Here is a 115,343-nt window from a genome sequence, read left to right as displayed (position 1 = left end):
AGTTACCATATTGGTCCTCCTGCGGCTCAATTCCATACTTTTTGCAGTAGTGCCGAAGGGTTTGCTTGTCCAGCTCGAACAGGCGACACACCTCCTCAATCGTGTAGAATTCTTTCATGTTGTTGTAGTCGATATACTTCATACTCAATCGCGTCCTTTCGCGTATTTTGGAAACATGCGCCGCAGGGGTATGTAGTCGGTTGCAGCGTATGCCACCTTATACTCATGTTACCTATCGTTCACTAAAAAACGCTCATTTCAAAGCAATTCCGTGCTTTTTTAGATGCAAAAAGGAACGAAAATTGAGATTATTTAAGAAATCCTGCCAGCACCGGAAGTTTTTCTTCGCTGTCCGCGTTGGTCAGCGTGATGGGGCTGATGCCCAATTTGTCAAACTTTTTCAGGACTCGGTTGATCTGCCCGGACTTCAGTCCGAATTCCACTTTCAGATCTTCAATGGCGGCAGAAAGGCTTTTCCGGTCACTTGCCTTGCGCAGCAGATACAGCATCCGTTCCCGTGTCTTTTTACTCCGAAGGCCATCGATCATCTCCTTCGCTTCCTTGTAGCGGACATGGCGCTGCCCCTTGAGCTGTAGCCGCTTGAGATACCAGCTGAAGATCTCTCCCGCCTTCTCATATAGCATCCTCAAAACCTTGCCGTTGTTGTCCATGTGATCTTTACTTACCCATTTCCGCATGCCTTTCCGGCGCAGCTGAACTTCCAGCCGCAGCACCCGTTTCCCCACCAGAGAGGCTGGTGAGGCGTCGATCATCTCCAACTGCGCCGTCTTATCGTAGGCAAAGAAGGACGCAGTCTTGCAGCCCTGCTTATAGGAATGCTTGTTGGCCTCCTTGTAGTCTTTGGCTTTATCCTCGCCTTTTCTGAAATATTCCACATAATACCTAGGCAGGATCAGGCTCTTTTTCAGGATACGCAGGTAGCTCTCCACCACAGCTGCTGTATCAAAAATCAGGTTGATTGTGATGTCCACCCGGTATAGTTTCATGTTTTTCAGTTTACAGGGACAGCAAATTTCCTTCAGAAAAAGGTCTGCCCCGCTCATCACTTCCTTGGTGTTCTCCTTGTCAGGGCGGAACAGTGCACTTCTGTCGGTGTCTCCCAGCAGGAGCGTCGGATGGACCGTGACGGTGAGTCTCCAGATGGAACCTCGGTACCGGGAGACCCGCAGTTTAATCCCCTGCCCGGCAAAGCAATCGCTGGCATAGTCATAAGTACAATCAAAATAATCGTTGCATCTGATCTGAAACCTTGGCCGTATCCTGAGCGCACCCAGAATGCTGTCCTTCTGCTTCGGAGTCAAACTATATGTACAGGAAAAGCTGTCGATCCCCATGTCAATCTTACACATCACTTATCTTCCTTTCTGGCAGTTGGTGCAGTAGCGGCAGGCATTCTCATGGGAGTCACCAAGGGCATTGAGCAACGTGATGACCATACACTGCTCCTCATCTTCACAAAACTCCTTCATCTCATCCAGCCGCCTCAGCGCACGGTTTCTTGCCCCTTTCTCTTCAATACACTTCAGCAGCCAGTGATTTTCTGTGTAATCATCGGGAGTATAAAGCAGAATGCTTCTGGCATGCTGTCCTTCCCGACCGGCTCGTCCCGCCATCTGGTAGTAGTCTGCCAGGGACATGGGCATATTGTAGTGGATGACCAGGTCCACGTTCCGGATATCCACCCCCATGCTCAACGCACTGGTGGCGGCAATGATGTGCTTTTTCCCGGACAGCATATCCTGTTCCTGCTTCTTGTTTCGGCTGTGATAGACCATCACCTCTCCGCGATAGAGTTTCTTGAGTTCTTTCTCAACATTCTCCGTGGCAGCGATGGTATTACAGAACACGATGGTCGTATGGCGGTGGTATGAGGTTATAATATGGTCTAAATGGTTAGGACACAACCCTTTCACGGTTGCAATGACCGGTTCGAGCCCGGCGCGGATCTCCACAATTTTGGGATATAGCCAAGCGGTTAAGGCTCTGGCCTTTGACGCCAGCAACGCTGGTTCGAATCCAGCTATCCCAGCCATACGATACGGTACTCAAGAGGTTTAAGAGGACAGCCTGCAAAGCTGTTATTCGCCGGTTCGAATCCGGCCCGTATCTCCAAACGGTGCCTTCGTCTAATTGGTTAGGACGCCAGCCTCTCAAGCTGGAAATTGCGGGTTCGAGCCCCGCAGGCATCACCACACGGGGGTATAGCTCAACTGGTAGAGCAACGGTCTCCAAAACCGTAGGTTAAGTGTTCGATTCGCTTTGCCCCTGCCAATATTGGGGTGTCGTCAAGTGGTAAGGCACCGGTCTCTGACACCGGCATTCGCTGGTTCGAATCCAGCCACCCCAGCCATTTTACGCAGAAAAACCGCCTGAAATGGCGGTTTTTCTGCGTTTTTTGTTCTATTTTTGTCTCTTGGACGATTGCGGTTCAGCGGCGATTTCAGGGACAGAAAAGCGGCGGGAGCATGAGCGAGGATAGCCGCTGAAACCGCCAAATCCCTAACCCATCCCTAACGACAAAATATCTCACTTTTTGGCGTATGTCAGTCGATTATCATGTTACCTTTCATAATAGTTACATGATAGCATAAAGACAAGGCTGTCGTATTATGCTGATAGGCCGACAGTCTATACAGAAGTGTTTTATAAGGAGTTTCACTATGGATGCACATAAAGCAATTATCACAAGTATATTTAATAACTCCACGCTTATAGAGGTACCCTTCTTCCAGCGATCCTATGTTTGGAAAGAAGATCTTTGGGCTCGGATGATTGAAGATATGGTCCTCCTCTCAGACAAATCGTGTCACTCGGGTGTGGAACCCTTTGGTTGAATCTATTTTACGGTATGGGGCATGGAGCGCTCATTTTCAATCTTCTCAATCCGCTCGGGAAACATGGTCACCAACAGCTCACTGGCGTCCTCCCGGGTCAGTTTCAGACTCTCCCGGGTCAGCTGGTAAATGGTCTTGTTTTCTTTGGTGGATACTCTGGCCATGATGCTTTCCTCACTCCATGCAAGAACCAAAACTTCTAGGCTCTGTTTTCTCCATTATACGGGATATGAGGGATAAAACAATTACTTTTCTTGCCCTTTTCTCCCGTACGCCCTATGGAAACAAAAAAGGCGTTTCCTTTCCCGCCGGAATGAATCGCCGGTAAAGGTCAGGGAGCGTCTTTTTCTGCATGATAAACATCTTGTCACAGGTTCTGTTCCATATTGGCGCTGATCACATTGAAGTGGTGGTTGATGGCCAGAATCAGCTGGGCCTTATCCCGGCGGGCCAGAGCGTCCACAATCTGTTCGTGGGCGTACTGCAGCTGGTTGCCGGTCTGGAAGTTGCGCAGGATATGCCGGCGCATATCGGCGATGAAGCGGTCGATAGTGGTGGAGAGGGCCCGGTGAATCTGGATAATCAGCTCGTTGCCTGAGATGGCGGCAATGGTATCATGGAGCTGCTTATCCAGTTGGGCGGCCCGCTTGGAGGAACAGGACGCCATCTCCTCCACCATTCCGGACAGCTCCCGGACCTGCTCGTCGGTGATGCGCCCCAGGGCCAACAGGGCGGCCTGCAGCTCCAGGCCCGCCCGCAGCTCCCCCAGCCTCCGGTAGTCGATCTGCTGCAGGAGCATCAGCAGGTCAAAGGAGTCCTGCAGATTGCGCTGGATGTTGCAGCAGATAAAATTGCCGGCCCCTTGGTTGCTGACGATAAATCCCATATGCTCCAGCAGCCGAACTGCCTCCCGCACCGAGTTGCGGCTGATGCCCAGCTGCTCGGCCAGCTCCCGCTCCGGAGGCAAGGGATCCCCCAGGGACAGCTGTCCGCTGCGCAAGGAATCCTCCAGATAGGTGAGCACTTTTTCATAGGATTTGGGCTGTTCCGCCATGGAAATCTTCCTCCTTGGCATGATGTACATGCAAATAGTATAGCACAGGGAGAAGGCCACTGTAAAGGTGCGACCAACTCATTCTAACTGGTAGGACCAACACGTTTTTAAAAAAGCCGATAATTGCAAACTTTTTCGTAATATTGTCCAATTATCGCCTTGACATCTAGAAGTATCAGGAATAATATATAAATGTTCTAAAAATTCCTTGTATTGTTGCGCGTTTTTTATTTTATATGGTAGAACCAATTTAAGAAATAGGTCAACCACTGAAACAGGAGGTTATCATCTATGCAGACGATTTCCCTTCCTTACGGACGGGACCGGGTTGAGGCTCAGATCCCGGACCAGCGCCTGGCGGCGGTCCTCCGCTCCGGCGCACAGAGCTATCGGCCTCAGGCCGACCAGGCTCAGCTGGTGAGGCAGGCTCTGGAGAACCCCATCGGCACGCCCCCGCTCCGGGAATTGGCCAAAGGCAAGCATCAGGTTGTCATTATCAGCAGCGATCACACCCGCCCGGTCCCCAGCAAGGTTATTTTGCCCCAGTTGGTAGATGAGATCCGGGCCGGTTCCCCTTCTGCAGAGATCACCGTGCTGGTGGCCACCGGCTTCCACCGCCCCACCACCCGGGAAGAGATGCTGGACAAATACGGCCAGGAGCTTTTCCTCCGGTCCGGCCTGCACTTTGCCGTCCATCTCAGCGGCAAGGATGAGGACATGGTATCTCTGGGCACCCTGCCCTCCGGAGGCAAGCTGCTCATCAACAAGCTGGCCGCCCAGGCGGACCTGCTGGTGGCTGAGGGCTTCATTGAGCCCCACTTCTTTGCCGGTTTCTCCGGCGGGCGCAAGAGTGTGCTCCCCGGAGTCGCCAGCCGGACCACCGTACTGGCCAATCACTGCTCCACTTTCATTGACAGCCCCTTTGCCCGCACCGGCATCCTGGACGGCAACCCCATTCACCGGGATATGATCTACGCCGCCCAGCAGGCCAAGCTGGCTTTCATCTGCAATGTAGTCATTGACGAGAAAAAAGAAGTGATTGCCGCTTTCGCCGGCCACTTCAATGAGGCCCACCGGGCTGGCTGCGCTTTTGTAGAGCAGCTCTCCGGTGTCTCAGCTGTCCCCGCCCCCATTGTCATCTCCACCAACGGCGGCTATCCCCTGGACCAGAACATCTACCAATCGGTGAAGGGAATGACCGCTGCCGAGGCCACCTGCGCCCCCGGGGGCGTGATCATTATGGTCTCCGCCTGCAGCGACGGACACGGCGGCCAGTCGTTCTACGACACCTTCGCTCAGGAACCCGACGAGGAAAAAATCATGGCCTCCTTCCTGGCCACCCCCAGCGACCGCACCATTCCCGACCAGTGGGAAGCTCAGATTCTCTGCCGTATTCTCTTAAAGCAACCGGTGATCATGGTCACCCAGGCCCCCCGGGAGATGGTGGAGGCCATGCACATGCACTGGGCCCCCGATCTTTCGGCGGCCATCGACCTGGCCGACCGGCTGCTGGGCCGGGCGGACAGCCCCATCACGGTAATCCCCGACGGCGTGTCGGTGATTGTAAAGAAATAAATTACTTAATGAGAAGGAAAGAAAAGAGGAATCCGCTATGAGTCAGTATGAAAAAGTGACCCCCGAACTGATCCAGGCGCTGCAGGCTGCGGTGCCCGGCCGGGTCAGCGTGGACGGGGACATCAACGACGACTTCTCCCACGACGAGATGCCCATCTACGGCAAGGCCATGCCCGAGGTGGTGGTGGAGGCTGTCTCCACCGAAGAGGTGGCCGCAGTGATGAAGCTGTGCAACGAGCATCACGTCCCCGTCACTCCCCGCGGCGCCGGCACCGGTCTGACCGGCGGCGCTGTCCCCGTCTGCGGCGGTGTGGTGCTGTCCATCACCAAGATGAACAAGATTCTCTCCTATGACACCGATAACATGGTGGTCCGGGTCCAGGCCGGCGTGCTCCTCAACGACCTGGCCGAGGACGCAGCCAAGAAGGGCTTCCTCTATCCCCCCGATCCCGGTGAGAAGTTCGCCACCCTGGGCGGCAACGTGTCCACCAACGCCGGCGGCATGCGGGCGGTCAAGTACGGCACCACCCGGGACTACGTGCGGGCCATGACCGTGGTACTGCCCACCGGCGAGATCGTAAACATGGGCGCCAGCGTGTCCAAGACCAGCTCCGGCTACTCCCTGCTCAACCTGATGATCGGCTCTGAGGGCACTCTGGGCATCATCACCGAGCTGACCCTGAAGCTGATCCCCGCCCCCAAGGCTGTCATCAGCCTGGTGGCCCTCTATGAGAACCTGGAGGACTGCATCGCCACCGTGCCCAAGATGATGAAGGCCAACCTCCACCCCCAGGCCCTGGAGTTCATGGAGCGGGAGATCGTCCGCCTCAGCGAGTCCTACCTGGGCAAGAGCACCTTCCCTCAGACCTTTGAGGGCAGCGACGTGAACGCCTACCTGCTCATCACCTTCGACGGGGACAGCGAGGAGCAGCTGGACGAGATGATCGAGCAGGCCTCCGAGGTCCTGCTGGAGGCCGGCGCTCTGGACATCCTGGTAGCCGACACTCCCCAGCTGAAGAAGGACGCCTGGGCCGCCCGTTCCACCTTCCTGGAGGCCATTGAGGCCAACACCAAGCTGCTGGACGAGAGCGACGTGGTGGTGCCCGTCAACGAGATCGCCCACTATGTGAACTTCATCAACGAGATCGCCAAAGACTACGACTTCGAGGTCAAGAGCTTCGGCCACGCCGGCGACGGCAACCTGCACATCTACAACTGCTCCAACGATATGGACCCGGAGGAGTTCAAGCGCCAGGTGGCCGCCTTCATGAAGCGGGCCTACGGCAAGGCCACTGAGCTGGGCGGTCTCATCTCCGGCGAGCACGGCATCGGCCGGGGCAAGATGGAGTATCTGGCCGAGATGGTGGGCCCGGTGAACATGCGCCTGATGGAGGGCATCAAGCACACCTTTGACCCCAACATGATCCTGAATCCCGGCAAGGTCTGCTACACCCTGTAAACATACTGGAAAAGACAGAAAATCGAGCGGAGGAAAAACTCATGTCCTATTTGATTTCAGAGGCTGCCCAGGATCTGCTGGGCGATGTGAAGGATTTTTGTGAAAACGAGGTCAAGGAGCCCTGCAAGGAGTTTGACCGCAGCGGCGAGTGGCCCAAGGAGATCTACGACCAGGCCATCGAGATGCAGCTGCAGACCCTGGAGGTCCCCGAGGAGTACGGCGGCCCCGGTCTGAGCCGGGTGGATGTGGCCGCCCTGTTTGAGGAGATGGCCAAGGCCGACGCCGGCTTTGCCACCACCATCTCCGCCAGCGGCCTGGGCATGAAGCCGGTGCTCATCGCCGGCAACGAGGCCCAGAAGAAGCGCGCCTGCCAGCTGATCATGGACGGCGGCTTCGGCGCCTTCTGCCTCACCGAGCCCGGGGCTGGCTCTGACGCCAGCGCCGGCAAGACCACCGCTGTGAAGGACGGGGACAGCTACATCCTCAACGGCCGCAAGTGCTTCATTACCAACGGCGGCGTGGCCTCCTTCTACTGCGTTACCGCCATGACCGACAAGTCCGCCGGCGTGAAGGGCATGTCCATGTTCTTCATCGAGGCCGGCACCCCCGGTCTCTCCACCGGCCACGAGGAGGACAAGATGGGTATCCGCACCTCCAACACCTGCGACGTGGTGCTGGACGACTGCCGTATTCCTGCCTCCAATCTGCTGGGCGCTGAGGGGCAGGGCTTCACCATCGCCATGAAGACTCTGGACCAGGCCCGTGCCTGGATGGGCTGCATCGCCACCGGCATCGCCCAGCGGGCCATGGAAGAGGCCATTGCCTACGGCAAGGAGCGTGTCCAGTTCGGCAAGCCCATTCTGAAGAACCAGGCCCTCCAGTTCAAGGTGGCCGACATGGCCATCAAGATTGAGACCGCCCGTCAGATGGTGGCCCACGTCCTGACTCTGATGGATCAGGGCCTGCCCTGCTCCAAGGAGTCCGCCATCGCTAAGTGCTATGCTTCCGATATCGCCATGGAGGTGGCCTCCGAGGCCATCCAGATGTTCGGCGGTTACGGTTACAGCCGGGAGTACCCGGTGGAAAAGCTGCTCCGCGACGCTAAGATCTTCCAGATCTTTGAGGGCACCAACGAGGTGCAGCGCATTGTGGTTGCCAACAACACCATTGGAAAATTCTAATTGAAGGAGCTCGAGTGATATGGAGATTCTGGTCTGCCTGAAGCAGGTGCCCGATGACTCGGTGGAAATCCACCTGAAGCCCGGCACCGAGGAAGTGAATCTGGACGGCGTCACCCCCGTGGTCAACGCCTTTGATACCTATGCGCTGGAGATGGCCACCCGCCTCAAAGAAGCCGTGGGTGGCAGCATCACCGCCATCACCGTGGGCCCGGAGAAAGCCCGGGACGCGGTGAAGACCTGCCTGGCCGTGGGCGCCAACCAGGGCTATGTCATCAGCGACCCCACTTTTGAGGACGCGGACACCCTGGGCCGCAGCAAGATCCTGGCCGCCGCCATCCGGAAGCTGGAGGCGGACGCCGGCAAGCCCTTTGACCTGATTTTCTGCGGCCGCGAGGCCACCGACCGGGCCAGCGGCCAGCTGGGGCCCCAGCTGGCTGAGGCCCTGGGCACCGGCGTGATCGTGGACCTGGTGGACATCGAGCAGACGGACGCCGGCATCTGCGCCAAGCAGGAGACTGAGGAGGGCTACCGCAAGGTAGAGTCCGCGCTCCCCTGCGTGGTCACGGTGAACAAGCCCGCCTATGACCCCCGTTACCCCACCATCAAGAGCAAGATGGCCGCCCGGAAGATGGCCATCCCCGTGCTCTCCGCCGCCGATCTGGACTCTGTGGAGCCCGGCAAGCCCACCGCCCACGTGGTCAAGGTCTTTGAGCCCGCCAAGCGCCAGGCCGGTGTGAAAATCAACGAGGAAACTGCTGCGGAATCCGCCATCAAGGCTGTTGACATGATGGCCGCCGCCAAGCTGCTGTAAAGGAGAGACAGACATGGATTGGGGCAATTGCAAAGATATTCTGGTCTTCCTGGAGCAAAAGGAAGGCAAAGTGGTAAATGTGAGCCTGGAGGCTCTGACTCCCGCCCGCACCCTGGCCGGTCTCACCGGCGGTAAGGTGCTGGCTTTGGCAGTGGGCACGGACAATGCCGCCGCCGCAGAAAAGGCTGCTCCGCTGTGTGACGGCGTACTCTCGGTAGAGGGTGCTGCCTTCATCGACGGCTGCAGCGACGCCATGGTCTGCGCGCTGGAGGCCATGGTCAACAAGTATGCGCCCGCCGCGGTGCTGGCCGGCAACACCCCCCTGGGCCGGGAGCTCACCGCCCGGCTGGACGCCCGGAAGGGCCTGGGCAGTGTGCAGGACGCCACCGCGCTGAAGATCGACAACGGCACCCCCGTATGGACCGTTCCCCTCTACGGTGGCACGGTGCTCAACGACGTGGTGTTGGACACCCTGCCTGTAGTGGCCACCGTCCGCTCCGGCGCCTTCTCCAAGCCTGAGGCCGGCGAAGCCGCCCCTGTCACCGCTGAGGCGGTGGAGGTGCCCGCCGACGCCATCAAGACCAAGGTAGTGGAAGCGGTGAAGGAGATCTCCGAGTCCGTGAACCTGGAGGAGGCCAAGGTCATCGTCACCGGCGGCCGTGGTATGGGCAGCCAGGAGAACTTCGCCCTGGTGGAGGAGCTGGCCCAGCTGCTGGGCGGCGTGGTGGGCGCCACCCGTCCTGCCATCGAGGAGGGCTGGGTGTCCCGTGCCCACCAGGTAGGCCAGTCCGGCAAGATTGTCTCCCCCGCCCTGTACATCGCCTGCGGCGTGTCCGGCGCCACCCAGCACGTGTCCGGCATGACCGGTTCCGGCTATGTGGTGGCCATCAACAAGGACGAGGACGCCCCCATCTTTGATGTGGCCGATGTGGGCATCGTAGGCGACGTGATGAAGGTTCTGCCTGCCATGATCGAAGAAATCCGCAAGCGCAAGGCGGAGTAACCCAGCGGGCAGCGCTTCGCTGCCCTTCCCCCGGCACTTTGCACGATGGCATGATTGGACAAAAACAACAACACACAACGGCACCCCGTTGGTCCAGCCTCACCGGTTGGTCCGACGGGGTGCCGTTTTTCTAAACCGGCCGCCCTCTGCCAGCAGCTAAGGTACAAATACAGAAACGGTGGGAGCCGGAGGTTCCCTCATCAGGACCTCCGGCTCCCGCCAGAAAGAAGGTCGGTATTTCCGAAACGCTTCCTGTCTCACCCCAGCAGTATCGTGATTGCATGGTCTAAAATATGGGGCGTTCTGTCATACAGGTCCTCCATCAGAACACGCTCGGTCAGCTTATGAAAATCTTTTGCAGCGGATAAGTAGTCGCGGATTTCATTGTCAGCTAGAATCGTAGCCTTTACTTGCTTTGGAGCCGAGCGACAGATTCCTTGTACTGGATTTCTTTCAATCAAGCCACGGTTTACTGCCTGGCTTAGCACCTTTGAGAGTAGATTTTGAATATGCCGCATAGTCTGCTGGGATAGTGGTTTCCCATTCCGTTTGTTTCCATGCAGTTGATGCTCTTCCAGAAACTCCTCTATCTTTTGCGTCGTCAGGGATTCCAGCGGACAATCCCCTATCCAAGGCAGAATATGATTTTTCAATACATAGCGATGCGCTTCGCAGGTCGTATGCCTCACACTCGGTGCGTCATAGTTTTTTGTCAGAAAGCGACCCATTCTTTTACTGTCATACGCAACTTATCTGGAGGAACATCTCAATGGCTTTCCTCACTATGATGACGAGGTCGTTCGCAAGATGATTGAACGGGTCACTGTAGTCGATGCGGAAACAATCCGGGTCAAGTTCCGATACAGCGATTTGGAGATTGAACAGTCCGTATGCTAAAATAGAGACAACCAGGTGATGTTATTGTGGTAGATGGAGCAAGCGGCTGCAACCGGTCGCTTGCTGGCGAGATTATGATGCGTTTTGCTTGCATGAAGGGCATAGCAGGAATTGTGGTGGACGGTTGCCTGCGCGACTTGGACGGCATTGAAACGCTGGATATGCCGGTCTATGCCAAGGGTATTACACCGCAAGGGCCATTCAAGTTTGGACCTGGCGAAGTGAACGTACCGATTGCCTGCGGCGGGCAGGTTGTTTTCCCCGGTGACATCTTGGTAGGTGATAAGGATGGTATTGTGGTCATTCGCCGCCAGGATGCTGAGGAGGTTGCCAAGGCAGCAATCGCGAAAAAGGAATCTGAGGACAAAACATTTGCTCTGATGGGTTCCGATCTGGAAGCCTATGCACAGAAGCACCTTAAGACAACAGAAAAACGCATGGATGGAAAGAATGTTTTAATTTGCGGCAGTTATTGCGAGAAATACCAGTATTAAGCATTAAGGAGAGCGCAGAACCGGGCTATATACCCAAACGGTACGGATCGACCTACCCAAATGCTTCGATATTCCGAACCGCGAAATTTATCTGAAAACAGTTACGGAGTACATGCCGCTGAACAATCGATTACATGGCTGATGCGTGTGGCTGGGAATCTCAGCAAAAACCGGATTGAATACAATGCAATTCGGAAAACGGACGAATTGAATTGTCGATTACACAGATTTTTCTGCGGTCTCTGCTGCCAAGAAATTGGTGCGGCTCATCTTTGCCTTAGAGAGGTCCGGTCAGCCATACCATCTGGCTGCGTAGTTTACTCCTCATAGCCAACCGGGGTCTTAATAGACCCCTGCTTTGCTATACTCTTTTTGAACCATCTGGGCCTAACCACCATCATTCATTTTGGGGGTTGACTTCTAATAGTTAATCTTATCCACTCCGGAGTTTTGCGAGTTGGAACAGGAAATAAAATTGCAGGCAACGGCAGACGGATAAACTGCTGTTGCCTGTTTTGTTGACCATGACCAGAGCAAAACTTTCACACTTCATTATGAATAAAGTGAATTTTCACTTCAAATAATTGAAAAACATGAAAATGAGTGTATAATAGGATCAAGCAATGATGGAGGTGCTCTATATGCAATTTGAAAGCGAGCGCATTGAGTATAAATCTCAGCTGATTGATGACATCTACAAGGAAGTCATCGCGTTTGCCAATACAGACGGTGGGATTATCTACCTCGGCATTGATGATAAGGGCAATTTGGTTGGCATTGAGAATGTGGATGAAACCTACACGCGCCTGACAAACGGCATCCGTGACGCCATCCATCCGGATGTAACCATGTTTGTTCGCTATGTTTTACAGGACAACAAAGTAATCCGCATCGAAGTCAACGAGGGCAGCAGCAAGCCGTACTATCTGAAATCGAAAGGGTTAAAGCCCACCTGCGTGTATGTCCGCCAGGGAACCTCCAGCGTTCCAGCATCGCCGGAGCAAATCCGGCAGATGATTAAGGAGTCGGATGGCGATAATTTTGAGGATGCCCGCTGCCTCGAACAGGATCTGACCTTTGATGCCGCAAGAATCGCGTTTCAGCGTTATGGTGTTGAGCTTTCTACCGAAAAGTATCGGGCCCTGGGCATCACACAAAATGATCTTTACACCAACCTCGCGCTGTTGCTTTCCGACCAGAGCCTTCACACAACTAAGATCGCCGTATTCAACGACGAATCCTGCACCGCGTTCCGGGACAGCAAGGAATTCGGCGGATCCGTTTTCAAGCAGTTCGAGGATTCCATCAATTACCTTGCTTTGTGCAACAAGACCGTTTCCACAATCAAGGGTATTGTTCGTACGGATAATCAGGACTACCCCGAGGAGGCCATTCGCGAGGCGCTTCTCAACGCTCTTGTTCATCGGGACTACAGCTTCAGCGGCAGTATTATCATCAATGTAAACGACAGCAAAATGGAGTTTATTTCCCTTGGCGGACTCCTGCCCGGCCTTTCTACCGAGGATATTCGCATCGGCGTTTCTCAGCCGAGGAACAAAAAGCTGGCAGAGGTATTCCATCGTCTGCGCCTGATCGAAAGCTACGGCACCGGCATCCGCCGGATTTTCAAGCTGTACGAAAATTGCTCCGTTCAGCCCAGTATCGAGGTGACTGCCAATGCGTTCAAAATCGTGCTGCCCAATATGAACGCCAGCGGTGCAATTGCCGAAGTAGTACCGGAGACCGCCGAAGAGAAGCCTGCAGTCATCACGCCGCAGATGAAAACGGTGATGGATTATCTGGCGGAGTACGGCGAAATGACAGATGAAGACCTACAGGAACTTCTGAATATTAAAAAGACGAGAGCCTATCTGCTTGCCCGCCAGATGAATGAAAATGGGTTGATTGACATCATCGGCAGAGGTGCGTCGAAGAAGTATAGATTGAAGTGAGGGATAATGCATGGCACGGTACAGCGTTAATAACTATACAGTCGAAACATTGCTTTCAAATATTAAATCCGGAAGTATTGCAATTCCGGAAATGCAGCGTCCTTTTGTTTGGGATAGTTCCAAAGTTAGAGACTTGGTTGACTCTTTGTATAAGGGATTTCCGGTAGGATATATCATCGTATGGCAAAACCCGGATGTTAAGCTGAAGGACGGAACAAAGTCCTCTGGTAAAAAGGTTCTTATTGACGGTCAGCAACGTATTACGGCAATGGCTGCCGCGATCGTTGGACAAGAGGTGTTGGACGATCACTACAAGTGGAAACGCATTGCTATTGCCTTTAATCCTCTCGAAGAAAAATTTGAAGTTGCCAACAATGCTATTTTGAAGAGCAGTAAATGGATTCCAGACATTGCTCCTGTTTTGGAACCGGCTTTTGATACATTCTCCTTCGTAATGGATTATTGCCAGAAGAATGAGATTGCGGATCAAATGTCGCAGGTAAACAATATCGTTAATCGTCTTCGTGGTATTCAAAATAACAGCCTTGGCGTTATTACCTTGGCGGAAGATTTGGATATCGATAGTGTTACGGAAATCTTCATTCGCATCAACTCAAAGGGTGTTGTGCTTTCGCAAGCAGATTTTGCCATGTCTAAGATTTCGTCCAACGATACTTATGGCGGTAACATCACCCGAAAGACAATTGACTATTTCTGCCACTTGATTGAATCTCCCGAAGATCTGAAAGATATCAAAAACAATGACACTACATTTGCGAACTTACCGGAGTTTGATGCGATCAAGTGGGCGGCTTCCAAGAGTAACCCCATATACAAAACTACTTATACCGACATTCTACGCGTAGCATTTACCTACAAGTTTAAGCGTGGCCGTTTGGCAGACCTTGTTAGCTTGCTGTCGGGTCGTGATTTCGAAACCAGGGAATTTAAGGTTGAAATCGAGGAAGATTCTTTCAAGCAGCTTCATGAGGCGGTACTTCAGGCCGTTAATCAAACCAATTATGAACGGTACTTGATGATTGTACGTTCTGCTGGTATTGTCCGCAAATCCTTAATTCGTTCCCAAAACGTACTGAACTTCGGGTATGCGCTCTATCTCGCATTGCGTGAAAGAAAAATTGACAGCAATGAGATTGAACAAATTGTACGTCGCTGGCTGGCATTGACGATTCTAACGGGACGTTATTCCGGATCTCCGGAATCCTCTTTCGACTATGACATTAAACGATTTTTCTCCTACGATGACCCCATTGAGTATCTCAAACTTACAGAATCGGGCGAATTGTCAGATGCATTTTGGAATGTAAACCTTGTGCAGCGCTTGAATACATCTGTTGCAAGCAGTCCGTATTTCAATATGTTTCTTGTGGCACAGGTAAAGAGTCATGACAGAGGATTTTTGTCTACGCAGGTTGATGTGGAATCTATGTTGGAAAACAGGGGCGATATTCACCATCTTTTTCCCAAGAATTATCTTACGAAAAACGGCGTTCCGCAGTCGATGTATAACCAGATTGCAAACTATGTGTTCCTTCAACAGGAAATTAATATTAAAATCAGCGATGATGCTCCCTGCAACTATATGAAAAAGGTTTTTGACCAGTGCCAGACCCAAAATCCTATCTATGGTGGTATTATTGATGAAGTTGAACTTCACAGAAATCTGGAACAAAACTGCATTCCCACTGGATTTGAAGAAATGGAAATTTCGGACTATAACAATTTCCTTGAAATGCGAAGAAAGCTGATGGCCGAAAAGATCCGCAATTATTATTTCTCTCTTTGAGCAACAAAAATGCCATTAGACAGGCGTACGGCCATGGAACAGATTTTTTGCGGCAAAATTCGTTTATTCTGCTGCCGCTGTAAAGTGCCTGTCAGGTATGGGGTAGCCCCTTTCCAGCGGCAGCGGTCGCAAAAGGTATAATATAGTAGACTTTGCAGCGCAAAATCGTGTGGGAACAATACTCTTTTTAACGCTGAAAAACTGACAATCCGAAATTGTATATGGGGCAATGCCCGATTATCAGCTCCTGCAGCGGCAGAGAAAACGAAAAGTCAACGAAAAAATCATTTGGAGGGAAAACCTATGATTGGTGCAATAGTTGGCGATATTGCCGGGTCTCGTTTTGAATGGGACAACATAAAGACAAAAGATTTTGAGCTGTTCGATGATAGAAGATGTGAACCCACTGATGATAGCGTGATGTCTCTTGCTATTGCAAAAGCACTGATGAATTGTGCCCCGGATTTCACAAGCCTAAAACAGGAAGTCGTTTCTTGTATGCAAGAGTTTGGAAAGAAATATCCCCATGCCGGTTATGGCGGGAGCTTCAAACAGTGGATTCACAGTCGTAGTCCTCAGCCTTATAACAGTTGGGGCAACGGTTCTGCCATGCGTGTTAGTGCTTGTGGGTATGCGGCGAATTCAATCGAGCAGGCAATTGCGCTCTCACGAACTGTTACCGAAGTGACACACAATCATCCGGAAGGAATGAAAGGTGCTGAATCAGTTGCTGTTGCCATTTTTATGGCTCTTCATGGAAGCAGTATGCTTGATATTCAGGATCACATTAACAAAGATTACTACGCGATTGATTTTAAACTTGATGATATCCGCGCAGCATATACTTTTGATGTTTCCTGTCAAGGCAGTGTACCTCAGGCTTTTGCAGCATTCTTTGAGTCAAAGAATTTTGAAGACGCTATTCGTAACGCCATCTCCATTGGCGGAGACAGTGACACAATTGCGGCTATTACCGGCAGCCTTGCAGAGGCATATTATGGAGTTCCGAGTGATATCCGTAAGCACGCGCTATGCGCTTCTGCAGAAAGGAGGATACATCGATGGCTGACAGAATTGAGCTTTCCGAACTGGAAACCTACCTGTATCACTCCGCAGATATTCTGCGCACGCATGTAGATGCCAGTGACTACAAAATGTATGTATTTCCTCTGCTGTTCTTCAAACGAATCTGTGATGTGTATGATGAAGAAACGGAAAAGAAAAAAGCAGAACTTGGTGACGCATTCTTTTTCTATCCTGAAAAGACCATTCACAGATTTTCCATTCCGGAAGGATGCCACTGGAGAGATGTACGAAACGCCACCGAGAATATTGGTGTAGCGATTGTGGATGCGTTTCGCGGAATTGAAGATGCCAACGGATCAGTCCTCCAGGGCGTGTTTGGTCATGCAGCATGGACCAACAAAAACCGTCTGCCCGATGAAACCCTAAAGAATCTGATCGAGCATTTCAGTTCGAAAACGCTGACATTGGATAACTGTCCGGAAGACGAGCTTGGCCAGGCCTATGAATACCTGATCAAGAAATTCGGTGACGACAGCGGGCATACTTCCCAGGAGTTTTATACCAACAGAACCGTTGTTCATCTGATGACGGAAATGCTGAAACCTCAGCCAGGCGAGACAATCTATGATCCGACTTGCGGAAGCGCAGGTATGTTGATTTCCTGTATTGCTTACCTGAAGGAAAAGGGACTTGAGTGGCGCAATGTCAAGTGCTACGGTCAGGAGATCAACGAGCTTTCTTCATCGATCGGCAAGATGAATCTCTTCCTCCATGGAGTGGAATATTTCGAAGTCGTGAATGATGATACGCTTAAGAGACCTGCTTTCGTTGACCATGGTGAGCTCCGGCAGTTTGACCTCTGCCTTGCCAATCCGCCATACTCGATCAGCACATGGAACAGAGATGCTTTTGAACATGACCCCTATGGCAGAAACTTTTTGGGTACGCCTCCGCAGGGACGCGCTGACTATGCATTCTTTCAGCACATTTTGAAAAGCTTGAATCCTCAGAGTGGACGTTGCGCAATTCTGTTCCCACACGGCGTCTTGTTCCGTGGTGAAGAGGCAGAAATGCGTCAGAAGTTGGTTCAGAGTGATTTGGTTGAATGCGTTATTGGTATAGGAAAGAACCTCTTCTATAACTCACCTATGGAAGCCTGCATCGTGATTTGCAGAGCAAATAAACCCATTGAGCATCGTGGGAAGGTCCTTTTTATTAATGCTCGACATCTTGTCACAAGAAAGAATGCTCAGAGCTATTTGGAGGACTCTCATATTCAGGAGATTGCTGACACATATTGCAATTTTTCTGCAATCGAAGGTTTCTCTGCGATTGCTTCAACCGATGAGATTATGTCCAACAACGGGAAATTGAGCATTGCGCTTTATGTCCGTGGCTCTGGCGCGGAGAAGGTGTCTCCGGAGCAACTTGATGAAGTAACCCATTGTCGATGAGATTGATGGCATTGTGCGAATTGTCCGCTTCCCTGGATGGCAGGATACTGAGACAGGACGCAGAGAAGTAAGCATGGAGTTGTACGGCATTTTCGCTCGAAAGAAACTATTTGACAAGGATTTGGTTGAGAAGGCCTATAAGTATGTTGAGCAGTATTATTGATTCAGCATCATTTTTTCCTATCAACCGCTATGCGTAAAACACAGCCCACCGATCATCTGACCGGTGGGCTGTGCAGCGTTTATTCTGTTATCCGCAATTTAAACAGTGATTCCCGCTATGTACCTTACCTCAACCTCATGCCCCACAGCGGTGCGGTCTGCCCGCTGAAAACTCATGGTTCGTGCGGTCGTCATTTTCTTGACCATCTGGCCGCCGACGGAGCCGGCCTGCTTGCTGGTCAGATCGCCGTTGTAACCCTGCTTCAGGTTGACGCCCACCTCGTTGGCGGCCTCCATCTTGAACTTATTCATCGCCTCGCGGGCATTGGGAACCATGATCTTATTGCTGCCGTTACCGTTAGACATAATTTTTCTCTCCTTTTACACTTGGCGGTTGTTTTCTCTTTTTGTTTGGATGGAACATCCACTCCTAGCATTGCCCCGGCCACCGTTTCTATACCTTTCGAGCGCCTTCCTGTTTTTTCTAGTCTCCGGCCCTTTTCTTGACTTCCTTTTTGGCCGCTGTTATACTGAATTTGTTCATTTTTCGGCCATAGAGCACCACATTTTTTGTCACAAGGCGGTGATCAGCACGTCTGCGGAACAAAATATTTTGGGGACCATGCCCATGAAACGGCTGGTCCTCAGCATGTCCTGGCCCATCATGCTGTCTATGCTGACGCAGGCAGTCTATAATCTGGTGGACAGTATCTACGTGGCCCGGATCAGCGACACCGCCTTTCTTGCCCTGTCCTACGCCTACCCCATTCAGACGCTGATGGTGGCCTTCTGTGTGGGCACAGGGGTCGGCTTCAACGCCACTCTGGCCCACCGTCTGGGGAAAAAGCGGATGGACGAAGCCAACAGCGCGGTCCTTCACGGTTTCCTCCTCTACTTTTTGTGCTGGCTGCTGTTTCTGTCCTTTGGTCTTTTCGCCTGCCGCACCTATTTGAACGCCTGCTCGGACACGGCGGAAGTTATGGAACAGGGCGTCGCCTACCTGCGCATCTGCTGCTGCCTGTCCATTGGCATGTGCCTCCAATTCCCCTGTGAGCGGGTCCTGCAATCCACCGGCCATCCCGCCGGTTTCATGATCGTCCAGGGTGTCGGCTCTCTGATCAACATCATTCTGGACCCGATCCTTATCTTTGGCTTTGGCATGGGAGTACAGGGCGCCGCCATCGCCACTGTGACCGGCCAGATCACAGGCGGTCTCGTCGGCCTGGTGCTGATCCGCCGGGTTCGGCAGCAGCTCCCCATTTCCCCGTGTTCCTTCCGCTTCCAGCCCCCATTGGCCCGGGAGATGTGCCGGATCGCAGCGCCCGCCGTTTTGATGCAGTCCATGACCAGCCTCATGTCTCTGGGACTCAACGGCATCCTGACCCTATGGTCTGAAACCGCCGTTTGGGTCCTGGGGGTCTACTTCAAGCTCCAGTCCTTTGTCTTCATGCCGGTATTCAGCGTCAACAACGGGCTCATCTCCATTATCAGCTACAACTACGGTGCAAGAGACGGCAAGCGGATCTCCGGCGCCATCCGCTTCGGCATGCTGACCGCCTTGACCACTGCTCTGACCGGGACCGCCCTGCTCTGGCTGTTCGCCCGGCCGCTGCTCACCCTTTGCTTCCAAGCCGGACCGGCGGCTGTGGAGCTGGGTGTGCCCGCCCTGCGGATGACCGCCCTCTCCTTCCCCCTGGCCGCGGTCAGCATCATTTGCTCCGCCGCCTTCCAGTCCTTGGGCCGCAGTTCCCACTCCCTGACGGTGACGCTGCTGCGCCAGATCATCCTGCTCCTCCCCGCTGCCCTGTTTCTGGTCCACTTCCGCCCCCGCTGGACTTTCCTGTGTTTCCCCTTGGTGGAGCTGTTCACCTGCGCGGCTGCGCTGGTGCTCTATTTCCGGATCTACCGGGAGAAAATCCTGCCCCTGACATAAAAAATCAGCGGTCCCGCTTTCGGGACCGCTGATTTTTACAACTAATCACATCAGCTTGACGGTATAATATACCAAGAGGGCAAACAGCCACGCCACCATGGCGAACATCAGATAGTAGGCCAGGTTGGCGCCCAACGCCATGGCTGCCAGTTGGACCAGAAGCCCCACCAGACAGCTGGCCAGGATCAGGGGATAGGAAGTGTTTTTGGACAGGATTCGGATCTCACTCTCTCCCTGTTTCAGCACGCCGTTGTTCTTCTTCAGCCACAGGGCGGCGGCAGCCACTACCAGCACGCCCACCAGAGTCAGTACCGTCTCCAGGCTGAACCTGCTTCCGTAGCGCACAAACCACAGGCCCAAAATGGACAGGCCGCTGGCCACCGCACCCAGGAAAAATTCCCGCTGATAGAGGTAATAAATCAGGGCCAGTCCCGCCCAGGCGGGTACCATCAGGAACAGCATCCGAACCCCGGAGTCCTGAAAAGCCATCGTGATATGGGCACAGACGGCCAGCGCTCCGCAGGCCAGGGCCAGCACCAGGGGCAGTCCGGTCTTTTCACTTTTCCGGAAGCGGAGGACCGCCCAAACCAGGGCCGCGATCCCGGCCACGGCGCCCGCGATCCGCAGGACCTGCAGCACGGTACGAAGGGCGATGGCCAAGTCAATTTCCGAAGTCTTGAAGTGAATATAATAACGGTTGACAAGCAACAGCAGGAACTCCAGGACAATGGCTCCTCCCACCCACATCAAGCCCCGGTTAAGGGCTCGATCTTCCTGGCGCCGGCGTGCTTCTCTCTGGTTTTTATCCATGTGTGTCATTCTCCTCACTGCCGTTTACTTTGGTGTTTCGGCAGAATTACCTTCTGATTCTGCGACCCAGACAGGATTACATTGTACCAGATTGCAGCCGTTTTTGCAACACCTAAAAACGAAGTTCACTTTTTCTTAATATATCTCAGAAACGCGCCTTTACTCGCTCAGATTTTTCTATCTTCGCCCATCCGGACCCTGCGTCCGTTTTCGGTTTTGGGTGTCTGTACCTTCCCGCTGCTTTTCTTGACTTTCCGCCATATCATTTGGTATGATTAAGCTGTATTATTATGTGCGCTCTGGTGCATTTTTGGAATAGTGAGGAATTTTTACCATGGCTCAGAAGAAACCCAGTTACGGAAACGAATCCATCACCTCTCTGAAGGGGGCCGACCGGGTCCGGATGCGCCCCGGCGTCATCTTTGGCTCCGATGGGCTGGAGGGCTGCGAACACGCGGTATTTGAGATCCTGTCCAACGCCATCGACGAGGCCCGGGAGGGCCACGGCCGGCTCATTACCGTCACCCGCTACCTGGACAAGTCCATCGAAGTGGAGGACCAGGGCCGCGGCTGTCCGGTGGACTGGAACGAGAAGGAGCAGAAGTATAACTGGGAGCTGGTCTTCTGCGAGCTGTACGCCGGCGGCAAATATGAAAACGGCAGCGGAGATAACTATGAATACTCCCTGGGTCTCAACGGCCTGGGTTCCTGCGCCACTCAGTACGCCAGTGAATATTTTGACGCCGTCATCCGCCGGGATGGATTCAAATACACCCTCCATTTTGAAAAGGGCGAAAACATCGGCGGGCTGAACAAGGAGCCCACCGACCGGGGCAAGAAGACGGGCTCCACCTTCCGCTGGAAACCCGATCTGGAGGTCTTCACCGACATCGACATCCCCGAGTCCTACTATCTGGACGTGATGAAGCGCCAGGCTGTGGTCAACGCCGGCGTCACCTTCCGCTTCCGGAACGAGACCGCCCCCAACAAGTTCGAAACCACCGATTTTCAGTATGAGAACGGCATCGTGGACTATGTGGCCGAGCTGGCGGGGGAGGGTGCCCTCACCCTGCCCGTCTTCTGGCAGACGGAACGGAAGGGCCGGGACCGGGCGGACAAGCCCGAATACAAGGTGAAGCTGTCCGTCTCCTTCTGCTTCTCCAACAAGGTCCAGGTCATCGAGCACTACCACAACTCCTCCTGGCTGGAGCACGGCGGCTCCCCGGAAAAGGCCATGAAGTCCGCCTTTGTCTCCGCCATTGACGCCTACCTGAAGCAGCAGAACAAGTACACCAAAAACGAGAGCAAGATCACCTTCCCCGACATTCAGGACGCCCTAGTGCTGGTAAGCAACAACTTTTCCACCCAGACCTCCTATGAAAACCAGACCAAGAAGGCCATCAACAACAAGTTCGTCCAGGAGGCCATGACCGACTTCCTCCGGTCCCAGCTGGAGGTCTACTTCATCGAAAATCCCCTGGACGCCCAGAAGATCGGCGAACAGGTCCTCATCAACAAGCGGGCCCGGGAGAACGCGGAAAAGACCCGTCTGAACATCAAGAAAAAGCTGACGGGCAACATGGACCTGTCCAACCGGGTACAGAAATTCGTGGACTGCCGCACCAAGGACGTGTCCAAGCGGGAGCTGTACATCGTGGAGGGCGACTCCGCCATGGGCAGCGTAAAGATGAGCCGGGACGCCGAGTTCCAGGGCATCATGCCCGTCCGGGGCAAGATCCTGAACTGCCTCAAGGCGGACTACGGCAAGATCTTCAAAAGCGAGATCATCACCGATCTGCTCAAAGTGCTGGGCTGCGGAGTGGAGGTCCACGACAAGCGGGCCAAGGATATGGCCGCCTTCGACCTGAACAACCTGCGCTGGAACAAGGTGGTCATCTGTACCGACGCCGACGTTGATGGCTTCCAGATCCGGACCCTGATCCTCACCATGCTCTACCGCCTGACCCCCACCCTCATCCAGGAGGGCTATGTCTATATCGCTGAGTCCCCCCTCTATGAGATCACCTGTAAGGAGAAAACCTGGTTCGCTTACTCCGACAAGGAGAAAAACGACATCGTGACCTCTCTGGAGGGCAAGAAGTACGACGTCCAGCGGTCCAAGGGCCTGGGCGAGAACGACCCCGAGATGATGGCCCTGACCACCATGTCCCCCGAGACCCGCCGTCTCATCAAGGTCATGCCCGAGGATGTGGAGCGTACCGCCCAGGTCTTCGACCTGCTGCTGGGTGACGACCTGCCCGGGCGGAAAAACCATATCGCCGACAACGGGTATAAATATTTGGATCTGGCGGATATTTCTTAAGCGTCCGAGCCGTCGTGAGCAGCGGGCTAAGACGGGAGCGGAGCGGAAAGCCCAAGGAGGGGCCGCAGGCCCCGGATGGGTTTCCGCGTAGTCGGACGGCTTAGAACCGCGTCGCGAACAGGCGAGGCGTGATACATTTCGGAGGATCTTTCTATGAACTTATTTGATATTCTGGGCCCCGTGATGGTGGGTCCTTCCAGCTCCCACACAGCGGGAGCGGTGCGCATTGGCCGGATGGCCCGGGCCCTGTTGGGCCAGAAACCGATACAGGCGGAGCTGCTGCTCCACGGCTCCTTCGCCTCCACCGGCGAGGGCCACGGCACCCACCAGGCCCTCATCGCCGGACTGCTGGGACTGGCCCCCGATGACAGCCGGGTGCCCGCCAGCTTCGCCCTGGCCAAGGAGCGGGGATTGGAATTTACCTTCGGCTCCTGCACCCTCCGGGACGTCCATCCCAACAGCGTCCTCATCCGGCTGGAGGGCGCCCAGGGGGGCAGACTGGAGGTGGGGGCCTCCTCCCCGGGGGGCGGCCGCATCCGGGTGTTCCGGGTGGACGGCCTGGACACCTCCTTCAGCGGGGAGCTGCCCACTCTGGTGGTCCACAACACCGACCAGCCCGGCTGCGTCAGCCAGGTCACCGGGGTGCTGGCAGGCCGTGGATTGAATGTCGCCACCCTCCAGCTCAACCGGGGCGGCCGGGGCGGCAGCGCCGTCATGGTCATTGAGTGTGACCAGCCCATCCCTCAGGAAGCCGCCCAGGAGGTCCGGGCTCTGCCCGGCATCCTGCGGGTCACCCGATACACGCCGGAGGAGGAAGCCCTATGATCGAATTTACTTCCCTGGACCAGATGCTCCGGGACACGAAGCAGTCCGGTCTGCCCCTGTGGGAAAACATTTTATTATCTGACTGCGCCCGCCAGAACATCCCCCGGGAGGAGTCCATGGCCCGGATGGCCACCATGCTGGAGGTCATGGTCCAGGCGGACGAGGGCTACCGGGCCGGGGACCGCTCCGCCAGCGGCCTGGTGGGAGGCGACGGAGGCCGGATGGCCGCTTACGCCCAGGCCGGCAACACCCTGTGCGGTCCCTTCCTGTCCGACGTGATGGCCGGCGCCCTGCGGATGGGGGAGTGCAACGCCTGCATGAAGCGCATCGTGGCCGCCCCCACGGCGGGAGCCTGCGGGGTGCTGCCGGCGGTCCTGCTCCCCTACCGCCGCCATTTTGGTGCTGGCAAAGACCAGCTGGTCCAGGCTCTCTATGTGGCCGCCGGCTTCGGTATGGTCATCGCCGAGCGGGCCTCCATCTCCGGGGCCGAGGGAGGCTGTCAGGCGGAGATCGGCTCCGCCGCCGCCATGGCCGCCCCCGCCCTGGTCCACCTTCAGGGTGGCTCCCCGGAACAGATGGTCCACGCCTGCGCCATGGCGGTGAAAAACCTGCTGGGGCTGGTGTGTGACCCGGTGGGCGGTCTGGTGGAGGTGCCCTGCGTCAAGCGCAACGTCATCGGAGCCATGGACGCCCTGTCCGCCGCCCAGATGGCCCTGGCAGGCATTGAGAGCCGGGTCCCTGCCGACCAGGTGCTGGACGCCATGGCCGAGGTGGGCCGTTCCCTGCCCCACACTCTCCGGGAGACGGGTAAGGGCGGCCTGGCCGCCACCCCCTTCGGCATGGAGTACGCCCCCAAGGAGCCTTGAACAGCTCCTATCCCACACCGTCCATTTCACAGGCCTTCCAAGGATAAATTTATTTATAAGGTATTTTCAGATAAGGACTGATCCCAATGGCTAAGAAAAAGGCCCCCAACGAAAACAAACCAAAAGTCATCAACCCCAACGTCATGGGCCTGCGGGCCGAGGTGCTGGAACAGCCCATCACCGAGACGCTGGAGCTCAACTATATGCCCTACGCCATGTCCGTCATCGTCTCCCGGGCCATTCCGGAGATCGACGGCTTCAAGCCCTCCCACCGGAAGCTGCTGTACACCATGTACCAGATGAAGCTGCTGGGAGGGGCCCGGACCAAGAGCGCCAACGTGGTGGGCCAGACCATGAAGCTCAACCCCCACGGAGACGCCGCCATCTACGACACCATGGTCCGCCTGTCCCGGGGCTACGGCGCCCTGCTCCATCCCCTGGTGGACTCCAAGGGCAACTTCGGCAAGGTCTACTCCCGTGACATGGCCTGGGCCGCCTCCCGGTACACCGAGGCCCGGCTGGACCCCATCTGCGCCGAGCTGTTCCGCGACATCGACCAGGACACGGTGGACTTTGTGGACAACTACGACGGCAAGCTGAAAGAGCCCACCCTTCTGCCCACCACCTTCCCCAACGTGCTGGTGTCCGCTAACCAGGGCATCGCCGTTGGCATGGCCTCCAACCTGTGCGGCTTCAACCTGGGGGAAGTGTGCGACACCACCATCGCCTTCCTGAAGGACCCGGACCACGACATCATGTCCACCCTGAAGGCTCCGGACCTGCCCACCGGCGGCGAGCTGCTCTACGACGAAGCCGCCCTCAGCGAGATCTACCGCACCGGGCGCGGCTCCTTCAAGGTACGCTCCAAGTGGCGATACAATAAGGAAGAAAACCTCATCGAGGTCTACGAGATCCCCTACTCCACCACCACTGAGGCCATTATGGACAAGGTGACTGAGCTGGTCAAAGCGGGGAAGATCAAAGAGATCGCCGACATGCGGGACGAGACCGACCTGTCCGGTCTGAAACTGACCATCGACCTGAAACGGGGGACAGATCCGGACAAGCTGATGGCCAAGCTGTTCCGCTCCACCCCCCTGCTGGACAGCCAGTCCTGCAACTTCAACATTCTCATCGCCGGAATGCCCAGGGTCATGGGAGTGCGGGAGATTCTGGAGGAGTGGACCGCCTGGCGGATGGAGTCAGTGCGCCGGCGGGTATATTACTCCATGGGGAAGAAAAAGGAGAAGCTGCACCTGCTGAAGGGCCTGCGGCGCATCCTGCTGGACATTGACCGGGCCATCAAGATCATCCGGGACACCGAGGAAGACGCGGAGGTCATCCCCAACCTGATGATCGGCTTCGGAATTGACCAGGTCCAGGCGGAATATGTAGCCGACATCCGCCTGCGCAACATCAACAAGGAGTACATCCTCAAGCGCACCCAGGAGGTGGACGCCCTGGAGGAGGAGATCGCCAACCTGGAGGACACGGTCAACTCCCCCAAGCGTATCCGCAAAATCATCATGGATGAGCTGGCGGAGGTGAAAAAGAAGTACGCCGTCCCCCGCCGCACAGACATCGTCTACGACCACGAGGCGGAGGCCGCGGCGGTGGAGGAGGACGAGACTCCCGACTACCCCGTCCACCTGTTCTTCTCCCGGGAGGGCTATCTGAAAAAGATCACCCCCCAGTCCCTGCGCATGGCCAGCGACCAGAAATATAAGGAAGGGGACGGCCCCTTCCTCCAGTGGGAGGCCAGCAACCGGGATGAGCTGCTGGTATTCACCGACCGGCAGCAGTGCTACAAAACCCGGCTGTCCGACTTCGACGACACCAAGGCCAGCGTACTGGGAGACTATCTGCCCACCAAGCTGGCCATGGACCCGGAGGAAAAAGCGGTCTGGGCCTGTATCCCCGGGGACTACTCCGGTCATGTGCTGTTCTTCTTCGACAACGGCAAGGCCGCCCGGGTAGAGCTGTCCGCCTACCAGACCCAGACCAAGCGGAAAAAGCTCACCGGAGCTTATTCGGACAAGGCCCCCCTGGTGTCCGCCCTTCTGCTGAAGGAGGACCTGGAGATGGCGGTCATCTCCACCGAGGGCCGGTGTGTGGTCTTCCATACCGCCAGCCTGAACCCCAAGACCACCCGCACCACCCAGGGCGTCAACGTTATGACCCTGAAGCCCAAATACCGGGTGGAAAAGGCCCTGCCCCTGTCCTCCACCCACATCGTCAATGCCGCCCGCTACCGGGCGCGCTCCCTGCCTATCGCCGGCGCCCTCCTCCGGGAGGCTGACCGGGGCGAGGAACAGATGACGCTGCTGTAAGCATCAAGTTCAGCAGGGCAAGGGCCCTGCCCTTGCCCCTTTGGGCAGACGAAAAAAAGGACTGGTACGCCCACCCACCCAGGGCCACGACTTGCGGCGGCCCTGCGCGGCAGAGCGCCCGCCCTGCCCGTATCGATCAACCAGAATGTTCCTTTTACTCACGAACCAATCAGGAGGGAGTCACGTTGTCCCCGAAAACATTGCGCCGGTATTGTCTCATCACCCTGGCCTGCGCCATTTACGCCGTGGCCTTCGACTGGTGTTACGCCCCCAACAACATCGCCTACGGAGGATTCACAGGCGTGGCCCAGATGATCCATGCCTTTCTGGGCTTTCCTTCCATCGGCGTACTGGTATTCTCCATGAACGTTCCCCTGTTCCTAGTCGGTTGGAAACTGCTGGGCGGCAGCCTGCTGGTATCCTCCCTGTACGCCATGACGGTATCCTCCCTGTTCATCGACCTGCTGGCCCGGCTGTACGCTTTTCAGCCCATGGATCCGCTGCTGGCCTGTATCTACGGCGGCCTTCTTTTGGGGGTCTCTCTGGGCATTATTCTGGGACAGGGCGCCTCCACCGGCGGCACCGACTTGCTGGCCCGGCTGCTTAAGCTGCCTCTCCCCTGGCTGCCCATGGGTAAGCTGCTGCTGGGGCTGGACTTGGGGGTGATCTGCGCCTCCGCCCTGGTGTTCCGTAGCCTGAACACCGCCTTGTATGGCCTGGTGGCCCTGTATATCTCCACCATGGTCATGGACATGGTGCTCTACGGACTGGATACCGCCAAGGTGGCCTATATCATCACAGACCAGACCCAACCGGTAGTGGATACCCTGACCCACCAGCTGGAACGGGGCGTCACCATTCTCCACGGCCAGGGGGCCTGGAGCGGCGAGGAAAAGAAGGTGCTCATGTGCGCCTTCAAGCAGCGGCAGATCGTAGCGGTAAAGCAGGCCGTGAAGGAGCTCGATCCCGACGCCTTTCTCATCGTCTGTGACGCCCATGAGGTCCTGGGGCTTGGATTCCGTCGCTATCAAAAAAATGACATATAAACAAATCAATACAGAAAGGAAGACCTCACATGACCGATTTCAAGAAACTCACCGAGAACCTGGAGCAGATGGGCTGCACCGTCCGCTGCTTCGACACCGCCGAACAGGCCGCCGACTATCTGGACGAACAGATTGACGGCAAGAGCGTGGCCTTCGGCGGCTCCATAACCCTGAAGGAGATGGGCCTCTATCCCCGCCTCTCCGCCCACAACCGGGTGGTCTGGCATTGGGAGGGCGGCGCTCTGGCCGACGCCATGGCCACCGACGTGTACATCAGCTCTGTCAACGGCCTGGCTGAGACCGGGGAGATCATCAACATCGACGGCAACGGCAACCGGGTGGCCTCCACCATGTACGGCCATCCCACCGTCTATCTGGTGGCAGGCCGGAATAAGATCGCCCCCGACTACGACGCCGCCCTGTGGCGGGCCCGCAACATCGCCGCCCCCAAGAACGCCCAGCGTCTGGGCCGCAAGACCCCCTGCGCCGTCAAGGGGGACCGCTGCTACAACTGCAAGAGCCCCGAGCGCATCTGCAAAGCCCTCACCGTGCTGTGGGGCAAGCCCTCCTGGATGGCGCACATGGAGGTCATCCTGGTGGACCAGGATCTGGGTTATTGATCCCATCAATTCTGGAAGGGAGGCATCCGCTGTGAGACGGAAGCTGCTGGCCGGCATACTGGCGTTCTCCTTTTTCATGACAGGGTGTTCCTCCCTTCTGGAGCGGGACTATGTGGACGTCACCCCTCACAATTCCAATCCCACCGCCGAGGGCGATCCCTCCGTCCTCCGGGCGGATAGCTACCAGGAGCTGGTCAACGCCCTGATGTATTTTATCTCTCAGGGTGTGGAAACTGGGTCCATCCGCCTGTACGGCGATTCTCAGGACGTGGAGGCCGACTTGGAAGCCGCCTGCCTGGAGGTAGTACAGGAGGACCCCTTGGGGGCCTATGCGGTGGATTTCATCAAGTACAACATCACCTCCATCGTCACCTACGACGAGGCCGAGGTCCAGATCACCTACCGGCGCAGCCGGGAACAGGTGGCCTCCATCATCTCCGCCACCGGCACCACCGCCATCCGCAGCGAGCTGGAGGAGGCCATGGCCGCCTTCGCCACGGAACGGGTGCTTCGCATCAGCTATTTTAACGAGGACTACGACGGTATCCAGTCCCTCATCCGGCAGGCCTACCTGGCCGAGCCGGAGACCGCCCTGGACTATCCCCGGGCCGATATCACCTTCTACCCGGAGAGCGGGCGGCAACGCATCGTGGAGGTCCTGCTGACCTACCAGCTGGAGCCGGATGAATTGGAGCGGCGCAAACGGGCCCTCACCTTGGCATTCGAGGAAATGGCCGCCGTGCTGTGGGACGCCGTGGAGGACGAGGGGCTTCTGGACATCCGTCAAGCCATTCTGAATACCGCCGTTTATGACCCAGCGGGTGGCTCCACCGCCTACCACGCTCTGGTCCAGCACCGGGCTGACAGTCTGGGGCTGTCCCTTTCCATGTCCCTACTGTGCGGACAACTGGAGTTTTCCTGCCAGATCGTGGAGGGTTCCCTCAACGGAGAGCCCCATGCCTGGAATCTGGTCAATACCCAGGCGGGCTGGCGCCATCTGGACCTGTCCGGGACCTCGGCAAATGACAGCCCCTTCCTGACGGACCAGCAGATGGAGGAGGCGGGCTATGAATGGGACCGGGATTCCGTTCCGCCCTGTACCGCACTTTCCGAGGGAGAAGATACCGTTCCCCCCTCCTGACAAAAAATTTCTTTTTTCTAAAATTTCCTATTGACATTGGCTCAATATCTGCTATAATACCATTTGTCGCTGCGAGTGTAGCTCATCTGGTAGAGCGCCACCTTGCCAAGGTGGAGGTAGCGAGTTCGAGCCTCGTCACTCGCTCCAACAAAAAAATCCCACCCAGAGGGGTGGGATTTTTTTGCCGCTAAATGTGCGTATATGAAAAACATTTGACCATCTACACCACTTTCGCGACAGGAAAGGAATTAGGAACATGGAATTGATCCAAAAGTGGAACCGCATCAGCCTCATCAAACGCATCATCCTCGGCCTTATTCTGGGCGTTATCCTGGGCATTCTGATCCCCTCCGCCTCTGTGATCGGTATTCTGGGCACCCTGTTCGTGGGCGCGCTGAAAGCCCTGGCCCCTCTGCTGGTCTTCTTCCTGGTCATGCACTCCCTTGCCCGGCACAAGGGCGGCTCCGGCAGCAACATGAAGACCGTCATCGTCCTCTACCTGGCCGGCACCTTCCTGGCCGCCCTGTGTGCTGTGGTGGCCAGCTTCGCCTTCCCCTCCACCCTCCTGCTGGATCAGGCGGCGGAAAGCGCCGCTCCCGGCGGCATTGGCGAGGTCATTATGAATCTGCTGACCAACGCCGTCAGCAACCCCATCTCCGCCATCTCCAGTGCCAACTACATGGGCATCCTGCTTTGGGCTGTGGTCTTCGGCCTGGCCCTCCGCGCCGCCGGGGAGGGCACCAAGCAGATGCTGGCCGACATCTCCGACGCCATGGGCACGGCCATCCGCTGGGTCATCAGCTGCGCCCCCTTCGGCATCATGGGCCTGGTGTTTGACACTGTATCCACCACCGGCCTGGACGCCTTCAAGGACTACATCCACCTGATCCTGGTCCTGGTGGGCTGCATGTTCTTTGTGGCGCTGATCATCAATCCCCTGATCGTTTTTGTATGCATGCGGAAGAATCCCTACCCTCTGGTCTTCAAGTGCCTGCGTGACAGCGGCGTGATGGCCTTCTTTACCCGCAGCTCCGCCGCCAACATCCCGGTGAATATGCGGCTGTGCAAGGAATTGGGCCTGGATGAGGACAAATACTCCGTCTCCATCCCCCTGGGGGCCACCATCAACATGGCAGGCGCCGCCATCACCATCACTGTGCTGACCCTGGCCGCCGCCAACACCCTGGGCGTACAGGTGGATTTTGCCACCGCCCTGCTGCTGAGCGTGGTCTCCTCCCTGGCTGCCTGCGGCGCCTCCGGCGTGGCCGGCGGCTCCCTGCTGCTGATCCCCCTGGCCTGCTCCCTGTTCGGGATCTCCAACGACGCGGCCATGCAGGTGGTGGGCATCGGCTTCATCATCGGCGTCATCCAGGACTCCTGCGAGACCGCCCTGAACTCCTCCTCCGACGTGCTGTTCACCGCCACCGCGGAGTTCCGCAACCGCCGCAAAGCCGGCAAGGAGATGGGGTACTGAGTTCCCCGTCCGCAATCGCCCTAAAAAACGGCAGACGGTTCCGCCTTCGGAATTGTCTGCCGTTTTTCAACATACAGGCAAAACCGGGCTGGCTTCCCACTATTATTTCATCTCGCGCTGTATATTTCCCGGGCAAAAACTGGTATAATGATACCATTCTTTCTCAGAAATGGGGTTTCCACATGATCCATCTCTACTGGGGCGACGGGAAGGGCAAGACCACGGCGGCCATGGGACTGGTCCTGCGGACCGTGGGCCACGGCGGGACCGCAGTGATCGCCCAGTTTTTGAAGGGCGGAAACACCGGCGAGCGGTACGCCCTGGCGCGGCTCCCCCAGGTCTTCCTGCTCCCGGTGCCCGACCGGGTGAAATTCACCGTTTCCCTGTCTCCCGCGGACCGGGAGGCCGAGCAGACCCGCAGCCTGGCCCTGCTGGAGCAGGCGGCCCAAGCCTCCCGTGAGCACGGCTGCGCTCTGCTGGTTCTGGATGAAGTGTGTGACGCGGTGGAGACCGGCCTGCTCCCCTTGGAAAACCTTCTGCAAGCCCTGGACACACCGCCCTGTGAGATCGTCCTCACCGGCCACACCCTGCTTCCTCCGCTGGAACAGCGGGCGGATTATATTACCCGCTTTCAAAAAATACGCCATCCCTACGACGCCGGGAAGCAGGCCCGTCCTGGCATTGAATTCTGAGATAAGTGATCTCTTAAGGCATCTTCTGCCTGTTCAAGGTCCTTTTTCTTCCTTTTTCTCCCCCGAAAACCATCCTTTAGCGCTGCGCTACCCCCTCCTCCATCTTCTTTCCAACCCGGCACAAAAGTTCTTTTTTTCGTCGAATTACTGAAAATTTATTAAAATTTGTGTTGGAAATCGCCAAAAAAATATTGCAATAATTCCTGCAGATGGTATAATAGTTCGCGCGATACTTTATTTCCCGCCAAATGTGGGAAAATTTGGTACTTGGCGGTGGCCGCCATCCCTTCCCAGCCCGCAGCCGGCTGTCTGGGACGCTCCGCCGCCGCACACAAGAAAGGAATGACGTAAATGGCAACTAAATTCGTGTACCTCTTTTCCGAGGGCAACGGCAAGATGCGTGAGCTGCTGGGCGGAAAGGGCGCTAACTTGGCCGAGATGACCAACCTGGGCATGCCCGTTCCCCAGGGCTTCACCATCACCACCGAAGCCTGTACTCAATATTACGAAGACGGCGAGAAGATCAACGACGAGATCCAGGCTCAGATCATGGAGTACATCTCCAAGATGGAGGAGATCACCGGCAAGAAGTTCGGCGACCTGGAGAACCCCCTGCTGGTCTCCGTCCGTTCCGGCGCCCGCGCCTCCATGCCAGGCATGATGGACACCATCCTGAACCTGGGCCTGAATGAGGACGTGGTCAAGGTTATTGCCGAGAAGTCCGGCAACGAGCGTTGGGCTTGGGACTGCTACCGCCGCTTCATCCAGATGTACTCCGACGTGGTCATGGAAGTGGGCAAGAAGTACTTTGAGCAGCTCATCGACGAGATGAAGGCCAAGCGCGGCGTCACCCAGGACGTGGAGCTGACCGCCGAGGACCTGAAGGAGCTGGCCGGCCAGTTCAAGGCCGAGTACAAGTCCAAGATCGGCACCGACTTCCCCACCGATCCCAAGGAGCAGCTGATGGGTGCCATCAAGGCCGTGTTCCGTTCCTGGAACAACCCCCGCGCCATCGTGTACCGCCGCATGAACGACATTCCCGGTTCCTGGGGCACCGCCGTCAACGTCCAGTCCATGGCCTTCGGCAACATGGGCGACGACTGCGGCACCGGCGTGGCCTTCACCCGTAACCCCGCCACCGGCGAGAAGAAGCTGATGGGCGAGTTCCTGACCAACGCCCAGGGCGAAGACGTGGTGGCCGGCGTCCGTACCCCCATGCCCATCGAGGAGATGGCCCAGAAGTTCCCCGAGGCGTTTGCCCAGTTCCAGGATGTGTGCCAGCGGCTGGAGGACCACTACCGCGACATGCAGGACATGGAGTTCACCGTGGAGCACGGCAAGCTGTATATGCTCCAGACCCGTAACGGCAAGCGCACCGCCGCCGCCGCTCTGAAGATCGCCTGCGACCTGGTGGACGAGGGCATGATCTCCGAGCAGGAGGCCGTTGCCATGATCGACCCCCGCAACCTGGACACCCTGCTCCACCCCCAGTTCGATCCCGCCGCTCTGAAGAAGGCCGCCCCTGTGGCCTCCGCCCTGCCCGCCTCCCCCGGCGCCGCCTGCGGCAAGATCGTCTTCACCGCTGAGGACGCCAAGGAGTGGGCTGAGCGCGGCGAGAAGGTGGTCCTGGTCCGTCTGGAGACCTCTCCCGAGGACATCGAGGGCATGGTCGCCTCCCAGGGCATCCTGACCGTCCGCGGCGGCATGACCTCTCACGCCGCCGTCGTGGCCCGCGGCATGGGCACCTGCTGTGTCTCCGGCTGCGGCGCCATCAAGATGGACGAGGAGAACAAGCAGTTCGAGCTGGCCGGCAAGACCTACCACGAGGGCGATTGGCTCTCCCTGGACGGCTCCACCGGCAACATCTACGGCGAGGCCATCCCCACTGTGGACGCCTCCATCTCCGGCGAGTTCGGCCGCATCATGGCCTGGGCTGACAAGTACCGCCAGCTGAAGGTCCGCACCAACGCCGATAACCCCCGGGACACCGCTCAGGCCGTCAAGTTCGGCGCTGAGGGCATCGGCCTGTGCCGCACCGAGCACATGTTCTTCGAGGCTGACCGTATCCCCGCCATCCGCCAGATGATCTGTTCCGACACTCTGGAGCAGCGTGAGGCCGCCCTGTCCAAGCTGGAGCCCATGCAGCAGGGTGACTTTGAGGCCATGTACGAGGCCCTGGAGGGCCGTCCCATGACCATCCGCTTCCTGGATCCCCCCCTGCACGAGTTCGTCCCCACTGAGGAGGCCGACATCGAGCTGCTGGCCCAGGATATGGGCAAGTCCGTGGCCGACATCAAGGCCATCATTGCCAGCCTGCACGAGTTCAACCCCATGATGGGTCACCGCGGCTGCCGTCTGGCTGTCACCTATCCTGAGATCGCCGCCATGCAGACCCGTGCCGTTATCAAGGCCGCTCTGAACGTCCAGGCCCGTCACCCCGACTGGAACATGGTCCCCGAGATCATGATCCCCCTGGTGGGCGAGGTCAAGGAGCTTGCTTTCGTGAAGAAGACCGTGGTGGAGACCGCCGACGCCATCATCAAGGCCGCCGGCTCCGACATGAAGTACCACGTCGGCACCATGATTGAGATCCCCCGCGCCGCTCTGACCGCCGACGAGATCGCCAAGGAGGCCGAGTTCTTCTCCTTCGGCACCAACGACCTGACCCAGATGACCTTCGGCTTCAGCCGCGACGACGCCGGCAAGTTCCTGGACGCCTACTACACCAACAAGATCTATGAGAGCGATCCCTTCGCCCGCCTGGACCAGAACGGCGTGGGCCGTCTGGTGGAGATGGCTGCCAAGCTGGGCCGTCAGACCCGCCCCGACCTGAAGCTGGGCATCTGCGGCGAGCACGGCGGCGACCCCTCCTCCGTGGAGTTCTGCCACAAGGCGGGCCTGGACTATGTGTCCTGCTCCCCCTTCCGTGTGCCCATCGCCCGTCTGGCTGCCGCTCAGGCCGCTATCAAAAATCCGAGGAATTAAAAATTCCTCTGCTTTGAGGGCATAAAGTGATAAAATACACCCCCGATTCACATGAATCGGGGGTGTATCTTCTTGTTGTGCAATAAAAATTTTTTATTTACGCCAATACAGTAAGACCGCAGCCTCCATGGCCGCAAAGAGAGACGTCATCTGTGACCTCACAGAGAACATGGCCGCAGATGCTGCGATGGTGTAAGGACAACATTGATCATTGCCCTATCTGGTTTCCGCTCAGGCTGCTATCAGAAAGATTGAAGGAAACAGAATTTTCTCCAGATAGAATAATCAACACCACCATGACCCTCTCGGTTCGTGGGTGGTGTTGATTTTGCTAAGGTGGATAGGCCTGCCGCTTAGGAGTACATAGTGCCGTTTTTTAGGTGGTTCTCTGACATTTGCTGAATCCCCCGGAATCCCTGTTATTTCAATGGATTCCGGGGGATTGCTTTTTAAATAGTGTTATCCGCTTTGAAGTAAGTTTAGAATAAATTCTGACTTCTGTATGCAAAAATGTTGGCAGATTTTGGAGCTGGAGGAGCGTTAGGGTTTGATACGTTGGCGGCGCAAACAGTTCTAAAGTTGCGTGAGGAATATCCGCACATCCGGTTGATCCTTGTGTTGCCATGCCGCACACAGACGCGCGGTTGGCCTGATGAGGATGTCAGAATTTACGAAGCGATTAAGAGTGCAGCAGATAAGATCAGATACACTTCCGAGGAATACACGCGGGGGTGTATGCACAAGCGAAACCGACACTTGGTGGATAACAGTAGCGTCTGTGTGAGCTACATGACGAAAAATACAGGCGGTACTGCATATACCGTAGATTACGCCAGAAAAGAACATGTTCGGATTATCAATCTTGCTGAATTATAACCTATGTAAAACAAGGGGGATTCCACGTTGAAAACTCGATTGAATATATGTATGAGAACGCTATTTAATAACCGTGGCATCGTTTTAGACCTTGCTGCAATTCTCGCAGCAAGCGTCGTTGTGTTAGCCTATTTCGCTCTGCTACGGGATGCAGCATTTTGGAAAACCATGGCGACTACCCCGGAGCCGGAAACCTGTTCTATTTGTGAAGACGGCAATGGAATACGGTATCATGCGCCGGTATTGGTCGACCGTTGAAGTAATAGGGCATCTTTTTGATGCGGAATAATACTTACCAGGGATAAAAAAAACGAAGGGGCGTGAAATTCCCTTCGCTTTTATCTATAATGATAATTATTATTGAACTTGGAATCCGTCTGTGGCCTTGTCGAAAGCATATTCGAGACAACTTTCGTGTGAGAGGAAGTGCTTGGGCTCAAAGCCATCCACTTTGGTGAACGATAGTATCTTCTCTCTCCAATTAATCCAAAGTATTTCGGCGCTTTGGAGAGGTGCTCTCTGTTCCATGCTCATGCCCCCCTGTGGTTTCAGCCTTTTAATGTGTCTGTCCAATAATCGCACACATATTGTAGCGCAAAGCAAAACCCTATTGGCATGGACAAAAAAGGAGAAAACATGAACAGAATCTCCCGGTTGCTCCGAAGCCCTTGACTGTAAAAAAAGGAACTGGCATCATGGATTTGGTTCCAGAGCAAAGGAGAAATTATCCCTTCACACAGCAGAAAGAAAACACAGTTGTGTGGTCATACACGCCATCAGGCTTCAGAATCACAGACGGGAAAGCCGGTTGATTGACCGCATCCGGGAAGAACTGTGTTTCCAGACAAAAAGCATAGCGCGGACCATAAACAGCGCCCTTCTTGCCCGTCAGTCCCTCGTCCAGAAAGTTGGCTGCGTAGAAATGCAGACCCGGCAAGGTAGTCTCCACATCCATCGAGATTCCCGAAGTGGGAGAATATGCCTGCGCCGCTTTTCGCAGCGTGCCCATTTCCCCATCAATTACATAGTTGTGGTCATAACCATTTGCTTGGATCAACTGATGGAAAGGCTCATTGATACGTGCGCCAATGGGCGTGGCCTTCCGGAAATCCATCGGAGTCCCAGCTACCGGCGCGATTTCGCCTGTGGGGATGTTGGTCGCGTCGGATGGCGTATAGTTCTCCGCGTAGATGCGAAGGCATTGATCTGTTACAGGGCCGGAGTCGTGCCCGTTCAGATTAAAGTAAGCGTGTCCCGTAAGATTGCAGGGGGTATCCCGGTCGGTGATGGCCTGATACCTCATAGAGAGGGTGTTGCCCTCCAGCGCATAGGTTACCCGAACCCGCATAGTACCGGGATAGCATTCTTCGCCATCGGGGCTGGTCAACGCCAGGGTCACAAGAGTAGAGGTGTGCTCTACAACAGACCAGACTTTGTGAGAAAAACCAACATTGCCCCCATGAAGATGGTTGGGCGGGTCGTTGACCGCCAGAGCATAAGTCTGACCGTTCATCGTAAACCTTCCGCCCGCAATACGGTTGGCCACACGGCCTACGACAGCACCAAGATAGCCCGGGTGGCTCTCATACTCTTCCAGAGTATCATAACCCAGAACAACATCACGCTTGATGCCAGAACGATCCGGTACGCGGAGAGAACGAAGTGCGGCACCAAAGGTAATTATATCACAGGAGAGAATGCCGTTATCCAAAGTCAGGGTCTCCACGGCAAGATCGTCCTTGGTATAGCCAAAGAGTTGACGAGAGGAATTTAACATAAATAAAACCCTCCATAATGAAAAACTCAGCAATGAATAGAAATGAGAAAGCGGGGAAATACCATGCAAAACTATGTGTTTGGTGCAGACATCGGTGGAACAAGTGTAAAGCTCGGTCTGTTTTATGCCGACGGCAAACTTCTGGAAAAGTGGGAAATTCCAACCCGTACCGCAAACGGCGGCGTCCATGTTCTGCCTGACGTGGCACAGGCCATTGCAGAGAGCATGGGGCGGAATGGGATTTCAGCATCTCAGATTGTGGGCATCGGTATCGGTGTCCCCGGTCCTGTGGACGACAGCTTCACAGTCAATAAGTGCGTCAATCTTGGCTGGGGTGTCTTTAACATCAAGGGGCGCATGAACGAGCTGCTTCCGGACATCCCCAATATTGCTGCGGGAAACGATGCCAATGTGGCGGCGCTGGGTGAGCTATGGCAGGGCGGAGGCCGAGGCAGCCGGAGTGCGGTCATGATCACCCTGGGCACCGGGGTTGGCGGAGGTGTGGTGTTGGACGGCAAAATCGTCGCAGGTAAAAACGGGGGTGCCGGTGAGATCGGTCACATGACGGTGGAGCCTGGAGAAATAGTGCCCTGCAGCTGCGGGAAATGCGGCTGTCTGGAGCAGTACACCTCTGCAAGAGGGATCGTTCGCATGGCCAAGGTCATGCTTTCCCAATGTGACACTCCCTCCAAACTGCGGGGAATTGAGGATTTTACATCCAAACACATCTGCGAACTGGCTGTGGCAGGAGATCATATGGCACTGAAAATCATCGACCGGTTCGGCGATTATTTGGGCCGTGCCATGAGCTACATTTCCTGCACAGTAGATCCGGATGTATTCATTATCGGTGGGGGCATGAGCAAGGCCGGAAATATCGTGACCGACGCGGTACTGAAATATTACCGAAAGTACGCCTTCCATGTATCGAAAGAAACCGGAGCAGCAATTGCCACGCTGGGTAATGACGCGGGAATCTATGGATGTGCAAAGATGGTTCTTGAATAAGAAATCAAATGGGAAAGGCTGTCATTATGGCAGTCTTTTCTTTTCCCTATCTGATCATGGAGATGTATGGATGTCACGATCCGGACTGTTCTTTTTCTGGAAAAGCCTTCTGTACTCCGAGGGCGACACGCCCTTGTGCTTTTTGAAGAGGCGGCTGAAATACAGCGCGTTGTCGTAACCAATGATTGCGGATATTTCTGCCACATTGTAGTCAGTTGTTTCTAAGAGACTGACGGCATTGTTCATACGGATAGTTAGGAGATATTGTGCGGGAGGCTGGCCGATAAACTCCTTAAAGTTTCGCAAGAACCAACTTACGCTCATGCTACGAGATTTCGCATAGTCCTTGATCTGAATATCTTCATTATAGTGTTCTTGGAAATACTGTTGGGCGTACTCCATTTCCTTTTGTAGGTAAGTGCTGATGGTAGGGTTGCTCTCTTGGCGTGTGCGCTGGATCAGCAGAAAAATCTGCCGCAGATACATTTCCAGTAATTCCTGATATCCAGTACGGCAGGTTTGCAGCTCCCGGATCATTTCTTTGAACAGGTGCTGATAAGCAGAGGGAACCCCGGAGAAGAAAACATTTTTATCTGTAGGAATATCAAAATGCTTCAAAATTGCCTTTACATCTTTTCCCGTGAAGTGTACCCAATAGACCTCGGGTTGTTCTTCTCCGTAATACTCATAATGCTGTTCCTGGCGCGGTTGATAAAGGACCATGTAGCCTGCGGGTACGATCTCCTCCTGTCCGTTGAAAAAGAAGTGAGTTTTTCCCGAGGCCACATACAGAAGCTGATAGTCCAAACGGCCCCGGGGACGCCAAGTTGGGAGTTTTTCTTTCGTTCTCAGACGGTAAGTTCCGCAGCTACCTACCAGAAGCGGTTTAGACTTGTCCTTGATCGGTACGCGGGTGTTGTGCAGATAACCGGAGTTTACGTACATTCTGCTCCCCTCCTTTGTTGTCGTTGGCATCAACCCATTGGGGCATCTAATTTTTCTACATAATACAATTTTGTTCATTGTATCATTTTGTGCATATTTTGTCCAATGCGGTTTATGGGAAAGTACTGGCATTTCATGGATAATACAGACAGAATTAAATTTCAGGAGGAATCCCGATATGATCATTCCTGCTTATTATGAAGATTTGCTGATCCAGTCCGAAAACACCCTGCCTAACCGAGCCTATTTCATTCCTGCCTCCAACCGTTTCGATGACAGCGCCGAGCACCGGGAGCGCTCCGACCGCTTCCAACTGCTCAATGGCGACTGGAAATTCCGCTACTATCCCAGCATCCATGCTCTGACCGAGCTGTTCTACGAGGACGGATTTGACGCATCTGCTTACGACACCATCCCTGTTCCCAGCGTCTGGCAGAATCATGGTTACGACCAGCATCAGTACACAAACATTCACTACCCCTTCCCGGCAGACCCTCCTTTTGTCCCCCAGGATAATCCCTGCGGCGCTTACCTGACTTCCTTTACCTATGCTAAGGACGAAAAGGCACCCAAGGCTTACCTGAACTTTGAGGGTGTGGATTCCTGCCTGTATGTCTGGCTCAACGGCGAGTATGTGGGTTACAACCAGATCTCCCACTCCACCAGCGAGTTTGATGTGACTGATAAGATCCGCGAGGGCGAAAATACTCTGGCCGTTCTGGTGCTGAAGTGGTGCGATGGCAGCTACTTGGAGGATCAGGACAAGTTCCGCACCAGCGGCATCTTCCGGGATGTATACATCATCAAGCGTCCTGAGAACCATGTGCGGGACTACTTCGTGACCACCCAGCAGGAAGAGGATAAAGCTACTGTCCGCGTTCGCTTCGCCTTCGCCGGTGAGAGTGTTCCCACTGTCATTAGGCTGCTGGACGCTGAGGATCGTCTGATCGACGCCGCCGAAGTGACCAAGAAGGAGCATATCGGCAACTATACCCATCAAGCTATCCTGAACATTCCCCAGCCCACCCTGTGGAATCCCGAGAAGCCCTATCTCTACACCATGCTCGTCGAGTGCGAGAACGAGATCATCACCGACCGAGTGGGCATCCGGGAGATCAAAGTAGATGGGATGCAGGTATTCCTGAATGGAACTCCCATCAAGTTCCGCGGTGTAAACCGCCACGATTCCGACCCCGTGACCGGCCCCGTCATCAGCGTGGAGCACATGAAGCGCGACCTGCGGATGATCAAGGAGCACAACTTCAACGCCATTCGCACCAGCCATTACCCCAACGCCCCCATGTTCTATCAGCTGTGCGACCAGTACGGTTTCCTGGTCATTGACGAGGCCGACCACGAGAGCCACGGTGCCGCCGAACTGTACTGCGGAGAGAACGACGTCTGGGAGAACCACATCGAGCACTGGAACGAGCCCTTCGCCGACAACCCCAAGTTCCTGGAGGCTACTATGGAGCGCACCCAGCGCTGTGTCCAGCGGGACAAGAACCGCCCCTGCGTCATCTGCTGGTCCATGGGTAACGAGAGCGCCTACGGCTGTTGCTTCGAGGCTGCGCTGGCCTGGACCAAGAACTTTGACCCCGCCCGTCTGACCCACTATGAAAGCGCTCAGTATCGCAGCCGCAAGCGCAAGTACGATTTCTCCAACATTGACCTCTACAGCAATATGTACCCTGCGCTGGAGACCCTGCAGGAGTATGTGGACGATCCTGAGTCCGACAAGCCCTATCTGATGTGTGAATACTCTCATGCCATGGGCAACGGCCCCGGTGATCTGGAGGACTACTGGCAGTTCATTCAGGCCAATGAGTGCATGTGTGGCGGCTTTATCTGGGAGTGGTGCGATCACGCCATTTACAAGGGCAAGGCTCCTAACGGCAAAGATATGTACTGGTATGGCGGCGACCACGGCGAGTACCCCCACGATGGCAATTTCTGCATGGATGGTCTGGTTTATCCCGACCGTCGTCCTCACACCGGTTTGATGGAATACAAAAACGTACACCGCCCTGTTCGTGTTGTTGATTATGATCAGGCAACCGGCCAGCTGACCCTGCACAACTACATGGACTTTGTCTCCCTGCAGGACTACATCACCGCCTCTTATCAAGTCACTTGTGATGGTGCGCTTGTTCAGGAAGGCCAGCTGGATAAAATCCCCGCCATCGCTCCCCACATGAGTGGTACCGTGACCCTGAACGTCCAGGTTCCCGCCAAGGGCCGCTGTTTCCTGAAGATCAGCTACTTCGCCAAAAACAACTCCGAACTGATCTCCGAGGGCTTTGATTTGGGCTTCGATGAGATTACTCTGGAGAATCAGGATGACCGCAATCAGATTGCTCTGGCATACTGGCAGAGAAAGACCATCCTGGAGGACAGCATTTCTGTTACAGAGGACTACCGGTATCTGACTCTCACAGCTGCAAACTTCACATATCGTTACGATAAGTTTACCGGTATGTTTGCCCGGATGACTTATCAGGGCATGGAGCTTCTGGACCGTCCCATGAATCTGAACGTGTGGCGCGCTCCCACCGATAACGACCGCAAGCTGAAGGCTGACTGGTTTGCTGCCCACTACGATAAGGCCATCACCCGGGCGTATAACACCCACTTCGTGGCCATGGACAGCGAGGTTCGTATCCACAGTGACCTGTCTATTGGTGCCATCGCTGTGCAGCGGTTCATGACCGTAGAAATCGACTGGACCGTGACGGTTGCAGGCGGCGTCTGTGCCAACATTCTCACCAAGCGCAACATAGAATTCCCCGAGCTGCCTCGCTTCGGTCTGCGTCTGTTCGTGCCTGAAAACATGGAGCAGGTTACTTACTTTGGCTTGGGTCCCATGGAGAACTATATTGATAAGCGAAATGCTGCCAGCCACGGCTTGTACCGCGATACCGTGGACGGCCTTCAGGAGGACTACATCCGTCCCCAGGAGAATGGCGCTCACGGTAGTTGTGACTATGTGCTTCTGGAAAGCGACAAACTGCGTTTGATCGCAGTTGGCCCCGAACCCTTCAGCTTCAATGCATCCCATTACACGCAGGAAGAACTGACCGAGAAGGCCCACAACTACGAACTGAACAAATGCGGCAGCACCGTATTGTGTCTGGACTACCGGCAGAACGGTATTGGCTCTGCGAGCTGTGGCCCCGTTTTACAGAAGAAATACAAGCTGATTGACGAAACCATCGACTTCGCCATCCGCGTCATCCCCGAACTGAAATAACTGAATAAAGAGAATGAGAGATGCTATCATGACTGAAAAGAGATATTTGAAATGGTACAACAAGGTGGGTTACGGCTCTGGCGATATCGCCGGCAACGTGGTCTATGCGTTCCTGACCTTCTTCGTTATGATCTACCTGTCCGATACCATCGGCTTGAACACCGGCATTGTTGGCACCCTGATGGCAGTAGCCAAGATCTTCGACGGCGTTTCTGACGTCATCTTTGGCTCCCTCATCGACAAGACCAAGACCAAGATGGGTAAAGCCCGTCCCTGGATGCTGTGGCCCTATCTGGGTTGTGGTGTCTGCCTGTTCGCGATTTTCTCTATTCCCACTTCCTGGGGCCAGACCGCTCAGTACGCTTTCTTCTTCATCTTCTACGTGATGCTGAACGCAGGCTTCTACACCGCAAATAACATCGCTTATTCCGCTTTGACCGCTCTGATCACTAAGAATGAAAACGAGCGTGTTCAGATTGGTTCTCTGCGCTTCGTCTTTGCATTCACCACCAGCACCATCATCCAGGCTGTTACTTTTGGCCTTGTTGAGCACTTCGGCAACGATGCCGCCGCATGGAGAATTGTTGCACTGATCTATGTCATCATCGGCATTATCTCCAACACCGTCTCCGTCCTGTCCATGAAGGAATTGCCCGAAGACGAGATTGAAGCCAAGAAAGCAGTTGACGCTCCGGAAGAAAAGTACACCCTGCGCGAAGCTGTCGGTCTGTTGGTCAAGAATAAGTTCTACCTGTTGATTCTGGGTGTCTATCTGCTGACTCAGCTCTACACCGCTTTCACCGGCGTCGGCACCTACTACATGACTTATGTGTTAGGCAACAAGGAGCTGATGGGTTATTTCGCAAGCGCGCTCAACATCCCCATGATTATCGGTCTGTTGTTGGTGCCCACCATCGTTGCAAAACTGGGCGGTATGTATAAGATCAACTATTCCGGCTATGCTCTGGCCACCATCGCAAGAATCCTGGTAATCGTGGCTGCTTACATGGGCAGCGTTCCCATGATGTTGGCTTTCACCGCCATCGCTTCTCTTGGTATGTGCCCCCTGCAGGGCGACCTGAACGCTGTGATCGCTTCTGCTTCCGACTACACCTATCTGACCACTGGTAAGCGTATCGACGGAACCATGTACTCCTGCACCTCTCTTGGCGTCAAGATTGGCGGCGGACTGGGCACCGCCATCTCCGGTTGGTTGCTGGCAGCTGCCGGATTCATCGAGGGCGGCGTGGCCACTCAGCCTGACTCTGTTCTGACTATGCTGAATGTGATGTATCTGTGGCTGCCCGCTATCTTCTGCGGATTGGTCACTTTCCTGCTGACCAAGCTGAATGTGGAGAAGGCCAACGCTAAGCTGCTGGAGCCTAAGAACTGAGTAAGTTATCCAAAAAGTGAGGGACCTCATATGACAAAAGAACATTTTCTGATCTCCGCTCCCGGCCGTACAGAGATTAGCGGTAATCACACCGATCACCAGCGTGGCTGTGTTCTGGCAGCGGCAGTGAACCTGGAAACGGTGGCTGATGTAACGCTGAATGGTAGCAATAACATCCTTGTTCGCTCCGATGGATACCCCGACACCGTAGTTGAACTGGATGATTTGAATATCCGCGAGGAGGAAAAGAACACCACCGCGGCCCTGATCCGTGGCGTCGCCGCTGCTTTTGTGCAGCGGGGCGCCCGGCTGAAAGGATTCGATGCCGAGGTACATTCCACTGTTCTACCCGGTAGCGGTTTGAGTTCTTCCGCAGCCTTTGAGGTGCTGATGGGCACCATCTGTAACGAACTGTTCTTTGACCGAAAACTCAGCGCAGTAGAGATTGCCCAGATCGGCCAGTACGCTGAGAATGTGTACTTCGGCAAGCCCAGCGGTCTGATGGATCAGGCGGCTTCCTCCGTGGGAGGCATGGTTTACATTGATTTCGCTGACCCTGAGAATCCCCAGGTGGAGCGGATCGAGTTCGATTTTGAAAAGGCTGGTCATGCGCTGTGCATCATCGATAGCGGCGCTGACCACGCCGATCTCACTGATGAGTACGCGGCCATTCCGCGTGAGCTGAAGGAGATTTGCAGATACTTTGAAAAAGACGTACTGCGTGAGGTTCGTGAGGAAGAATTTATGGAGGCTTTGCCGAACCTGCGCGGGCAGGTCTCTGACCGTGCGATTTTGAGAGCCATCCACTTCTATCAGGAGAACAAGCGGGTTCAGGAGCAGAAAAAGGCGCTGCAGGAAAACGACTTCGATGCTTTCCTCCGTCTGACCACCCAATCTGGATACAGCTCCTGGATGTACCTGCAGAATATCATGCCTGCCGGTGCTATAAAGCATCAGGAAATGGCGCTGGCATTGGCACTATGTGACACTATCCTGCAAGGAAAAGGTGCGTACCGCGTTCATGGAGGCGGTTTTGCAGGAACGGTTCAGGCCTTTGTACCGCTGTATATGCTGGAGGATTTTAAAATCAACATTGAGCGGGTACTGGGCGACGGCAGCTGCCATGTGCTGCGTATCCGCAATGAGGGCGGCGTGAGACTGCGCTGAAGGAGGAACGGAAGATGAACGTGAATGTGTATATTGCTTCTCTGGTCCAGTATGCTCTGGATAAGAAGCTGATCGAGCCCTGTGATACCATCTATGTGACCAATCAGCTGTTGGAGGCCATTAAGCTGGACAGCTACGAGCCTGCCGAGCCTGAAACCATGAGCCTGGAGGACATCCTGCAGGGCTTGCTGGATGATGCCGTGGCACGGGATGTCTGCGGCGACGACATCACCAGCCGGGATCTCTTTGACACCAAGCTGATGGGTATTCTGACCCCTCTGCCCCGTGAGGTGCACCAGACCTTTGCCGAGCTGTACGGCCAGAGTCCTGAGACTGCTACCGATTGGTACTATAACTTCTCTCAGGATACCGACTATATCCGCCGCTACCGCATCCAGAAGGATGTACGCTGGAAGACGGCCACCGAGTACGGCAACCTGGATGTGACCATCAACCTCAGTAAGCCCGAAAAAGACCCCAAGGCCATTGCAGCAGCAAAGCTGGCTCCTCAGTCCGGTTACCCCAAGTGCATGCTCTGTGCAGAAAACGAGGGCTATGCGGGACGTATGAACCATCCCGCCCGCCAGAACCTGCGCACCATTCCAGTTACCATCGCTGGCGAGGGCTGGCACCTGCAGTACAGCCCTTATGTCTACTACAACGAGCACTGTATCGTGTTCAATCATGAGCATGTTCCCATGGTTATCAACAAGGCTGCCTTCTCCAAGTTGCTGGACTTTGTCTCTCTTTTCCCCCACTACTTTGTGGGTAGCAATGCGGATCTTCCCATCGTAGGCGGCAGTATTCTCAGCCACGAGCACTTCCAGGGCGGTCACTACTGTTTCCCCATGGAGCGTGCCGCTGTGGAGCGTGAGATCGTCTTTACCGGATTTGAAGATGTGAAGGCTGGCATCGTCAAGTGGCCCATGAGTGTGATTCGTCTGCGCTGCGGAAAAAAGAACCGTCTGGTGGAGTTGGCTGATAAGATCCTGCTCAGCTGGCGGGGTTACACCGACGAGGATGCGTTCATCTTCGCGGAGACCGAAGGTGTACCTCACAATACCATTACCCCCATCGCGCGCCGTCGTGGAACTGACTACGAACTGGACTTGGTTCTGCGCAACAACATCACCACCGAGGAGCATCCTCTGGGCGTGTATCATCCTCACGCCGAGCTGCACCACATCAAGAAGGAAAACATCGGCCTCATCGAGGTCATGGGTCTGGCCGTGCTGCCCGCTCGCCTGAAACAGGAACTGGCTGGTGTAGAGAAGGCTATCCTGACTGGCGAAGAGCTGACCGGTGAACTTGCCAAGCACGCCGACTGGGTGGAAGAGCTGAAGAAGCAGCACACCTTTACCAAGGAAAATACTGCCGCCATTCTGAAGGTGGAGACCGGAAAGGTCTTTGCCAAGGTGCTGGAACATGCAGGTGTTTACCAGCGCAATGAGAAGGGCGCGAAGGCTTTTGATAAATTTGTAAAGTATGTAAACGAGGAGGGCTAAATCATGAAAGTACTGGTAACCGGTGGTGCCGGATATATCGGCAGCCATACCGTTGTAGAACTGGTCCAGGCAGGCCACAGCGTTGTGATCGTTGACGATCTGTCCAATGCGAGACCGGACGTTGTGTGCCGCGTGGAAAACATCGTTGGCCAGAAGATCAAATTCCGCGTGCTGGACTGTGCCGATAAAGAACAGATGCGCATAGTCTTCCAGGAGGACGCGTTTGACGCCGTGATTCACTTCGCAGGCCGTAAGGCTGTGGGCGAGAGCGTCAAGAAGCCTCTGGAGTATTACCGCACCAATCTGGACAGCACTATGACCCTGCTGGAGCTGATGGAGGAGTATGGGTGCAAGAAAATGGTGTTCTCCTCTTCCGCTACTGTCTATGGTCCCGAAAATCCCCATCCCTACAAAGAGAACATGCCTGCCATCCAGTCCAGCAGCCCCTATGGTTGGAGCAAGGTGATGAACGAGCGTATCCTCACCGACTATGTGACGGCTCACCCCGATTTTTCCGTGGTGCTGCTGCGCTACTTCAATCCCATCGGTGCTCATGATTCCGGCCTGCTGGGCGATGACCCCAACGGTATCCCCAACAATCTGATGCCCTACATTGCCCGTGTGGCAGCCGGTGTTCTTCCCGAACTAACCATCTTCGGCGGTGATTATCTCACTCCCGACGGTACCTGCCAGCGTGACTACCTCCACGTGGTTGATCTGGCTGTGGGTCACCTGAAGGCGCTGGAGTATGCGGAGAACCATACTGGTGTTGAGGCCATCAACCTGGGCACCGGCAACGGTATCTCTGTTCGTGAGCTTGTCCGTGCCTTTGAAACTGCAAATGACATTAAATTGCCTTATGTAGTTGGGCCTCGGCGTGAAGGAGATCTTCCCGCTTTCTGGGCAGATGCCACCAAGGCTAAAGAACTGCTGGGATGGGAAGCAACCCACACCGTAGAAGATATGTGCCGCAGTGCTTGGGATTTTGTGAAGAAGAATACGAAATAACGAATAAACGCTTGATACCGAAAGACTCAGGTATCAAGCGTTTTTTTGTGGCACAGAGTTGTGAAACTTTGTGTATGAATTGACCCAGTTTGTCCATTTTTCAGGCCAAAATATTAAGCTATAATTTGATTAGAGTAGACAACATTATCCTCATTTCGGCAAAAACTGGGGTATATTGGAAGTTTCCGCGAAGTACAGGAGGAAATCGTATGAATCTGCAGCTTGAATCCACTGAACAGTATCAGAGAGCCTTGAAGCAGGGGCGCAAGGCCCACCGTGAGAGTGTTCACCAGGGCCGGTATCCATATCTGCAGGCTCTTGACGATATTTTGGGAGATACCATGGTGGCGGGACAAGTGGATCTTGGCATCATCGAAATTCCAATTGAGAAAATCGTTGGAACAAAGACTTCGGGCCGAACCAATTCCTTTTCCTCTGATTTTATGCCTTTGCTTGAGGAGCACAGCGAATTTGCAACCAAATGGCGAAAACTGTGTATAGCACACCTTGGGGACGAAGGAATTCGAGACCCGATCCGCTGCTATGAATATCTTGGGCGGTTTTATGTTCAGGAAGGAAATAAACGCGTCAGCGTATTGAAGCATTTTGGGGCATCCAGTATTCCGGGATATGTGATTCGCATTATGCCAAATTACGCACCCATCGTTGAAATCCAGTGCTATTACGAATTCGTTCGTTACTATCCGCTTACCAAACTGTACCAGCTCATGTTTACACAGCTTGGCAGTTTTCAGAAGCTGCAGGCGGCATTAGGATATGAGGCGGATCATGTCTGGACGGATGAGGAGCGCCGCCATTTTTCATCTGCCTTTTTCCGTTTTCAAGATGCATTCAAAAAGTTGAACGGTGAAAATCTGAATGTCACATCTGCAGATGCGCTGCTGGTATGGTTGAGGGTTTATTCTTTTAGAGACGCCTGGGAAATGTGTAATTCCGAACTAATGAAAAGTCTTCAGGCGGTTTGGTCAGATGTAAAGGCGCTTAGTAACGAAGCGGCAATTACGGTAAATACCGGTTCTTTGGATGACGGGAAATTCCGAAACAAGCGGTTTTTTTCTATGTTGCCCTCCTACCTGAATGTTGCGTTCATTCATGAACTGAACCCGGAAAACAGCAACTGGGTCAAGGCACACGAACAGGGCCGCAAACATTTGAAGTCGGTTATGGGTGATCAGGTGATCACACAGGCCTTTTTCGGTGTTGGTGCGGGAGATGAGGCAGAAGCGGCAATGGAAACCGCAATCAAAAACGGTGCCGAGGTGATTTTTGCCACCACAGCGCCATTGATCGCAGCCTGCCGTAAAACAGCTGCACGGCATCCGGACGTAAAAATACTGAATTGTTCGATTTCCATGCCTTATACCGGAGTCCGTACTTATTACAGCCGTATCTACGAAGGTAAGTTTATTTCAGGTGCAATCGCTGGCGCTGTCAGCCGAAGTAATCGGATTGGATATATTGCCAGTTACCCTATTTTTGGTGTGCCTGCGGGAATCAACGCTTTTGCCCTTGGTGTGCAGATGACTAATCCCAATGCCAGAGTGGAATTGAAATGGTCCTGTGTTCCGGGAGATCCCGTAGCTGAATTGAGGGAAATGGGTGTGGACACCATTTCCACGCTGGACATTCCCATGCCGGGATGGGATCAGGGCAACTGGGGAACCTTTCATGTTTTTCCGGATGGAAAAACGGAACTTTTGGTATCCCCTTACTGGGATTGGGGTGCTTTCTATGTAAAACTTGCCCGAAGCATTTTGGGTGGAGACTGGGATTCGCTGAATACCAGTAAGCATGGTGCACAGGCGGTAAATTACTGGTGGGGAATGGCAAGCGGTGTTATTGGCCTTGAAATAGCAGATGCTTTGCCCGCAGGCGTTGAAATGTTAGCGCAGATCTTGAAACGGGACATGACCAATGGGACCATCGCTCCGTTCCACCGCCCCATTGTGTCTCAGGACGGTGTGGAACGCAATGACGGCAACACTTACTTTACACCGGACGAACTGTTACGGATGGACTGGCTCTGTGAGAATGTGGATGGCTGCATTCCGGGATATGAAGAGTTGTCCGAAAAAGCACAAAAGATCGTTCGGCTTCAGGGCATTTACAGAGACTCGATTCCTCCTGTGAAAGAGGGGGTCCTGCTATGAAGCTGCTGCTTCTGTCAGATCGGGAAAGTCCTTATTTGTGGGATTATTATCAGGCGGGCCGACTGGCTCCATATGATCTGATTCTTTCCTGCGGCGATCTTAAAGCAAGTTATCTAACCTTTCTTGTGACCATGGGCCGGTCTCCGCTTCTTTATGTTCACGGCAACCATGATGTTTCCTATCAACAAAGGCCACCGGAAGGATGCGATTGCATCGAAGACAAGGTCTATATTTATAAGGGACTTCGGATTCTCGGCTTGGGTGGATGCGCCCGATACAACAATGGACCACATCAGTATACCGAAAAAGAAATGCGCAGACGAATTCGCAGGCTATGGTGGGAACTGAAAAAGACCGGTGGAGTTGATGTTGTATTGACTCATGCACCGCCGACTGGCTATGGCGACGGGGATGACTATGCCCACCGCGGTTTTGAATGCTTTCTGGAACTGATTGACCGTTATCAGCCCAAGTATCTGATCCATGGTCATGTTCATATGAACTACGGCACAGACATTGAGCGGGAACTTGAATACCATGGAACCAAAATCATAAACGCCTATGAACGACATGAACTGGAAATCTAATTCCTTTAGTATTTCCGGTAGCCCCAGGAAGAAATAGCAGGAAATTTTTTTAACATCCCTGTCGAATTAAGTCGTTATTATAAAATCGAAGAAGGAGGTAACTACGACGAGACGAGCAATTTCTGTTCAGTTGAACCCCAATTTGAACAAGTTGTTGCAGGCGGCGCTTGATAAGCACCATATTGAACTAAGTGTGTGCGCTTCTCAAAAAGAAGCTCTCCGTGCCATGCTGAAAGAGAACTTTCGATCGGATACTTGAACTCATCGGCTGTAGTGAACAAAGCGTAATCGCACACCTCGGTGATCGGGCTGTCAGTATAACCCGTCAGGCAAATGGTAGTGGCGCCTTTTTCTTTGGCGACCTTCATGGTTTCGACCGTTACGATGGTTCGGCCGGAGTCACTGAACGCAAAGGCCACATCCCCCTCTTTGATGTTCAGCGTGGAGTCTTTCATGGTCGCGACATCGGTTACCACAATGGCGGAATAGCCGACCTGGAACAGTCGGTGCTGAAAATCCGTTCCGAAGATCGCCGAGGTTCCAACGCCGTAAATATAAATCATACGCGCTTCCGCAAGCAGGTTTACAACTTTTTCAAGGACCGGTATGTTCAAAAAATGTATCGTATCCTGCAGCGTTCTGATATTGGCGGAAAAGATTTTGTTTGCAATGGAATCGGCGGTCTCGTCAACATCGATCGAGTTGCTGTAGTCCCGTTCGTCCTTGCGGGTCACATCAGCCGCCAGGGATATTTTCAAGGCGGTATATCCGTCGAAGCCAAGTGATTTGCTGCACCGGATCACCGCTGATTTTGCGGTACCGGTCAACTTCGCCAGCTCATCAATGGACATCATCAAAACCTGTTCGCTGTTCTGCGAAATGTATTCGGCAATTTTTTCTCTGCCGGCGTCAAAGACTGAACGCGGTGTTGAATTTCCAACAGACATGACAGTGCCTTCATAAGTCCTCCCTACGTGGAACAAACCATCCCGATTTGGAACAATTTTCTATTTTTTTGTACTTTGTTTGGAATTAATTTCATTATAGTAGTATAAATCGCCTTTGTTAATGCGATTTTTTTAAAAACATTTGTAGAAATTGCATTATTCCAGGCGCTGCAAAGCTGTATGAGCGGAGGAATTCCCTTGTTATCCAATTTCTGTCAGACCGATGGCGTTTAAGCGTTGGAGGCCACTGTCAGTTGTTCCGCTGTGAATCGGACCAGTCTGGAAACACGCCTATATTCCTTGCAAACCATTTGCAAATCCGGTATAATTTTGGTGGAACAGCTGCGTCCATCCCCGGCTACCGCCGCAGTTCCCCGCTCTCCATCGCGTCAGATACCAATACAAGGAGTGACTGTTATGAATAAACCTGTTCTGGTGGTCATGGCTGCCGGCATGGGCAGCCGCTACGGCGGTCTGAAGCAGATCGACCCCGTGGGCAGCCACGGTCAACCCATTCTGGACTACTCCATTTATGACGCCCACCGGGCCGGCTTCGAGACGGTGGTTTTTGTCATCAAGCATGAGATCGAAGACGCCTTCAAGGCCGCCATTGGCGACCACCTGTCCAAGGTCATGGAAGTCAAGTACGCCTACCAGGAGCTGACTGACCTGCCTGAAGGCTACCGGGTCCCCGAAGGGCGGGTCAAGCCCTGGGGCACCTGTCACGCCATCCTGGCCGCCCGCAAGCTGATAGACGGTCCCTTTGCCGTGGTCAACGCCGACGATTACTACGGCCCCCAGGCATTTCAGGCCATTTACGACTACCTGAGCCAGCACGCTGACCGGCCCGGCTGCTATGAATACGCCATGGTGGGCTACCTGCTGGGCAACACGGTGACGGAAAACGGCTATGTCTCCCGGGGCATCTGCACCGAGGACCAAGACCACTTCCTCCAGACTGTTACCGAGCGCACTCACATCGAAAAAGACGGGGCCAACGCCCGCTTCACCGAAGATGACGGCGCCACCTGGACCGCTCTGCCCGGAGACGCCATCGTCTCCATGAACCTCTGGGGCCTGACCGGCAGCTTTGTTTCCGAGGCCTGGGACCGTTTCCCCGCCTTCCTGGACAAGGCCCTGGCGGAGAACCCCATGAAGGGGGAATACTATCTGCCCAGCGTCATCAGCCAGCTCATCGGTGAGGACAAGGCCCGAGTCAAGGTGCTGCGCAGCACTGACAAGTGGTATGGCGTGACCTATCAGGCGGACAAGCCTGTGGTAGTGGCCGCCATCGCGGAGAAGACCGCCGCCGGCCTCTACCCCGACGACCTGTGGGCGGAATTTCAATAAGCGCCCCCATCAAATACAATGAAAAAGGACTTCTCTGCGGCACGCAGAGAAGTCCTTTTCTCATGTTTTACTTTCCAATCACTTTCGCGGTGTTTTTCACCTTGCCCAGATCCCGGTTCCGGCTATTGTAGGCGGCCACCAGCCGGGCGATCTCTCCCCGGGCCCGCTCCACCTCCGCCTTGAAAGCCCGTGCGGACAGACGCAGGGCCCCGTGGCCCAGAATGATCATCTGCTCCAGGCCGTCGGACGTGGCCACCCGCACCTTGTGGTCCCGGCTCAGGTCGTAGGTTGCCTTCTCAATGTAAGCGTCGGCGGTCTCCGCCTCCTTGGTATACACCACATAGATGCCATTCTTTTTCTCCACCGAACCCGGGTTGCCCTTCACCTTGTAAGCGTCAAAGACCAGAATGACCACGCACTTCCGGAAGCCCTGGTAGTTGGCAAGAATATCCTCCAGCATGGCCCGGGCGGCGGCCACATCGGTCTGGGCCACCTCTTTCAGCTCCTCCCAGGCAAAGATGATGTTGTAGCCATCTACCAGGAGGTACTCCGGACCGGTCCGCTGCTCCCGGATAGAGTAGCGCTCGTCCAGACTGGTACGGGCGGGTTTTTTCTGGGGTTGAAAGCCCTGGCGCTCCACCTTCCCGTAGGTCCGCTCAAAGACAGCCTGAAGCTCCTTGTCCTGTTCCAACGACCCGCCCCGGTACTCCCGCCGTCCTCCGGCGGCAGTCTGAGGCTCCGGTTCCTGCTCCTCACCCAGCCGCAGGCCGCTGTCCACATGGGCGTATTCCCGCACCTGGTCCCATCTCACGTTGAAGCCGCCCCCGTGGGCGCAGAAGACGGAGTCGGCAGGGTTGTCCGTGTCCCGCTCCGGGTCGTACCCCACCGCGGCCGCCACGCCCGCCTGGTCATGGCAGGGCTCATAGCCCCGAAGGGTACAGGACAGCCGTCCCAGCCCCCGGGTGTAGGCGGTGACCTCCTGCCAGTAGTTTCCCAGACCGGCCGCCGGGGCCCGGCCTGTGAGAACGGACAGCTCCCCCTGGCCCTCCGGGCCCTCCACCGTACCGCCCATGGTCTGGATGTCTGCCATGGCCCGCCCCACACAGTCAGGGGACAACTCCAGCGTAAAGTCGTAGAACGGCTCCAGCAGGACCGTTTCCGCCTGCATCAGGCCTTGGCGCACCGCCCGGTAGGTGGCCTGACGGAAATCGCCCCCCTCGGTGTGCTTCAGGTGGGCCTTCCCCGCCACCAGGGTGATCTTCACGTCGGTGATGGGGGACCCGGTCAGGACGCCGGGGTGGTCCCGCTCCAGAAGGTGGGTCAGGATCAGCCGCTGCCAGTTCAGGTCCAACTGGTCGGTGGAGCAGGCGGAAGCCACCCGCAGGCCGCTGCCCCGCTCCCCCGGCTCCATCAGCAGATGGACCTCCGCGTAATGGCGCAGGGGTTCAAAGTGTCCGATCCCCTCCACCGGAGCGGCAATGGTCTCCTTATAGATCACATTTCCGGTTCCGAAGTCCACTTCCAGGCCAAAACGGTCGGCAATGCGCCGTTTCAGCACCTCCAACTGGACCTGTCCCATCAGTCTGACCCGAATCTCCTTCCACCGCTGGTCCCACAGCACCCGGAGCATGGGGTCCTCCTCCTCCAGCTGGCGCAGCTTGGGCAAAACAGTGTGGGGGTCGGCCCCCTGGGGCAAAATCATCTGGTAGCTGAGCACCGGCTCCAGGGCCGGGCCCTTAGCCTCCGGCTCCCCGCCCAGCCCCTGGCCGGGCCTGGTCTGGCTCAGGCCGGTGACCGCCACCACCATTCCCGGCTCCGCCTGGTCCACGGTGCGGAATTTCGCGCCGGAATAGAGGCGCAGCTGGTCCGCCTTCTCCTCCCAGATCTCCCCGCTCCGGCCGCCGGAGAGCAGCGTCTTCGCTTTCAGTACGCCGCCGGTGACCTTCAGCCAGGTCAGCCGGGTATTCTGGCTGTCCCGGGAGATCTTAAAGACCCGGGCGGCAAATTCTCCGCCGTATTCCGGCTGGAGGGTATAGTCCTCCAGTCCGGCCAGAAATTCCGCCACTCCCTCCAGCTTCAGGGCCGAGCCGAACCAGCAGGGGAACACCTTCCGGTCCCGGATGAGCCGGGCGGTCATCTCCCGGGGCACTGTCCCCGTCTCCAGGAACCTCTCCAGGGCCTCCTCGCTCTCCAAGGCCACCCCTTCGTCCCGGGTCTGGGGACCGGCGCCGAAATCCACGCAGCCCCCATCCAGCCGCTCCCGGAATTGTGCCAGCAGCCCGGCCCGGTCCGCCCCCGCCAGGTCCATCTTGTTGACGAACAGAAAGGTGGGGACCTGGTACCGCGCCAGCAGCCGCCACAGGGTGCGGGTGTGGCTCTGGACTCCGTCGGTGCCGCTGATGACCAAAATGGCATAGTCCAGCACCTGGAGGGTACGCTCCATCTCGGCGGAGAAGTCCACGTGGCCCGGGGTGTCCAGCAGGGTAACCTCCGTCTCTCCCAGGGTCAGCAGAGCCTGCTTGGAGAAGATGGTAATGCCCCGCTCCCGCTCCAGCACATCGGTGTCCAGAAAGGCGTCCCCATGGTCCACCCGGCCCAGCTTCCGCAGGGCGCCGCTCTTGTATAACAGGCCCTCGGACAGGGTGGTTTTCCCCGCGTCCACATGGGCCAAAATTCCAATGACCAGTCGTTTCATCGCTTCACCACATCAGTTTTTTATTCTGCCAGGCGCCTGTCCAGCCATACCAAGCCCCAGCCCAGCCCCAAGTATGCCAGACCCACAAGGGCGGCGTTTCGAAGCACATGCCCCCATCCCAGAGCCCACACATCCAAAAAGGGGTATGGGTAGGGAGTGTTGGAGTTGGGCAGGCAGCGCCCCGTCCGGGCGATCAGCACCGTGCCCGCAGAATAGGCTGCCGGAAAGACGGCCCAACCCAAGGGGTACCATAAGGTCGACCGTCCCTTGGGAATAAACAGCAGCCAGTCCAGCTCCATCAGCACAGGGACGGCAGTGTGGACCATTTGGTCCCCCAGCCAGCCCAGGGTGAAAGGCGTAAAACCACCGAAGGTTCCCCGGAGCAGCAGATGGTAGATCAGCCCCGTCACCAGGACAGCCATCAGGGCTGCACCATGGAGCAGGGGCGGCGTCCGGTCCCTGCCCCGGAGCAAGGCCCACAGGCTGTATATCGCGGCCAAAAGATTACTCAGCGTTGTGAAATACCGCAGCTGATACCAGTGGACCGCCCCGGCCCACAGCCCCAGTTTGATGGAGCAGTCCAGTAGGGCGCCGCTCAGGATCAGCCACAAACATGCTCTGGATGCGCGCCCCATACCTGCCGCCCCGCTTTCCCGCCTAACTATCATATCCAGCATACAATGGTTCCACGGTTTCTGTCAAGGAGGCAGGCTTTTCAGCGGCGGCCAAACGGGACCGCGGCATCGCTATGACAGGGAGGGCTGTTCCGCCGGGGCGGCCTCAAGCTGCCGTCTGCCACAGGGCAAAGAGATGCTGAAATCCCGGTTTCCTCCGCCTTCGGGGGTTGATAGGATGGGATGGACTTTTTCCCGCGGAAATGATATACTATACTGTCAAAGTGGAAACGCAATATTGCCTGTAAACCGTCAAAGGAGGACCTGATTTGTACCAATTTCTGTGGATCTTTTTTATCTATGCCTTTTTGGGCTGGTGTACCGAGGTGAGCTACGCCGCCCTGAACACCGGAAAATTCGTCAACCGGGGCTTCCTCAACGGCCCCGTCTGCCCCATCTACGGCTTTGGCGTGGTCATTGTCCTGGCCTGCCTCACTCCGCTGAAAGGAAATTTTCTCCTGCTGTTTCTGGGCTCTGTGATCCTCACCTCCGCGCTGGAGTGGCTCACCGGCTTCGTGCTGGAAAAGCTCTTTCACCAGCGCTGGTGGGACTACTCCGACAAGCCCTTTAATCTGAGCGGCTACATCTGTCTGCAATTCTCCATCGCCTGGGGCCTGGCCTGCCTATTCGTGGTGGACATTCTGCACCCCTCCATTGAATTCTTCATCCGCCTGGTCCCCCACACTCTGGGCTGGGTGCTGCTTACCCTGTTCGCCGCCACCATGGCGGTGGACCTGGCCGCCACGGTCCGCACAATTGCCAAGATCAACCGTCAGCTGACCCAGATCGACGAGATGGCCGCGCGCATCAAGTCCGCCTCCAATGAATTGGGAGAAAACCTGGCCGACCGGGTACTGGACGCCGCCGAAAAGGGCGCCGACCTGCGGGAAGATTGGGAGGATTTGATGGACAACCTGGCTGACCGCCGTGAGGATCTGGAGGACTCCTTGGCCGAGCGGAAGGCGGAATTCCAGGAGGACCTGGAGGACTGGAAAGAGAACCTGGTCCAACGCAAGGCCGAACTCCAGGCCCAGAAGGACCAGCGCCGCGCCGCCCGGAAGGCCGATCTGGCCGAGCTGCGGGACAAGCTCCAGGACCTGATGGACGGCGAAGCCTTCGGTCAGCGCCGTCTGATGGCCGCTTTCCCCAAGATGCGCTCCACGGACCATACCCAGGCTCTGGAACGCCTGCGCCGCCGGATGGAGCTGCGCCGCGATGAGAGCAAAAAACGGCATTGATGTTTTAAATGTCATGTGATAGCATTATAATTATGATATTGAGGGGAGGCTTTCATCGTTGGAAGAACTGCTCGACCTGAAAAAACGCATGGAGGAGGAACGCCCCGCCCCCTGGGAGGAGCTGCCCGATCTGGCGCTGTATATGGACCAGATCATCTCCTACATGCCCCGGCAGCTGATCCATTTTGATGACGGAGAGGCGCTGACCTCCGCCATGGTCAACAATTATATCAAGGACGGCCTGGTCCCCCGGGCCGAGGGCAAGCGGTACGGTCCGGTCCATCTGGGCTACCTCACCGCCGTGTGCGCTCTGAAAAAGGTCCTGTCCGTCCGGGACATCGGAGTGCTTCTCGCTGCGGGACAGTCTACAGGTAAGAACTCCCAGGAGCTGTACGACTACTTTTGCCGCGCTCTGGACCGCGCCCTCACCGAGACCGCCCAGTCCCTGGAAGAGGACGCCCAGCGGGAGGATCTGGCCAGGATCGCCCTGGATCTGGCCCTGCGCAGCTACGCGGCCCAACTGGCCTGCGCCCGTATTCTGGACATACTCCAGCCCCCGGACGAGCCCCACAAGAAGGGGAAGAAATAAGTCTCCGATCCGCTATTCCACCTTATCCTGTTTCAAAGGAGTGTATCTTATGTCTGATTTCGTCATCCTCACCGACTCCTCCGCCGATCTGGGTACCGACCTGATCGCCCAGTACGATATTCGGGTTCTTCCCCTCAGCTTCACCATCCGTGGGCTGACGTACCAGGATTTCCCCGACCACCGCGACATGGACCCAAGGGTCTTTTACGATATGCTGCGCAAAGAGGAGGTGGCCACCACCGCCGCCGTCAATGTGGCCCAATATATCCAGGCTCTGGACGCCCTGCTCCGGGAGGGACGGGACGTGCTGGTCCTGGCCTTCTCCTCCGGACTGTCCATGACGTACAACGCCTCCTCCATGGCCGCAGAAGAGCTGCGGGACAAATATCCCGACCGGAAACTGTACACCGTGGACACGCTGTGCGCCTCCCTGGGGCAGGGGCTGCTGGTCTGGATGGCCGCACTGGAGCGGGAGAAGGGCAAATCCATCGAGGAAGTCCGGGACTGGGTGGTTTCCCACAAACTGAATATCTGCCACCAGTTCACGGTAGATGACCTGCACTTCCTGAAACGGGGCGGGCGGATCTCCGCCACCACCGCTGTGGTGGGTTCCATGCTCCAGATCAAGCCGGTGCTCCATGTGGACAACGACGGACGGCTGGTCAACGTCGGCAAGGTCCGGGGCCGTCATGGCTCCCTGAAGGCCTTGGTGGACCGGATGGAACAGACGGCCATCGACCCCCGGGAACAGACTGTTTTTATCAGCCACGGAGACTGTATCCAGGATGCGGAACTGGTAGCCCAGATGGTCAAAGACCGCTTTGGCGTCCAAAATGTATATATCAACTATGTGGGTCCTGTCATCGGCGCCCACTCAGGCCCCGGTACCCTGGCCCTGTTCTATTACGGAATCGAGCGGTAAGTTTTAGTTTGTATTAAGTTATCGCCTGCGGGCGGGACGGGGGATGGAGATATTTCGCCTCCGGGCGAGGTACTTTTGTAGAGATACAAAAGTACCCAAAAATCTCCGGGGCTGCGGCCCCGCCCCCCAAGGGGCGTCCTACAAAAAAGCCTGCCTCACGTCCGGCGCACAAAGTCCGGTTTTGTTGCCTCTCCATCCGGGCCTTCGGCCCTGAGTAAAACGAATTTGGATAAGAACAGCCACCAAATGTCAGCGCTTGGGGCTCCGAATTGTGCGGCGTGGTTCCTGACTGCGCTGCTCCGCCCCGTTGTGTAAAACTTGATCCAGTGGCACTTCGCACCGGGCGGCCCCGGCGGGCCATATTGCTGATCCCCCGTAAAACCGCCGAATTTTGCGAAGCAACAAGGCGGCGTGTTCCAAATCAAATTTTGCGGCTTGGGTTTCACGCAGGGCCGCTGGGCTCCCGTAGTGGGGTCCGGGGGTAAGGCCGTTGGCGGCGGAGGGCGCAGCCCGAGGCCGGCCTGGCCGTCCCCCGGCCATCTTTTGGTGACTTTTGGATGGCTCCAAAAGTCACTCGCCGCCGCAGCGGCGAAGTCTCCTAACCCTATAAACTAAAATTTACCTATATTAAGGAGCATACAATATGGATGAAATGAAATGGCTGGAAATTGCCGTCAACACTGCCCCTGACAAATTAGATGAGGTCACCGCACGGCTCACCGCCGCAGGCATGGACGGCCTGGTCATCGAAGATGAAGGGGATTTTCTCCAGTTTCTGGAGCAAAACCGGAAATATTGGGACTATGTGGACCAGGAACTGCTGGACCGGATGAAAGGAGTCACCCGGGTCAAGTTTTACGTCACCGATGACGAGGACGGCCGCGCCCAGCTGGAGCGGTACACCCGGGGGCTTGGCTGGGAATATACGGTAACGCCCCTGGCGGACAACGACTGGGCATACAGCTGGCAGAAATACTACAAGCCCCTGGCCATCGGCCAGCGGCTCTATGTAGTCCCTGAGTGGCAGCGGGAGGAGCCCGTCCCCCAGGGACGCAGCCCCCTGTATTTGAACCCCGGACTCACCTTCGGCACCGGCTCCCACGCCTCCACCCAGCTGTGTCTGGAAGGCGTGGAGGAGCACACCGCCGCCGGCAGGCCCGTATTGGACCTGGGCTGTGGCAGCGGTATTCTGTCCATCGCCGCCCTGTGCCTGGGGGCCAGCACCGCGGTGGCTGTGGACATCGACCCGAAGGCAGTGGACGTGGCCTATGAAAACGCCGCTCTCAACGGCATCGGGAAGGACCGGTACACTGTCCTGGCCGGGGATGTGATCTCTGATGCCTCCCTTGCCGCCGAATTGGCCCAGGAAAAATACCACCTGGTGCTGGCTAACATCGTGGCCGACGTCATTATCCCCCTGTCCCTTCGGGTCCCCCAGATGCTGGCGGAGGACGGGGTGTTCCTGTGTTCCGGCATCATCGACACCAGAGCCCACGAGGTGGAGGCCGCGCTGAAGAAAAACGGCCTCACCGTCACCCGCAAGCGGGAGAAAAACGGCTGGGTGGCCCTTGAGGCCAAGTTGGGCTGACGCCGGCCCATTTCAGACCAGGAAAGGAGTGGATTCCCATGGACCGCGCCGTTGTCATCCGCCCCCGATTCCCCGCCGGACGGCGGATCATTGCCGTCAGCGACATCCATGGCAATCTTCCCTTTTTTGACGCCCTGATGGAGAAAGTCAGACTGACCCCTGATGACATTCTGGTGCTGGTGGGGGATATGCTGGAAAAGGGCCGGGACAGTCTGGCCCTTCTGCGCCGCCTGATGGAATTGTCCAAGACCCACACCATCTATCCCCTGTGCGGCAACTGTGACGGCCTGGTGCTCCGGTTCTTTGATACGGACGCCTTGGACCAGCGCTTTTTCTCCTTTTACCTTCCCCAGCACCCGGAATCCACCCTGCGGCAGCTGGCCCGCGAGGGCAGCTTTGAACAGTTGGAGGACCTGCCCCGGCTCCGGCGTGACCTGCGGGCCGCTTATCCTGAAATCTGGGCCTGGCTGGGCGCCCTGCCCACCATTTTAGAGACGGAGCACCTGGTCTTCGTCCACGGCGGAGTGCCTTCCCTGGAGCATATGGAGGAGCTGGACCGCTGGCGTTGCATGAAAAATGACGATTTTCTGGACCAGGGGCACTCTTTTGACAAATGGGTGGTGGTGGGCCACTGGCCGGTCACCCTGTACCGGGCTGACATTCCCTCCGCCGCCCCCATCATCCTGCCCGACCGGAAAATCGCCTCCATTGACGGCGGCTGCGTTCTCAAGATAGACGGCCAGCTCAACGCCCTGATCCTCCCCTCGGAGGACTCCGACCAGCTGACCTGGACTGCCTGGGACGGCCTGCCCACCGCTGTCGCCCTGGACCGTCAGAAGGCCTCCGCCGACTCTGTCAACATCCGCTGGGGCCGCAGCGCCCTGGACCTGCTGGAAACTGGCGAAGAAACTTCCCTGTGCCGTCACCGGGAAACAGGGCGGGTACTTTCCATTTTGAATTGCTACCTCCATCAAACTCCCAACGGCCTGTGGTGCGAAGACTCCACTGATTACGCCCTTCCCGTGTCCCCCGGTGACTCTTTGACTGTGGTAGCGGCCACAAAACAGGGTTTTTTGTGCAAAAAAGATGGGGTTACGGGCTGGTATTACGGCCGCCTGTCGGGTATAATGGGAGAGACCAGAGAAAAATAAACACAAGGATTTGAATGTATGCTTGATTTCCATCCCCTGCAGCTAGAGGATCTGCCCAGGCTGCGCCAGTTTTTCAGTTACAGCGGAAGCCGGATCTGCGACACCACCCCGGGTACCGTTTTCATCTGGCGCGATATGTACAAGACGGAGTGGGCCATTCACGACAGCTCCCTCTATTTTAAGGTTTTTTATCCGGATCTGGGCGAGACCTTTACCTTGCCCCTGGGCGGTGGCCGGCCCGAACATTACCGCCAGATCGCCGACTACTGCTGCCGCCGGAATATGCCGATCTCCTTCTATCCCGTCCCAAAGGACGAGTTGGAGCGGCTGCAGCAGTTTTTCCCCAACAGCGCCGCCATTGCCGCCCGGGACAGCTTCGACTACCTGTACCGCGCGGAGGATCTGAAATATTTCCGTGGAAAAAAACTCAGCGGCCAACGCAATCATGTGAACAAGTTTCTGAAAACTTACGGCAGCTGGACCTTCCGGCCCATTACCGCGGAGGACATCCCCGCTGTCAAGGCTTTCTTGGACCGGTACGCCAGCCGCTGGGACAAGTCCGCCGCCTCCTTCCATGAGGACATCGCCAAGACCCATGAAGTGCTGGACAATTTCCAGACCTACGATCTTCTGGGCGGAATGTTGTCCGTGGAAGGCAAAATTGCCGGCTTCTCTTTGGGCGAGATCGTGGGAGACACTCTGTTCACCCATATTGAAAAGGCGGACCGGGACTACGAAGGCTGTTATCAGATGCTGGTGGCCCAGTTTGCCCAGCAGTTCGCCCACGAAGGCGTCCACTTCATCAACCGGGAGGATGACGCAGGTGACCCCGGCCTGCGCACCAGCAAGCTGTCTTACCATCCAGTAGCCTTACTGGAAAAGTACACGGTCACCATCGAAGAGCCCTGCGCTTACTGCACCCTATAAACATGACAGGGACGCCGGTATCTCCGGCGTCCCTGTTTTGGCTCAGTTTTTTTAAAAATCACCTTTACTTTTTTGAAAAATCTGTTATAATAAAGAAGCTGTTTTCAGCCTTATATGTTTGGGCCTATAGCTCAGTTGGGAGAGCGTTCGGTTCGCATCCGAGAGGTCGAGGGTTCGAATCCCTTTAGGTCCACCACGTCGTCGCGGACTTCATATCGTTCGCGACGACTTTTATTGTCTTAACAAAGACAACCCAAAAAGAAAGACACGACTTTAGCCGGGTGGTCGTAAAACAGTAAAATGAAAAAATGGTGAAAACCTTGAGTTTTCAAAGGGTGCGGCGTGACTTCGGTCACGCCGTTTCCTCTTTCATCAGCTCATTCAGCGGGATGAAGCCCAGCCCATCGTACTGGATGTGAATGTGCTGCACACGCTTCCCGCTGGATTTGTCCGGTGCGTCCACATAGATGGCGGACACCAGTTCCCGCAGAGCGTAGCCGTCCAGCTCGTCGATTCCCACATACTTGTGCGCCGTCTGAATGAACTTCTCAATGTTTTCGTTCTGTCGTTCCTGTACTTCAATTTCCTGCCGCATGGTGACGCACTCGTTCTCCAACTGCTTCTGCTCCGTTTCATAGGTCAGGCTCAGCATATCGAAGCGGTCATCACTCAGCCGCCCGCTGGCGTTGTCCTCGTAAATCCTGATGAACAGCCGTTTCAGTTCAGCGATGCGGTTTTCGTTCCGTTCCAGCCGTTTCCTGCGGATGCGGATCTGCTCACTGCTTTCCAGCCGGAGTTGTTCCTCCATCACTGCACGGAAATGTGCCTCATGCCGCAGAATGTAGCCCGTCACAGCCTGGATGTGTTTCAGGACTATGTGGCTGAGTACGGTTTCCCGGATGTAATGAGTACCGCACTTGTCCTTGTGCTTCCAATGGAGAGAACAGTCAAAGAACGCGCCCTCCGGTCGGTAATTGTTGGTCGCCCCGTAATACAGCTTCTCACCGCAGTCGGCACAGTACACCAGCCCGGAAAAGATGCTGCTTCGGCCTGTGCGGGTCTTGCGATGCCGCTGCTGGCGCACCTGCTGTACCTTCTCAAACACGGCTTCCTCGATGATGGCCTCATGTGTATTGGGGAAGATGGCTTGCTTCTCAAGGGGATTGTCCCGCTGCTTCTTGTCCCAGATGGAGTTGGTATAGGTCTTGAAGTTCACCGTACAGCCCGTGTACTCCCGCCGTTCCAGAATCGCCACAACGGTACTGCTGTGCCAGTCGCAGGGGTCCTCCGGTTTCTTGTTTGGGGTCTTGATTCCCTGCAAGGCCCTGTATGCGCTGGGGGTCAGCACCTTGTCCGCTTTCAGTTGGTTGGCGATCTGCTTGGGGCCACGGCCCTCCATACACAGGTCGAAGATGCGTTTCACCACATCGGCGGCTACCGGGTCAACCACCCAGCGGCGGGGGTTCTCCGGGTCTTTTACATAGCCATAGGGCACATTGGTGGTCAGGGGTACGCCTCGCTCACCCTTGGCTTTCTGGACGGCCCTGATCTTGCGGCTGGTGTCCCGGGCATAGAACTCGTTGAACCAGTTCTTGATGCCCGCAAAATCGTTGTCCACCCGGTTGGGGTCGATGGTGTCGTAGTTGTCGTTGATGGCGATGAAGCGGACACCGTTCTGCGGAAAGGTGAAGTTGGTGTAAAGCCCGGTCAGCGCGGAGTTGCGGCCCAGTCTGGAAAGGTCTTTGGTGATCGCCACGGCCACCCGTCCCGCCTCGATTTCGGCCAGCATGGCCTGAAAGCCGGGACGGTCGTAGGTCACACCGCTGACTCCGTCATCCACGAAAAACATGGGGTTGGGGAAGTGATGCTCCCTGGCATACTGCAAAAGCATGGCCTTCTGATTTTCAATGGACAGGGATTCGCCAGCCCGGTCATCCTCCTGAGACAGTCGGCAATAAAGGGCGGTCATTTTATCTGTTGCTCCGTACATTTCTGTATCCTCCTTTGATGGAGCAACTGTCAGTACAGGATTGGTTGGCTCTATTGTACCAAGATTCTGGGTGTTTGTCATTCTGAATCCTCCATCTTTTCCGCAAACTTTCTGGATGTGATGCGTTCCAGCTTGCGGACAAAGTTTTCCGTCCCCTCATAGCTGCCTGTCACAACGTAGGTGGTGCCGTGGATGACCTCGGTAACGGTCAGTTCGGGAATCCAGAAAGCGGATAGGTTCTTTACATGGATGTGGCCGTCCTCACCCCAAAAGAATCTGCGCTCGGCTCTTTCGGGGGGCAGCGGTTCCGAATTGGAGAAATAATATCCCTCCGGGTCGAGTTGGTGTTCAAATTGCGATTTCTGTCCCATAAGTACCTCCTGATTTTGTGTAAGAATTAGTGTTCGATTTCCGACTTTTTCTGCCGTGCAGCGGCGTTCTGACGCTCCTGTTCATGCTGTACCTCATATGCCTTGCAAGCTCAATGTTCTCCTGCATGGAAAACTCGTTCTGCAAGGCAATGTCAAAACTATATGCAAGCTGGGCTCTCTTTCCACGTTCCACTTTCTCCACGGCGTTCCAGAGTGTTTCCCGGTCAGAGAAAGAGGGCGGTGCTTGGGGCGGCAGCAGGATTTCCGAACAGATCACGCCGCCCTTGCGGGTGTAGTCGCTGTCCTCGCCGTAATACTCGCTGTGCAGCTTTTCGCCGGAGCGATAGGCGGCAGCAGCCACGACAGACTGTCCGGCGCTGCGCTTGATCTGGGTTACGTGAAAATGGAATAATGCGATGGTCAATCACCCCAAAACTCATTTTTGTTGTGCTCGTTGACGGCCTCCATGAGCAAACCCTTGACCTCTGGCAAGGCGAGGGCTTTTTCCGCAAAGGCGTAAAATTCGGTTTCGCTCAACACCTTCGCCAACGGGACTACACTCTCCACAGCGGCTCCACGAGTAATCAACCTGTGCGCCCGTTTCCGGCGGTCACCCTTTTCATAGTAGACGGCACGGTTTTCAAGCTGCTGCTGTTTGTGCCGGAGCTGGGCAAGCTGGCGCTCATTGGCGGCAATCTCGGCTTTCAGTTCGGGGACGGTTTTCTGTTTTGTCATAGTGCATGACCTCCTTTTTGATGGGATGGATGGGATGAAAAAGACCGCCTACATTTTCGGTAGACGGTCTGACTGACAGTATGAGATTTTCAGACTTTGCGGCGGGAACTGTCTGCTGAAAGCAGATTGTTCCCGCTGCAAAGTGCGCTGGGATAGCTGCGTAAGCAGCGCAAGGGAGACACTCCCTTGTTCGGAACGAAGTGACGCAAAACAGCCCGGACTTCAATTGTCCGGGCTGTTCGCTCCGCAGGACGCACAATACAGGGTTTACCCTGTATAGAAGTGCGCCATTAGCAATGGAGAAATCGACCGCTACTTATCGTCGTCTGCACCGATGCGGGCTTAATATCCGAAGTGACAAGAATTGTCCATCTATTCCACTGCTCGTGTGTTTGATTTATAGTGATCTTCCTATGCCGTTTACGGCGTTAGATTTTCAAAATCTGTTTGTGTTCAATCACAGAAGAATCTCTTAAATGCTTATTTCGCAGGATCAACCGTGATATAGACAGTCAGCTTATTCTGCCCCACATCGATCCAATCCATGGGCTGGGTACAATCATAATCGTAGTACAGCTGATAGCCCTCCATGGCGTCAAATTCCACCTCCGTGGACTTATCCATCTGGAAAGCCTGTTCCTCGGAATTCTCTTTTCCGGGATTGATGATCACGTTCAGATAGCAGGCGTCCTCCGGGAACAGAATATTCATAGCCGCCTGCTCCTCCATGAGCCGGGGTTCATCGTAGAGAATATTGCTGCGGGTCACGGAGACTACGCTGCCGTCCTCTGCACTATGCTCCGTCACCTCCATGCCGGTGATGAGGCCGGTCGCATCGTCGATAAAGTAAATGACCTCGCTGTTGATCCCTGTCAGACCATTCTGCCTGGCGGCGGTCAGGGTGGTGGTTCCATACTCTGTGCTGTCGGTCTTGTCCGCCACGGTCTCATAGTCATACGGCTGACGCGCCAGCCAGCGGTCAGACACCATGGCTTCATACTCAGGCGCCGGGCACAGCGTCATCGTTTTCAGGCCGTCTTTTTCGCAGGTATACAGGGCACCGGGAACGTCATCGTTGATGTATCCCGCCTCGCAGTATACGACCTGGTCAGCATCATCGTACTGTTCGTAGTCATACCACAGGCGACCATCGGAACTGACGAATTGACGGACAGTCTTATTCTGCCAGTTGTTCTCCCCGTCCCAGGTCTCGGAGACGCAGGTCACCGCGCTGTGTTCCTTCATAATCATGGGGATGCTGTTGCTGTTTCGAAGGTCTGTGATCTCCGGATCATCCTGCCCACTAATGGGCATAACGGAAGCGTTGGAGACGTCGGCTACTTTTCCATCCTTGCAGGTAACATTCAGCGCCCGGATTTCCTCCAGCACATCATCCTTGGCATAGGAGAAAGACACAACTGTCTCGCCGTCTTCCAGCGCCCGGAAGCTGGCAACAAAGGTGCCGTCATTGTCCTCCAGCGTGACCAGCTCCAACAGGGAGGTGTCGTCGATGGTAAAGTTCCAAATGAATCCTTCCTTTTCGGCGGGAAGGCGGATGGTCAGAATGCCTGCTTCCTGATCAATTTCATACCAGGTGTCGGATGTTTGTTCTTCCAAGGAGCTTCCGTCAGCTTTTCCTTCACTGGTGTTCTGTCGGCCGCACCCGGCCAGCAGCCCTGTCACGCAGGCGAGAGACAGGATCAGGGCAAGTATCTTTTTTGCGTTGTATTTTTCTTTCTGAATCATATCATGTTACCTCGATTCTATATGTCGATCCATCAGGGAATCCAATAGCGGATGATCTGCACCACCTGCTCCTGCCGGACAGTGATGACCGTGTTGTAGCAGTTGAAGGGCGTTTCGCTGGCCTGAATAGCCGCAGGGACGTCCTCGTACTCATAAACCAGGCCATCAGGTTCATGTTCCAGGTCGGCGTGATCTTCAAAGGTGCAGTCAGTGGATACGGGCAGGGTGATCGTTCCCAGATCATAGTAGATCGGCTGGTCATTCATTGCGTTGGTACGATACAGGCCGTCGTCCTCAATCAGCTCTACGCCGCCGTTGATGATGACGGTGCCGTTATCCCGCCGGATGCTCTCAATGGTCACCGGCTTCCGACAGACCTGGATCTGGTCGCCTTCTTTCAAACTCTGAATGTCTTCCAGTTCATAGCGGTCATAGTCACAAATCTTTGCGGTCAGGGAATATCCGCCCCCAGTTTTGACAAGGTCTGCCGCCGTGAAGTCCACGGAGTAGCCGCCATCGGCAAAGGCGTCCTCCGCACTGTCCATTGGATACAGCGGCATAACGTACCCCAGCTTTTCTACAATGGTTTGGGCGGTGTCCAGCAGCACCTGGGCATCGCTGCCACCGGCAACACACCACTGCGTCTCGGCCTCCGGAGCATACCAGCCCACCCAGGCCGCATCCTCGGACTTGCGCAGCTGGACGGAAACATCTTCGCCGCTCCAGTCCAAGCTCTCCGTCCAGTCAGCATAAATACCGGAGATGTCCTGGGGCTGCTCTGCCTTTAAGGCACGGCAGTGGTACGTCTGCCCGCCTTGTTCAAAATTGACTTCGGCCATTTGCTTGTCGCTTGCCCCTGTGTCGATCAGGTAGTAGGAGGTGCCGGAGGCACTGTCCGGCAGGGGGATGGAGTACCCCAGCCGCTGAAACTCAGCTGCGCTGGATTCGTGCATGGGGTTTGTGATCATGGTGGGCTGGTCAGTGCCTCGGTGGGTCATGGTGACGGCAGTTACAGCCACGGCAAGACAGGCGGCAATCGCCCCGGCGCTGTATAGCCAGGAACGCTTCTTTTTCATAGGCTGCTGCGCTTCCTCCAGCAGGTCATCATCCACGGAGTTCATCCATTTCTGAAAACGAGTTTCGTTCATAGTGTAATCCTTTCCTGTTCCAGTTCCGCGCGCAGACGTTCCCTTGTGCGGAACAGCGATGTTTTAACCTTTGCTTCGCTGACACAGCATTCTTCCGCGATCTCCCGGATGCTCTCTCCGTACCAGTAGCGGCGCAAAAAGAACACGCGGACCTCAGCGCTCTGACGGCGCAGGAAGCCGTTCAGCACCCGACGCAGCTCTGATGCATCCAGTTCTGTGTCCGGATCGCCCTGCCCGGTAGCGATCCAAGGTTCCAATTCCTCAAAAGCGTCGGTGAGGGCTGTACTGCGCTGGGCAGCAGTATTGTAGTTATAACGGTCCAATGCCAGATTCCGGGTGATGCGGGCCAGATAGGCCCGCAAAGAGCGGGGGCGTTCCGGCGGGATGGCATTCCAGACACGAAGGTAGGTGTCACTGACACACTCTTCCGTGTCCCTGGGGTCAGTCAGGAGCCGCTGGGCCACACTGCGGCACAGCGCACCATATTTCTTCTGGGTCTGGGTAATGGCTTCCTCACACCGCTGAAAGAACAACTGAATGATCTGCTGGTCTCCCATGGTGGCTGAAAGTTGAGCTTTCTTTGTTTCGATTTGTTCCATAGTGTTTCCCCCGGTACTTGAAGCGGCTTCATCCTATTAGACGGCACCATATCCGTTTTCGTTTCAGAAGTCAAGTGGAATATTTTCGGGCTACTCCAAGTTTAATGTAAGATTATAGATGATCAGAATAAATTTCCTGTAAGGCGGGCACCTTACAGGAAATTTCCGCTTTATCGTTTTTCCGCTTGTTATGTTTCGGTTCTTACAAAGATATCCTTGAGAATTTGCTCTGGCGCCATGCTCATCGTTTGCCCTTTTCATCGGCATATGCTTCATCCACGTTCATTTTATTCTTCAGGGCTGTATTCCAATATGTCACCCGGCTGACATTGCAGCACGTCACATATCGCAGCCAATGTAGAAAACCGGATGGCGCTGATATGCCCGTTCTTCATCTTGGAAAGGTTCACATTTGCAACGCCGACTTTCTCCGACAACTCATTCAGGCTCATTTTCCGGTCCGCCATTACGCGGTCCAGCCTTAAAACAATATGTCCCATTGTCCGCCCCCCTTACAGCGTTTCATCCGATTCTTTTTGGAGCTGAACCCCGTATTTGAATACTGTCACCAAACACATTGTTACGGCGAAAGCAATTAAGACACCCCACTGAATGCTGATTCCGGTGTCTCTTCCGGCAGACAGGGACGCGGTAGACAGCGTTTCAACAATGGTGGCAAACAGCGTAACGGGAAGAAGAGAAAAACCGAATGCTCTCATCTTTGTCACAAGTTCTTCGCAGAACGGAGATTCACACTTTGCAAGCACCGCAAACAGTCTTTTCAGCATAAACAGAGCTGCGGCAGCAGAAGCAGCAAACAAAGGCGCGAAGATAAGGACTGACACCAAATTCGCCGAACGGTACTCAGCAGGCGATGACGTGGCTTCGATCACCTTTGTGTTTTCTTCGGAATGAATTTTGGCGGAAGAAAATGACTGGTTGAAAAATGAGAGTTCCATATTGAAATCCTGATCTTCAGGAGGAATAATCTTATTATTTCCACCGCTCAGCATTGCCTCGGGGCTTACGTCCCCCGCATAAGAAAAACCATCTGCAAGAATGTCCCACAGGGAATCGAAATTCTTTTCGTTGATCCTGAATTCGGCATGATTGGTAACGCGAACTGTTAGCGCATCCTTTGGAAGCGTAGACACAAAAATTGTAGCTACACAGCTCGCTGCAGCCGCTAAGATTGCTATGACCATTAAGACTGTCATTGCAATCTTGCCCACTTTACCGAACTTGTGGAAGTTTGAAAGAGTTTTAGAATTCATAAGAACGCCTCCTACGCAAAACATAAATTATTTAACGTTTATCGTTATGTTCGCAGTATATACCGATACATATGCTTTGTCAAGAGATTTTTAATGCTTATCGTTAATTATTTTATGCTATCTTGAGACAAAAGCGAGTCATATTAGCTATCGATATACTTTATTCCGCATAGCCACAAGCTGCCTGTCCTCGTTCTGATCTTTGCTTGATACACAGATATAGCCGTAAGCAGGTCCTGCGATATTACCTCACCTCCCGGCGCTTCTGCCAGACTAAATCATAGCCCAGCACATCGGCCAGCTCCACGGCCTCAGTGTACCGCAGGGAGCCGCGCCGCAGCTTGCCGGACAGGTTGGGGACGCTGCTGCTCCAGCCGTGTTCGTCGACCAGCAGCTCCACCACCTCCGTCATGGTCATGCCCTCCCGGGTAATGTAGGATTTCACTTCGTTGCGGCAGTTTTTTGCTTTGTTTCTGCTCATATTTGTAATCCCTTCTCCTTTTTGGATTCGTTCTGTGGTAGAATGGATGTGCTGGATGGCAACAGCCATTTGCCGCAGAGCGTTGTTTTGTTGTGGACGGCCATCCGCTGGAATTGCCGCCCGTGTATCCCTGTTCACAAGGGACACCTATCGTTTTTGCTGTTCTGCTTGCCTTTTTGTAGTTCGGTGAAAACGCACACGGAACGGCGTGCTGTGTTCGCTGCCCGGTGCATCGCTGATTGATATGGCCAACGGCACAAAAACAGCGGGTTCTTCGCTGTTTTCACATGGTTTGAAAATAGCTGTGGTTTTTTGCCGCTTTTCCCGAACTCGTTCCTGCCCGGAGGATCGCTCCCGGCGTTCCCGTCCCCGTTGGTATGCTCGCGCTTTTGCGGTCATGGCAAATACTTCGCCGGGGGACATATCCCATTCGGACGGTCATTCGATTTTCAAGGTTCTGGTGTTGTTACAGGTACAGTTTAACGAAAAAATACGCTCTTTCCCGTATATCCAAGAGGTTGGAAAAGAGCGCAAAACAGGCTGGATTTCCACGCTTAGAGACAGAAAGAAGGAGGGGTGCGCCATGCAGATAAAACTCACCATACAGGAGCGATTGAAGGATTTGCGAGTGGAACGGGGCCTGACGCTGGAACAGCTTGCGGAGCAGACCGGGCTTTCCAAGTCCGCCCTCGGCAAATATGAGGCAGACGATTTCAAGGACATCAGCCCATTCAGCATTGTCACGCTGGCGAAGTTCTACGGCGTGTCCACGGACTATCTGCTGGGTATGACAGAAACGAAAAATCACCCAGACACAGAGCTGGACGCTCTGCATCAGAGTGATGGTGCGATAGAAGTATTAAGGACGGGGACGTTTAATCACCGACTGCTGTCGGAAATGCTGTGCCACAAAGATTTCCAACGTATGATGTTAGATGCGGAGATCTATGTGGACCGGATTGCAGATATGCGGATCAACGATATGAACGCCATGCTGGAAGCAGTACGGAAGATGGCCCTGATGAAGCAGGACGGACAGGACGATCTTGCCACCCGGACATTGGAGCTGGCCCAGGTGCGGGAAGATGACTATTTCGGTCATGTGCTTGCCGACGATCTGAAGGCGATCCTCCGTGACATTCGGGAGGAACACAGCAACGATACCACAACGGCAGACACACCCTCTATTGCAGAGGAAGTTCAGAGCCAGTTGCAGGATGCCATGAACTTTGAGTGCAGTGACGCTGAGAAACAGGCAAGGATATTCCTTACGACATTCGGCATTGACTACGACGCCATTACCAAGGAGCAATTTATCAATCTCATCGAAGTGTTAAAGTTGTCCAAACACATGAAAAGCCCAACTAACCAGCGTGGCAAGGCACGGCCATACCAGCCGCATGGAAAAGGGAAACGGAAACGCAAATAAACAGAAAAACACGCCATACTCAACCTTTGAAGCTGAATATGGCGTGTTTTTTCGTTGACCAATCCCGTCTGACAGATGCTCATTTCGTGTTATTTGGCTAACACTGTTTTACGAACACCTGCCCTTTGTCGTGTCTTTCTTTTTATAATATCCCAAACACTTTAGATGTCGCCACTTTCAGGGCTGCACCCAAAACCAAATCGAAGCCCAGCGCAGCGGGTTCGATTTGAAGAGGAGAAGCGACGGAATGAATGAGCGATGACTTTTTAAAACAAAAAGTCGCCGCGAACGATATGAAGTCCGCGACCTCTCGGATGCGAACGGATTCGGGAGCTTGATTTATGACACTTTCCGGCTGTTTTCAGCCCTTTCGTCTGGAAAGCGAATGGTCTTGTGTCCTCTTGTGCCAGATGTTCCCGCCTGTCCCGGAAACCTCTGTGGTATCCGTTGTGGTCATGAGCAGAGTCCCATTGCAATACTCAAATGGTTTGACTTCTTTCCAACTCGATGATCGCGCTAATACTAATCATCGTCAAGGCCTCGCAGGGCATGCGATGCCATAATCCAAGATAAAGCCGCAGCGCCCCTGAGTGAATATTTACGGGATGGACAATGGGAGTACATGCTCCCGATGCAACCATAGAGAAAAATCTGCCTGACGCAGGCGCCGACAGGCGAGGTAATATCGCAGGAACGACTGCCGGACTGCTGAAAAAATATCCAGCAGATACCGTACAGACCTGTTGATTTTTCCGGATGGATGTACTATACTTTATTTCGAACGAACGCTTTGAATGAAAGGGGCGATTCGATGGCGAATTACACGCAAGAACAGTGGAACGCCAAAAAAATTGAGCTTATGGAAAAATGCTATAACGGTTTTGCCGAACTGGGACTTCACGGCACCGGTATTCGCACCCTGGCGAAGCATTGCGGATATAACACGACGATGATTTATACCTATTTCAAGGACCTGGATGACCTGATCATCCAGTCCACCGAATACTGCATGAGCAAGGTAGAAGATGACTTTATGGCAAAAGCCCCCGCGGATGTGGAGGACTTGTGGCGGTTTCTTGACGAGATACCCTACTGGACGTCGGAAAAGCACGGGAAGAAATACCGCCTGATGTATCAGGTGTACACCCACCCGAAATACAGGGAATACGGAAAGAAATTCTTTGCGGGGGTCGATCAGCGCTATACCGAGTACGCAAAAGGCCTGGAGGGCAAGCTGGGGATCCCCTATCAAAAGATCACGCCGCTGATCTTCATTCTGATTCGGGCTTGCGTACATTACGCGCTGTTCGAGGACGAGTTCTATATGAGATCCCAGATAGAAACGCTGAAAGAAACGCTGGAATTATTTGTGATGAAATATAACCCGAAAGCAATTTCCAAAGGAGGACGAAACAAATGAAAAAACGGATTTTGAGCCTGTTGCTTGTGGTCTGCATGCTGGTGGGGCTTCTGCCGACAACCGCTTTCGCGGTGGAGTCGGATGAGGCGGCCCAGCAGTTCGCCCTCTATATGTCCGAGCTTGGACTGGTGGACGACAGCGGCCAGCTGATCCAGGACAACACCTTCACCGTGGAAGACGGCACCAAGCTGGACAGTCTGGACGCTCTGCTGGACTGGCTGGACGCGTGTGAGGAGGACGACATGGACACCCTCATCACCGTGGACGCCACCAGAAAGACCGTCACGGCGGATCTACTCCTTCAGGCCATCTCGGTGGAGAGCCAGGTGGGTATGGTGGCCAATACGCTGAGCCTGCTGGCCACCGACACCTCGACCACCAGCGCCTCGACCGTCGACGTTTCGGCTCACAGCCTGCGTCTGGTTCAGAAGATCAGCGCAGACGGGGATATCGTCACCTTCCAGGTGGGCGTTTCCAAATCGGTGAACGGCGATTTTGTCCCCGCGCCCCATGATATCCAGATCCAGTCCGGCCTGTTTGTGAACCGCATCGATAATAGCTATGACCAGGTTGCTGTCGCTGGCACAAAGTACATCCCCGTCAACGGCTATGGCACTGCCACTCTGGCCAAGGGTGAAACCTACATCGAGTACAAGCTGGACTTGGAGAAGCTGCGCTATTATTTTAATGGTTTTGACACCACGTACAACCCCTGGGGTGACGGCACGCACGTCTTGGGCGAAAACGGCCACTGGCTGGGGTATGAAAAGGCCCTGTTCCAGAGCCGCGTATTCTCCGGCGCGCCGGAGCAGTCCGTCCAGAATTATTTCCTGTTTGCCCCCTTCTTCGGCATCTCGGAGGTGCTGACAAATGTGCGGGGAGACTACAATAGTGGGAATGGAAACTACAAGGTTGCTGACACCACCAACCGCGCGCCGGTGGTCTTTTCCTTCGCAGAGGGCACAAATTATGTAACTACGATCGGAGACAAGAACTATTTCTCCTTTACTCCCTCCAACTTTACGGTGACCGATGCCAGTGGCGACGGAACCTCTACATATCCTCTGAACAACCTTTTCAAGGGCGCCTGGCATCTGGGCGCCGGCGACGCCGACCACAGCGTCATCATCAAGGATGCCTATGCCCTCCTGAAGGTGGACAACGACGATAACGATGAATACTTTGCTTATGAAACGTATGTCAATGTCAACCCCGAGGAAGTGGTTCTAACCCCACGCAACTTTGACCTGTATTGGAATGAGAAGGGCATTCTGACCAAGGCTGCCAAAGGAACCTCGCTGTATCAGTACAGCGGAACCGGAACCAAAGCCAGCATGGCGAAACAGATCGCCGCCGCCGTCAGCGGCAGCTGGTATTACGATGAAACAGACAAAGACATGAAAGCCATCTATGACGCCCTTTACAATGAGGCGTCTGCCGACGATTTCGCCAACAACAAGGGCAACCTGGACAATCGCCGCATCGGTCTGTACTTTTCCAACCTGAAGATCCCCACTTATTCCAGCAGTTGGTTTGACAATCCGTTCCCCACGCTGGCCTTTGAGACCAACAGCCTGAAGACCCCCCTGACCTTTGCCACCGACGGTAATATCATCATAGCCGACACCACCGCTCCAACGGTCAAGAACATCTACATTCAGTCCTGGGATAAGACCTTCCGTCCCGGCGACGTGATCCCCATCCTCGTGGAATTCTCAGAGCCGGTGGAGGGCAACTATATCCTGTACAATGGTACAACACAGATCGCCAGCTCCTCCGCCAACATCGAGAATTATTACGGCACCGTAACGACTAATAACTGGAGCACTTACTCCAATCTGTATGTGTGCTATTATACCGTGCAGCCCGGCGACACCGGCATCCGTGTATCGAATGTAAGCGCCGGCCAGGGGAACAGTAGCGCCATGGATACCTCTGTAAACTACTTTTCCAATGTGACCTTCGACAAGCCCTACACCTTTAAGGATTGTATCCGCAAAGCCTCTGTGAAGGAAACCATCGATTCCGTCTCCGCCACGGTGGATCAGGACGACCCCACCCAAATGACCGTGACGGTAGGTCTGAAAGACAACGACCTGACCGAACAGCTTTGGGGCAACTGGAAGGTGGCAGCAGCGAACAAGAAGCCCTTCACCCTCTCCGTCATCCTCAACGGGAACGAGAGCACGAAGTACAGCGAAGCCGTTCTTCAGCAGGACGGCATTAGCGTGGTCTACAACATTGACCTGCCCGCTCTGGCCGAGGGCACCAAGGACTACACCGTGGAGCTGTACGTGGAAGAAAGCGACACCAGCACAAACGCGAAATACTACGGTGCCTACGCCACCTGCACCCAAAAGGCCATCGTGAAGGCTGATGAAAACGCTTACACCATCAGCGCCGACCAATGGCCCTCCGGCACGGACAACGTGGTCTTCAAGCAGGATCAGACCTACCCCATCTTCTCCGCTGCTACCGGCACCCAGACGGACCACACCTACAAGGGGACCGACCAATTCTATTGGAAATCCAGCGACGAGAGCGTGTTCACCGTCTCCTACCAGGGCACGGTAAACAACCTGCAAAGCGCCTCCACCGTTACCATCGCCCCCAAGAAGGAGGGCACCGCCACCCTGACCCTCTGGTCCAAAAACGGCGGCTCCGTCGGGGAGTCGCAGGCTTCCAACGCCATTGAGATCACCGTGAAGGACGACAAGCGGCCCACCCTCCTGCTGCCCAGCAACGCCAACACCTTCTTCGCCCGGAAGGACACCGACCTGACCTTCTCCTTCACCTCCAATCTGGGCACGGAGTATTCCGACGGCGACGACAGCCGCATCACCTGGACGCTGTATGAGCTGAGTGAGAACGGCGAGCCCACCGCCCTTTGGACGGACAAGCTTACCCGCGACAAGACCGAAGTCACCGTCCCCGGCAAGTATCTGACCACCATCTCCAAGGGGGACACCCCCGGCTATCGCGTGACCCTCACCTCCACGGCCAGCTACTACGGTGAGACCAGACCTCTGAGCACCGATGCCTACATCGTGGTGCGCTCCCAGCCCGCCAAGGTCACGCTTCCCTGGACCAAAGCGCCCCTGCTCACCAGCGACAAGACACTGGGCATCACCTGGACGTTGGATAACTGGGATACCACCAACCTCGCCACCTGCGGCTTTGACTTCCGGGTGGAGAAAAACGGCGAGATCTTCAAGGATAGCCACATCACCGACGTGAGCGAGGAAACCAGCGGCAGCTACACCCTCGTCCCCGACACGCCCTCCGGCCTGAAGGACGAGTACGTCGTCATGGTCAAGGCGAAAAATGCCTCCGACCCCACCTGGAGCACCGCCTCCGTCATCGTCACCGTCTACCGCAGCGGCGCGCTGGATCTGGTGGTGGGCGGCAAGAAGGTGGACGAGATCACCCTGAAAAACCAGGTCGCCGAGACCGCCACCTCCACCGACCCCTCGATCACCAACTATGACGGAACGACCTTTGACGGCCTGACCTCCGCGCAGGCCATCGCCGCCCTGCGCGGCCAGCTGGGCCTGATGGAGAGCATCAGCATCAACTACGGGGACTACGACTGGAACTATGTCAACGACATGTTCCAGTGGAGCACCACGGAGAGCGCCCAGAACGCCAACATCACCGACACCGCCAAAAAGCTTCAGGAGATCGTATCCATCAATTACCGCCAGGGCAGCTATTACGAGCCGCTGGAGAATTTCAGCTATCTCTACTACATCCCCAAGGCGCTGATGATGCTGTGCGGCCTGTCGGAGGGCTCCACCACCGTCACCGCCCAGCACGCCAGCCTCCCCAGCCTGTCCTCCAGCGTGACGGTCAACGTGGAGATGCTGAAAAACAAGCTCTACCTCTTCCAGTTTACCCCCGCGGTACAGACCACCGTCTCCTATGAGGACGGCAAAGGCAACACCCACACCGTCGTCAGCAATTCGGACGGCTCTCTGGCCCTGTACGAGCCCAACGGTATCGCCTCTGACCTGCGCTGCGCCAGCACCGAGGACGGCAAGATCTACCGGGGCACCGCCAGTATGCTGGGAGACACCTACAACGTCAACCTGAAAAGCGGCGAGGGCAACGGCGTCTTTGACGAGCTGTACCCCCTGAACGCCGTGGAGCTGCGCCCCGCCGCCTCCATGGAGCTGACCATCTTCAAGCCCGACGGCACCCCCCTGTCCAACGCCAATGTGACCCTGCGGGGCGGCGTGTACCGCAATCTGGACCAGGTGACGGACGCTTCCCAGCGGGACACCGCCTACTGCTACGACGCCAAGTTCTCCAAGACCAGCACCGGCACCGCCAGCCTGGACGGCAAGGTGGACCAGGTCTTTAAAACCGATGACAACGGCGTTCTGCAGGTGTATATGGACAGCACCCAGTTCTTCAGCCAGCAGGATCCGAGCAATAAGCTGGACCAGAACGATCTCTTCCGCTTCGTCTTTGAGCTGCGCTTTGAAAATGACGAATACCAGCCCGAGCTGGTGGAGTTCGACACCCAGATGACCCATGCGGACGTGGTCCGCTCCGGCGGCAATCTGCTGACGCTGACAGCGGCCAGCGAGGTCAAGCCGGTGATCGCCACCCAGACGGTGGATTATTACACCGGCCGGGAGATCAATGTGCGCCGCCACACCGGCGTGGTGGGCCCCAGCGCCGATTACACCACTGTGCGCCTGTCCACCCGGCTGATGCTCTGGGGCATGGAGCAGGTATCCACCCAGGACACCGGGTATTCCTTCGATGTCCGCGCCCAGGAGACGGCGGTGAAGCTCTCCGGCCAGACCCACGCCAACGCCCACACCGCCTCCTATCCCTTCTCCTCCATCCCCCTGCTGGAAAATGTCACCCTCATCAGCACTGACAGCTTCGGGGACTTCAAGGCGACTACCCGCATCCCCATGGAACTGGTGCTCTACAACGGCAGCGGAGCCATGGAGCGCACCCTGACCCTGTCCTTCGGCCTCATCGACATGACGGCGGTGGAAAAGGTTTCCGAGTCCGAGTCCGTCATCGGCCTGATGTCCCGGCTGACCCTCGCCGGGTCCAGCGTCTACCCCAAACTTGACAACACGGTCCTGAAGATAGCCGACGACCTCATCGACGCCCTCAGCCTGTTGGAAGGGGTCGGGGCCAAGCTGGGACTGATCCGCACCGTCCTCATGCCCACGGAGGACCCCACCATCTTCTCCGCCTACGTCTGGACGGGATACGACACCACCCTCATGTCCGACCTGCGCTATGACGAGCGCGGCGTCTATGTGGAACCGGCCCATGTGGTACAGGATCTGGAGCAGGTCTCCTTCGCCGGGTTCACCGTCGGCGACTATAAGGCCATGTCCGACGGCACCTATTTCGAACGCCTGCAGGAGGACAACACCGCCCTGGCCACCCGGCTGTTTGGCACAGGCAAAGTGATGCAGGGCTGGATGACCGCCGAGATCTGCTATAACTTCGACGAGGGCCGGTGGGAGGTCCTCACCACCGGCGGGGCGATGCGCTTCGGCAAGGAGATCGAATTGGCCATCGTGAAGCAGAGGTTCAAGCCCATTCTCTATAACTACAGCGTTACCCTTCGCGGCGGCCTGGTGGTCACGCTGGAGACCGCCATCCGCTATGCTGAGGCACTGGGCAGCGGTCAGGGCACCACGGAAATGATCCAGGCCATCAACGACTATCTCACCTCCATCCGCGTCAACGCCTTCATCGAGCTTTACGGCGGCCTTGGCATTGACAAGTACGGCATTGCTTTCACCGCTGGCGCTTACGGCGACGTGGAACTGAACACCGAAAGTCTCATTCTGAGCCGGGGAGATGAATCGGACAGCAGCTACGGCGATTTCGTCCAGCTGGACGGCAAGATCGGCCTGCGGGAGAAGATCGGCGTCGGCTCCATGGTGCTGAAATTCGACCTCGTCTCCATCACCGTGGGCGACCAATGGCCGCTGCGTAAATGGGACGAGATCACCGAATCCTGGGCCAACAACCAAAGCGGCTACAAAACCGGCTGGATCGATGGAAAGAACACCCAGATCAGCCCCTACAGCACCCAGTCTCTGGACCGCCAGGTAGTCGTTGCCACCAGCGGCGGCGAGGTCCGGGTACAGAGCCGTGAGTACCTCGAAGAGGGCGATCGCATCTGGTTGGGCGGAGACAGCGGAATTTCCCTCATGAGTCTGGACAACCCGAATAAGCTCAAAGCAATCGAAACCAACTCCTACCCCTTCTCCATGCCCATGATCTTGGATGACGGCGGCATGCTGGTCTACCTCTCCGACGCAGACAGTACTGACGTGGAGGATGTGGAGGTGCGCTATTCCCTGGCAGACGGCGGCTCCTTCCCCGACGGCACCGCCATCTCCAGCCCCGCCGGCTTTGACGGCTATGGCGACAGCGACCTGGACCTTGACGGCGATCGTGGCCACGCCGCCGCCATCTGGCTGCGGCAGAGCGCCCACCTGGATCTCAGCCCCAACGCCATTGTCACCCAGGAACAGCAGCTTGCCCTCACCCGCGGTCTGGAGGTAGTGGCCTCCATCTGGAACGGCTCTGAGTGGGCTACCACCCGCCTGACCGAAAACGCCACCCAGGAGCTCACCCCCATTATCGCCATCAGCGCCGACGGCTCCAAGGCCGTGGCGGCCTGGCGCTCGGTGCAGCAGGGCGACAGTCTGCTGACCTTCACCGAGAACCGCATCCTGTTCAAGATCTACAAAAACGGTAACTGGAGCCAGGAGACCTACACGCTCTACAACGGCAGTTCCGGCAGTGTCAGCAGTATGTCCATTGAGATGATCAATGACACCGCCCTCGTCGCCTACACGGTGGAGGATACCGATGACGGCGCGGCAGACACCGAGATCTATTACGCCCTGGTGAACACCGGCACTGCCGGCAATGCAGAGGATGCCGTCAAGACTGTCCGGGTCACCACCAACGACTATACCGATGCCGATCCCCAGCTCACCACCGCCGGCGACCGCTTCGTGCTGGGCTGGTATCGGGAGCCGGATGACCAGGGCGATATCGGCCTGCTGACCATCGACACAAACGGCGCACCCCACAACGACCTGCCCGCCTCCCTCAGCGACATGGTCTCCACCGAGTCCTTCAACGGCAAGTTTGCCTTTGTCAAGGGCGCGGACAGCCTGGATGAGCTGTCCCTGCTGTGGGACGATGCCAATACCGGCGACGCGGACAACGACGTGATCCGCGCCATCAAGTTCAGCAACTTCGGCAGTGTGGAAGAACCCAGCTACGGCGCTTCCGCCGCCGTGGAGGTGGCCGCCCTGCTCGACAACACCCATCTGAATTCTATCGATGCCTATACCGAGAGGGGCACCGATGTCCGGGCGGTGCTCCAGGGCACTACCTACTCCGAAATCATTGCGGATGATCCCAATACCGAAGTCGAAGAGGAGGATGATCCTACTACCTATGAGGAGGTCGAGTACACCTACACCGTCAATGGCGAGGAACAGACCTTCACAGCCATGGTCCCCAAGGAGACTGTGAACCTCTTCAGCGCTTCTGAGACCTACGCCGACAAGGTGGAGGTCATCGGCACCAATGTGGACTACACCACTCTGGCCGCCAACAGCTATATCCCCGTCACCTTCACCGTCAGCAACCAGGGCATCCACGCCATCGACAGCATCAGCGTGACCCTGGGCGGCCAGACGCAGACCTTCAGCGGCCAGACCCTGCTGCCCGGCCGGAGCAAGGCCCTCTCCGTGGTGGTCAAAACCGGCAGCGTCATCGATGATCTGGGCTACACCGTCACCGCCGGATTTAGAGACGGCGAAACAAAAACGGCCACCGGCACCGTCCATCTGGATTACCCCGATGTGGGCATCTCCACCCTGACCGTGACCGGCGAGCAGGACGGCCACCGCACCTTCCTGGCCACCCTGTATAACCAGTCCGCCGCCGCGCTGAACAAGTCCGGCCGCCGGGTGGTGCTGGGTGTATACACCGACCCCAGCTGCTCCACCCGCATCAACGGCAAGTATTTCGAGGACGGCACTGCGGATACGGGCTATGAGGTCACGATCAACGGCTCGGAAGACCTGAGCAGGATCGACAGCGCCGGCTTTGCAAAGGAGCTTGACTTTAACATCGCCTCCTACATGGAGGACGCTGGGCTGACCGAGATCCCCGACTCCGGCGTGACCCTGTTCGTCAAGGCCCGCGTGGAGCGGCATCTGCCGGACGGCAGCTGGGCGGAAATGCCTGAGGCCGACACCCAGAACAACCAGAAGAGCATCACCTTCCACAGCCTGCTGGCGCGCAGTGGCAACGCCAGCGTGACCACGTCGGTGGAGCTGACCAACGCCAATGGCACTTCCGCCGCCAACGTCCAGCTCCGCAGCCATACGCTCCAGCCCAGCAGCAGCGGCGGCTATCTGCTGGCCGCTCTCCTGGACAACAGCGGTCAGCTGCTGGAGACCCAGAGCATCGGCAATGTATCGCTTGCGTGCGAGGAGATCCGCACCATCCCTGTCGCCTTCTCCCAGAGCGGTTCCCGCGTGGTCCTGCGCTACGGCGAGGCGGAGTCGGGCGGCAGCAGCTTCTCCAATGCCAATGCGGCCAGCATCACCATCGACGGCCTGCCTCTTACGATCGGCAGTTTCGACGAGAATGACAGCGCTGTGGTAGAGAATGTATCCCCCGGTCAGTATCTGCTCACCGTGATTCCTGAGGGTGGCGGAGCCACCGTCACTGTGAATGGTGAACCTGCGGAAAACCGCATGATGGCTATCTCCGGCGGCTACGTCCTTCGGACTGTCACTGTGACCATCACAGCGGCAGACGATTCCACTACCCGCACCTACACGATCTATTTGACCCCAGATCCTTCCCAGGCCTCCGGTTCTGACTATTACACGCTGAATTTTGAGACTAACGGCGGCAGTAAAATTTCGGCACTGCAAAAGAAGTCTGGCGCTACCGTTGACCTCACTGCTTCCACGCCCACACGCAGCGGGTACATCTTTACTGGTTGGTATGCGGACAAGGCTCTGACCGAAAAGATCACAAAAGTGACTCTCACCGGCAACATCACCGTATATGCCGGTTGGCAGGAAGCTGCGGCGTCGTCCTTCAGCGATATACCGAAAGGCAGCTACTATGAGGAGGCAGTGAACTGGGCCGTTGAGCAGGGCATCACCGCTGGCACTTCCGCCACTACCTTCTCTCCCGATGCCACCTGTACCCGCGCTCAGGCCGTCACCTTCCTGTGGCGCGCCGCCGGCAGCCCCGCTCCGCAGAGCCACGCGATGTCCTTCACCGACGTGGCCGAGGGCAGCTACTATCACGACGCGGTTCTGTGGGCCGTGGAGAATGGCGTCACCGCCGGTACTTCCGCCACCACTTTCAGCCCTGACGCCAAGTGCACCCGCGCGCAGATCGTCACCTTCCTGTGGCGCGCCCAGGAGTCTCCCGTTGCTGACCGAGTGAATCCCTTCACCGATGTAGCGGCTGACGCCTACTACAACAGCGCGGTCGTTTGGGCTGTGGAGAAGGAGATTACCGCCGGCACTTCCGCTACCACCTTCAGCCCTGATAGCGACTGCACCCGCGCCCAGATCGTGACGTTCCTGTATCGCTGCATGAAGTAAGACAAAACCCAATCAGAACTCAATAAACCAGCGGGGCGGCGGTGTTGCGCCGCCGCCCCAGTTCCGTAATACACGGAACTGAATATCCATGCGCATTTACAATGGGGCTGGCTAGAATGGAAACGCTTCCTGCCCCAGCTCAGACATCATAAGCGGCGGTCAGCATTTCAGAACGCTGACCGCCGCTTATTGATGAAAAGACCGAACATGAGGCCTATTGCCGTGAAAAGCGCCGTAAATCCGGCGATGACGAGGCGCAAATATCAGTTCTACTATATAAAATAAACGCATCCACCTGCTTCGCTGGTGGATGCGTTTATTCATTTGGTGCCTTACTTCACACAGTGGTACAGGAAGGTCACGATCTGGGCCCGGGTGCAGTCGCTATCAGGGCTGAAGGTGGTAGCGGAAGTGCCAGCGGTAATGCCGTTCTCCACAGCCCAAAGCACCGCGCCGGCGTAGTAAGCGTTACCCGCCACGTCAGTGAAGGAATACACGCCGTCAGCAGTGGGAGACTTCTGGGCGCGCCACAGGAAGGTGACGATCTGGGCCCGGGTGCAGGTGGCATTCGGGCTGAAGGTGGTAGCGCTGGTGCCGCTTGTGATCCCTTGCTCCACAGCCCACAGTACCGCGTCATAGTAGTAAGCGTCAGCCTTCACGTCAGCAAAGGGGTTGGCACCCGCCTTGGGAGCCGGGGACCCGGCAGCCCGCCACAGGAAGGTGACGGCCTGGGCGCGGGTACAGGCTGCATCGGGGCTGAAAGTGGTGGCCGCAGTACCGGAGGTGATACCTTTGCCTACAGCCCAGGTCACGGCGTCAGCGTAGTAAGTATCGCCGGCCACATCGGTGAACGGGTTTTCGCCGCTCTTTTCCATCCACTTGGCATAGACCGTCATGTTCTTGGTCAGCTTGACGGAGGTGATCTTATCCGTCAGCGTTACGTCTGCATACCAGCCGTCAAAGTCATATCCGGTCCTGGTGGGAACATATCCGGTCAGGTCGATGGTAGTGCCGCTGGTCTTGGACACACCGGTGATCTTACTGCCGCCATTGGTGTCAAAGGTCAGGGTGTAGGTGGAGGAGCCTCCACCGCCACCGGAGCTGTTCTCGGTGTAGGTGGCGGTCAGTTCCACTGTCCCGGTGGGCATGGTGAAGGTGGTCTCCGCCGCCTTGGCGTCGGCCAGCGTGACGCTGCCGTCCACGATCTCCCACCCGGTGAAGGTGTAGCCGCTCTTGCTGTCGGCCTTGACGGTGACGGTCTCACCCACGGCATAGAGGCCGGAGCCGGAACCGCCGTCCACGATGACGGCAGGATCACCGCTGACGAACAGCGCGTAGTTGGAGAAGTGGTTGGTGTTGAACGTAACCTGCTGTGTCACAGGGCCATAGGTAGCCCGGACGTAGGTGACGCTGCCGTCGTCGGACAGATAGCAGACCACGATGTACTTGCCCTCGGGGACTGCTCCGGTGAAGGGGACGGTCACTTCCACATTGCCACCCAACTCATGCAGTTCCGTGGTGGTACCGTCGGTGTGAGTGATGACCAGGGATACCTCCACGATGACGGCGCTCTGGCTGATGCTGTTCAGCGCCCCCTTCTGGAGGTCGGTCAGGTCGTTTTCCTCCACAGCGGTGAGCTTTACGGCCACAGTGTCCTTGCCGTCGGCAACAGCGCTGGCCACGGTGTCCAGCACCGCGCCGCTCATGGAGATGGATGCGTCCTCCGTGGCGATGGTCAGACTGTCGGCCTTGCCGCTCTCACTGAGGGCTTCCACCAGGCTGCCTGGCAGCGCCAGTTCGTCCACATTTTCCACGCCGCCCAGGTTTACGGACACGTCGCCGTCGGCGTTGGCCACGATGTCGGCCAGCTCGTCCTCCGTGACGATAATCTCGGCCTTGCCGTCCTCCACAGTGACGGATACGTCGGTGTTGTCCACCACAATGGTCCGCTCAATGGTCAGGGCGCCATAGGTGTACGCGCTGTCGGTCTGAATGTTATCGCTGGCCGTCAGGGAGGCCCGGACCTGGTATTCACCGGCCTTGGAGGGCAGGGAAGTTGTCCAGGCGCTATCCACAAAATACTCAACCTCGATCTGAGCGGTGGCGTCCTGCGGGGCGATGGAAGTGGTCACGGAAGTAATGTCGTCGTCCCGCTGGGCCAGATTGCCCAGGGTAATGGTGTACGCCGTGGCCTTGCTGACGGTCAGGGTGCCAGGAGCAAAAGAAATGTCGTAGTTCTTGGCGGTCAGGCCCGATACCCTGATGGCGTAGGTGCCGGCCTTGCCGTACTGTTCATAGGTGTAGGTGTAGGAAGGGGTCCCGTTGACAACGCTCTCGGTGTCAGTGTTCTTCAGGCCGTCGGCAGTCCAGCCGTTGCCCACGGGAGTCTGACCGTAGGTGATGGTATGATTGTTGGCGGTGACGGTCAGGGACGCCTTGTTGATGATCAGGGTGTAGCTGGCGGAGGTCTCGGCGTACTTTCCGGGGACCGCCGCGGCGGTGGCGGTAATGGTGGCCGTACCGGCCCCCACGATGGCAGCTTTGCCGTTGGCGTCCACGGTGGCGACACCGGTGTCGCTGCTGGAATAGGTCAGCGCGCCGCCGCCCACGGTCTTATTGTCGGCGGTATTTATCACATTGGTTCTGCTACCATAGGTCCAGGTGATGGTATCTTCGATGGTCCAGCTCACGTTCTGCTTCGGCAGCTTGGAGATGACCTCGGTATCCACAGCGTCACAGCGGGAGCAGTCGCGGTGCCGGGAGCCGTCCTCGGTGCCGGTGGCCTCTTTGTCAACCACCCACTCGCCCCAGTCATGGCCCAGGGCATCCACGTAGTCGTCCACATAGCTGTCGCCGCAGCGGGAGCAGGTGTAAGTAGTGTAGCCCTGCTCTGTGCAGGTGGGATCGGTCACCACAGCGACATAGTTGTGCCCCAGGGCCGCGATCTCACGGGTCTCCGTCTCGCCGCACACCTGACAGGTGCGGGTCTCCACCCCCGCCTCGGTGCAGGTGGCCTCCTTGGTCACGGTCCATTCGCCCCAGTCGTGATTCTCGCAGGGCTCCGCGCCGAAGGTGATGGCGGTCAGGCCGTTGGAGGCGTAGCCGCCGGAGACGATGATCTCATCCACATCCTCAGCCACATAGGTCGCCGCGTAGAGGGCCACACCGTTGAGCGTCTGCACCGTCTCCAGGAATTTCGCCCCGGAAGGCGTGACAGGAACGGTGACATTGGGTGCAAAGTGGGTGCTGTCGGCGGCTCTGTTGGAGACGTCATCCCACCGGATGGCGATGGTGGAACCGTACAGCTCGCCCTCGGCGACCAGCTTCAGCGTGCCGCCGGTGACGGTGAAATCGCCGCCGCCATACTGCAAAATACTGCTGAAAGACAGGGCCACTGGCGCCGTGACGGTGGTAGTGCCGCCGGTGACGGTCAGATCACCGGTCTTGATTCCGTAATCCTCGCTGGTGATATTCATAGTGCCGCCGCTGATGGTGATGTCCGCATCCAATCCGCCCATGGTCCCGGAGAGGGTCACATTTGCCGTTCCCTCCACCGTGATGTCCGTGCAGGGCAGAGAGGCCGCAGTCAGGGCGCCGCCGCTGAGCTTCACACTGCTGGCGGCCTCAATCACGCGATTCGCCGTCATGGTACCGCTGGTCTGGACCAGATCATCGCACCGGATGGAGTAATGATTGTTCTCGTCGTTGTCCAGGGTCAGGGCGCCGCCGCTCTGGCGGAGGGTCCCGGCCATGAGACCCGCGTAACCGCTCCGGGTGCAGCCGGAGCCGATGGACACGGAACCGGCGGTGATATCCAGGGTGCCGCCCACATCCAAGGTGGCGGCGGCACAGTATACATACCCGGCAGTGTTGTCGTAGTAATTGAGATAGCCGCCCACCGCCGCCGTGAGATTCAGTTTCCCGGCGATGGAGGCGTCGCCGCCCACCTTCATCTCGCCGCCCATGATAGTGGGGCCGTTGGACACGGTCAGGTCGCCGTCCACCTGGAAGGGCATCTGATGGTTCGGGGCGGTGGACAAACCGGAGGTGCTGGTATACTGGAACGTGCCGAAATTCAGGTACCGCAGGAACGAGGTGCCTGCAACGGTCATATCCCCGGTGACATACACCGCACCGCCCAGGACCATGATCTCCTCAGACTTTTCGTCGTACTCCGCTCCGTCGGCAGTGCCGGGCAGAATGTTCAGGTAGGAGTTCAGCTGCACGTTCACCGGGCCGTCGGCGTAAATGCCGAAGGCGGGGATGGCGGTGCTGTAGTAGGTGGTGACGGCCACACCGGGCACCACGGAGATGGTGCTGCCGCCGCTGACTACGATGTTCAGCGATTCCTCACCCTTGTAATAGATGCCCGCCCGGGGGTCGGTGGCCGAATCCGTGAGGGGGATGGTGTAGTACTTGGTAATGGAGGCCCCGTTCAGGGTCAGGGTGTTGGAGGCTGCGTCATAGGTTGCGCCCTCCACCGTACTGCTGCCATTGACCATATCCACGCCGTCCACGTACAGGACCACGTCGCCGGGGGTCACGGAGCCTGCCACGGCGCCGCAGACGGTGCATATGCCGTCCTCGCCCCAGGTGTGGGTCTCGCAGGGCTCCACGCCGAAGACGATGGTGGTCAGACCGTTGGTGGGCCAGCCATTGAGGTCCGAATCGATGTCCAATGCGGTGACACCGCTGCCCACATAGGTCGCGGCATATGCCGTGAAATCATAGCCGCTGCTTGTATAATCCAGGGAACCCTCCAGGTACTGGATCTCCGCCGGATTGGTTTTGACGGTGACGGTCCGGGTCACCGCAGGCAGGCCGCTGCCGCCCTGCCAGATGACACCGCCCCTGGCGCCGGCCACCTTCAGATAGCCGCCGGTGACGGAGAAGTCGCCGAGATCCGCCTCGTCGGCGGCGGCAAAGAAGATGCCGCAGCCCGGGTTGCCCGCCAGCTCCGCGTGGCCGCCGGAGAACTCCACGCTGCCGGTCATGACATACAGAGCCATGTTGCAGGGATACTCGTCGTCGGTGGAGGTAGCGGAGGCGGTCAGGGTGCCGCCGGTCATCCGGAACACGCCGGTTGAATTGTAGCTGCCCACCTGGATACCCGCGAAGGGCCCCGCGGCGTTGACGACGGCGTTGTCCGCGATGGTCACGCCCTGATAGCCGGCGATGGCGCTGCTGCTGACGTCCGTGACGGTCAGTTTGGCGTTTCCCGATACGGACACCACTCCGCCGAACCGGACGCCATCGCCGTGGGCGGTGACCGACCCGTCGCCGGACAGGGAGAAGCTGCCGGTGGTGGACACAAAACTGCTAGTCTCATAGGCCGACTGGATGCCGCCCTCCGCCGTCACAGTACCGCCAGAGATGTTGGCGTCGCCGGAGAGCGCAATGATGCCCTTCAGGCTGGTGTTGGAGCTGCTGGCCTCCGCGGTCAGGGTGCCGCCGGTGACGTTCAGATCGGCGGCGGAGAGCTGGTTGGTGGTGAGGGTCCCGCCGGACAGGGTGACATCCCCCGGAGCGGTGAGGCTGTTGATGGCCGCGTCACCGCCGGACACCGTGACGTTCTCAGCGGTGACGGTGCCGGATGTGAGGGCGCCCGCCTCCACCTGCACACTGCTGCCCTTGAGGGTGGTGATCTGGGCGTCGCCGCTGCCGTCCACGAGGGTCAGGCCGTCCGCCTGGGCGGAACCGGCCCGGAACGCAGCGGTGCCGGTCACATGGAGGGTGTCCCCGGCGTAGACCTGCACAGGCGCGGCGTTGGAGGCGGAATTATAGGTCCAGTCGTCCAGCTCCACAGCCGGTTCAAACTGAAAGGCAGCGAGCCGCCCATTCACATTGGCCGATCCACCCACGGTCAGGGAATCCGTCACGTGGATGGATTGGGCGTAGACGTAGGCCTCCTGTTCCTTTGTATCGAAAATGGCGTCGTCTTCGGTGATGGTTCCGCTGCCGAAGGCCAGGGACCCGCCGCTGTCGGATTCCACGTCCACGCTGCCGTCGGCGTAAATGCCTACGGCGGCAATGTAGCTGCCAAGCTCCGCGTCCCCGTCGCGGCTGGGATAGAGGACGATGGTGCTTTCGCCGGTCAGCAGGATCTTCAGCGTCTTCTCACCCTGGTAGTAGATGCCCGCCCGGATGGCGGAGACGTTGTCGGCGATGCTGTCGTCAGCCTCGTGATAGTCGAGAATGGTGGCATCGGTGAGGGTCAGGGTGTTGCTGGCGGCGTCATAGACCGCGCCGTCCGCCGTGCCGCTCTTGACCATATCCACGCCGCCCACATACAGGACCACGTCGGTGGCAGGGTTTTCCGGGTCCGTCGGGGCTGCCTCTGCACCACCGTTGATATGGATAACATTGGAGTACACAGAGCTGCCGGCGGTGTAGAGGTCCTGCGGATTTACCTTCAGTCGGATGTCATAGCTGGCGTTCAGGAAATCCAGTTCCTCGTGATACTGCCATCCGGGCCAGAAGTCGAACCGGTTGCTGCCCCAGCACTCGGTATCCTGCCAGGTAGTGCCGTCGGTACTGAACTGCCACTGGCCCCTGGCGTAGTATACCGGATATTCCCCGTCATCGCTGAAAGTGGCCTTGCCGTACAGCCGGGCGTTCGTGCTCTCGGAAGTATAGTTGATGTTTTCTGCCGCGGGCTGCGTACCCTCGGAATCCGTGTAAAGCGTTACACTGGTGACTTCGGGCAGTGTGTCGGGAATTTTCTCCATCACTGCCGTCAGTGTGTAATCCGTTGATATATTGCTGAAGGACAATGTGCCGTATGTGCCGTTGACAAAGCCTTTTGTAGAGTCTGCATCGTTCAGCGTTACAGACCCGATACGGTAGCCGTCCTGAATATTGGTGATTTCAAAAATAATCCAGCTGCCGGACGGTACCAAAGCACTCTGGCCATTTCCGCTGACAAACACGGTTGGGTTCTCACTGCTTTGCGTGTTGCCGTCAATGACACGGATGCTACAGAGACTCTCGTCATAGTTCAGCGATAGAGTGACCTGCCCTGTGTCCGCCGCCAGCGCGGTGGTGGGCAGCAGTCCCACCAGCAGGCACACTGTCAGCAGGACAGCCCATATTCGTTTCCTCATGGCTTGTTTCCTCCTTGTACTTACACGGTTTTTCGGAGGAATGCGCTGCAGGCTCCGTCGGCGTAGTATCCTCCATCTATTATATTCGCAGCCAGGTGGACATTTGGGGACAAAAAATCTGAAAATTTTTTCAAAAAGGAAAGCGGCCCCGTTCGGGACCGCTTTCGCGCTATGGTGTCACTTCAAATTCCAGTTCAAAGGGGCCTTCGCAGCGGATGCAGATGGGGTCAAACTGTCCGTCGGAGGGATAATACTCCACCCGGCCGAAGTTATGGTTCTTCAGAGCGGTATCATCCGCGTAATACCGCATGACCAACTCTCCGCTCTCCTCATCCAGCTCGCCGTAGGAGCAGGCATATCTGCCTTGGATGGCATTTTCACCCCCAATGAAGTATTCCAGCAGTTCCCGGACGGCGACCCAGGGATAAACAGATATGGGGTCGTCACTGGGCGTATGGGTCACGGTCATCCGCTCATCCTCCATCTCACAGAGCATCCTGATCTCCCAGGCATGGCTGTAATTCGTGAGCGGATCGATGAGGCTGTCATCCCGGCGGACGGAGATGGTGCGCATGGTGCCGCCGGGGATCTGGATGGGCTTGTCCGAGAAGGTACAATCCTCCAGGTTCCAGACAAGACCGTCTCCCTCCTCCGGGTAGCAAACCAGGTACACATAAGGCAGCGACAGGGTGTAGGTCCCCGGCGCGATGCCGGTGAAGGTATAGGTGCAGTAATCGGGCTGCTGCTGCCAGTTCAGCTGTGTCTCGCCCAGGAACTCGTTCCCCGCATCGTCCACAATGGTCAGCGGCGGCGCACTGCCCGCTGGCATGCTGACATCGTAGTACTCCCTCAGCGGCACAGCGGACCACTCCGTGGTCCCGTTGGAGAGGGGGTAGAGGTCCAGAGACAGGGTATCCCCCTCCAGCCGGCTGTCCAGCATGACGCCGCCGGCGGCCTCGTCGTACAAAACGGCATAACCGTCCAGCTCCTCCGGCTCCGCCGGGATCAGGGCAAAGGGTACCGCAATGTCCCCGTAAGTCTCCCCGTCGCATCGGATGTCCGACAGATACAGCGTCAGCTCCTGCCGCTGGCCACTCCGGAAGGCGGAAAGGGATTTCCCGGTCAGCCAACAGACGCGGTCTCCTTCCACCGAAAACTCAGAAGAATCCCAGGGGGCGCTGCCGTACCCGGAGGATGTGGAACAATCCAGAACCGCCCCGGCTCCATCCCGGAGGTTGTCTGCGAAGGACAGCCTGCGCAAGGTGGGTGTGCCGTTTTCATCTCTCTCCGGCAGCACATAGGACGTCTTGTCCATATCCAGCCGGTAATGGACGGCCAGACGCCCGTCAAACATGGACGCCCTGGCGATCTCCACCGTGAACAGGCCCTCTTGATACGTGACCGGCTCCTCCAGCACATAGCAGATCCCGTTGGGGTCGGCGGTGACGCCGTACCCCGGGAGAACGCCCAGATGCCGCAGCAGCTGGATGACGCCGCAGGCCGCCAGGATCAGCAGTGCCGCGATGATGAGGATGGTCAGCAGGAGCTTGCGCAGCTGCTTGATGCTGCGGGTGTGCCGCTTTTTTACCGTTTCATAGGGGATATGTAACGTCTCCGCGATCTCCGAAATGGACATGCCGCCGTAGTATTTCATGCGGATGATCTGCCGGTCGGTATCGCTGAGCTGGGAGATGGCCTGCTCCAGCTCCGCCGTTGTATCAGGACAGGATTGCTCCGTTTCCGCCCCGTCCTCCGGCAGCGTCAGTTCCTTCCGCTGCTTCCGGTACCGGGAGATGGCCCGGTTCCGGGCGATGGTGCCGATCCAGGAGGCGAAGCTGCCCTTCTCCTGAGAGAACTCCGCCCGGTGGAGGTAGACCTCCGTAAAGACGTCGTTGACACACTCCTTCACGTCCTCCGGGTCGGTGAGGTATTTGCCCGCCACATGGCAAACCAGCGCCGTGTACTGCTCCACTAGGGCCTCCATGGCCCGGTCCGGCTCTGTGTCCAGCCGGGCCAGCAGGCCGGCGTCAGGTTCCGTGAAATGATCGGTCCGCATCACTCATGCTCCCTCCCATAAACTTCATAACGCCGATTTTACAGGAATATCTTTCCTTTCGTCAAGAAAAGATTGTACCTGACAGAGCCTTCTTTCTGATTTCCTGCGTTTGGCTCCGGTCCGGGAAACAAAAAGGAGCCTGATCATAAGATCAGGCTCCTTTTGCCATCATACAGCAGGGATCAGAGTTACTCATCCTCGTCCGCTTCCACGGTATCATCGCTCAGATCCAGAGAGTACTTGGTGCCGCAGTTGGGGCACTGGATAAAGCCCTCAGCCAGGGCCTCATCATCGATGACCAGAGGCTCCTCACAGGTGGGGCACTCCACCTCGAACCAGTCGTCGTCGTAGTCCTCCTCGTCTTCGTCCTCATCCTCGTCCTCATAGACAATGGACTCCACGTCGGCCAGGTCGTCGGACAACACGTCGATCTCCTCGCCCAGCGCCAGAGAGTTCTCCTCCAGGTCCTCGATAGACAGCCCGATCTCCTCCAGGATGCCGATCATCACAGAGATCAGCTTGCCCTCTTTGGACTTCTCGGTATCCAGGTTCAGCCCTTCGGCCAGCCCCTTCAGATAAGCGACTTTTTCAGAAATGGTCATAATGCTTCCCTTTCCGAGGCATTGCCTCACATACAGGATTTTAGCGATGTTATCACGCCTTGCCTGTTCGCGACGCGGTTCTAAGTCGTACGACTGCGCGAAAACCCATCTGGGGCCCGCGGCCCCTCCTTGGGCTTTTCGCTGCGCTCCCGCCTTAGCCCGCTGCTCACAACGGCTCGGACGCTTAGCCCTTACAGCGCTCCAGATACTCGCCAGTGCGGGTGTCGATCTTGATCTTGTCGCCGGGGTTGATGAACAGGGGCACCTTGATCTCGGCGCCGGTCTCCAGAATGGCGGGCTTGGTCACGTTGGTGGCGGTGTCGCCCTTGAAGCCGGGATCGGTCTCAGTGACTTCCAAATCCACAAAGTTGGGGGGCTCCACGCCGAAGACGCTACCCTTGTAGGACATGACCTTGCAGCTCATGTTCTCCTTGACGAATTTGAAGCTGTCGCCCAGCAGGTCCTTGCTGATGGGCAGCATGTCGAAACTCTCCATATCCATGAAGTAGTACAGGTCGCCGTCGTTGTAGCTGTACTCCATGTCCTTGCGCTCCACGAAAGCCTGCTCGAACTTGGCGGTGGGGTTGAAGGAGGTCTCGGTCACGCCGCCGGTGATGATATTCTTCATCTTGGTGCGGACGAAAGCAGCGCCCTTACCGGGCTTAACATGCTGGAACTCCACGACCTGCATGACCTTGCCGTCCATCTCAAAGGTCACACCGTTGCGGAAATCGCTGGCGGAAATCATTGGCATAGGAATCATCCTCCACTATATTTATATATAAGCTGATTTATTTTACCCCATTTTCCTCTCTTTGACAAGGGGGTTTCCGAGGGAATTCCGGGGAATTGTCCGTTAAATTTTATGGATCATAATACGATCAGGTGCTTGGGGGAACGGGTAATGTCCTCGCAGCCCCCCTCCTTCAGAACAAGCACATCCTCAATGCGCACGCCGAACCGTCCGGGCAGATAGATCCCCGGCTCGGCGGAGATGACCGCGCCGGCGGGCAGAACAGCGCTCTCGCCGGGGCTGGCGTTGGGAGCTTCATGGATGTCGATGCCCAGAGAGTGACCGAAGCTGTGGGTGAAACAGTCCCCATAGCCCGCTTCCTCAATGACCCGGCGCCCGGCGGCGTCCACCTCCCGGCCCGTCACACCGGCCCGGGCGGCATTGATGCCCGCCTTCTGGGCGGCGAGAACGGTGGAATAGACCTGCTCCATCTCCTCAGTGGGCTGACCCAGGGCCACGGTGCGGGTCATGTCGGAGCAATAGCCCTCCAGAACGCAGCCAAAGTCCATGGTAATGAACATCCCGGTGTCCACCACCTGGTCGCTGGGGACGGCGTGGGGCATGGAGCCGTTGGCTCCTGAGGCCACGATGGGGTCGAAGGACACCCGCTCTCCACCCCGGATCATCATTTCATAGACCAGGCGGGCGGCAATCTCCCGCTCCGTCATGCCCGGGCGGATAAAGCTCAAGATCGCCTTGAATGCCTCGTCGGTAATCTGCTGGGCCCGGCGCATCACCTCCAGTTCCTCCGGGTCTTTGGCCGCGCGCAGGGAATCCAGCAGGGGCTGGGCGGGGGTGAGGATGCAGGGCAGCTCCTGGGCGTACCGCCGGTGGGCATCCACCGTCATGGCGCCGCTTTCAAAGCCCACGTTGTGCAGGCCCTTCTCCTCGATGTAAGCCCGGGCCTGGGCCAGGTGGCCGCTGCCCGCCGATACCAGGGACACCTCCGCCCCGGTGACCTTCTCCCGGGCGGCCTCGATGTACCGGCCGTCGGTGGTGTAGCGCGCCCCATCCCGGGTGACCAGGAGCAAGCCCTCCCCGTGGAAACCAAGGGCGTAGCGCTCCCCGGACTGGCTGGTGATGAGCATGGCGTCCAGGCCGTATTCCGGCAGCCGGGCCGCGATCTGTTCAATGTGATTCATGGACAACAAAACTCCTTATCTGGTTGGATCAAATGAAGAAACAAAGCGCCCCGAAAATGACCAGGGCCACGCCGCCGATCCGGCTGATGAGCAGGTCCCGCTGAGTGGGCTGTGCGTGCCGCTTGCGCCCCCCGTGGGCATACTTCCAGAGAAATTGGGGGCAAACCGCCTCCAGAAGCCCAACGGCGATCAAAACCACGCCGAAAATGACCTTATCCATAACGTCCTCCGTTTCCAAGCGCTTCACCGCGGATTTGCGGCATACTCCTGATAAACTCTCTTCATGGTCAGCGCATCCTCCGCCTGGGTCCCTGCCGATTCGCAGATAAAGGTGGGATTCCACCCCCGGCGGGCCACCTCAGCGGCCAGAGGAGCCCAGTCTGGGCCATAGCCGTCGTCGTTATCAAAAGTCCGGTGGCACTTCTCGCCCCCGTTGGGCGTGAATTGAATATGGGAGAAGTGACTATGGAAGGCGGAGGCACGCTCTCCTCCCAGCACTTCCTCCACCCGGTCCAGCATCCGTGCCATGGCCTCGGGGCCATCCGCCGCCCCCAGGGAGCGGGCGTACAGGTGGCCGAAGTCGATGCAGGGCACCAGTCGCCCGTCCAGGGTACATAGCTCCAGCACCTCGTCCAGGTCCCCCAATTGGTTGATCTTGCCCATGGTCTCGGGGCACAGGGTCATGTGGCCGAAGCCCTGATCGTCACAGGCGGCGATGACCTCCCGCAGGGATTTTTTGGCGATGTCCTGCGCCTCCCGGCGGGTCCGCTTCATCAGGGCCCCCGAATGAATGACGACCCGGCCCGCCCCCATCTGGCTCGCCACCAGACAGGCCCCGGTGATATAGCCGGTGGTCTTTTTCAGAGCCTCCGGGTCGGGATTGGCCAGGTTGATGAAATACGGGGCGTGGAGGGACAGGGTGATCCCCGCCGCTTTGGCGTTCTCCCCCACCTTGCGGGCAGTCTCCTCCCCCACGTGGACACCCTTGCCACACTGGTACTCGTAGCAGTCCAGGCCAAGATCCGCGATCCACCGGGGCGCGGCCAGAGAGGACTTGTGCACTTGGGAAAAACTGTCGGAATTGCCGGCGGGACCGAATTTCGCGCTCATAGGAAGGGCCTCCTTCTGCCCAGGGCCCGGAAGGGGGTCTCCACGGCGTACCGGATGTACCGTCCCGGGTTGCCCGCCAGACGGATGGGCTCCACCAGCAGGGGGACCACCCCCGCGCGATTGGCCCCAAGGACGTCGGTGAAGATCTGGTCCCCCACCATGACCGTCTCCTCCGGCTTCACACCCATGCGCTCCATGGCCTTGTAATAGCCGCCCCGTCTGGGTTTGCCCGAATGGCCCTGGTAGGGGATGTCCAGGGCTTCCGCAAAGAGCCGGGCCCGGTTAGGCTTACGGCTGTTGGACAGCAGGAACAGGCGGATGCCCGCCCGGTCCAGGGCCTGCTTCCAGGCCACCACCTCAGCGGCGGGCCTGGGTACTTTATAGGGGGCCAGGGTGTTGTCCAGATCGGCCAGCACCAGCCGGATCCCTTTGGCCGCCAGAGCCTCGGGCTCCAGAGCGGTCACCGAGGGGTAGACCCCCTGTGGAATCAGAGAAAAGGGCACGCAGGTGTCCTCCTTCGTTCTAAATATGCCGCACGCCGAATAATTTTTAGTGCGTGCGCCGGATGGGCCTATGCCCAGTTCCGTTGGTCCGCAGACAGACAGGAGACGATCAAAGACATTCCTCTCTTGCCGGGCGGATTCTATCATACCACGTTTGGAAAAATTGGACAAGGGGGAGCCGTTCATGTCTCAAGATACCTTTTATATTCCCGTCCCGCCCCAACAGCTCCGGGCCCTCCAGGGCTGGGACGTCATCCCGGCCCACCTGGCCTACCGGATAGGCCGCGGGCCCCACCTGTTCCGCTCCGGAAGCTCTGTTCCTTTAAAGGGCGGACTGATGGTGCTGGATGACCGGGGCTTTGACGGTCTGGGCGCCGCGGGGTCTTTCTGCCAGGAGGTGGTCCGGGAGTGCGCGGCCCGGAATTTTTCCGGGGCTGTGCTGGACTTTGAGCGGCGTATGCCCCCCCTGGAAAAAATGGCCGCCCAGCTGGACAGTCTCTTCGCCCGGCGAAACTGGACGCTGCTCGTCCCGGAAACCTATGGGCACTGCGCCCCTCAGGCCAAGGTGGTGATCCCCTCCGCCCTGTCCGGGGGCTCGCTGGCCCTCCGGCTGCAGGAGGCCGGCGAGCGCTTCGGCCGTGACCGGGTGGCCCTTTCCCTCCAGTTGACGGCAGAGGACTTCTTTCTCCCCTCCCCCTCGGGCAGCGGCGTCCCGCTGACCCGCGGGGAGCTGCGGGAACGGCTGGACCGGATGCGCCCATCGGTGTTCTTCTCCCACGAGCTCTGCGCCCGCTATTTCACCTATATGAGCCGGGACAGTGGGGCCCACTTCGTCCTCTTTGATGACGGAGACACCCTGTGCCGCAAACTGGAGGTGGCCCGCCGCGCGGGCGTCCACACCTTTTTGGCCCCCTGGGCGGACGTGGAGGACTACGCCGCCCAGTTGGGCCTGAAGCGGCTTCCTCCCTCCGGAAAGAAAGCGCTCTGACAGACGCCGGCCTCAGACCCACCGGTCTGCGGCCGGTGTTTCGTTTTCTTTCCACCAACCACCATATTTTAACAGTCCCGCGCCCGGATGATCCACCTAAATATGAACTTTTTCGAAACAGACTGGACAGACGGAAGCGATTGGATTATGATATGTTTTGTATGCGAAAGTCGAATCCGCGCGTATTTTGTCCCCTCCGCGGAAGGGGCGGACAAGTACGGGGAGGTCAAGCAATGAGACATTTCTTTTTCGGCGGGGTGAATCCCGCTCCCCATAAAGAGAGTACCCGCCGCAAGCCCATCGCCCGGATGGAACACCAGCCGAAGCAGGTGGTCATTCCCCTGGTCATGAGCACCGGGGAGGCCGCCATCCCGGCCGTCAAGCCGGGGGCGCGGGTGGCCATCGGCCAGCCCATCGCTATGGGCCAGGGACTCAGCGTCTCCGCCCACGCCAGCGTCTCAGGGCGGGTCCTGGCCATTGAGGAAAGGCCCCACCCTTGGGGCGGCACCTGTGATGCCATCCTGCTGGAGAACGACGGAAGAAACACCCCCTGGCCCGGCCGTCCGGAACCTCTGGACCCCACTCAGGTCACCCGTGAACTGCTGCTGGCCCGGGTGCGGGAGGCGGGGATCACCGGCATGGGCGGGGCCGCCTTCTCCACGGCGGAAAAGCTCAGTCAGGCCGCCGGAAAGGTGGACACCCTGATCGTCAACGCCGCCGAGTGCGAACCCTATATCACCGCCGACCACCGCCTGCTGCTGGAGCGCAGCGACAAGATCCTCCAGGGAGCCCAGACCCTGGCCCGGGCCCTGGGCGCCCAGCGGGCCGTTCTGGTCACCGAGGGGGACAAGCTCAATGCCGCCGAAGCGGTGGAGCGCCGGCTGCGCAAGCGCAGCGGCAAGGTGGAGCTGTGCACCATCGGCACCCGCTACCCCTTGGGCGCGGAAAAGCAGATCATCCAGACCGTCACTGGGCGGGAGGTCCCGCCGGGGGGCAGCCCGCTGGACGTGAAGTGTGTGGTCCTCAACGTGGCCACCGTCTTCGCCATCCAGGAGTGCCTCTTCCGGGGCAAAGCCCTGACCCACCGGACCGTCACCGTCACCGGCGGTGCGGTGTCCCGCCCCCGGAACCTGTGGGTCCCCATCGGCACCCCCCTGCGCTGTCTGGTGGAGGAGGCGGGGGGCCTGCGGGAAAAGGCCGACCTGATTCTCACCGGCGGACCTATGATGGGCACCCCCCAGCACGACCTGGAGGCCCCGGTGGTCAAGAGCACCAACGGACTGATCTGCCTGACCCAGTATGAGCGCCGCCAGCCCGCCCCGGAGTCGGTGTGCATCCGCTGCGGCAAGTGCGTGGCAGCCTGCCCCATGCACCTGGCTCCCGCCTTTATCAGTCAGGCCGTCCGCCAGGGAGAGATTCACAAGCTGCCCCGCCTCCATCCCCAGGACTGCATGGAGTGCGGCTGCTGCTCCTATATCTGCCCCGCCGGCATCCCCCTGCTGGAACTGGTGCGCCAGGCCGGCGAATTGATGGAGAAGGGAGGACAGCGCCAATGAATTCCACCCGTTCCCTTCGCCTCCCTCCCCAGATGGGACAGCCTACCACCACCGCCGCCATGATGGCCGACGTCATGGTGGCCCTGCTCCCCTCCCTGGCCATGGCCGTGTTCTTCTTCGGCTTCCGGGTTTTGCTCCTCACCGCGGTATCCATCGGCTCCTGTCTGCTGTTTGAGTACCTGTACCGCCGCTTGACCGGCCGGTCTGACACTCTCCGGGACCTGTCCGCCTGTGTCACCGGCCTTCTGCTGGCCCTGAGCCTGCCCGCCACCGCCGCCTACTGGGTCCCCGTACTGGGCGCGGCCTTCGCCATCGTGGTGGTCAAGCAATTTTACGGCGGTCTGGGAAAAAACTTTATGAATCCCGCCCTGGCTGGCCGGATGCTGCTGGCCACCTTCCCCATGCTGATGACCAACTGGTCCAAACCCCTGGACCGGCTCTCCCTCTGGGGGGTGGACGCGGTATCCGCCGCCACTCCCCTGTCCTATCTCCACACCGGGTCCCTGCCCCCCCAGGGGCTGGACCAGCTGTTCCTGGGCCTCCAGGGCGGCTGTCTGGGGGAGGCCTCCTCTCTCATGCTGCTGCTGGGCGGACTCTATCTGGTGATGCGCCGGGTCATCTCCATCCGGATCCCCGCCTCCTATCTGGGCACAGCGGCCCTCCTGGCCCTGCTGTTTGTTCCGGAGGGGGTATCCGCCGGGTCCTGGGTGGCCGCCCAGCTGCTCAGCGGCAGCCTGATTTTCGGCGCGTTCTTCTTCGCCACCGACCCCACCACCTCTCCCGTCACCCCCAGGGGACAGATCATGTTCGGGGTGGGCTGCGGCGCGCTGACCATGCTCCTGCGCTTTTTCAGCTCCTACCCCGAAGGGGTGGGCTGGGCCATTCTCACCATGAACTGCTGCGTGTGGCTGCTGGACCGGGCCGGCCTCCCCCGCCGCTTCGGCGCCGGACGGTTCTCCGTACTCCGGGAATATCTGTCCCGCGCCCGCCTCAGCCTGGCTGAGATCCACTTTATCAAGCCCGATCTCCATTTCTCCCTGATCAAAGAGGGCAAAATGCCCGGAGAAGCCCATTTGGATCAGATCCGTTCCCAGGCCAAGGCCTTGCTCCACCTCGGAGCGGTACTTCTGGCCACTGTGCTGGTCATTTTTGGTGTCCACCGTTTCACCGATCTGGATACCGCACGGGCCGAGGCCGAACAGCAGCAAAAGCTGCTTGCCCAGGTAATGCCCCAGGCCGCCTTCAGCTCCGAGACCCCCTACCGGGCCTCCGGCGCGCTGAGCATTCAGGCCGGATACAGCGCGGACAACGAGCTGGTGGGCTACTGCATTGAGGTCCAGGCCCAGGGCTTCAGCGGCGCCGTCACCATGGAGGTGGGCGTGGACCTGGACGGCAAGGTCACCGGTGTGGCCGTCACCGACCACAAGGAGACCTCCGGCGTGGGCACCGAGGCCATGACCCCCGCCGCGCTTCACCGGTATGTGGGCAAGTCGGGCACTATCCGCTCCTCGGGCAGCAACTCCGTGGACGCCGTCTCCGGCGCCACCGCCACCTCTCAGGCCATCACCGCCGGCGTCAACCGGGCGCTGGCTATCGTCGCCACACTGGACCAGGAAGGAGGAGACGTGGACTATGTGGATGGAGAAGTATAACATTTCCTCCCTGACTGCGTGCTTCGGAAAGGAGGCCGCTCCATGGGTATCCTAGATTTGGCGGGTGTGGCACTGGCCGCCCTGCTGTCGGAAAACTTCGTTCTGGTCAACTGCATGGGCATCGGCACCCGGGTCCGGAGCTTTCGGGACCCCATGGACGCCCTGCGCACCGGCTACTGCCTGACGGTGGTCATGGTGCTGGGAGCCCTGTTTTCCTGGCTGGCCGACTACCTGGTTTTCACCCGGTTCGGCCTACAATACTACCGCCTGTTGTTCCTGGCTCTGCTGGTTCCCGGCCTGGTGGCCGGACTGCGAAAGTTCATCCAAGTCTGTCTGCCCGAACTGTCCCACCGAATGGATGAGAACCTGGCCTCCATCTCCACCAACTGCGCCGCCCTGGGTTCCGCCCTGCTGGTGGTCCAGCGGGGATACAGCCTGCCTGCCGCCCTTTTGTTTTCCTTTTTGGGGGGCGTGGGCGCTACTGTTGCCACGGCCAGCTTCGCCAGCCTGCGGGAGGAGGTCAGCTTCGAAAGCTGTCCCCGGTGTTTCCGTGGCCTCCCGATCCTGTTCATCACAGCCGGCCTGATGGCCCTGGCCCTGGTGGGATTCTACGGGCTCCATCTGGGCTGAATCCGCCCCTTGCTGATAGAAAAACGCCGCCGCGGAACGGTTTCCGCGGCGGCGTTTTCTTGACGTCAGGTCACTTGCCCAGCTTGAAGGACGCGCACTCGGTACCCTCACACTTGGTGGGATTACTGTCGCAGCAGCCCACCTTAATGGACGACAGGGAACAGCAGTCGTAGGGGCCGTTGTGGAACGCGCAGCTGGAGACAGAGCACTTGATGCTGGTATTGCAGGATTTCTGATCCATACATAAAACCTCCTCACATGAGATGTCTTCAGTATGGACCAAGACAGGATTTCTTATTCCTTGGTGCCCTGTATTTTTTCCGGCTCGGCCTGCGTCGCTTCTTTCTGTTCTCCCCCGCCCAGCACCTGGGGGATGAACCGTTTGGCGAAACGCCCCTTGCCTCTGCCCTTTACGTAAAAATAGCCGATGAAAGAGAACACCACCGCCCCCACGAAGTTGACCACCAGGTCTTTCATGGTGTCCAGGATCCCGATGTCCAGATAGCCACCCAGGCCCAGGGGAATTTCCTCCCCATTGGCCACCACGATCACGTCGGTGATCCCCTTGATGGCCACGGGGGTGTTGCCTCCGGTGGGGTCCAGCATCACGGAGGAGATGCTGGTCACCACGGCGTCCTTCTGCATATCCAGCAGGAACAGCTGATCCATGGCACATTCAAAAAATTCCCACAGAACACCGATGGTCATAGAAAAGCAGAAGGCCACGATGGCCATAAAGACGGGGGATAGAGACAGGGAGAAGCGCTCGTTCCGGTCAAACATATCCACCAGGGAAAAGCCGATGGCGGCACAGAGAAATCCGTTGAGGGTGTGAAGCATGGTGTCCCAGCCCTGGAAGGTGGTATAGAAGGCGCTGATCTCTCCCAGGATCTCCGCAGCGAAAATGAAGATCATAATGATGATCTCCAGGGTGTCCGGCAGGTCGATCTGGAGCCGCCGCTCGAAAATCGTGGGCAGCAGAAACAGCACCAGCGTCAGCAGGCACAGGAAAACATTTTCAAAATTCCGGTTGAAAAACTGGGCCACCATGATGAGAATGACCATCAGGCGCAGCACCAGATATACCGCGGTCACACTTCTCTTCCGCCTGAGTTCCTGATGGGCCGCGCGCATGGCCGCTTTCCAGCCCCCTCTTTTCATAGGCGTTCCTCCTCCATTCTGTTCTGTCTTGATGCATTTATGATATACCCCTCCCAAAAGAAAGTCAAGAAACCGCCCCTTCCACATAGAATGGGAACGGAGGTGATCTCTCTTGGATCTGCGCAATCAAAACATAACGGTGGGAGAGCTGCTGGACAATCCCCGGTCCCGGGCGGTGTTTCAGCGGAGGTTCGGCAAGCTGATGCAGCACCCCATGGTGGGCGCGGCCCGCTCCCTGACCCTGAAGCAGCTGGCTGAGATGGCGGCGGTCTACCTGCCCCGGAAGACCATCCAGGAAACCCTGCGGGAGCTCCAGCAGCTCTGAGCGCTCCAGGCAACATTTTCAAAGCGTCCAGACCGGGTTTTGAAATTTATACTGACGGAAAAGGGCTTGTTCTTTTCAACTTCGTTGACTATATGGGTTGTCAGAACGAAAATTTTAGGATAAAATAAAACATCATCAGAGAAATGGAGGGACAGCCATGGACATCATCCGCCAGGAGCGCCATGGCGTCTCTTTTTATGCCTGCACCCACCCCGCCTGGGCGGGAACAGCCCACGGCTTTTCCACCCGGCTGGGCGGCGTCTCCCCCGCCCCCTGGGGCAGCATGAACCTGGGTGCCAACCGTGGGGACGCCCCGGCCAATGTGGAGGAAAATTTCCGCCGCTTCTGCGCCGCCGTGGGCACCGATCCCGATGCTCTGGTCAAAAACCACCAGGTCCACAGCGGTTTGGTCCGCTCCGTGGGCCGGGCGGACGTGATGGACAGCCCCGCAGCCCCCGGCGTCTTTGACGCCGACGGCCTGGTCACCGACGAGCCCGGCGTATGCCTGACTATTTTCTCTGGCGATTGTATTCCCATTCTGCTCTATGATCCCAAGGCCCGGGTCATTGCCGCCGCCCACGCCGGCTGGCGGGGCACCGCCAGCCGCATCGCCGCCCGTGCGGTGGAGGCTATGGTCCTGGATTACGGCTGCGACCCCGGGGATATTCTGGCCGCCATCGGCCCCGGTATCGGCCCCTGCTGCTTCGAAACCCACGCCGATGTCCCCGACGGCCTGCGTGCCGGACTGGGCGCGGAGGCGGAGCCCTTCATCCACCCCCTCCCCGGCGGCGAAAAATTCACCGTGGACCTGAAGGGGGCCAACGCCAGGTGGCTGGAGCGGGCCGGAGTGGCGCCGGAGCACATCGCCCTGTGCCCCGCCTGCACCGCCTGCCAGCTGGACCTGTTCTGGTCCCACCGGGTCCAGGGGAACCGGCGCGGCAGCATGGCCGCCATGATCCAACTTGTCTGAACACGAAAAGGAACCTGTATGAGACAACTTCTCTCCCTGCTGTTATCCGCCGTTCTGGTCCTTGCCCTGCCGGCCTGCGGCTCCACCGGCGGAACTTCGGACAGCCAGCCGGACCCCGTCTCGGCCTCCTCTGACGGCACCTCCCAGGAGCCGATGGCCATTCCTTTCTCCCTGGCTGTCTATCCCGCTTACAGCCTTCACCCCGTGCTGGGGGAAAACCGGGCCAACCTGACCCTGGCCCCCCTGCTCTACGAGCCCCTGTTCCAGCTGGATGAGAACTTCCAAGCCGTACCGGTGCTGTGCCAAAGTTATTCCGCCAGCCCGGACAACCTGTCCTGGACCTTCACCCTCCGCTCCGGCGTCACCTTCTCCGACGGGACTCCTCTCACGGAAGAGGCGGTGGCAGCCGCCCTGAACACCGCCCGGCAGGCGGGCTCCCGCTATGCCCAGCGGCTGCAGGATGTGGCCGCCGTCACCGCCGGCGAAAACTCTGTTGTCATTACCCTCAGCCGTCCCAACGGCGATCTGCCCGCCCTGCTGGACATCCCCATCGCCAACGGCACCGGGGACCGCCCCGCCGGGACCGGCCCCTATGTACTCGCCGGATTGGGAGACGCCCTGTCCCTCACCGCCCGGACCGGCTGGTGGCAGAGGAAAACCCTCCCCGCCCAGGAGATCCCGCTGAAAGCGGTGGAGCGCAGCGATGACCTGCTCTCCGCCTTCGCCTCGGGGGACATCGGCCTGGTGGATGTGGACCTGATGGGCACCAACTCCCTGGGCTACTCGGGCAGCTATGAGACTTGGGACTACGCCACCACCGACCTGCTCTACCTGGGCTTCAACACCCAGCGGGGGCTCTGCCAACGCCCGGAGGTCCGCCGTGCCCTGGCCCGGGCTGTAGATCGGGACTCCATCGTTCAGGTGGATTACGCCCGCCACGCCTGCGCTTCCCTCCTGCCCGTCCACCCCAGCAGCTCCCTGTACGACCAGTCGCTGGCCCAGACGCTGTCCTATGACCCGGAGGAAACGGTGGCTCAGTTGGAGGAGCTACGGCTGCTGGGCCGCTCCCTCACCATTCTGGTCAACAGCGAAAACAGCGCCAAAGGCGCCGCCGCCCAACGCATCGCCTACCAGCTGGAGTCCGCCGGCATGGAGGTCACGCTGACCAAGCTGGCTTTTGAAGACTACACCGCCGCCCTGGCCGCGGGCAATTTCGACCTCTACCTGGGCGAGGTGGTGCTCACCGCCAATTTTGACCTGTCTCCCCTCCTGTCCTCCGCCGGCTCGCTGAACTACGGCGGATGGCGCGAGGAGCAGACGGATGGTCTGCTGTCCATCCTGCAGGGGGCTTCCGGCTCCGCCCGGACCTCCGCCGCCCGCGCCCTGTTCACCCATCTGGAGGAGCAGGTCCCCCTGGTCCCCATCTGCTTCAAAAACGGCTCCGTCCTCACCCAGTGGGGCCGGCTGTCCGGCCTGTCCCCCGTCCGGGGCAACGTGTTCGCCCAGCTGGAAAACTGGAACCTCCAGTGAGGGGACAATCCTCCGTACCGCACACAGTCTTTGATCCGTCGATCCTTGGAGTATCCAAATTAAGATAAAATAGAGAAAGATAGGTAAGAGTTCCGGCGGGCTTTTCGGTCCCGGCGCTGTTATGCGGCGATTCCGGCTCTTATCTCCAAAAAGTGGAGGAATCAGAATTATGAGTGTTTACCGCTGCTATTCCCAGAAAAAGCCCGGCTTTGACGTGGAGGCCCAGGGGCTGTGCAAGGCCCTCCAGGAGCAGTTGGGCATCCAGAACCTGAAGTCCGTGGCTATCCTGAACCGCTACGACGCCGACCAGATCGATCCCGCCGTCTACGAGCAGGCCAAGGGCATCGTCTTCTCCGAGCCCCAGGTGGACGTGGTCTATGACGAAGTTTTCCCCGTCCTCGCCCAGCCCCACGCCATCCTGGCGGTGGAGGCCCTGCCCGGCCAGTTTGACCAGCGCTCCGACTCCTGCGCCCAATGCATCCAGCTCATGGCCGGGGTGGACCGCCCCCTGATCGCCCACGCCAAGGTGTACATTCTGGAGGGCGAACTGACCCAGGTCGACCTGGACAAGATCAAGCACTACCTCATCAACCCCGTGGAGAGCCGGGAGGCCTCCGCGGAAAAGCCCGCCACCCTGGTCCGCACCTACGACATCCCCGACCATGTGGCCACCATCGAGGGCTTCACCGCTTTGGACGAGGCCGGTCTGGGCGACCTGCTGTCCTCCCTGGGCCTGGCCATGGACCTGGACGACCTGAAATTCCTCCAGGCCTATTTCCGGGATGAGGAAAAGCGCGACCCCACCATCACCGAGGTCCGCGTCGTCGATACTTATTGGTCTGACCACTGCCGCCACACCACCTTCTCCACCCATCTGGACACCGTGGACATTGCCGACCCCGAGATCAAGGCGGCCTACGAGCGGTACTTGGCCGCCCGGGTGGAGGTCTACGGCGAGGAGAAGGCCGCCAAGCGGCCCCAGACCCTGATGGACCTGGCCACCATCGGCGCCAAGACCCTGAAAAAGCGCGGCCTGCTCCCCGAACTGGACGAGTCCGAGGAGATCAACGCCTGCTCCATCCATGTCCCCGCCCAGGTGGACGGCAAGGAGCAGGATTGGCTGCTCATGTTCAAGAACGAGACCCACAACCATCCCACCGAGATCGAGCCCTTCGGCGGCGCAGCCACCTGTATCGGCGGCTGCATCCGCGACCCCCTGTCCGGCCGTGTCTATGTCCACCAGGCCATGCGCTTCACCGGCGGCGGCGATCCCCGGGTGCCCTTTGAGCAGACCCTGGAGGGCAAGCTCCCCCAGAGGAAGCTGGCCACCACCGCCGCGGCCGGCTACTCCTCCTACGGCAACCAGATCGGCCTGGCCACCGGCCACGTGGCCGAGGTCTACCACGACGGCTACATTGCCAAGCGCCTGGAGTGCGGCGCGGTGGTAGGCGCGGCCCCCGCTGAGAACGTGGTCCGGGAGTGCCCCGCTCCCGGCGACGTGGTCATCCTCCTGGGCGGCCGCACCGGCCGGGACGGCATCGGCGGCGCCACCGGCTCCTCCAAGAGCCACAACAAGAAGTCCCTGACCACCATGGCCTCCGAGGTCCAGAAGGGCAACGCCCCCGAGGAGCGTAAGATTCAGCGCCTGTTCCGCAACGGCGAGGTGACCCGCCTCATCAAGCGCTGCAACGACTTCGGCGCCGGCGGCGTGTCCGTGGCCATCGGCGAGCTGGCTGACGGTCTGGAGATCGAACTGGACGCGGTGCGCAAGAAGTATGACGGCCTGGACGGCACCGAGTTGGCCATCTCCGAGTCCCAGGAGCGCATGGCCGTGGTCGTCGCCCCCCAGGATGTGGATAAGTTTATCGCCGCCGCCGAGGCGGAGAACCTGGAGGCCTACCGGGTGGCCACCGTCACCGCCAGCCCCCGGATGGTCATGCACTGGAAGGGCCGCACCATCGCTGACCTGTCCCGTGAATTCTTGAACACCAACGGCGCTGTCAAGCACGCCTCCGTGGCGGTGGACAAGCAGGACCGTTCCAAGCTAGGCGAGACCCAGTTCTCCAACCTGAAGGAGATGGCCGCCAGCCTGAAGTGCGGCTCCCGCCGCGGCCTCACCGAGCGGTTCGACGGCTCCATCGGCGCCGCCTCCGTCCTGATGCCCTTCGGCGGCAAGACCCAGGCCACCCCCGCCCAGGCCATGTCCGCCCTGTTCCCCGTGCTGCCCGGCCAGGAGACTGACCAGGCCAGCGTCATGGCCTGGGGCTTTGACCCCGACCGGACCAGCGTGGACCCCTACGCCGGCTCTCACGACGCCGTCTACACCTCCATGGCCAAGCTGGTAGCCGCCGGCGCCGACTATAAAAAGGCCTACCTCACCTTCCAGGAGTTCTTTGAGAAGCTGCGGGAGGAGCCTCAGCGCTGGGGCAAGCCCTTCTCCGCCCTGCTGGGCGCCCTGGACGCCCAGCTGGAGCTGGGAGCCGCCGCCATCGGCGGCAAGGACTCCATGTCCGGCTCCTTCCTGGACAAGGACGTGCCTCCCACCCTGATCTCCTTCGCCATCGCCCCCGTCAAGGCCGCCCAGGTCCTCTCCCCCGAGTTCAAGGAGGCCGGACACCCGGTCTACCTGTTTGCCAGCCAAGACAGCAAGGCCGCCTGGGAGGCCTTCCACGCCCTCCACACCGCCGGTAAGGTGAAAGCCGCCTGGGCCGTGGAGCACGGCGCGGCAGAGGCCGTGATGAACATGTCCTTCGGCAACCAGATCGGCTTCCAGGCCGGGATGAACGATGTGGATTGGTACGCCGCCCAGCCCGGCGCCATCGTAGCTGAGCTCACCGAGGAGGTCAACGAGCCCACTGCCGTCCGCCTGGGCGAAACCACCGAAGTGCCTATGATCGCCCTGCCCGGCGAGGCCGTCTCCGTGGACGAGCTGCGCCGGCTCAACGACGGCGTGCTGGAAAAGGTCTACCCCACTCTGGCGGGCACCACCGAGGCGGTGGCCCCCATCTCCTGGGACAAGCGCTCCCCCGCCGTCTGCCGGCACAAGACCGCCCACCCCAAGGCCGTCATCCCCGTCTTCCCCGGCACCAACTGTGAGTATGACACCGCCCAGGCCTGTATCCGCGCGGGCATCGACCCCCAGATCGTGGTGGTCCGCAACCTGACCACCGATTTCCTGGCCCAGTCCGCCCAGGCCCTGGAGCAGGCCATCCGCTCCGCCCAGATGGTGGTGCTGCCCGGCGGTTTCTCCGGCGGCGACGAGCCCGACGGCTCCGGCAAGTTCATCGCCTCCTTCCTCCGCTCCCCCGCCATCGCTGACGCCATCATGGACCTGCTGAAAAACCGGGACGGCCTGATGCTGGGCATCTGCAACGGCTTCCAGGCCCTGGTCAAACTGGGTCTGGTGCCCTACGGCGAGATCCGCCCCATGGACGACTCCTGCCCCACCCTGACCTACAACCTCATCGGCCGCCACCAGTCCCGCTACGTCACCACCCGGGTGGCCTCCGTCCAGTCCCCCTGGATGCTCAAGTCCAATGTGGGCGACCTGCACACCATCCCCATCTCCCACGGCGAGGGCCGCTTCGTCGGTCCCCAGTCCGTCATTGACAACCTCATCGCAGGCGGTCAGGTGGCCACCCAGTATGTGGACCTGAACGGCCAGCCCACCATGGACATCTCCGCCAATCCCAACGGCTCCATGGCTGCCATCGAGGGCATCTTTTCCCCTGACGGCCGTGTCTTCGGTAAAATGGGCCACCTGGAGCGCCGGGGCCAGTACGTGGGCGTCAACATTCCCGGCAATAAGCACCAGCCTCTCTTCGAGTCCGGCGCCGAGTATTTCAAGTAATTGCCGCGCACACCTCCGCCATTGCTTCTCCCCGCCGCGGGCCTGTCCCGCGGCGGGGATTTTTATCGGATTTTAATGTTCCTTTTCCCGGCTTTTCAGACGGGTCTGCTATCCTGTACCCATCTTAACAAGGGAGCGGTACAACGATGATCACTCTGACTATTTTATATGTTATTCTGGTAGTGGCGCTGTCTGTCTTCATGGCGCTGTTCAGTATTCCCTTACTGTTGGTGCTGGGCATCCTGTCTCTGGCTGGACTCCTGCTGCTGGTCAAAGGACTGCTGACCCTGCCCTTCCGGCTTCTTAACCTCCTCCCCGCCATCCTGATCCTGGCCCTGGTCCTGCTGCTGTTCTGACAGGATATGCTCCCCTTTCCGGCTCCGACAGAAAAAGATAAAAAATTAGAAATTAGCTGTTGACAAATCCGCCATTATCCGCTATACTATCTCTTGCCCTGTTCGAGATGAACAGATATGGCGGCATAGCTCAGTTGGCTAGAGCATGCGGTTCATACCCGCAGTGTCCCCGGTTCGAATCCAGGTGCCGCTACCAATTAAAGTGTCCGGACATTCGTCCGTTCCATATAATACGGCCCGGTGGTCAAGCGGTTAAGACTCCGCCCTTTCACGGCGGCAACACGGGTTCGAGTCCCGTCCGGGTCACCACCTTTTTCAGCCGTCTCAATATGGAGGCATAGCTCAGCCGGTAGAGCGTCCGCCTCACACGCGGAAGGTCACAGATTCGAGTTCTGTTGTCTCCACCATGTAAAACACCTGAAATCCAAAGATTTCAGGTGTTTTACTTTTCCTCCCTTTTTCTTCGGCGGGCCGCCGCCCTATGGACAGGTCCCCTTACCAGTTCTTTTCCTCTTTTGCGCTGTCATGCTGTTGTTTACGCTCCTCCACCATTTTTACGAACCACTCCACCATGGCCGGGTCCTGATGGGAAAAGAAAGCGCTCTCCGCCCGGTCCAGCCCGGCGATGACCGCCATATCTCCGTCAGACAGCACAAAATCAAATACGTTGAAGTTCTCCTCCATCCGTTCTATATGGGTGGACTTGGGAATTACCACGATTCCCCGCTGGATATGCCAGCGGAGCATGACCTGAGCAGGTGTCTTGCCGTACTTGGCCGCGATCTCCCCGATGACAGGATTTTCAAATGTTCCGCCGCGGCCCTCGCCAAAGGGGGCCCAGGCCTCCAGTTGGATCCCGTACTTGTCCGCCCACTCCTTGGCGTTCTTCTGCTGGTTGAAAATATGGACCTCCACCTGGTTGATCACAGGCTTGATTCGGTTGAAGGACGCAAAATCCACCATACGGTCCGCGTAGAAGTTGGAGATGCCGATGGCCCGGATCTTCCCCTCCTCGTACAGCTCCTCCAGCGCCCGCCAGGCGCCGTAGGTATCGGAGAAGGGCTGGTGCAGCAGTACCAGGTCCAAATAGTCGGTTCGGAGCTTGCGCATGGACTCCAGCACAGAGGCCTTCGCCTGCTCGTAGCCGTAGTGCTCGATCCAGACCTTGGTGGTCAGAAAAATATCCTCCCGGGGGACGCCGGACTTCTGGATGGCGCTGCCCACCTGCTCTTCGTTGAAATAGCTCTGGACCGTGTCAATGGATCGGTAGCCCACTTTCAGGGCGTCCAGCACACAGCGCTCACATTCCTCCCGGGTCACCTGGTAGACGCCGTAGCCCAGCACCGGCATTTTCACACCGTTGGATAAGGTAACATATTCCATCATGATTTCCTCCGATCTTGCATGATCGACCGTATTTTCCCAGCCTTCGACGAAAAGTCTTCCGTTAAAAAGGATACCCATTCACCGGTTCCAGCCATTCAGTGGAGGTCTGCTCGCCGGGGACCTCCACCGCCAGATGGGTGAACCAGCTGTCCTTTGCCGCGCCGTGCCAATGCTTGACGCCGGCAGGGATCACGACTACATCGCCGGGGTGCAGCGCCCGTGCCGCCTCGCCCCACTCCTGATACCAGCCCCGGCCATCGGTACAGAGCAGGATCTGTCCGCCGCCCTTCTCCGCTTTGTGGATATGCCAGTTGTTGCGGCAGCCTGGTTCAAAGGTCACATTGGCGATGGGGACGCCTTGGGTGGTGAGCCTCTTGAGATAGCTCCGGCCGACGAAGTATTGGGCAAAGGCATCGTTGGGGGCGCCCAATCCAAACATTCCGCCCTTTGCCCCATCCTCCTCTCCATAGACCTCCACCGCCACGCGGAAAGCAGCCCAGGCGTTGGGCCACCCGGCATAGAAGGCCAGGTGCGTCAGGATCTCCGCCATCTCGTCTCTGGTCACACCATTCTTTTTCGCCACAGACAAGTGATGTTGGAAGGAAATGTCCACCATGCCCTTGCTCACCAGGGCGGCCACAGTGATGATGGAACGCATCTTCGGGGAAAGGCGGTCCTCCCGGGACCAGACCTGCCCGAACAGTACATCGTCGTTCAGTTCTGCGAATTTAGGGGCAAATTCCCCCAGGGCGTCGCGGCCCGCTGTCTGTTTTTCCATATTGCTCCTCCTTCTTTGTCCCCTTATTCCCGTGCCAACCACTTTTTCATTGCTGGACCGGCCTTAGCGGAGGTGCTTCCATAGATTTCCAACCCCGTCTCTACCTTTGCGCCGGGGCACAGCCGGCGGATGTCGCTCTCGCTACGGCCCAGGCCGCTGCCCTCGTGGGTACAGAAGGGCCGGATGGTCTTGCCGTTCCAGTCGAACCGCTCCAAAAAGGTGAACACCGCCATAGGCATGGTCCCCCAGTAGTTGGGGTAGCCCAGATAGACGGTGCCGTACCCGTCCAGACTGTTCGGACAGCTTTTTAATTCAGGACGGGCGTCCCGGCGCTGATCCTCCTGGGCTTGGGCAATACACTCGTTGTAATCCTTGGAATAGGGCTGAACCGGCTCGATTTTAAACAGGTCCGCCCCGGTCAGCTCCCGAAGCAGCTGTGCGGCTATCTCGGTATTGCCTACCCTCACCCTTCGCAGCACTCCGCTGAAATAGTTCTCGTCAGCTCTGGAAAAAACGCGATCAATGCCCGGTCCATAGGATCCTCCTCCCTTGTTCTTACGTTGCAGCCCTATTGTACCGCTGCTTTTCCTCCCCGGGAAGAACAGATGCTGCAACAGTGTATTAACCGCAAGGCAATGCGGTCCCGCCTTTTCATGGAGCTGCCCCACATTTCAAAAAAGGGAACTCTTTGCACTCAAAATATGTCCGCGAAGCCGCATAAACGAAAAGGGAGGCTGTGCCAAAACACAGCCTCCCCTCAGAAGCCCCTGTCGGGGTTTGGGACAGATTCAAAAACGATCCTCAGAAATCGCCGGGAAAGCCCCCTCACGGGTGTGATCCCATGCTATGTCATTCAGGACGACTGCCATGGCCCAGGCGCCGGGCGCACTTTTATGTCCAATCCGCATCCTCCAGCAGGGGACACTCCCGGAAGATCTGATTGACCGCACCCTCATAGGCGGCGGAGTCCGAGGCCTTGCGCAGTTGTTTCAGGGGTTTTTCCGCCCCGGCAAACAGACGGCTCAGATAGCCCCACAGTTCCTTCATGTGGTACACTGTGTTCTTCTGGCTGCCGAATACTTCCAAATAAGTATGATACAACTCATCGTGGAAGGCCCGCAGGGTCTCCCGGTCCGCGCCCGGTCCGCCCTTGGCCTTTCGGACCAGCGCTGGGTCGGCCAGCATCCCCTGGCCCATCATCACCCGATCCACCTGGGGAAACCTGGACCGGAGCCGGGCGCAGCCCTCCGCCGTCACCAGGCCGCCGTTGTAACACAGCGGCCCGGAATAGCCGGCCAGCGCCTGTTCAAAGGCCTCCATCCGCACCGGCTCCCGGTAAAAATCCTTTCGGACCCGTGGGTGGATGATGAGCAGAGAGATGGGATATTTCCCAAAGATCTCCAGCAAACGGGGAAATTCCTCCGGGGACTCCATGCCCAGCCGGGTTTTAATGGAGACGGCCCCCTCCGCATGGGCGAAGACTTCCTCCAAAAACCGCTCCAGCCCTTCCGGATCGGCCAGCATCCCGGCGCCCTTCCCCTTGGCGGTGACCGTGCCCGAGGGGCAGCCCAGATTCAGGTTGACCTCGTCGTACCCCATGGCGTACAGCTCCTGGGCCGCCCAGCAGAAGTCCTCCGGATTCTTGACCAGCAGCTGGGGCACCGCCCGGAAGCCCCGGTTGTGCTCCGGCAGGATATTGCGCAGCTCCCGCGGGGTGAATACATGGTCCCGGGTGGGGGTAAGGAAGGGCATGTAATACTTGTCCACGCCGGGAAAATACCGGTGGTGGGCGGTGCGGTAAATGGCGCCTGTGACCCCCTCCATGGGGGCAAAGTAATACTCCACAGCGGTCGCTCCTTTGATCGGATTCAGCGCCGGGGCAGCAGGCGGCGCAGCCAGGGGGCCAGGGTGGGAGCCAGCTGCCCCAGCGCACGGTCATAGAAAAAGAACACCGGGCAAAAAAGCGCCAGCAGAAGGGCGGCCTCCCAGCCGTGTTCCAGCGCCAGCCCTTCCAGTCCCAGCAGGCAGAACAGCGCCCCGTACACCGCCAGGACGGCCCCCAGAAACAGGGCGGACTTGGCCGCCCTGCGCCGCCACCGGGTCAGGCGCTCCAGAGCGGGCCGGATGGCCGGATACCAGCCGAACAGCCCGGCGAACAGGGCCGCCATCTCCAGCTCCGGCACCAGAAGCAGCCCCAGCAGCCCGGCCACCGCCCACAGGGTCAGGGCGTCCCGGACGCCCAATTCCTCCCGGATGACTCCGACCACCAGCCCTGCCAGCATGGGACACACATAGGTCATGATCCCCATGGCACTGCCCAGCACCATCAGCACCACGCACAGGGCGGCGCTCACGCCGCACACCGCGACCCGGCGGGAGGCATCCCGCATGGAGTTACGTCCCACAGTTCCGGTGGGCGTCGGCGTAGGCGCTGGCAGCCAGTCCGGCTACCGCGCCGTCCCCCACGGCAGTGGTAAGCTGGCGCACCTGCTTCACCCGGCAGTCCCCGGCGGCAAAAACTCCGGGCAGACTGGTACCGCAGTCCTCCCCCGCCAGGAAATAGCCCCTGTCGTCGGTCATCACCAGGTTGGCAAAGATCTCGTTCCGCGGCTCCTGGCCCACAGCGATGAACAGGCCGTCCACCGCCAGTTCCTTCCGCTGGGCGGTCTTCAAATCGGCCAGCACCAGACCGGTGAGGCCTTCCTCATTCCGGAGCAGGCTATCCACCCGGTGGCTCAGCAGAAATTCCACGTTGTCCCGCTCCCGCAGCTGCCGGACCATGCCGTTCTCCCCCCGGAACAGGTCCCGGCGGTGGATGACCGTCACCTTGGAACAGCGGGCAGAGAGGAACAATGCCTCCTGAAGGGCGGTATCCCCGCCCCCCACCACGGCCACGGGGCGATCCTGGTAGAAGGCCCCGTCACAGACGGCGCAGTAGGACACTCCCATGCCCACCAGCTGGTCCTCTCCCTCCAGGCCCAGCTTCCGGTGGGTGACTCCGGTGGCCAGCACCAGAGCCAACCCGGTGTAACGGCCCCTGTCGGTGGTCAGCTCCACCCGGTCCCCCTGGGTGCGCAGGAAGGTCACAGCCTCATTGCGGATATGAACCCCCTGGTCCAGCGCCTGCTGGGTCAGGGTCTGGGCAAACTGGGCCCCACTCATGCTGGGCAGCCCGGGATAGTTGTCCACCAGAGGGGAGAAGTTGATCTGGCCTCCGGTGGTCTCCCCCTCCAGCACCAGCACATCCTGGCCAGCCCGGGCGGCGTACAGGGCGGCGGTCAGGCCCGCGGGGCCTCCCCCCACTACGATCACGTCATACATAAAAACACCCCTTCTGTTTGTCCTGTGTGTCAGATGAGAAAGAACCGGCCCCAGACAACCGGGGCCGGTTTCATTGTACTTCGATTTATTCCCCTTGGCAAGAGCCAGGGTTATCCCACTTCCGCGGGGCGGTTGTCCTGGATGAATT

87 protein-coding genes, 11 tRNA genes and 2 pseudogenes (2 of these 100 cut by a window edge) are annotated in these 115,343 nt (G+C 57.5%); 60 read left to right on the top strand and 40 right to left on the bottom strand.

Features of this window, described 5'->3' with window-relative positions:
* From I6E42_RS02080 to I6E42_RS02070, 3 genes are all read right to left on the bottom strand, one after another.
* Positions 1–142, bottom strand: the 5' portion of a protein-coding gene (locus I6E42_RS02080; RefSeq protein WP_235370177.1) for a MerR family transcriptional regulator. 116 nt of this gene lie to the left of the window's left edge; 142 of the gene's 258 nt are visible here — the first part of the coding sequence; the start codon lies at positions 140–142; the stop codon falls past the left edge of the window.
* A gap of 166 nt (positions 143–308) precedes the next feature.
* Positions 309–1,370 carry a hypothetical protein gene (locus I6E42_RS02075; protein WP_235370176.1) on the bottom strand — a complete coding sequence of 354 codons (1,062 nt, stop codon included), beginning with the start codon at positions 1,368–1,370 and terminating at the stop codon, positions 309–311.
* Between the two features lie 3 nt (positions 1,371–1,373).
* Entirely contained in the window at positions 1,374–1,934 is a 561-nt protein-coding gene (locus I6E42_RS02070) for a helicase-related protein (RefSeq protein ID WP_328284070.1), read from the bottom strand.
* Between I6E42_RS02070 and I6E42_RS02065 the strand changes: the two genes are divergently transcribed.
* The 6 genes from I6E42_RS02065 to I6E42_RS02040 all read left to right on the top strand — a co-directional run bounded on the left by I6E42_RS02065 (position 1,904) and on the right by I6E42_RS02040 (position 2,371).
* A tRNA-Glu gene (locus I6E42_RS02065) sits at positions 1,904–1,972 on the top strand. The two genes, I6E42_RS02070 and I6E42_RS02065, sit on opposite strands and share 31 nt — an antisense overlap.
* A 6-nt stretch (positions 1,973–1,978) precedes the next feature.
* Positions 1,979–2,053, top strand: a tRNA-Gln gene (locus I6E42_RS02060).
* A gap of 3 nt (positions 2,054–2,056) precedes the next feature.
* A tRNA-Cys gene (locus I6E42_RS02055) sits at positions 2,057–2,133 on the top strand.
* Positions 2,134–2,136: 3 nt separating this feature from the next.
* Positions 2,137–2,213, top strand: a tRNA-Glu gene (locus I6E42_RS02050).
* 3 nt (positions 2,214–2,216) lie between these two features.
* Positions 2,217–2,292 (top strand) — tRNA-Trp (locus tag I6E42_RS02045).
* Positions 2,293–2,296: 4 nt separating this feature from the next.
* Positions 2,297–2,371: transfer RNA gene (locus I6E42_RS02040), tRNA-Gln, on the top strand.
* Between the two features lie 486 nt (positions 2,372–2,857).
* Here the strand turns inward: I6E42_RS02040 and I6E42_RS02035 are convergent.
* Positions 2,858–3,019 (bottom strand): hypothetical protein, encoded by a 162-nt coding sequence (locus tag I6E42_RS02035; protein ID WP_235370174.1) that lies wholly within the window; start codon positions 3,017–3,019, stop codon positions 2,858–2,860.
* A gap of 203 nt (positions 3,020–3,222) precedes the next feature.
* Positions 3,223–3,909, bottom strand: a complete 687-nt coding sequence (locus tag I6E42_RS02030; RefSeq protein ID WP_195278442.1) for a FadR/GntR family transcriptional regulator — start codon at positions 3,907–3,909, stop codon at positions 3,223–3,225.
* Between the two features lie 291 nt (positions 3,910–4,200).
* Here I6E42_RS02030 and larA point away from each other — a divergent pair, with 291 nt between their 5' ends.
* From larA to I6E42_RS02005, 5 genes are read left to right on the top strand one after another with little or no spacing between them, the layout of a single operon-like run.
* A complete protein-coding gene (larA, locus tag I6E42_RS02025; protein ID WP_235370173.1) occupies positions 4,201–5,484 on the top strand; it encodes a nickel-dependent lactate racemase in 1,284 nt (427 codons plus the stop codon).
* 37 nt (positions 5,485–5,521) lie between these two features.
* Complete coding sequence (locus I6E42_RS02020; RefSeq protein ID WP_193539268.1) at positions 5,522–6,943, top strand: FAD-binding oxidoreductase; 1,422 nt, start codon at positions 5,522–5,524, stop codon at positions 6,941–6,943.
* Positions 6,944–6,984: 41 nt separating this feature from the next.
* A complete protein-coding gene (locus I6E42_RS02015; protein WP_235370172.1) occupies positions 6,985–8,124 on the top strand; it encodes an acyl-CoA dehydrogenase family protein in 1,140 nt (379 codons plus the stop codon).
* Positions 8,125–8,143: 19 nt separating this feature from the next.
* A complete protein-coding gene (locus I6E42_RS02010; protein ID WP_087287368.1) occupies positions 8,144–8,935 on the top strand; it encodes an electron transfer flavoprotein subunit beta/FixA family protein in 792 nt (263 codons plus the stop codon).
* Positions 8,936–8,948: 13 nt separating this feature from the next.
* Complete coding sequence (locus I6E42_RS02005; RefSeq protein WP_235370171.1) at positions 8,949–9,938, top strand: electron transfer flavoprotein subunit alpha/FixB family protein; 990 nt, start codon at positions 8,949–8,951, stop codon at positions 9,936–9,938.
* Between the two features lie 257 nt (positions 9,939–10,195).
* Here the strand turns inward: I6E42_RS02005 and I6E42_RS02000 are convergent, their stop codons facing one another.
* Complete coding sequence (locus tag I6E42_RS02000; RefSeq protein ID WP_087287362.1) at positions 10,196–10,666, bottom strand: tyrosine-type recombinase/integrase; 471 nt, start codon at positions 10,664–10,666, stop codon at positions 10,196–10,198.
* A 189-nt stretch (positions 10,667–10,855) separates the two neighbouring features.
* Between I6E42_RS02000 and I6E42_RS01995 the strand changes: the two are divergent.
* The 5 genes and pseudogenes from I6E42_RS01995 to I6E42_RS01975 form a co-directional block, all read left to right on the top strand.
* Positions 10,856–11,329, top strand: a pseudogene (locus tag I6E42_RS01995) (RraA family protein); the annotation flags it as partial.
* Between the two features lie 641 nt (positions 11,330–11,970).
* On the top strand, positions 11,971–13,281 hold the full coding sequence (locus I6E42_RS01990; protein ID WP_235370168.1) for an RNA-binding domain-containing protein: 1,311 nt from the start codon (positions 11,971–11,973) through the stop codon (positions 13,279–13,281).
* 10 nt (positions 13,282–13,291) lie between these two features.
* On the top strand, positions 13,292–15,088 hold the full coding sequence (locus tag I6E42_RS01985; protein WP_235370167.1) for a DUF262 domain-containing protein: 1,797 nt from the start codon (positions 13,292–13,294) through the stop codon (positions 15,086–15,088).
* A gap of 303 nt (positions 15,089–15,391) precedes the next feature.
* A complete protein-coding gene (locus I6E42_RS01980) occupies positions 15,392–16,225 on the top strand; it encodes an ADP-ribosylglycohydrolase family protein (protein ID WP_235370166.1) in 834 nt (277 codons plus the stop codon).
* On the top strand, positions 16,150–17,568 hold the full coding sequence (locus I6E42_RS01975; RefSeq protein WP_235370165.1) for a type I restriction-modification system subunit M: 1,419 nt from the start codon (positions 16,150–16,152) through the stop codon (positions 17,566–17,568). Before I6E42_RS01980 ends, I6E42_RS01975 begins: the two co-directional genes overlap by 76 nt.
* 261 nt (positions 17,569–17,829) lie before the next feature.
* Here I6E42_RS01975 and I6E42_RS01970 read toward each other — a convergent pair whose 3' ends face one another.
* Entirely contained in the window at positions 17,830–18,096 is a 267-nt protein-coding gene (locus I6E42_RS01970; RefSeq protein ID WP_235370164.1) for an alpha/beta-type small acid-soluble spore protein, read from the bottom strand.
* 262 nt (positions 18,097–18,358) lie between these two features.
* On the opposite strand from I6E42_RS01970, the gene I6E42_RS01965 reads away from it, so the two are divergent.
* On the top strand, positions 18,359–19,663 hold the full coding sequence (locus tag I6E42_RS01965) for an MATE family efflux transporter (RefSeq protein WP_235370163.1): 1,305 nt from the start codon (positions 18,359–18,361) through the stop codon (positions 19,661–19,663).
* Positions 19,664–19,708: 45 nt separating this feature from the next.
* Here I6E42_RS01965 and I6E42_RS01960 read toward each other — a convergent pair whose 3' ends face one another.
* The gene (locus I6E42_RS01960) at positions 19,709–20,473 is read right to left on the bottom strand and encodes a hypothetical protein (RefSeq protein ID WP_235370162.1); all 765 of its coding nucleotides are present in this window, start codon (positions 20,471–20,473) and stop codon (positions 19,709–19,711) included.
* Positions 20,474–20,807: 334 nt separating this feature from the next.
* On the opposite strand from I6E42_RS01960, the gene I6E42_RS01955 reads away from it, so the two are divergent.
* The 12 genes from I6E42_RS01955 (at position 20,808) to I6E42_RS01900 (ending at position 35,651) form a co-directional block, all read left to right on the top strand.
* Positions 20,808–22,796, top strand: a complete 1,989-nt coding sequence (locus tag I6E42_RS01955; RefSeq protein WP_235370161.1) for a DNA gyrase/topoisomerase IV subunit B — start codon at positions 20,808–20,810, stop codon at positions 22,794–22,796.
* Between the two features lie 153 nt (positions 22,797–22,949).
* Complete coding sequence (gene sdaAB, locus I6E42_RS01950) at positions 22,950–23,621, top strand: L-serine ammonia-lyase, iron-sulfur-dependent subunit beta (RefSeq protein WP_235370160.1); 672 nt, start codon at positions 22,950–22,952, stop codon at positions 23,619–23,621.
* Positions 23,621–24,487, top strand: coding sequence for an L-serine ammonia-lyase, iron-sulfur-dependent, subunit alpha (sdaAA, locus tag I6E42_RS01945; protein WP_235370218.1), 867 nt, complete (start codon positions 23,621–23,623; stop codon positions 24,485–24,487). The genes sdaAB and sdaAA overlap by 1 nt, the downstream gene beginning before the upstream one ends.
* Positions 24,488–24,573: 86 nt before the next feature.
* A complete protein-coding gene (locus I6E42_RS01940) occupies positions 24,574–26,817 on the top strand; it encodes a DNA gyrase subunit A (protein ID WP_235370159.1) in 2,244 nt (747 codons plus the stop codon).
* Between the two features lie 185 nt (positions 26,818–27,002).
* On the top strand, positions 27,003–27,863 hold the full coding sequence (locus I6E42_RS01935; RefSeq protein ID WP_235370158.1) for a YitT family protein: 861 nt from the start codon (positions 27,003–27,005) through the stop codon (positions 27,861–27,863).
* 29 nt (positions 27,864–27,892) lie between these two features.
* The gene (locus I6E42_RS01930) at positions 27,893–28,483 is read left to right on the top strand and encodes a lactate utilization protein (protein WP_235370157.1); all 591 of its coding nucleotides are present in this window, start codon (positions 27,893–27,895) and stop codon (positions 28,481–28,483) included.
* A 31-nt stretch (positions 28,484–28,514) separates the two neighbouring features.
* Complete coding sequence (locus tag I6E42_RS01925; protein ID WP_235370156.1) at positions 28,515–29,624, top strand: hypothetical protein; 1,110 nt, start codon at positions 28,515–28,517, stop codon at positions 29,622–29,624.
* 71 nt (positions 29,625–29,695) lie between these two features.
* Positions 29,696–29,771: transfer RNA gene (locus I6E42_RS01920), tRNA-Gly, on the top strand.
* Between the two features lie 109 nt (positions 29,772–29,880).
* Positions 29,881–31,098 carry a serine/threonine transporter SstT gene (gene sstT, locus I6E42_RS01915; protein WP_235370155.1) on the top strand — a complete coding sequence of 406 codons (1,218 nt, stop codon included), beginning with the start codon at positions 29,881–29,883 and terminating at the stop codon, positions 31,096–31,098.
* 182 nt (positions 31,099–31,280) lie between these two features.
* Positions 31,281–31,790, top strand: a complete 510-nt coding sequence (locus I6E42_RS01910) for a cob(I)yrinic acid a,c-diamide adenosyltransferase (RefSeq protein WP_235370154.1) — start codon at positions 31,281–31,283, stop codon at positions 31,788–31,790.
* A 351-nt stretch (positions 31,791–32,141) separates the two neighbouring features.
* Complete coding sequence (ppdK, locus tag I6E42_RS01905) at positions 32,142–34,775, top strand: pyruvate, phosphate dikinase (RefSeq protein WP_235370153.1); 2,634 nt, start codon at positions 32,142–32,144, stop codon at positions 34,773–34,775.
* 510 nt (positions 34,776–35,285) lie between these two features.
* Positions 35,286–35,651 carry an SLOG family protein gene (locus tag I6E42_RS01900; RefSeq protein ID WP_235370152.1) on the top strand — a complete coding sequence of 122 codons (366 nt, stop codon included), beginning with the start codon at positions 35,286–35,288 and terminating at the stop codon, positions 35,649–35,651.
* A gap of 724 nt (positions 35,652–36,375) precedes the next feature.
* On the opposite strand, the gene I6E42_RS01895 is transcribed toward I6E42_RS01900, so the two are convergent.
* The gene (locus I6E42_RS01895; RefSeq protein ID WP_235370151.1) at positions 36,376–37,428 is read right to left on the bottom strand and encodes an aldose epimerase family protein; all 1,053 of its coding nucleotides are present in this window, start codon (positions 37,426–37,428) and stop codon (positions 36,376–36,378) included.
* A gap of 63 nt (positions 37,429–37,491) precedes the next feature.
* On the opposite strand from I6E42_RS01895, the gene I6E42_RS01890 reads away from it, so the two are divergent.
* Positions 37,492–38,436, top strand: a complete 945-nt coding sequence (locus tag I6E42_RS01890) for an ROK family glucokinase (protein WP_235370150.1) — start codon at positions 37,492–37,494, stop codon at positions 38,434–38,436.
* Between the two features lie 54 nt (positions 38,437–38,490).
* Here I6E42_RS01890 and I6E42_RS01885 read toward each other — a convergent pair whose 3' ends face one another.
* Entirely contained in the window at positions 38,491–39,381 is an 891-nt protein-coding gene (locus I6E42_RS01885) for an AraC family transcriptional regulator (protein WP_235370149.1), read from the bottom strand.
* Positions 39,382–39,559: 178 nt separating this feature from the next.
* Here I6E42_RS01885 and I6E42_RS01880 point away from each other — a divergent pair, with 178 nt between their 5' ends.
* From I6E42_RS01880 to I6E42_RS01850, 7 genes are all read left to right on the top strand, one after another.
* Positions 39,560–42,631 (top strand): glycoside hydrolase family 2 TIM barrel-domain containing protein, encoded by a 3,072-nt coding sequence (locus I6E42_RS01880; protein WP_235370148.1) that lies wholly within the window; start codon positions 39,560–39,562, stop codon positions 42,629–42,631.
* 28 nt (positions 42,632–42,659) lie between these two features.
* On the top strand, positions 42,660–44,024 hold the full coding sequence (locus tag I6E42_RS01875; protein WP_235370147.1) for an MFS transporter: 1,365 nt from the start codon (positions 42,660–42,662) through the stop codon (positions 44,022–44,024).
* Positions 44,025–44,054: 30 nt separating this feature from the next.
* Positions 44,055–45,191: a galactokinase gene (locus I6E42_RS01870; RefSeq protein ID WP_235370146.1), complete on the top strand. Its 1,137-nt coding sequence runs from the start codon at positions 44,055–44,057 to the stop codon at positions 45,189–45,191.
* Between the two features lie 14 nt (positions 45,192–45,205).
* Positions 45,206–46,696: a UDP-glucose--hexose-1-phosphate uridylyltransferase gene (gene galT / locus I6E42_RS01865; RefSeq protein WP_235370145.1), complete on the top strand. Its 1,491-nt coding sequence runs from the start codon at positions 45,206–45,208 to the stop codon at positions 46,694–46,696.
* A 3-nt stretch (positions 46,697–46,699) separates the two neighbouring features.
* Positions 46,700–47,704, top strand: a complete 1,005-nt coding sequence (galE, locus tag I6E42_RS01860; protein WP_235370144.1) for a UDP-glucose 4-epimerase GalE — start codon at positions 46,700–46,702, stop codon at positions 47,702–47,704.
* A gap of 209 nt (positions 47,705–47,913) precedes the next feature.
* Positions 47,914–49,875 (top strand): BMP family ABC transporter substrate-binding protein, encoded by a 1,962-nt coding sequence (locus I6E42_RS01855; protein ID WP_235370143.1) that lies wholly within the window; start codon positions 47,914–47,916, stop codon positions 49,873–49,875.
* Positions 49,872–50,462 carry a metallophosphoesterase family protein gene (locus tag I6E42_RS01850; protein WP_235370142.1) on the top strand — a complete coding sequence of 197 codons (591 nt, stop codon included), beginning with the start codon at positions 49,872–49,874 and terminating at the stop codon, positions 50,460–50,462. The genes I6E42_RS01855 and I6E42_RS01850 overlap by 4 nt, the downstream gene beginning before the upstream one ends.
* 101 nt (positions 50,463–50,563) lie before the next feature.
* Here I6E42_RS01850 and I6E42_RS01845 read toward each other — a convergent pair whose 3' ends face one another.
* Positions 50,564–51,409 (bottom strand): MurR/RpiR family transcriptional regulator, encoded by an 846-nt coding sequence (locus I6E42_RS01845; protein WP_235370141.1) that lies wholly within the window; start codon positions 51,407–51,409, stop codon positions 50,564–50,566.
* A gap of 417 nt (positions 51,410–51,826) precedes the next feature.
* On the opposite strand from I6E42_RS01845, the gene I6E42_RS01840 reads away from it, so the two are divergent.
* Positions 51,827–52,759, top strand: a complete 933-nt coding sequence (locus I6E42_RS01840; protein WP_235370140.1) for a sugar phosphate nucleotidyltransferase — start codon at positions 51,827–51,829, stop codon at positions 52,757–52,759.
* A 67-nt stretch (positions 52,760–52,826) separates the two neighbouring features.
* Here the strand turns inward: I6E42_RS01840 and I6E42_RS01835 are convergent, their stop codons facing one another.
* Together I6E42_RS01835 and I6E42_RS01830 are read right to left on the bottom strand one after the other, a co-directional pair.
* Positions 52,827–55,454 (bottom strand): translation factor GTPase family protein, encoded by a 2,628-nt coding sequence (locus tag I6E42_RS01835; RefSeq protein WP_235370139.1) that lies wholly within the window; start codon positions 55,452–55,454, stop codon positions 52,827–52,829.
* A gap of 20 nt (positions 55,455–55,474) precedes the next feature.
* A complete protein-coding gene (locus I6E42_RS01830; RefSeq protein ID WP_235370138.1) occupies positions 55,475–56,065 on the bottom strand; it encodes a Pr6Pr family membrane protein in 591 nt (196 codons plus the stop codon).
* Between the two features lie 332 nt (positions 56,066–56,397).
* On the opposite strand from I6E42_RS01830, the gene I6E42_RS01825 reads away from it, so the two are divergent.
* The 7 genes from I6E42_RS01825 to I6E42_RS01795 all read left to right on the top strand — a co-directional run bounded on the left by I6E42_RS01825 (position 56,398) and on the right by I6E42_RS01795 (position 62,739).
* On the top strand, positions 56,398–57,366 hold the full coding sequence (locus I6E42_RS01825) for a putative ABC transporter permease (protein ID WP_235370137.1): 969 nt from the start codon (positions 56,398–56,400) through the stop codon (positions 57,364–57,366).
* A 58-nt stretch (positions 57,367–57,424) separates the two neighbouring features.
* On the top strand, positions 57,425–57,955 hold the full coding sequence (locus tag I6E42_RS01820) for a DUF1836 domain-containing protein (RefSeq protein ID WP_235370136.1): 531 nt from the start codon (positions 57,425–57,427) through the stop codon (positions 57,953–57,955).
* A gap of 49 nt (positions 57,956–58,004) precedes the next feature.
* Positions 58,005–58,877 (top strand): DegV family protein, encoded by an 873-nt coding sequence (locus I6E42_RS01815; RefSeq protein ID WP_235370135.1) that lies wholly within the window; start codon positions 58,005–58,007, stop codon positions 58,875–58,877.
* 643 nt (positions 58,878–59,520) lie between these two features.
* Positions 59,521–60,465, top strand: coding sequence for a 50S ribosomal protein L11 methyltransferase (gene prmA / locus I6E42_RS01810; RefSeq protein ID WP_235370134.1), 945 nt, complete (start codon positions 59,521–59,523; stop codon positions 60,463–60,465).
* Positions 60,466–60,503: 38 nt separating this feature from the next.
* Complete coding sequence (locus tag I6E42_RS01805; RefSeq protein ID WP_235370133.1) at positions 60,504–61,616, top strand: metallophosphoesterase; 1,113 nt, start codon at positions 60,504–60,506, stop codon at positions 61,614–61,616.
* An 18-nt stretch (positions 61,617–61,634) separates the two neighbouring features.
* Complete coding sequence (locus tag I6E42_RS01800; RefSeq protein ID WP_235370132.1) at positions 61,635–62,543, top strand: DUF2156 domain-containing protein; 909 nt, start codon at positions 61,635–61,637, stop codon at positions 62,541–62,543.
* A gap of 120 nt (positions 62,544–62,663) precedes the next feature.
* Positions 62,664–62,739 (top strand) — tRNA-Ala (locus tag I6E42_RS01795).
* A 156-nt stretch (positions 62,740–62,895) separates the two neighbouring features.
* Here the strand turns inward: I6E42_RS01795 and I6E42_RS01790 are convergent.
* The 10 genes and pseudogenes from I6E42_RS01790 to I6E42_RS01745 all read right to left on the bottom strand — a co-directional run bounded on the left by I6E42_RS01790 (position 62,896) and on the right by I6E42_RS01745 (position 70,887).
* A complete protein-coding gene (locus I6E42_RS01790; protein WP_235370131.1) occupies positions 62,896–64,533 on the bottom strand; it encodes a recombinase family protein in 1,638 nt (545 codons plus the stop codon).
* Positions 64,534–64,610: 77 nt separating this feature from the next.
* Positions 64,611–64,904, bottom strand: a complete 294-nt coding sequence (locus I6E42_RS01785; protein WP_235370130.1) for a hypothetical protein — start codon at positions 64,902–64,904, stop codon at positions 64,611–64,613.
* Between the two features lie 100 nt (positions 64,905–65,004).
* A pseudogene (locus I6E42_RS01780) lies at positions 65,005–65,322 on the bottom strand (MobA/MobL family protein); the annotation flags it as partial.
* 2 nt (positions 65,323–65,324) lie between these two features.
* Positions 65,325–65,639, bottom strand: a complete 315-nt coding sequence (locus I6E42_RS01775) for a DUF3847 domain-containing protein (RefSeq protein ID WP_235370129.1) — start codon at positions 65,637–65,639, stop codon at positions 65,325–65,327.
* Between the two features lie 480 nt (positions 65,640–66,119).
* Positions 66,120–67,385, bottom strand: coding sequence for a protease inhibitor I42 family protein (locus tag I6E42_RS01770; protein WP_235370128.1), 1,266 nt, complete (start codon positions 67,383–67,385; stop codon positions 66,120–66,122).
* Positions 67,386–67,417: 32 nt separating this feature from the next.
* On the bottom strand, positions 67,418–68,533 hold the full coding sequence (locus I6E42_RS01765; protein WP_235370127.1) for a hypothetical protein: 1,116 nt from the start codon (positions 68,531–68,533) through the stop codon (positions 67,418–67,420).
* Entirely contained in the window at positions 68,530–69,132 is a 603-nt protein-coding gene (locus I6E42_RS01760; protein ID WP_235370126.1) for an RNA polymerase sigma factor, read from the bottom strand. The genes I6E42_RS01765 and I6E42_RS01760 overlap by 4 nt, the downstream gene beginning before the upstream one ends.
* 287 nt (positions 69,133–69,419) lie before the next feature.
* A complete protein-coding gene (locus I6E42_RS01755) occupies positions 69,420–69,632 on the bottom strand; it encodes a helix-turn-helix domain-containing protein (protein WP_033120704.1) in 213 nt (70 codons plus the stop codon).
* A 12-nt stretch (positions 69,633–69,644) separates the two neighbouring features.
* Complete coding sequence (locus tag I6E42_RS01750) at positions 69,645–70,406, bottom strand: DUF2975 domain-containing protein (protein WP_235370125.1); 762 nt, start codon at positions 70,404–70,406, stop codon at positions 69,645–69,647.
* Between the two features lie 244 nt (positions 70,407–70,650).
* Positions 70,651–70,887, bottom strand: a complete 237-nt coding sequence (locus I6E42_RS01745; RefSeq protein WP_235370124.1) for an LLM class flavin-dependent oxidoreductase — start codon at positions 70,885–70,887, stop codon at positions 70,651–70,653.
* A gap of 208 nt (positions 70,888–71,095) precedes the next feature.
* Between I6E42_RS01745 and I6E42_RS01740 the strand changes: the two genes are divergently transcribed.
* The 3 genes from I6E42_RS01740 to I6E42_RS01730 all read left to right on the top strand — a co-directional run bounded on the left by I6E42_RS01740 (position 71,096) and on the right by I6E42_RS01730 (position 83,383).
* Positions 71,096–72,316, top strand: coding sequence for a helix-turn-helix domain-containing protein (locus I6E42_RS01740; protein WP_328284069.1), 1,221 nt, complete (start codon positions 71,096–71,098; stop codon positions 72,314–72,316).
* A gap of 811 nt (positions 72,317–73,127) precedes the next feature.
* Complete coding sequence (locus I6E42_RS01735) at positions 73,128–73,736, top strand: TetR/AcrR family transcriptional regulator (protein ID WP_235370123.1); 609 nt, start codon at positions 73,128–73,130, stop codon at positions 73,734–73,736.
* Complete coding sequence (locus I6E42_RS01730; protein WP_235370122.1) at positions 73,733–83,383, top strand: S-layer homology domain-containing protein; 9,651 nt, start codon at positions 73,733–73,735, stop codon at positions 83,381–83,383. The genes I6E42_RS01735 and I6E42_RS01730 overlap by 4 nt, the downstream gene beginning before the upstream one ends.
* Positions 83,384–83,715: 332 nt before the next feature.
* Here I6E42_RS01730 and I6E42_RS01725 read toward each other — a convergent pair whose 3' ends face one another.
* From I6E42_RS01725 to I6E42_RS01690, 8 genes are all read right to left on the bottom strand, one after another.
* Positions 83,716–90,486, bottom strand: coding sequence for an S-layer homology domain-containing protein (locus I6E42_RS01725; protein WP_235370121.1), 6,771 nt, complete (start codon positions 90,484–90,486; stop codon positions 83,716–83,718).
* A 169-nt stretch (positions 90,487–90,655) separates the two neighbouring features.
* Complete coding sequence (locus I6E42_RS01720) at positions 90,656–92,542, bottom strand: RNA polymerase sigma factor (protein WP_235370216.1); 1,887 nt, start codon at positions 92,540–92,542, stop codon at positions 90,656–90,658.
* A 188-nt stretch (positions 92,543–92,730) separates the two neighbouring features.
* A complete protein-coding gene (locus tag I6E42_RS01715) occupies positions 92,731–93,144 on the bottom strand; it encodes a CD1247 N-terminal domain-containing protein (protein WP_235370120.1) in 414 nt (137 codons plus the stop codon).
* Between the two features lie 184 nt (positions 93,145–93,328).
* The gene (efp, locus tag I6E42_RS01710; RefSeq protein ID WP_235370215.1) at positions 93,329–93,892 is read right to left on the bottom strand and encodes an elongation factor P; all 564 of its coding nucleotides are present in this window, start codon (positions 93,890–93,892) and stop codon (positions 93,329–93,331) included.
* A gap of 122 nt (positions 93,893–94,014) precedes the next feature.
* A complete protein-coding gene (locus tag I6E42_RS01705; RefSeq protein ID WP_235370119.1) occupies positions 94,015–95,079 on the bottom strand; it encodes an aminopeptidase P family protein in 1,065 nt (354 codons plus the stop codon).
* 28 nt (positions 95,080–95,107) lie between these two features.
* Complete coding sequence (locus I6E42_RS01700) at positions 95,108–95,299, bottom strand: DUF6199 family natural product biosynthesis protein (protein ID WP_235370118.1); 192 nt, start codon at positions 95,297–95,299, stop codon at positions 95,108–95,110.
* 23 nt (positions 95,300–95,322) lie between these two features.
* Positions 95,323–96,189 (bottom strand): TIM barrel protein, encoded by an 867-nt coding sequence (locus tag I6E42_RS01695; RefSeq protein WP_235370117.1) that lies wholly within the window; start codon positions 96,187–96,189, stop codon positions 95,323–95,325.
* Positions 96,186–96,692 carry a YqeG family HAD IIIA-type phosphatase gene (locus I6E42_RS01690; protein ID WP_235370116.1) on the bottom strand — a complete coding sequence of 169 codons (507 nt, stop codon included), beginning with the start codon at positions 96,690–96,692 and terminating at the stop codon, positions 96,186–96,188. Before I6E42_RS01690 ends, I6E42_RS01695 begins: the two co-directional genes overlap by 4 nt.
* Positions 96,693–96,876: 184 nt before the next feature.
* Between I6E42_RS01690 and I6E42_RS01685 the strand changes: the two genes are divergently transcribed.
* From I6E42_RS01685 to I6E42_RS01670, 4 genes are all read left to right on the top strand, one after another.
* Positions 96,877–97,680 (top strand): hypothetical protein, encoded by an 804-nt coding sequence (locus tag I6E42_RS01685; protein WP_235370115.1) that lies wholly within the window; start codon positions 96,877–96,879, stop codon positions 97,678–97,680.
* Positions 97,681–97,913: 233 nt separating this feature from the next.
* Positions 97,914–99,236, top strand: coding sequence for an electron transport complex subunit RsxC (rsxC, locus tag I6E42_RS01680; protein WP_235370114.1), 1,323 nt, complete (start codon positions 97,914–97,916; stop codon positions 99,234–99,236).
* Positions 99,233–100,888, top strand: a complete 1,656-nt coding sequence (locus I6E42_RS01675) for an RnfABCDGE type electron transport complex subunit D (RefSeq protein WP_235370113.1) — start codon at positions 99,233–99,235, stop codon at positions 100,886–100,888. Before rsxC ends, I6E42_RS01675 begins: the two co-directional genes overlap by 4 nt.
* A gap of 42 nt (positions 100,889–100,930) precedes the next feature.
* Positions 100,931–101,518 carry an Rnf-Nqr domain containing protein gene (locus tag I6E42_RS01670; RefSeq protein ID WP_235370112.1) on the top strand — a complete coding sequence of 196 codons (588 nt, stop codon included), beginning with the start codon at positions 100,931–100,933 and terminating at the stop codon, positions 101,516–101,518.
* Positions 101,519–101,588: 70 nt separating this feature from the next.
* On the opposite strand, the gene I6E42_RS01665 is transcribed toward I6E42_RS01670, so the two are convergent.
* Positions 101,589–101,759, bottom strand: coding sequence for a DUF1540 domain-containing protein (locus I6E42_RS01665; protein ID WP_235370111.1), 171 nt, complete (start codon positions 101,757–101,759; stop codon positions 101,589–101,591).
* A 53-nt stretch (positions 101,760–101,812) separates the two neighbouring features.
* On the bottom strand, positions 101,813–102,679 hold the full coding sequence (locus tag I6E42_RS01660; protein ID WP_235370110.1) for a hypothetical protein: 867 nt from the start codon (positions 102,677–102,679) through the stop codon (positions 101,813–101,815).
* A 112-nt stretch (positions 102,680–102,791) separates the two neighbouring features.
* On the opposite strand from I6E42_RS01660, the gene I6E42_RS01655 reads away from it, so the two are divergent.
* The 8 genes from I6E42_RS01655 to I6E42_RS01620 all read left to right on the top strand — a co-directional run bounded on the left by I6E42_RS01655 (position 102,792) and on the right by I6E42_RS01620 (position 110,117).
* Positions 102,792–103,004, top strand: coding sequence for a hypothetical protein (locus I6E42_RS01655; RefSeq protein WP_235370109.1), 213 nt, complete (start codon positions 102,792–102,794; stop codon positions 103,002–103,004).
* 157 nt (positions 103,005–103,161) lie between these two features.
* Entirely contained in the window at positions 103,162–103,974 is an 813-nt protein-coding gene (gene pgeF, locus I6E42_RS01650) for a peptidoglycan editing factor PgeF (RefSeq protein ID WP_235370108.1), read from the top strand.
* 18 nt (positions 103,975–103,992) lie between these two features.
* Positions 103,993–105,504: an ABC transporter substrate-binding protein gene (locus tag I6E42_RS01645; protein ID WP_235370107.1), complete on the top strand. Its 1,512-nt coding sequence runs from the start codon at positions 103,993–103,995 to the stop codon at positions 105,502–105,504.
* Between the two features lie 169 nt (positions 105,505–105,673).
* A complete protein-coding gene (locus I6E42_RS01640) occupies positions 105,674–109,354 on the top strand; it encodes a phosphoribosylformylglycinamidine synthase (RefSeq protein WP_235370106.1) in 3,681 nt (1,226 codons plus the stop codon).
* A gap of 146 nt (positions 109,355–109,500) precedes the next feature.
* The gene (locus I6E42_RS01635; protein WP_235370105.1) at positions 109,501–109,710 is read left to right on the top strand and encodes a hypothetical protein; all 210 of its coding nucleotides are present in this window, start codon (positions 109,501–109,503) and stop codon (positions 109,708–109,710) included.
* Between the two features lie 119 nt (positions 109,711–109,829).
* A tRNA-Met gene (locus I6E42_RS01630) sits at positions 109,830–109,906 on the top strand.
* Between the two features lie 38 nt (positions 109,907–109,944).
* Positions 109,945–110,019, top strand: a tRNA-Glu gene (locus I6E42_RS01625).
* Between the two features lie 22 nt (positions 110,020–110,041).
* Positions 110,042–110,117, top strand: a tRNA-Val gene (locus I6E42_RS01620).
* Positions 110,118–110,205: 88 nt separating this feature from the next.
* Here the strand turns inward: I6E42_RS01620 and I6E42_RS01615 are convergent.
* The 7 genes from I6E42_RS01615 to I6E42_RS01585 all read right to left on the bottom strand — a co-directional run.
* Positions 110,206–111,093, bottom strand: a complete 888-nt coding sequence (locus I6E42_RS01615) for an aldo/keto reductase (protein ID WP_235370214.1) — start codon at positions 111,091–111,093, stop codon at positions 110,206–110,208.
* A 64-nt stretch (positions 111,094–111,157) separates the two neighbouring features.
* Positions 111,158–111,874, bottom strand: a complete 717-nt coding sequence (locus I6E42_RS01610; RefSeq protein WP_235370104.1) for a carboxymuconolactone decarboxylase family protein — start codon at positions 111,872–111,874, stop codon at positions 111,158–111,160.
* A gap of 23 nt (positions 111,875–111,897) precedes the next feature.
* On the bottom strand, positions 111,898–112,341 hold the full coding sequence (locus I6E42_RS01605; protein WP_235370103.1) for a flavodoxin: 444 nt from the start codon (positions 112,339–112,341) through the stop codon (positions 111,898–111,900).
* 424 nt (positions 112,342–112,765) lie between these two features.
* Positions 112,766–113,719, bottom strand: a complete 954-nt coding sequence (locus tag I6E42_RS01600; protein ID WP_235370102.1) for a tRNA dihydrouridine synthase — start codon at positions 113,717–113,719, stop codon at positions 112,766–112,768.
* Between the two features lie 23 nt (positions 113,720–113,742).
* Positions 113,743–114,264, bottom strand: a complete 522-nt coding sequence (locus I6E42_RS01595; protein WP_235370101.1) for a hypothetical protein — start codon at positions 114,262–114,264, stop codon at positions 113,743–113,745.
* Between the two features lie 4 nt (positions 114,265–114,268).
* Positions 114,269–115,195 (bottom strand): NAD(P)/FAD-dependent oxidoreductase, encoded by a 927-nt coding sequence (locus tag I6E42_RS01590; protein WP_235370100.1) that lies wholly within the window; start codon positions 115,193–115,195, stop codon positions 114,269–114,271.
* A 110-nt stretch (positions 115,196–115,305) separates the two neighbouring features.
* Positions 115,306–115,343 carry the final stretch of a ribonucleoside triphosphate reductase gene (locus tag I6E42_RS01585; protein WP_235370099.1) on the bottom strand. 2,350 nt of this gene lie beyond the right edge of the window, so 38 of the gene's 2,388 nt are visible here — the last part of the coding sequence; its start codon lies off the right edge, out of view — the gene reads right to left on this strand; it ends in the stop codon at positions 115,306–115,308.

Source organism: Pseudoflavonifractor phocaeensis, assembly GCF_021531815.1.
GTDB lineage: Bacteria > Bacillota > Clostridia > Oscillospirales > Oscillospiraceae > Lawsonibacter > Lawsonibacter phocaeensis_A.
Note: the sequence above shows the minus strand (reverse complement) of the source record. Positions and strands in the feature narration are given on the sequence as shown.

Excerpts from the sequence above, each read along its gene's own strand:
- I6E42_RS02015 (WP_235370172.1), top strand. The coding sequence starts at position 6,985 with ATGTCCTATTTGATTTCAGAGGCTGCCCAGGATCTGCTGGGCGATGTG.
- I6E42_RS01990 (WP_235370168.1), top strand. The coding sequence starts at position 11,971 with ATGCAATTTGAAAGCGAGCGCATTGAGTATAAATCTCAGCTGATTGAT.
- I6E42_RS01770 (WP_235370128.1), bottom strand. The coding sequence starts at position 67,385 with ATGATTCAGAAAGAAAAATACAACGCAAAAAAGATACTTGCCCTGATC.
- I6E42_RS01960 (WP_235370162.1), bottom strand. The coding sequence starts at position 20,473 with ATGGATAAAAACCAGAGAGAAGCACGCCGGCGCCAGGAAGATCGAGCC.
- I6E42_RS01705 (WP_235370119.1), bottom strand. The coding sequence starts at position 95,079 with ATGAATCACATTGAACAGATCGCGGCCCGGCTGCCGGAATACGGCCTG.
- I6E42_RS02035 (WP_235370174.1), bottom strand. The coding sequence starts at position 3,019 with ATGGCCAGAGTATCCACCAAAGAAAACAAGACCATTTACCAGCTGACC.
- I6E42_RS01730 (WP_235370122.1), top strand. The coding sequence starts at position 73,733 with ATGAAAAAACGGATTTTGAGCCTGTTGCTTGTGGTCTGCATGCTGGTG.
- I6E42_RS01790 (WP_235370131.1), bottom strand. The coding sequence starts at position 64,533 with ATGTACGGAGCAACAGATAAAATGACCGCCCTTTATTGCCGACTGTCT.
- I6E42_RS01685 (WP_235370115.1), top strand. The coding sequence starts at position 96,877 with ATGTCTCAAGATACCTTTTATATTCCCGTCCCGCCCCAACAGCTCCGG.
- I6E42_RS01750 (WP_235370125.1), bottom strand. The coding sequence starts at position 70,406 with ATGAATTCTAAAACTCTTTCAAACTTCCACAAGTTCGGTAAAGTGGGC.
- prmA (WP_235370134.1), top strand. The coding sequence starts at position 59,521 with ATGGATGAAATGAAATGGCTGGAAATTGCCGTCAACACTGCCCCTGAC.
- I6E42_RS01900 (WP_235370152.1), top strand. The coding sequence starts at position 35,286 with ATGTTGGCAGATTTTGGAGCTGGAGGAGCGTTAGGGTTTGATACGTTG.
- I6E42_RS01745 (WP_235370124.1), bottom strand. The coding sequence starts at position 70,887 with ATGAGCAGAAACAAAGCAAAAAACTGCCGCAACGAAGTGAAATCCTAC.
- I6E42_RS01785 (WP_235370130.1), bottom strand. The coding sequence starts at position 64,904 with ATGGGACAGAAATCGCAATTTGAACACCAACTCGACCCGGAGGGATAT.
- I6E42_RS01970 (WP_235370164.1), bottom strand. The coding sequence starts at position 18,096 with ATGTCTAACGGTAACGGCAGCAATAAGATCATGGTTCCCAATGCCCGC.
- I6E42_RS01670 (WP_235370112.1), top strand. The coding sequence starts at position 100,931 with ATGGGTATCCTAGATTTGGCGGGTGTGGCACTGGCCGCCCTGCTGTCG.
- ppdK (WP_235370153.1), top strand. The coding sequence starts at position 32,142 with ATGGCAACTAAATTCGTGTACCTCTTTTCCGAGGGCAACGGCAAGATG.
- I6E42_RS01895 (WP_235370151.1), bottom strand. The coding sequence starts at position 37,428 with ATGTTAAATTCCTCTCGTCAACTCTTTGGCTATACCAAGGACGATCTT.
- galT (WP_235370145.1), top strand. The coding sequence starts at position 45,206 with ATGAACGTGAATGTGTATATTGCTTCTCTGGTCCAGTATGCTCTGGAT.
- I6E42_RS01815 (WP_235370135.1), top strand. The coding sequence starts at position 58,005 with ATGTCTGATTTCGTCATCCTCACCGACTCCTCCGCCGATCTGGGTACC.
- I6E42_RS01975 (WP_235370165.1), top strand. The coding sequence starts at position 16,150 with ATGGCTGACAGAATTGAGCTTTCCGAACTGGAAACCTACCTGTATCAC.
- I6E42_RS01965 (WP_235370163.1), top strand. The coding sequence starts at position 18,359 with ATGAAACGGCTGGTCCTCAGCATGTCCTGGCCCATCATGCTGTCTATG.
- I6E42_RS02010 (WP_087287368.1), top strand. The coding sequence starts at position 8,144 with ATGGAGATTCTGGTCTGCCTGAAGCAGGTGCCCGATGACTCGGTGGAA.
- I6E42_RS01940 (WP_235370159.1), top strand. The coding sequence starts at position 24,574 with ATGGCTAAGAAAAAGGCCCCCAACGAAAACAAACCAAAAGTCATCAAC.
- I6E42_RS02000 (WP_087287362.1), bottom strand. The coding sequence starts at position 10,666 with ATGGGTCGCTTTCTGACAAAAAACTATGACGCACCGAGTGTGAGGCAT.
- I6E42_RS01930 (WP_235370157.1), top strand. The coding sequence starts at position 27,893 with ATGACCGATTTCAAGAAACTCACCGAGAACCTGGAGCAGATGGGCTGC.
- I6E42_RS01775 (WP_235370129.1), bottom strand. The coding sequence starts at position 65,639 with ATGACAAAACAGAAAACCGTCCCCGAACTGAAAGCCGAGATTGCCGCC.
- rsxC (WP_235370114.1), top strand. The coding sequence starts at position 97,914 with ATGAGACATTTCTTTTTCGGCGGGGTGAATCCCGCTCCCCATAAAGAG.
- I6E42_RS01835 (WP_235370139.1), bottom strand. The coding sequence starts at position 55,454 with ATGAAACGACTGGTCATTGGAATTTTGGCCCATGTGGACGCGGGGAAA.
- I6E42_RS01665 (WP_235370111.1), bottom strand. The coding sequence starts at position 101,759 with ATGGATCAGAAATCCTGCAATACCAGCATCAAGTGCTCTGTCTCCAGC.
- I6E42_RS01725 (WP_235370121.1), bottom strand. The coding sequence starts at position 90,486 with ATGAGGAAACGAATATGGGCTGTCCTGCTGACAGTGTGCCTGCTGGTG.
- I6E42_RS01980 (WP_235370166.1), top strand. The coding sequence starts at position 15,392 with ATGATTGGTGCAATAGTTGGCGATATTGCCGGGTCTCGTTTTGAATGG.
- I6E42_RS02005 (WP_235370171.1), top strand. The coding sequence starts at position 8,949 with ATGGATTGGGGCAATTGCAAAGATATTCTGGTCTTCCTGGAGCAAAAG.
- I6E42_RS01755 (WP_033120704.1), bottom strand. The coding sequence starts at position 69,632 with ATGGGACATATTGTTTTAAGGCTGGACCGCGTAATGGCGGACCGGAAA.
- I6E42_RS01985 (WP_235370167.1), top strand. The coding sequence starts at position 13,292 with ATGGCACGGTACAGCGTTAATAACTATACAGTCGAAACATTGCTTTCA.
- I6E42_RS01850 (WP_235370142.1), top strand. The coding sequence starts at position 49,872 with ATGAAGCTGCTGCTTCTGTCAGATCGGGAAAGTCCTTATTTGTGGGAT.
- sstT (WP_235370155.1), top strand. The coding sequence starts at position 29,881 with ATGGAATTGATCCAAAAGTGGAACCGCATCAGCCTCATCAAACGCATC.
- I6E42_RS01695 (WP_235370117.1), bottom strand. The coding sequence starts at position 96,189 with ATGAGCGCGAAATTCGGTCCCGCCGGCAATTCCGACAGTTTTTCCCAA.
- I6E42_RS01610 (WP_235370104.1), bottom strand. The coding sequence starts at position 111,874 with ATGGAAAAACAGACAGCGGGCCGCGACGCCCTGGGGGAATTTGCCCCT.
- I6E42_RS01735 (WP_235370123.1), top strand. The coding sequence starts at position 73,128 with ATGGCGAATTACACGCAAGAACAGTGGAACGCCAAAAAAATTGAGCTT.
- galE (WP_235370144.1), top strand. The coding sequence starts at position 46,700 with ATGAAAGTACTGGTAACCGGTGGTGCCGGATATATCGGCAGCCATACC.
- I6E42_RS01955 (WP_235370161.1), top strand. The coding sequence starts at position 20,808 with ATGGCTCAGAAGAAACCCAGTTACGGAAACGAATCCATCACCTCTCTG.
- sdaAB (WP_235370160.1), top strand. The coding sequence starts at position 22,950 with ATGAACTTATTTGATATTCTGGGCCCCGTGATGGTGGGTCCTTCCAGC.
- I6E42_RS01870 (WP_235370146.1), top strand. The coding sequence starts at position 44,055 with ATGACAAAAGAACATTTTCTGATCTCCGCTCCCGGCCGTACAGAGATT.
- I6E42_RS01840 (WP_235370140.1), top strand. The coding sequence starts at position 51,827 with ATGAATAAACCTGTTCTGGTGGTCATGGCTGCCGGCATGGGCAGCCGC.
- I6E42_RS01715 (WP_235370120.1), bottom strand. The coding sequence starts at position 93,144 with ATGACCATTTCTGAAAAAGTCGCTTATCTGAAGGGGCTGGCCGAAGGG.
- I6E42_RS01875 (WP_235370147.1), top strand. The coding sequence starts at position 42,660 with ATGACTGAAAAGAGATATTTGAAATGGTACAACAAGGTGGGTTACGGC.
- I6E42_RS01855 (WP_235370143.1), top strand. The coding sequence starts at position 47,914 with ATGAATCTGCAGCTTGAATCCACTGAACAGTATCAGAGAGCCTTGAAG.
- I6E42_RS01635 (WP_235370105.1), top strand. The coding sequence starts at position 109,501 with ATGATCACTCTGACTATTTTATATGTTATTCTGGTAGTGGCGCTGTCT.
- I6E42_RS01805 (WP_235370133.1), top strand. The coding sequence starts at position 60,504 with ATGGACCGCGCCGTTGTCATCCGCCCCCGATTCCCCGCCGGACGGCGG.
- I6E42_RS01720 (WP_235370216.1), bottom strand. The coding sequence starts at position 92,542 with ATGCGGACCGATCATTTCACGGAACCTGACGCCGGCCTGCTGGCCCGG.
- I6E42_RS02075 (WP_235370176.1), bottom strand. The coding sequence starts at position 1,370 with ATGTGTAAGATTGACATGGGGATCGACAGCTTTTCCTGTACATATAGT.
- I6E42_RS01675 (WP_235370113.1), top strand. The coding sequence starts at position 99,233 with ATGAATTCCACCCGTTCCCTTCGCCTCCCTCCCCAGATGGGACAGCCT.
- efp (WP_235370215.1), bottom strand. The coding sequence starts at position 93,892 with ATGATTTCCGCCAGCGATTTCCGCAACGGTGTGACCTTTGAGATGGAC.
- I6E42_RS01765 (WP_235370127.1), bottom strand. The coding sequence starts at position 68,533 with ATGAACGAAACTCGTTTTCAGAAATGGATGAACTCCGTGGATGATGAC.
- larA (WP_235370173.1), top strand. The coding sequence starts at position 4,201 with ATGCAGACGATTTCCCTTCCTTACGGACGGGACCGGGTTGAGGCTCAG.
- I6E42_RS01885 (WP_235370149.1), bottom strand. The coding sequence starts at position 39,381 with ATGTACGTAAACTCCGGTTATCTGCACAACACCCGCGTACCGATCAAG.
- I6E42_RS01910 (WP_235370154.1), top strand. The coding sequence starts at position 31,281 with ATGATCCATCTCTACTGGGGCGACGGGAAGGGCAAGACCACGGCGGCC.
- I6E42_RS02030 (WP_195278442.1), bottom strand. The coding sequence starts at position 3,909 with ATGGCGGAACAGCCCAAATCCTATGAAAAAGTGCTCACCTATCTGGAG.
- I6E42_RS01590 (WP_235370100.1), bottom strand. The coding sequence starts at position 115,195 with ATGTATGACGTGATCGTAGTGGGGGGAGGCCCCGCGGGCCTGACCGCC.
- I6E42_RS01660 (WP_235370110.1), bottom strand. The coding sequence starts at position 102,679 with ATGAAAAGAGGGGGCTGGAAAGCGGCCATGCGCGCGGCCCATCAGGAA.
- I6E42_RS01700 (WP_235370118.1), bottom strand. The coding sequence starts at position 95,299 with ATGGATAAGGTCATTTTCGGCGTGGTTTTGATCGCCGTTGGGCTTCTG.
- I6E42_RS01640 (WP_235370106.1), top strand. The coding sequence starts at position 105,674 with ATGAGTGTTTACCGCTGCTATTCCCAGAAAAAGCCCGGCTTTGACGTG.
- I6E42_RS01880 (WP_235370148.1), top strand. The coding sequence starts at position 39,560 with ATGATCATTCCTGCTTATTATGAAGATTTGCTGATCCAGTCCGAAAAC.
- I6E42_RS01595 (WP_235370101.1), bottom strand. The coding sequence starts at position 114,264 with ATGCGGGATGCCTCCCGCCGGGTCGCGGTGTGCGGCGTGAGCGCCGCC.
- I6E42_RS01760 (WP_235370126.1), bottom strand. The coding sequence starts at position 69,132 with ATGGAACAAATCGAAACAAAGAAAGCTCAACTTTCAGCCACCATGGGA.
- I6E42_RS01645 (WP_235370107.1), top strand. The coding sequence starts at position 103,993 with ATGAGACAACTTCTCTCCCTGCTGTTATCCGCCGTTCTGGTCCTTGCC.
- I6E42_RS01845 (WP_235370141.1), bottom strand. The coding sequence starts at position 51,409 with ATGTCTGTTGGAAATTCAACACCGCGTTCAGTCTTTGACGCCGGCAGA.
- pgeF (WP_235370108.1), top strand. The coding sequence starts at position 103,162 with ATGGACATCATCCGCCAGGAGCGCCATGGCGTCTCTTTTTATGCCTGC.
- I6E42_RS01800 (WP_235370132.1), top strand. The coding sequence starts at position 61,635 with ATGCTTGATTTCCATCCCCTGCAGCTAGAGGATCTGCCCAGGCTGCGC.
- I6E42_RS01890 (WP_235370150.1), top strand. The coding sequence starts at position 37,492 with ATGCAAAACTATGTGTTTGGTGCAGACATCGGTGGAACAAGTGTAAAG.
- I6E42_RS02020 (WP_193539268.1), top strand. The coding sequence starts at position 5,522 with ATGAGTCAGTATGAAAAAGTGACCCCCGAACTGATCCAGGCGCTGCAG.
- I6E42_RS01615 (WP_235370214.1), bottom strand. The coding sequence starts at position 111,093 with ATGGAATATGTTACCTTATCCAACGGTGTGAAAATGCCGGTGCTGGGC.